Raw genomic sequence first — 115343 nt, forward strand, 5'->3', positions numbered from 1 at the left:
CGTGTCGCCATGGGGGCCGATGAAACACCCGGTCTGGATGCAGATAGAGCTGTACAAATGCGTGCTGGCGGCGGTGGCGTTCTTCTTCTGGGCGCTGATGGGCTGGCTGTCTATCAAGCACGATGCACGTCGCTGGACGCTGGCTGCGCTGTGCCCGCTGGCGCTGGCGCTGCTGGTCGGCATGGCGATACCCGATCGCGTCACCGACAGCAAACAGCCGCAGTTCCTGGTCGATATCGTCAACGAGTCGCTGGCACCGAGCCGCTACGTGCTGAGCAACAGCGTCGGCGTGGCCGCGGGGCTGGCCTGGGAGCTGAAGCGTAGCGACGTGATACTGTACGGTCAGCAGGGTGAGCTGAAGTATGGTCTTTCTTATCCTGACGCGAAGGGCAGCTTTGTCTCGTATGAAGCGTTCCCGCAGTGGCTGGCGGCACATCGCCAGGAAGGGCCGATCTCACTGGTATTGCTGCTGTCTCGTGACGTACAGTTAGCGGAACTGCCGCTACCAAAACCGGATGAGGTATATGCCATGGGTCGCACCGTCTTTATTCAGTATCGTCCGCAATGATCACGTGGGCCTGCCTGCTGCTCGCCAGCCTGCTAAGCTGCGGCGGGCAGCTGTGCCAGAAACAGGCGACCCGTCCTGCCCCTCAAGGGCAGCGCGGGCGCCATCTGCTGATCTGGCTTGGCCTGGCGCTGGCGATGCTCGGTCTGGGGATGCTGCTGTGGCTGCTGGTGCTACAGCAAATTCCGGTCAGCGTGGCTTATCCGATGCTCAGCCTTAACTTTGTCTGGGTCACGCTGGCGGCCCGCGCTATCTGGCACGAGCCGGTGAGCCGCCGTCACTGGGCGGGAGTCACGTTGATTATCGTTGGCATTATGTTACTGGGGAGCAGCGCCTGATGGGGCTTATCTGGGCGTTAATGAGCGTGGCGCTGGTCAGCGCCGCCCAGCTGACGTTACGCGCGGCAATGACAACGCTGCCGTCGGCGGAGCAGCCGCTGCTGCTGTTGGGTCATCTTTTGCATTTTGAATCGGGGACGCTGGGGCTCTTCCTGGGGCTGCTGGGTTATGTCGCCTCGATGGCTTGCTGGTACTTCGCCCTCAAGCGCCTGCCGCTGGCAAAAGCCTATGCGCTGCTCAGCCTTAGCTATATGGTGGTGTGGCTGGCCGCAATTCTGCTGCCGGGCTGGCATGAGCCTTTTTCGTGGCGAGGCCTGCTGGGCGTTGTCGTGATTATCGCTGGCGTGCTCACTATCTTCTGGCCAAACAAACCCTCTCATACCGCATAAGCCGGATAAGGCGATGTCGCCATCCGGCAATTTGCGCCATTCTGCCTGATGGCGCTGCGCCTATCAGGCCGTGCATCCTATAAGCCTCGCCCCGGCGACAAAATATGCAATAATGCCATTTTTGTTGCGTCTATAAGGGATTAGCCATGCCTGTGGCCGACGCGGAGGAGCAGCTAAGCGGTCTGCGCCTCAATCTGCGTATTGTCTCCGTCGTTATATTCAACTTTGCCAGCTATCTCACCATCGGCCTGCCGTTGGCGGTGCTGCCAGGCTATGTCCATGATGTTATGGGGTTTAGCGCCTTCTGGGCCGGGTTGGTCATTAGCCTGCAATATTTTGCTACGCTGCTCAGCCGCCCCCATGCCGGGCGCTATGCTGACCAGTTGGGGCCGAAAAAAATCGTCGTTTTTGGTTTATGCGGCTGCTTTCTCAGTGGACTGAGCTACCTGCTGGCGGCATTCGGCGGCGGCTGGCCGCTGCTCAGCCTTGTCCTGCTGTGCGTGGGGCGCGTCATTTTGGGGATTGGCCAGAGCTTTGCCGGCACCGGATCCACGCTGTGGGGCGTTGGCGTGGTGGGTTCGCCACACATCGGGCGAGTGATTTCGTGGAACGGCATTGTTACCTACGGTGCAATGGCGATGGGCGCGCCGCTCGGCGTGCTGTGCTACCGCTACATCGGCCTGCATGGGCTGGCGCTGGCGATTATGGCGGTCGCCGCCGTGGCAATTCTGGCGGCGCTGCCCCGTGATGAAGTTAAGGCGAAAAAGGGCAAAGCCATGTCCTTTCGCGCGGTGTTGGGTCGCGTCTGGCCCTACGGCATGGCGCTGGCGCTGGCCTCTGCAGGGTTTGGCGTGATCGCGACCTTTATCACGCTGTTCTACGACGCTAAAGGCTGGGACGGCGCTGCCTTTGCGCTTACTTTGTTCAGTTGCGCCTTCGTGGGCACGCGGCTGTTGTTCCCTAACGGCATCAACCGGCTTGGTGGCCTGAACGTGGCGATGATCTGCTTTGCCGTGGAGGTTGCTGGCCTACTGCTGGTTGGTGTTGCGGCGACGCCGCTGATGGCCAAGCTGGGCACTTTCCTTGCCGGGGCGGGCTTCTCGTTGGTGTTTCCCGCGCTGGGCGTGGTGGCGGTCAAGGCGGTGCCGCAGCAGAATCAGGGGGCGGCGTTGGCGACGTATACCGTGTTTATGGATTTATCATTGGGCATTACCGGGCCGCTGGCCGGGCTGATGATGGCGTGGATGGGGGTATCGACAATCTATCTGGCTGCCGCAGGGCTGGTGGCGGTGGCGCTGCTGCTTGGATGGCGGCTAAAAAAACGGCCTCTGGCGTAGGTTCGCAAGAGGCCGCATTGGCATCAGACTGGCTTAGTTGATAACCAGCGTATTGATGATTTTCTCAGCATCGGCCTGCGCCTGCTGCTGGTTGTCCGCCGGCAGCGTAACCTGCAGGGTCAGCAGTTTGTTGTCAATTTTGCCCAGAACAATGGAAGAATAGGCGGTTTGCCCTTTGGCAGAGATGATGCTGTCCAACTGCTGTAGGGTATGACCTTTCAGCTCGATGGATTTGTTGGTCACCACCTGCAGCTGCGGGTCGCGGCTGCGCTGCTGTTCTTCCAGGCGGTTTGCCAGGACCGACAGCTCTTCATTGGCGCTATCACCGATGATAACGATGACCGCTTTTTGGCCGGTGGCGTCAGAGTAAACGTGCATGTTGTTGCTCTGGGTACCCAGCTTACCGCTTTGGTCGGTCATCCCGGCTGGCAGCGTGAAGCTCAGCTTGCCGTCGAGCAGGTTAATCGACTGGCCCGCGGCATCGCTTGCCGCAGCTGAACCCTGGGCTGGGGCGTTGGTATCGCTGTTGTCGCAGGCAGCAAGCCCCATCACCAGCAGGCCAATACCAGCATATTTCACCAATTTGCGCATTGACTTCTTCCTTTCGATAAATAGCCACGAACGGCTCTTGCGCCTATCTTAACACAACCCGTCAGATGAACCCTTAACCTGGCTGCATTGCCGACAAATCAGATTTATCTGCCAGCTTTTTCAATAGCATATTCAGCAGTACGCCATACATCGGCAGGAAGAAAACAATGCTGATAAGTACTTTAAAGCTGTAGTCGACGAGGGCGATTTCAACCCAGTGATCGGCCATGAACGGGTCGGTACTGCGCCAGAACGCGATGAAGAAGAAGGCCAGCGTGTCGCTGATGTTGCCGAACAGCGTCGAGGCCGTCGGCGCAAGCCACCATCGGCGGTTCTGGCGCAGGCGATTAAACACGTGAACGTCGAGGATCTGCCCCAGCGCGTAGGCCATAAAGCTCGCGGCGGCAATACGAGCGACGAACAGGTTGAAGTGCGCCAGTGCGCCAAAGCCCTGCCATTCGCCCATGTAGAACAGCGATGAAATGACGTATGAGATCATCAACGCCGGGATCATCACCGCAAACACGATGCGTCGCGCAAGCGGCGCGCCAAAAATGCGCACGGTCAGATCGGTGGCGAGGAAGATAAACGGGAAGCTAAATGCGCCCCAGGTGGTGTGGAAGCCGAAAATGCTGACCGGCAGCTGCACCAGATAGTTACTGGAGGTGATCACCAGCAGATGAAATAGCGATAGCCAGACCAGCGCGTGACGGCGCTGTGTCGCGGTAAAGAGAGTCATATTGTACCTTTTTAGCGGTGGGGTGAGGGAACCCAATAATCTGCAAACCTATTGCAGGGCCGGAATGATACTGCTTTCGTGCGTCATTGCAATGGTTGTTTTTCGCGCAATCGTTAACCTGGTTGCTTCATCACGCGGTCAGCGTAAACTAAGCGCGTTTTTTGATGATGACGAGAAGATAATGACCGATTTGTTCTCCAGCCCCGACCACACCCTGGACGCGCAAGGGCTGCGCTGTCCCGAGCCGGTAATGATGGTGCGTAAAACCGTGCGCACGATGCCGGTGGGCGAAACGCTGCTGATTATCGCTGACGATCCCGCCACGACGCGCGATATTCCGGGCTTTTGTCGCTTTATGGAACATGAGCTGATTGCCCAGCAGATCGACGCGCTGCCGTACCGTTATCTGTTACGCAAAAGCCACTAATTACCGCCGTCTCGACAGCTTAACAAGCTTGAGCTGTCTCTCACTTTTCATGTTTACCCTGTAAAGCTGCTAGTAAACTTATTGATGTGAATCGCATAATTTTGCCTCATTCCCCTTTGGGCACATCAATAAAAATGAAAAAATCACTTCTTGCGCTCTTACTCTGCTTGGGTACTTCTGCGGCGATGGCTGAACCCGTCAATATCACGATTCTCGGGACTTCCGATCTCCACGGCACCTTCGTCCCGTGGGATTATTCGACGGATACGGAAAACCTGGCCGGAAGCCTGAGTCAGATTGCCACCCAGGTTCGCCAGGTGCGTAGCCAGCAGCCAAACGTCATCCTGGTCGACGCGGGCGATACCATACAGGGCAATTTTGTTGAAACCTTTAAGAACGACAAAACCAGCCCGATGATCCTTGGCTTTAACGCCATGGACTATGACGTGTGGGTGATGGGCAACCACGAATTCGATTTTGGCCTGAAATCGCTGTCGACTTCGCTCAACCAGTTTAAGGGCACGGCGCTGGCCGGGAATATCCTGTGGGACAGCGGCAAGCCTTACCTTCCTGCTTATAAGATTATTGAACGCCAGGGCGTAAAAATTGGCGTGATCGGCATGGATACGCCGATGACCGCCGAATTTGCCAAAGGCACTGACCGGGTAAAAGGGTTGAACTTTACCGATCCGGTTGATGCGGTAAAACAGGCCATCCAGAAGATTCAGGGCCAGGTAGACGCTATTGTGCTGGTGGCACACATGGGGATTGATAACGAGAACCAGCGGCCGGGCACCGGGGTGGGCGATATTGCGCGCGCTAACCCTGAACTGGCGGCTATCGTCGCCGGACACATGCACGTGAAGGTCGACAAAGAAGTGATTAACGGCGTGATTATCACCGAACCGGATAAATACGGCCGCGCGCTGTCGCGAATCGATCTGCAGTTTGAGCTGCGCGACGGCAAATATGTGCTGATCAACAAAGACAGTTACACCTATAGCATTAAAGGGATGGCATCGGATAAAGCGCTGGAAACGGTATATCAGCCTTATCATAAAATTCTGCGCGCCAACGCTAATCGACCCATTGCCGAACTGAGCGGCCAGGACCTGGTCCCGCCGGATGCGGTGAAGGGGATTCCACAGGTACATATTCAGGATACCGGTATCAGCAAGCTGTATCAGGATGCCAGCCGCCACTTTGCGCCAAAAGCGCAGGTTATCGCACTGCAGATCGATAATGACCAGCCTAAGCTCAACGTTGGAACCATTAAGGCGAAAGATATTGCCTTTAACTATCAGTATGCGGGCGGCGAAATCACCGTGTATCAGTTGACCGGCAAAGAGCTGAAAAAGTACATGGAGTGGTCGGCGGGCTACTTTAACCAAGTGCATGACGGCGACGTCACTTACAGTTTTAATCCGCAGCGACGGGCCTCTAAATATTCCACCAACGATTTCTTTGATGGCGTCACCTACACTATCGATCTGCGCCAGCCCGCCGGGCAGCGCATTCGCGATCTGAAAATGGCCGATGGCACGCCGGTAACGGACAGCACGCCGATTCGTCTTGGTATGAACAGCTATCGCATGGGCCACCTGACGCAAAAGGGCGGCGCGCTGGAAGGGATGCAGTTCCCGGTATTGTCGGACAGCAAAGCTGAGTATGGCGAAGAGGCGGGGACTATCCGCAATTTAACGATTCGCTATCTGAGCGAAGTGAAGCACGGTAAATATCAGGGACAAACGGTGCAGCGCTGGAAGCTGGCAGGGCTAGAAGGCTACGATCGTGAACGTAAAATTGTCGAAAATCTGCTGAATGAAGGCAAAATCAGCGTGCCGACCAGCGATGATGGCCGCTATAGCAACGTCGCGTCGCTGAATGTGAAAACGCTGCTGTTTAGCGACCCGCAGGCGAAGAAGCAAAAACAGGCAGCGTTACAGGCTGAGCTCGCTGCTGCTACCTCGCCGTCGGCGAAAAAGCGGGTGAGCGATCGGCTGGTGATGCTTGAGGCGATCAACGAATAAGCGTGCAGTGCACCATCCGCGCTCTGTGCCGAACTGCCTGATGGCGCTATGCTTATCAGGCCTACAGGGTAGGTAACCCGTAGGCCGGGTAAGGCGTAGCCGCCACCCGGCAGACAGGACTGCGCGGTTATTTCCTTCGCAGTAGCCGCAGCGCGTTCAGCGTCACCAGTACCGTTGCGCCGGTATCGGCCAGCACCGCCAGCCATAATCCGGTCATACCGAGCAGGGTGGTGACCAGGAATATGCCCTTTAGCCCCAGCGCAATGGCGATGTTCTGCCGTACGTTGGCATGGGTCGCGCGCGCCAGACGGATCATTTGCACCAGCCCGGTCAGGCGGTTGTGGGTCAGCGCCGCGTCGGCGGTTTCCAGCGCGACGTCGGTACCGCTGCCCATCGCAATCCCCATTGCCGCTGCTTTCATTGCCGGAGCGTCGTTGATGCCGTCGCCAACCATGGCCAGCGGCCCTTGTGCGTTCAACGCAGTGACCTCTTTGACCTTGTCGGCAGGCAGCAGATTCGCGCGGTACGTCATCCCCAGCTCGTCGGCAATCGCCTTCGCGGCCCGTGGGTTATCGCCGGTGAGGATGATACCCTGAATCCCCAGTTCACGCAGGCCGTCCACTGCCTGCCGCGCTTCCTGACGTACCGTATCGCGCAGCGCCAGAATGCCCAACAGCGTCTCGTCGCGGGTGACCAACACCACGGTATTACCTTCATTTTCCAGCTGCTGAATCTGCGCCTGCTGCGCATCTGCCGGGAATTTTCCTGCTGCGCAAATCACGATGGACTGGCCATCGACCTCCGCTTCAATCCCTGAACCGACCAGCGTACGCTGCGCTTTGGCCTGTGGGATAGCCAACTGACGCTGCTGCGCTTCGCGAACAATCGCCTGCGCCAGCGGATGCGTGGAGCCTTGCTCAACGGAGGCCGCCAGCGCCAACAGCGCATCTTCAGCCAGTTCGGCGGCAGGGATAATACGGGTGACCTGCGGTTTCCCGAGGGTCAGGGTACCGGTTTTATCAAACGCCATCTGGCGAATCAGGCCGAGCTGCTCGAGCGCCGCGCCGCCTTTTATCAACGCGCCTTGACGCGCCGCAGTGGCGAGGCCAGAGGTTATTGCTGCGGGTGTAGAAATGACCAGCGCGCACGGGCAGCCAATCAACAGAAGAGTCAGCCCTTTGTAAATCCATTCTTCCCATGACGCGGCAAACAGCAGCGGCGGCACCAGCGTGACCAGCAGCGCAACCGCCATAATGGCCGGGGTGTAGATACGGCTGAAGCGGTCGATAAAGCGCTCGATAGGCGCGCGGCGCTCTTCGGCCTCTTCAATCAGGCGCAGGATGCGGTCAATGGCGCTATCGCCCGGCTTCGAGATGACGCTCAGCTGCACCAGACGGTCAGCGCTGGTCGCGCCTGCCGGTACGCTTTCTCCGGCGCTACGCTCAACGGGAATCGACTCGCCGGTTAAAGCACTTTCATCAAAGCTGGCGAAAGGCGTTAACAATTTACCGTCGGCAGGCAGACGGCCGCCGGCAGCGACTTCAATCACGTCTCCCGGCTGCAGGTCCTTTTGGGCTACGGTTTCACGCTGGCCGTCGCGCACGCGCACGGCGGTATCTGGCTTCAGCGCCATCAGTGCGCTCACGCCCTGACGCGCGCGGTTTGCCGCCCAGCCCTCTAGCCGTTCCCCGATTAAAAACAGCAACAGCACCATGGCTGCTTCGGCCGTTGCGCCGATAAACAGCGCGCCGAGGGCTGCGACGCTCATCAGCGTTTCAATGGCAAACCAGCTACCGCTCTTGATTAAGCGCAGCGCCTGGCGGGCGATAGGGTACAGGCCGACCAGCGTAGTGGCGATAAACGCAAGGTTGCCGAACGGATGATTAAACTGTTCCAGCCCCCAGCTGATCGCCATCATGACGATCAGCACGATCAGCGGCAGGTTTTCTTTCCAGCGGGAGTCCGCGGCGTTGGCCTGAGGGGTATCTTCACCACGCAGCGTGTAGCCAGCGGCGCTGACCGCCTTTTCCACCTGTGTGCGTACGTCTTCATCGGCTTCAACCAGCAGTTTTTCGGTGGCAAAGACCACCTTCGCTTTTTTCACGCCGGCCACCTGGGCGGCCGCCGTCTCTACTTTACGGGCGCAGGCGGCGCAGTCCATACCGTTGACGACCCAGCTGTAGCGGGCGTCGAGCACAGCGTCGGCCGGCGCTACTGTGCTCGCGCACTGGCTGTCGCAGCAGCAATCATCCTGCGGTACGAGCGCGGGCTTGAATGAGGTGAACTGAGGGGGCTTCTTGCCCTGTGTCTCTGGAGTCGACATGGTATCCTCCGGTTAATGATCGTTGATTCATTAAGCGCAGCATACACTCTGGAGTCGACTCCAGAGTCAAGCAGGAAATTACAGATACAGCGCGCGAACGATAAAGAAATGTCCGGCAAAGTAGCAGGCGGCATAAATTGCGGTATCGGCGCGGAAGCGGCGGCGATACTGGCTGAACAGCCACATAATGTTACCAATAAGCAGCAGCGAGGCGCCGAGGAAACCGGACATCGCGGTGTCCGTTGGCCGCAGGAACCACTGTTCACCCGCTACCCACACCATCACCAGCGTCATGCCGATAAAGGCCAGTACCGGCAGGCGCATCTCTTCAAGCCGCGTCCAGATGACCGCCAGCCACAGCGCGCCAATCACCAACAGCACTACCGGCAGCGGCCAGAAGAAAGTGAAGGTCAGCTGGCTGGCGAACCAGATGGTATACAGCAGGTGCGAGAGGAAAAATGCCCCTACGGCGTACAGCATCCGCTGACGCGGTAGCTGTGTGAGGGTATCGCCGACCAATGCGGCGCACAGGCCCGCCAGCACCAGGTAGCTGATGGCGTTAAACATCGGCGCCTGCCAGGCGAGAAACAGCAATAAGATAAGCGTGATGGGTTTAAAGACCCAGCGCTGCCAGGTAGGGCCACGGTAGGCGGCATCGACATAGAGCCAGCCTGAGAAGAAAACGGCGATGAACGACCAAAGCATATTAAGTCCCTGTTATCATTGATGGGTACTGTATAGCCAGTCCTGAATATTCAGTGTAGTCGGGCTGGCGACCTGATGACAATGGCTGACCGCGCCCTTTACTATCATTTGCGTAAATTCTTAAGAGAACCTGAAATGAGCAAAATGCCCCTTTTTTTCATCGTGGTCGTAGCCGTTATCGTGGTGGCGGCGTCTTTTCGCTATGTGCAGCAGCGGCGGGAAAAGATGGACAACGATGCCGCGCCGCTGATGCAAAAGCGGGTGGTCGTTAGCAATAAACGCGAGAAGGTGCTTAACGATCGTCGCTCTCGTCAGCAGACGGTAACGCCTGCGGGCAGTGAAATGCGCTATGACGTCGGCTTTAAGCCGGAGCAGGGGGGCCTGGAGGTGAGTTTTCGGGTCGATGCCGCGCAGTATCATCAACTGACGGTGGGGGACAAAGGGACCCTGAGCTACAAAGGCTCGCGCTTCGTGGCGTTTCACGCCGACTAAGGTAACGCGGCCTGGCGTAGCGCCAGGCCGGCCGATTATTTCTTCTTCAGGCTGGCGCCAATTTTCTTCTGCCACACCAGCAGTTCGAAGACGCCGAAAAGGAAAATACGGACCTTTTCACCGCGCGTCATCTGCGGTCCATCTTTTGGCAGCGTCGATTGCAGCAGCGCCATCTGCATACCGTGCATCAGGACCATAAAGACCAGCGCGACGTTGACGAAAATATTCAGCGGACGCGGGAACGGATGGAACAGGTTGAGCGCCAGAAACGCCCACACGCACAGCATCAATAAGCGACCCAGATTAATCAGCATCCTTTTCTCCCTGTTCTTCACGATGATAGAGGCGGTAGGCCACCTGACCCGCTATTTTTTCTCTGTGCAGATCCCAGCCTGCGGGCACCGGCGGCAGTCCGTTTTCGACTTCGCTTTCGACGTAGATTAACGCGCCGTCGGCCAGCCAGCCGTTGCTCTCAAGCAGGCGTAGCGTCTCTTCCAGTAACCCCTTACGAAACGGCGGATCGACAAACACGATATCGTGCGGCGTACCGGCCTGGTTGAGGAAGGTAAGGGCGTTAGTATTGACCACTTTGCCATGCCCGGCCTTCAGCGTCGCAAGGTTTTTTTGCAGCTGTTGGGCGACATGACGCTCCATCTCCAGCAGCGTCGCGCTGGCGGCGTAGCGAGAGAGCGCTTCCAGCCCCAGCGCGCCGCTGCCCGCGAAGCAGTCCAGGCAACGGGCGTCGACCATCGACGGGGCCAGCCAGTTGAATAGCGTTTCGCGCACCCGGTCGGTGGTGGGGCGCAATCCTGGGCTATCAGGAACGGGGAGTTTACGGCCGCGCCACTGACCGCCAATAATGCGAATCTGGCCACTGCCGCCGGAAGTTGGTTTTTTCATTTGCTTGCTCTGGTCGCTCTTTCGGCCTGCTATTCTAGCGATCTGCTCTGCTGGGTGAAAGCGGTGAAGACAGGGAAGTTAAGTGGTAGACTAAGCCACTAATTTCATCCTTAATTTTAGCCTTCGCGTCGATTGTGGCGAAGTGGCGCCATCAAAAACAGCGGGGAGTGTGGTAGCAAATGGCAAAAGAAAAAAAACGTGGCTTTTTTTCCTGGCTGGGCTTTGGGCAAAAAGAACAGGAACAGGTTGTTGAATCAGAAGAAAAAATCGAATCGCAGCCGGTAGAAGATACGCCTGCTGCCGAGCCGGAAGTCGTTGCCGAACCGACACCTGCCGCTGAAGACGGCCATACGGTTGCCGAGAGCGAAGCTTTTGCTGCTGAAGTCGTGGAAGTGACCGAGCAGGTCGCGGAAAGCGAAAAAGCGCAGCCGGAAGTGGTTGAAGAAATCCAGCCGGTTGCCGAAGCGCAGCCGGAAGCGGTTGAAGAGATCCAACCGGTTGCTGAAGCGCAGCCGGAAGCGGTTGAAGAAATCCAGCCGGTTGCCGAAGCGCAGCCGGAAGCGGTTGAAGAAATCCAGCCGGTTGCCGAAGCGCAGCCGGAAGTGGTTGAAGAAATCCAGCCGGTTGTTGAAGCACAGCCGGAAGTGGTTGAAGAGGTCCAGCCGGTTGTTGAAGCGCAGCCGGAAGCGGTTGAAGAAATCCAGCCGGTTGTTGAAGCGCAGCCGGAAGCGGTCGAGGAAATCCAGCCAGAGGCGATTGACGACGTTGAGCCTGCGCTAACTGACGAAGAACTGGAAGCACAGGCGCTGGCGACACAGTCCGAAGACGACATCGAAGCACAAGATGATGCGCCGTCCGACGATGCCCAGCAGGAGCAGGAAAAGCCAACCAAAGAAGGTTTCTTTGCGCGCCTGAAGCGCAGTTTGCTGAAAACAAAAGAAAATCTCGGTTCCGGATTTATCAGTCTGTTCCGCGGCAAGAAAATCGACGACGATCTGTTTGAAGAGCTCGAAGAACAGCTGTTGATTGCCGACGTTGGCGTGGAGACCACCCGTAAAATTATCAGTAGCCTGACCGACACCGCCAGCCGTAAACAGCTGCGCGATGCCGAAGCGCTGTACGGTCTGCTGAAAGAAGAAATGGGTGAAATTCTCGCAAAAGTTGATGAACCGCTTAATATTGAAGGCAAAACGCCATTCGTCATTCTGATGGTCGGCGTCAACGGCGTGGGTAAAACCACCACCATCGGCAAGCTGGCACGCCAGTTTGAGCAGCAGGGTAAATCCGTCATGCTGGCGGCAGGCGACACCTTCCGCGCCGCGGCGGTCGAGCAGCTGCAGGTCTGGGGCCAGCGCAACAACATTCCGGTGATTGCGCAGCACACCGGCGCAGACTCGGCTTCGGTCATCTTTGACGCTATTCAGGCTGCGAAAGCGCGTAACGTCGATGTGCTGATTGCCGATACCGCCGGGCGCCTGCAGAACAAATCGCACCTGATGGAAGAGCTGAAGAAAATTGTCCGCGTGATGAAGAAACTCGACGTGGATGCGCCGCATGAGGTGATGCTGACTATTGACGCCAGCACCGGGCAGAACGCTATCAGCCAGGCCAAACTGTTCCATGAGGCTGTGGGCCTGACCGGCATTACGTTGACTAAACTCGACGGTACCGCCAAAGGTGGGGTGATCTTCTCCGTGGCGGACCAGTTCGGTATCCCGATTCGTTATATCGGCGTCGGCGAACGTATAGAGGACTTGCGTCCGTTTAAAGCGGGCGATTTTATTGAGGCACTTTTTGCCCGAGAGGACTAACAATGATTCGCTTTGAACACGTCAGCAAAGCCTATCTCGGCGGGAGACAAGCGCTGCAGGGCGTCACTTTCCACCTGCAGCCGGGCGAGATGGCATTTCTGACCGGCCACTCCGGCGCGGGTAAGAGTACCCTGCTGAAGCTTATCTGTGGGATTGAACGGCCGAGCGCTGGGAAAATCTTCTTCAGCGGCCACGATATCAGCCGCCTGAAGAACCGCGAGGTGCCGTTTCTGCGCCGTCAGATCGGCATGATTTTCCAGGATCACCATTTGCTGATGGACCGTACCGTTTTTGACAACGTCGCGATCCCTTTGATTATTGCGGGTGCCAGCGCCGACGATATCCGTCGCCGCGTGTCGGCCGCGCTGGATAAAGTCGGGCTGCTGGACAAGGCGAAAAACTTCCCGATCCAGCTTTCCGGCGGTGAGCAGCAGCGCGTGGGCATCGCGCGCGCGGTGGTGAATAAACCCGCGGTACTGCTGGCGGATGAACCTACCGGTAACCTGGATAACGCGCTGTCGGAAGGCATCCTGCGGCTGTTTGAAGAGTTTAACCGCGTGGGCGTAACGGTACTGATGGCAACCCACGATATTGGACTGATCTCCAGCCGTTCGTATCGCATGCTAACGCTGAGCGACGGCCACTTGCACGGAGGCCTGACAAGTGAATAAGCGCGATGCAATCAACCAGATTCGCCAGTTTGGCGGACGCCTCGATCGTTTCCGTCAGTCTGTGACCTCGGGGGGGGACGGCGGGCGCAATGCGCCGAAGCGCAGCAAGCCCGCGCCGAAGCCGAATTCACGCAAAACCAACGTGTTCAATGAGCAGGTGCGCTATGCGTGGCAGGGCGCGCTGCAGGATCTGAAAAGCAAACCGTTCGCCACCTTCCTGACGGTGATGGTTATCGCTATCTCCCTGACGCTGCCAAGCGTTTGCTACATGGTGTACAAGAACGTGAACACCGCGGCGTCCCAGTACTATCCGTCCCCGCAGATTACCGTCTATCTGGAAAAAACGCTGGATGACGACGCGGCGGCGAAAGTCGTGGGTCAGCTTCAGGCCGAGCAGGGCGTGGATAAGGTGAACTATCTTTCCCGCGACGAGGCGCTGGGCGAATTCCGCAACTGGTCGGGTTTTGGCGGCGCGTTGGATATGCTGGAAGAGAACCCGCTGCCCGCGGTAGCGGTCGTTATTCCGAAAATCGACTTCCAGACGACGGAAGCGCTGAATACGCTGCGCGACCGCGTGGCGCAGATTCAGGGCGTCAACGAAGTGCGCATGGATGACAGCTGGTTTGCGCGTCTGGCTTCGATTACCGGGCTGGTAGGGCGCGTGGCGGCGATGATCGGCGTGCTGATGGTGGCGGCGGTGTTCCTCGTCATTGGTAACAGCGTGCGTCTGAGCATCTTTGCTCGTCGCGATACCATCAACGTGCAGAAGCTGATTGGCGCGACCGATGGCTTTATTCTGCGTCCGTTTCTGTACGGCGGCGCGCTGCTCGGTTTTGCCGGCGCGTTCCTGTCGCTGATTTTGTCGGAGATTCTGGTGATGCGCCTGTCGTCAGCGGTGACCGAAGTGGCGCGGGTGTTCGGTACGCAGTTCGAGTTGAGCGGCCTGTCTTTCGATGAATGTTTGCTGCTGCTGCTGCTGTGTTCGATGATTGGTTGGGTGGCAGCCTGGCTTGCCACGGTACAACATTTACGCCACTTTACCCCCGACTAAAAAAGTTCTGTTATACTCTTCCCCTGCGACGACTTCCGTCCGCAGGGGATGCCGTTTTAAACCCCATCTTTCTGCCCTCGCGGCTATCGCGTGTCACATTTTGTGCGCAATTTATTCACACTGTTGCATGGAACTTGTGGATAAACTCACTGTCTGATAAAAGAGCGGATGATATTCTCGTTGCTCATCGAGCCTGGCATGTTTGTTGCCCTCGGGAACAAACCACGTCAGTATGAAGTGAATTGAGAGGATTTGAATGACCAAAGAAATGCAAAATTTAGCGTTAGCCCCTGTTGGTAACCTGGAATCCTATATCCGGGCTGCGAACGCATGGCCGATGTTGACGGCTGATGAAGAAAAGGCGCTTGCTGAACGGCTGCATTACCAGGGCGATCTGGAAGCAGCTAAAACGCTGATCCTGTCTCACCTGCGCTTTGTTGTTCATATTGCTCGTAACTACTCGGGCTATGGCCTGCCGCAGGCGGACCTGATTCAGGAAGGCAACATTGGCCTGATGAAAGCGGTGCGTCGTTTTAACCCAGAAGTGGGCGTACGCCTTGTCTCCTTTGCGGTGCACTGGATCAAAGCAGAAATCCACGAATATGTGCTGCGTAACTGGCGTATCGTCAAAGTTGCGACCACTAAGGCACAGCGTAAGCTGTTCTTCAACCTGCGTAAAACCAAGCAGCGTCTGGGCTGGTTCAATCAGGACGAAGTGGAAATGGTGGCCCGCGAACTGGGCGTATCCAGCAAAGACGTGCGTGAAATGGAATCACGTATGGCGGCGCAGGACATGGCGTTTGATATGTCCTCGGATGATGAATCCGACAGCCAGACGGTTGCCCCGGTGCTCTATCTGCAGGACAAATCGTCCAACTTTGCTGACGGCATTGAAGACGATAACTGGGAAGAGCAGGCGGCCAACAAGCTGACCGACGCGATGCAGGGCCTGGACGAACGTAGTCAGGACATCATCCGTGCCCGCTGGCTGGATGAAGACAACAAGTCTACGCTGCAGGAACTGGCCGATCGTTACGGCGTTTCCGCCGAACGCGTGCGCCAGCTTGAAAAGAACGCGATGAAAAAACTGCGTGCGGCTATCGAAGCCTGATTTTTGGCGTCGTACCCAATGAACCCTCGAATGTGAATTCGGGGGTTTTTGTTTTGTAGGCTGGATAAGGTGCATCCGCCATCCGCCATCCGGCAATCGGCCCCGCTACGGGCTCGTCCTCCAGATAATCTCACCGTCATCACGCTTTCCTCTGCTTATTTCGCGTTTGCCGCTGGCGTTAATTCAGCCAATGGCAAAAACTCAATAAGCGCTACGAATTTTTCCGTCTTTTAACGGCAGGGGGTTTACCGTGAGTAACGAGTCACTGAATCATCGGCGTTTGCAGGCGACGCCGCGCGGGGTTGGCGTGATGTGCGGATTCTATGCGGATCGCGCTGAGAACGCCACGCTGTGGGATATTGAAGGGAATGAGTATATCGATTTTGCCGCCGGGATTGCGGTGCTGAATACCGGCCATCGTCACCCGCAGGTGATGGCTGCGGTGGAGAAACAGCTTCAGGCTTTCACCCATACCGCCTATCAGATTGTCCCCTACGAAAGCTATGTATCATTAGCAGAACGTATTAATGCAGCGGCGCCGATTGCTGGAAATGCCAAAACGGCGTTCTTCAGCACCGGGGCTGAAGCCGTAGAGAATGCGGTAAAAATTGCCCGCGCCTACACCCGGCGTCCGGGGTTGATTACCTTCGGCGGTGGTTTCCACGGCCGTACCTTTATGACGATGGCCCTGACAGGCAAAGTGGCGCCCTACAAAATCGGTTTTGGCCCGTTCCCCGGTTCGGTCTACCATGCGCTCTATCCAAACGCTGCACACGGTGTGACGACCGATATGGCCCTGAAAAGCCTGAACCACATTTTCAAAGCCGACATCGCAGCGGATCAGGTTGCGGCCATTATTCTTGAGCCGGTGCAGGGAGAGGGGGGCTTTAACGTTGCGCCGCCTGACTTTATGCAGGCGCTGCGTACGCTGTGCGATACCCACGGTATTCTGCTTATTGCCGATGAGGTGCAAACCGGTTTTGCCCGTACCGGCAAGCTCTTTGCGATGGAACACCACAGCGTGAAGCCGGATTTGATCACGATGGCCAAAAGCCTGGCCGGCGGTTTCCCGCTTTCTGGCGTGGTCGGGCGTGCCGAAGTGATGGATGCGCCTGCGCCGGGCGGCCTTGGCGGTACCTACGCCGGTAACCCGCTGGCGATTGCTGCCGCCCATGCGGTGCTGGACGTGATTGACGCAGAGGCGCTGTGCACGCGGGCGAATCACCTGGGCCAGCATCTCATTGAAGTGCTGAACAAGACCCGAGAAAGCTGCCCGGCGATTGCCGACGTGCGCGGCGTGGGATCGATGGTGGCCGTCGAGTTTGTCGACCCGCAAACCCGCGAGCCGTCGCCGGAATTCACCAAATTAGTGCAGGAGCGTGCGCTGGCGGAAGGGGTGCTGCTGCTGAGCTGCGGCGTCTACGGCAACGTCATCCGCTTCCTTTATCCGCTCACCATTCCAGAGAAACAGTTCCAGCAGGCGCTGGAGGTGATTCGCCGGGCGCTGGCGGAATAAGCGCAGCCGCCATGTGCATTGCCGGATGGCGGCGTTGCCTTATCCGGCCTACTTTATGTTGTCACCCGAACATTTAAGCCACTCCGATGAGTGGCTTTTTTTTGTCATTTTCGCGTTACAAATCCGTCAAAATTAACGTTTCAAATTCATAAAAATGGGGTATGTTTTAGCAGAGTATGCTGCAAAAGCACAGGCAGCGTCCCTTAATATTAATATCTTATACTTACCATGCGTCTGATATAAGAATAATGTGCTAAATAACAACATCACAACAAATGCAATAACCATAACAATGGGGAACCTCAGGATGAAAATGAAGGGTAAAGCGTTACTGGCAGGATGTATTGCACTGGCATTCAGCAATATGGCATTAGCAGAAAATATTAAAGTTGCTGTTGTTGGCGCAATGTCCGGCCCGGTGGCGCAGTACGGTGACCAGGAGTTCAGCGGTGCGACTCAGGCGGTTGCCGATATTAACGCCAAAGGCGGTATCAAAGGTAATAAGCTGGAAATCGTCAAATATGATGACGCCTGCGATCCGAAACAGGCGGTTGCGGTGGCAAACAAAGTGGTGAATGACGGGATCAAATACGTTATCGGTCACCTCTGCTCCTCCTCTACACAGCCTGCGTCTGATATCTATGAAGACGAAGGTATCTTGATGATTACTCCGGCAGCGACGGCGCCGGAACTGACCGCTCGCGGCTATAAGCTGATTCTGCGCACCACCGGTCTGGACTCCGACCAGGGCCCGACCGCCGCGAAATACATCCTCGAGAAAGTGAAGCCACAGCGCATCGCAGTCGTTCACGATAAGCAGCAGTACGGTGAAGGCCTGGCGCGTGCGGTGCAGGACGGCCTGAAGAAGGGCGGCGCGAATGTGGTCTTCTTTGACGGTATTACCGCTGGTGAGAAAGACTTCTCTACGCTGGTTGCGCGACTGAAGAAAGAGAACATCGACTTTGTTTACTTCGGCGGTTACCACCCTGAGATGGGCCAGATCCTGCGTCAGGCTCGGGCTGCTGGTCTGAAAACCCAGTTCATGGGGCCGGAAGGCGTGGCGAACGTGTCGCTGTCTAATATCGCGGGCGATTCTGCGGAAGGTCTGCTGGTGACGAAACCTAAGAACTACGACCAGGTTCCAGCGAACAAACCGATCGTTGATGCGATTAAGGCGAAGAAACAGGATCCGAGCGGTGCGTTCGTGTGGACCACCTACGCGGCGCTGCAGTCGCTGCAGGCGGGCCTGAACCACTCTGACGATCCGGCTGAGATTGCTAAATTCCTGAAGGCCAACACCGTAGATACCGTCATGGGGCCGCTGTCCTGGGATGAGAAAGGTGACCTGAAGGGCTTCGAATTCGGTATCTTCAACTGGCACGCGAACGGTACGGCGACCGACGCGAAGTAAGACTTTATTGCGCTACGGAACCGCATCAAATGGAGGCCGGATAAGGCGTATACCGCCATCCGGCAATGTGCGTAGCGCTGCCTGATGGCGCTGTGCTTATCAGGCCTGCACGAGATGTCGCCCGGCCGAGGCGTTAGCCGACGCCGGGATCGTCACTACCCGCGAACCCAGCCGTCTGTCTGCGATTTAAACCCCAGTGCTTTCGCAAACGCCGCCATTTCCAGGCTCTCTTCAACACCTGACTTGCTCAGCGTCCAGCGGTTGACCTGCGGGTTATCGCGCATCACCTCTTCCACCAGATACTGCCCTACGCCGCGGCGGCGGGTGACTTCGCGTACGCAAAGATCATCAAGCTGGCCATGGGCACCGTTCAACGTCACCTTCACGGCGGCAAGCAGGCGTTCATTAAAGCGGGCGGCATACAGACGGTGAGCGTCGTCGAGCGCACGTTCTGTGGCAGTACCGGCGGGCCAGATCTTGCCAAGGCAAATGTGGTCCTGGTCGCTAAAGGTCTCTAAACGGATGATGGTCAGCTTCATGGGCAATGGGCTCAAATCACGGAAATGACGGTCAGTGTACTCAATTTATTCTGCTGCAGGCTCTCTCTTTTTTGCCCTGGCAGCCAGGTGATTCGTTTTTCGATAACTCCGGCGGCAGTCCGAAACAGCATGGATCGAAAAATCGACAGAATTTTAACCTAAAATCCAGCGTTTTATTCGGCTCTTTGTGCCGTTATTTTATGCTGCATAGCGGACTTTTTTTTGTTTATCTATGGCAAAAATCAGAATATTATCTTTTCTTAATAGACTGAAAAATAGAGAATTTAGTCTGTTTTCGTTCAAAAAGCTGCGCTAACCCATTAAAGATAATGGCAAAAATAGCGTTGTATAGTAAAAGTACAGAATGCTTTTTAACCACAACATTACAAAATATCTACACGCCACGACGTGTAAACACGACATCACGAATGGGGATCCCGAAGTATGAAAAGGAATACAAAAACAGTAATCGCAGGGATGATCGCGCTGGCTATGTCTCAAGGGGCTTTGGCTGACGATATCAAGGTTGCGGTCGTTGGTGCGATGTCCGGCCCGGTTGCGCAGTGGGGCGACATGGAGTTCAACGGCGCGCGCCAGGCCATTAAAGATATCAACGCCAAAGGCGGTATTAAGGGCGATAAACTGGTGGGCGTGGAGTACGACGACGCCTGTGACCCGAAACAAGCGGTGGCGGTCGCCAACAAAATCGTCAATGACGGTATTAAATACGTCATCGGCCACCTCTGCTCCTCTTCAACGCAGCCTGCGTCTGACATTTATGAAGATGAAGGCATTCTGATGATCTCCCCAGGGGCCACCAACCCGGAGCTGACCCAACGCGGCTATCAGTACATTATGCGAACCGCAGGCCTGGACTCTTCGCAGGGGCCGACGGCGGCAAACTACATTCTGAATAAGGTCAAACCGCAGCGTATCGCCATCATTCATGACAAACAGCAGTATGGCGAAGGCCTGGCGCGTTCCGTACAGGATGGGCTGAAAAAAGGCGGCGCCAACATCGTCTTCTTCGACGGCATTACCGCCGGGGAGAAAGACTTCTCCGCGCTGATTGCCCGCTTGCAAAAAGAGAATATCGACTTCGTTTACTACGGCGGCTACTACCCGGAAATGGGCCAGATGCTGCGTCAGGCGCGCGCCGTGGGTCTGAAAACCCAGTTTATGGGCCCGGAAGGGGTGGGTAACGCGTCGCTGTCGAACATCGCGGGCGCTGCGGCGGAAGGTATGCTGGTGACCATGCCAAAACGCTATGACCAGGATCCGGCAAATAGCGCTATCGTCGATGCCCTGAAAGCGCAGAAGAAAGATCCGAGCGGCCCGTACGTGTGGATCACCTACGCCGCCGTGCAGTCTCTGGCTACCGCCATGGAACGTACCGGCAGCGATGAGCCGCAGGCGCTGATTAAGGATTTAAAAGCCAACGGGGCGAAAACCGTGATTGGGCCGCTGTCCTGGGATGAAAAAGGCGACCTGAAAGGCTTTGAATTTGGCGTATTCCAGTGGCACGCCGACGGCTCATCCAGCGCGGTGAAGTAACCTTCATTTCCCCCTGGCGGGCGAAGATCCGCAGGGGTAGCAAAAGGCTAATTTATGTCAGAGCAGGTTCTCTACTTTGTGCAGCAGATGTTTAACGGCGTAACGCTGGGAAGCACCTATGCACTGATCGCCATCGGTTACACCATGGTGTACGGGATTATCGGCATGATCAACTTCGCCCACGGCGAGGTGTACATGATCGGTAGTTATGTCTCCTTTATGATCATCGCCGCGCTGATGATGATGGGCATCGACACCGGCTGGCTGCTGGTGGCGGCTGGCTTTATCGGGGCGATCGTCATTGCCAGCGCCTACGGCTGGAGTATCGAACGGGTAGCCTATCGCCCGGTACGTAACTCCAAGCGTCTGATTGCGCTGATCTCCGCTATCGGGATGTCTATCTTCCTGCAAAACTACGTCAGCCTGACCGAAGGTTCGCGCGATGTCGCATTGCCGAGCCTGTTTAACGGTCAGTGGATTGTTGGCAGCAGCGATAACTTCTCCGCTTCAATTACTACCATGCAGCTGGTCATCTGGATTGTGACCTTTATCGCGATGCTGGCGCTGACGCTGTTTATTCGCTACTCGCGGATGGGCCGCGCCTGCCGTGCTTGTGCCGAAGATCTGAAGATGGCCAGCCTGCTGGGCATCAACACCGACCGTGTGATTGCGCTGACCTTCGTTATCGGTGCGGCGATGGCGGCGGTGGCGGGCGTACTGCTTGGCCAGTTCTACGGCGTTATCAACCCGTACATCGGCTTTATGGCCGGGATGAAAGCCTTCACTGCGGCGGTACTCGGCGGTATCGGCAGCATTCCAGGCGCGATGATCGGCGGACTGATCCTCGGCATTGCGGAAGCGCTGTCGTCGGCCTACCTGAGCACCGAATATAAAGACGTGGTGTCGTTCGCGCTGCTGATCGTGGTCCTGCTGGTGATGCCAACCGGTATCCTGGGCCGCCCGGAGGTAGAGAAAGTATGAAACCGATGCAATTTGCGATGGCGCTGCTCTCTGCCGCCATGTTCTTTGTGCTGGCAGGCGTCTTTATGGGCGTGCAGCTGCAGCTTGACGGCACCAAACTGGTGGTCGGCAGCGCGGCGGATATCCGCTGGCAGTGGATCTTTATCGGCACGGCGGTGGTGTTTTTCTTCCAGATGCTGCGCCCGCTGTTCCAGAAAGGGCTGAAAAGCGTCTCCGGGCCGAAGTTTATCCTGCCGGCGATTGACGGCTCGACGGTGAAACAAAAGCTGTTCCTGATTGCGCTGCTGGTGATTGCCGTGGCGTGGCCGTTTATGGTGTCGCGCGGCACGGTGGATATCGCCACCCTGACCATGATTTACATCATTCTCGGGTTAGGTCTGAACGTGGTGGTGGGTCTTTCTGGCCTGCTGGTGCTGGGCTATGGTGGCTTCTATGCCATCGGCGCCTATACCTTCGCGTTGCTGAACCATTATTACGGTCTCGGCTTCTGGACCTGTCTGCCAATCGCGGGGCTGGTCTCGGCGGCGGCGGGCTTCCTGCTCGGCTTCCCGGTACTGCGTCTGCGCGGTGACTATCTGGCGATTGTGACCCTGGGCTTCGGTGAAATCGTCCGTATCCTGCTGCTTAACAACACCGAAATCACCGGCGGCCCGAACGGCATTAGCCAGATTCCAAAGCCAACCTTCTTCGGCCTTGAGTTCAGCCGCAGCGCGCGTGAAGGTGGCTGGGATACCTTCAGCAACTTCTTTAACGTCAAGTACGACCCGTCCGACCGCGTTATCTTCCTTTACCTGGTCGCGCTGCTGCTGGTGGTGCTGAGCCTGTTCGTGATTAACCGCCTGCTGCGTATGCCGCTGGGCCGCGCGTGGGAAGCGCTGCGTGAAGATGAAATTGCCTGCCGCTCGCTGGGCCTGAGCCCAACGCGCATCAAGCTGACCGCTTTTACCATCAGCGCCGCGTTTGCCGGTTTTGCCGGTACGCTGTTTGCCGCGCGCCAGGGCTTTGTTAGCCCGGAATCGTTCACCTTTGCCGAGTCAGCCTTCGTGCTGGCGATTGTGGTACTGGGCGGGATGGGCTCGCAGTTTGCGGTCATCCTCGCGGCAATTCTGCTGGTGGTGTCACGCGAGCTGATGCGTGACTTTAACGAATACAGCATGCTGATGCTCGGCGGCCTGATGGTGCTGATGATGATCTGGCGTCCGCAGGGCCTTCTGCCGATGACCCGTGTACAGATGAAGTTGAAAAACGGGCAAGCGAAAGAAGGAGAGCAGGTATGAGTCAGCCATTATTATCCGTTAACGGCCTGATGATGCGTTTTGGCGGCCTGCTGGCGGTCAACAACGTGGCGCTGGAGCTGCATCCTCAGGAGATCGTCTCCCTGATTGGCCCGAACGGCGCGGGAAAAACCACGGTCTTTAACTGCCTGACCGGCTTCTACAAGCCGACCGGCGGCACCATTATGCTGCGCGATAAGCATCTGGAAGGGCTGCCAGGCCAGCAGATTGCGCGTATGGGCGTGGTACGTACCTTCCAGCATGTGCGCCTGTTCCGCGAGATGACGGTGATTGAAAACCTGCTGGTGGCGCAGCATCAGCAGCTGAAAACCGGTGTCTTCTCCGGGCTGTTGAAAACGCCATCGTTCAGGCGTGCGCAGAGCGAAGCGCTGGACCGCGCCGCCGTCTGGCTTGAGCGTATCGGCCTGCTTGAGCACGCCAACCGCCAGGCGTCGAACCTGGCCTATGGAGACCAGCGTCGCCTGGAGATTGCCCGCTGCATGGTGACCCAGCCGGAAATCCTGATGCTCGATGAACCGGCTGCCGGTCTTAACCCAAAAGAGACCAAAGAGCTGGACGAGCTGATTGCCGAACTGCGTAATCATCACAACACCTCTATCTTGTTGATTGAACACGATATGAAGCTGGTGATGGGTATTTCCGACCGTATCTACGTGGTGAACCAGGGTACGCCGTTAGCCAACGGCACACCGGAAGAGATTCGCAACAACCCGGATGTGATCCGCGCGTATCTGGGTGAGGCATAATATGGATAAAGTGATGTTATCGTTTGATAAAGTCAGCGCCCACTACGGTAAGATTCAGGCGCTGCACGACGTGAGTCTGCACATTAATCAGGGTGAGATCGTAACGCTTATCGGCGCCAACGGCGCGGGCAAAACCACGCTGCTCGGCACCTTGTGCGGCGATCCGCGCGCCACCAGCGGGCGCATTGTCTTTGATGATAAAGACATTACCGACTGGCAGACGGCAAAAATCATGCGCGAAGCGGTGGCGATTGTCCCGGAAGGGCGCCGCGTCTTCTCGCGCATGACGGTGGAAGAGAACCTGGCGATGGGCGGCTTTTTTGCCGAGCGTGACCAGTTCCAGGATCGCATCAAGTGGGTCTACGAGCTGTTCCCACGCCTGCTTGAGCGCCGTATCCAACGAGCGGGCACCATGTCCGGCGGTGAGCAGCAGATGCTGGCGATTGGCCGTGCGCTGATGAGCCAGCCGCGCCTGTTGCTGCTGGATGAGCCGTCGCTGGGATTAGCGCCGATTATCATCCAGCAGATCTTCGACACCATCGAACAACTGCGCGAGCAGGGCATGACCATCTTCCTCGTCGAGCAGAACGCCAACCAGGCGCTGAAGCTTGCCGACCGCGGCTACGTGCTGGAAAACGGCCACGTGGTGCTGGAAGATACCGGTGATGCGCTGCTGGCTAACGAAGCGGTGCGCAGCGCGTACCTCGGCGGTTAGTTTTCAGCAGCGCCCGGGCCAAACAAAAAGAGAGCCTCATGGCTCTCTTTTTGTACAATATGGCTGTACAATTGTATTGTACATATTTGGAGGTGAATATGCGTACGATTAACTACAGTGAAGCGCGGCAGAATCTGGCGGAGGTACTGGAAAGTGCCGTCAGCGGGGGGCCTGTCACCATTACGCGCCGAGGGCATAAGCCTGCGGTGATTATCAGCGCGGAAGAATTTGAGCGTTATCAGGCGGCCAGAATGGATGATGAATTCGCGGCAATCATGGCGATACATGGTAATGAAATCAGGGAGCTGGCAGATAAATGACCCTTCAGATTATCTCAGCGGAAGAGATAATACAGTTTCACGACAGGTTGCTCCGCGTAACGCCTGGCGTAGAGGGAATGCCCGATCCCGGCCGCGCAGAAGCGCTGATGTACCGGGTGCTCAATCAAATCGAATATCAAGGCGTGACAGATGTCTGGCTGCTTGCGGCAATGCATCTGCTGGCGATCTCGCGTGGGCATATTTTTAATGACGGAAATAAACGGACGGCATTATTTATTACCTTACTGTTTTTAAAGCGTAACGGCATTTCATTACCGGCTAATCCTGATTTTGTTGCGATGACGGTTGAGGCTGCCGCTGGGCAACTCACGCTGGAGCAGATAGCAGCCCGGCTCCGTGGATGATCCCGATAGTGCTGTGCCAGCGCCGACCCGGGTACTGACACGACACCTATACGTGTCTCAGCTCCCACTTTCCCTTCTCACAACCGTCACCGCCTTGCCATCCCTTTGTCGCGTTACTATCTTTTTTTTGTAATAAAAAAGTTATTTTTCTGTCATTCGAGCATGTCATGTTACCCCCGCGAACATAAAACGCGTGATATCGCGCATCCCGGCACAAAAAGAGAGATAACCGATGATATCGTTACGACATACAGCTTTAGGATTGGCAATGAGTCTGGCATTCGCAGGTCAGGCTATGGCGGTTACCACGATTCCGTTCTGGCACTCAATGGAAGGTGAGCTGGGCAAAGAAGTTGACTCCCTGGCGCAGCGTTTTAACGCCGCCAACCCGGACTACAAAATTACCCCGGTGTACAAAGGCAACTACGAGCAGAGCCTGAGCGCAGGCATCGCCGCCTTCCGTACCGGCAACGCCCCGGCGCTGCTGCAGGTGTATGAAGTGGGCACCGCCACCATGATGGCCTCTAAGGCGATTAAGCCGGTATATCAGGTATTCAGCGATGCCGGTATCAAGTTCGACGAATCTCAGTTTGTGCCGACGGTTTCCGGTTACTACACCGATGCGAAAACCGGGCACCTGCTCTCCCAGCCGTTTAACAGCTCTACCCCGGTGCTGTACTACAACAAAGACGCCTTCAAGAAAGCCGGGTTAGACCCGGAGCAGCCGCCAAAAACCTGGCAGGATCTGGCCGAGTATACCGCGAAGCTAAAAGCGGCGGGTATGAAGTGCGGCTACGCCAGCGGCTGGCAGGGCTGGATCCAGATTGAAAACTTCAGCGCCTGGCACGGTCTGCCGGTCGCGACTAAAAACAACGGCTTCGACGGTACCGATGCGGTACTGGAGTTCAACAAGCCGGAGCAGGTCAAACACATTGCCTTGCTGGAAGCGCTGAATAAGAAGGGCGATTTCAGTTACTTTGGCCGTAAAGACGAATCGACCGAGAAGTTCTACAACGGCGATTGCGCTATCACCACCGCTTCTTCCGGCTCGTTGGCAGACATCCGTCATTACGCCAAATTCAACTACGGCGTGGGCATGATGCCGTACGACGCCGACGTGAAGGGCGCGCCGCAAAACGCCATCATCGGCGGGGCGAGCCTGTGGGTGATGCAGGGTAAAGACAAGGAAACCTACACCGGCGTGGCGAAGTTCCTCGAGTTCCTGGCGAAGCCGGAAAATGCCGCGGAATGGCATCAGAAAACCGGCTATCTGCCGATCACCACCGCAGCGTACGATTTAACGCGTCAGCAGGGCTTCTATGACAAGAATCCTGGCGCCGATATCGCCACGCGTCAGATGCTGAACAAGCCGCCGTTGCCGTTCACCAAAGGCCTGCGTCTGGGCAACATGCCGCAGATTCGTACCATCGTGGATGAAGAACTGGAAAGCGTCTGGTCCGGTAAGAAAACGCCTCAGCAGGCGCTGGACTCTGCGGTAGAGCGCGGGAATCAGTTGCTGCGCCGCTTCGAGCAATCGACCAAGTCTTAATGTGAAATGCCGGGTGGCGGCTTCGCCTTACCCGGCCTACGCGTTGATGTAGGCCGGATAAGCATCGCGCCATCCGGCACTGCTCAGGAATAAAACCTTCATGTCATCATCCCGTCCGGTGTTTAAATCCCGCTGGCTGCCCTACGCATTGGTCGCCCCGCAGCTGATTATCACCGTTATTTTCTTTATCTGGCCCGCCGGTGAAGCGCTGTGGTACTCGCTGCAAAACGTCGATCCGTTTGGCCTCTCCAGCCAGTTTGTCGGCCTGGATAACTTCGTCACGCTGTTCCACGATCCGTACTATCTCGACTCCTTCTGGACGACGATGAAGTTCAGCACCCTGGTCACCGTCAGCGGCCTGCTGGTGTCGCTGTTTTTCGCCGCGCTGGTGGATTACGTGGTACGCGGCAGCCGTCTCTACCAGACGCTGATGCTGCTGCCTTACGCCGTCGCGCCTGCCGTGGCCGCCGTGCTGTGGATCTTCCTGTTCAACCCCGGTCGTGGCCTGATTACCCATTTCCTCGGCGAGTTCGGCTATGACTGGAACCATGCGCAAAACAGCGGTCAGGCTATGTTCCTGGTGGTTTTCGCCTCGGTGTGGAAGCAAATCAGCTACAACTTCCTGTTCTTCTTCGCCGCGCTGCAATCTATTCCGCGCTCCTTAGTGGAGGCCGCTGCCATCGACGGCGCGGGCCCGATTCGCCGCTTCTTCAAGCTGGCGCTGCCGCTGATTGCGCCGGTGAGCTTCTTCCTGCTGGTGGTGAACCTGGTGTACGCCTTCTTCGACACCTTCCCGGTGATTGATGCGGCTACCGCCGGCGGCCCGGTGCAGGCCACCACCACGCTGATTTACAAGATTTACCGCGAAGGGTTTGCCGGGCTGGACCTCTCGGCCTCTGCCGCCCAGTCGGTGGTGCTGATGTTCCTCGTCATCATCCTGACCGTGGTGCAGTTCCGCTACGTGGAAAGAAAGGTGCGCTACCAATGATTGAGAACCGTCGCGGGCTGACGATATTCAGCCACACCATGCTGATCCTCGGGATTATCGTGATTCTTTTCCCGCTGTACGTGGCGTTTACGGCGGCCACGCTGGATAACCAGGCCGTGTTTGAAACGCCGATGACGCTCATTCCTGGCACGCATCTGCTGGAAAATATGCAGGCGATTTGGGTCAACGGCGTGGGTGCCAACAGCGCGCCGTTCTGGCTGATGATGCTTAACAGCTTCATCATGGCGTTTGCCATTACCGTCGGCAAAATCGCGGTGTCGATGCTCTCCGCCTTCGCCATCGTCTGGTTCCGCTTTCCGCTGCGTAACCTGTTCTTCTGGATGATCTTTATCACGCTGATGTTACCGGTTGAGGTGCGTATTTTCCCGACGGTTGAAGTGATTGCCAACCTGAAGATGCTCGACAGCTACGCGGGGCTGACGCTGCCGCTGATGGCCTCGGCAACCGCAACTTTCCTGTTCCGTCAGTTCTTTATGACCCTGCCGGACGAGTTGATTGAGGCGGCGCGAATCGATGGCGCCTCGCCGATGCGTTTCTTTCGCGACATCGTGCTGCCGCTGTCGAAAACCAATCTGGCGGCGCTGTTCGTGATTACCTTTATTTACGGCTGGAACCAGTATCTCTGGCCACTGCTGATTATTACCGACGTCAATCTCGGCACCGCCGTAGCGGGCATCAAAGGGATGATCGCCACCGGTGAAGGCACCACGCAGTGGAACCAGGTGATGGCGGCGATGCTGCTGACCCTGATTCCCCCCGTCGTTATCGTTTTAGCCATGCAGAGGGCATTTGTGCGTGGTTTAGTGGACAGTGAGAAATAAAAATGGCTGGTTTAAAACTACAGGCAGTAAGCAAAAGCTGGGACGGTAAAACCCAGGTCATTCAACCGCTGACGCTGGACGTGGCGGACGGGGAGTTTATTGTGATGGTTGGCCCGTCGGGCTGCGGGAAATCGACGCTGCTGCGCATGGTGGCGGGGCTTGAGCGCGTCACCAGCGGCGATATCTGGATTGACCGTAAACGCGTCACCGAGATGGAGCCGAAGGATCGCGGCATCGCAATGGTGTTCCAGAACTATGCGCTCTATCCGCACATGAGCGTGGAAGAAAACATGGCCTGGGGGCTGAAAATTCGCGGTCTGGGCAAGGCGCACATTGCTGAGAAGGTCCGGGAAGCGGCGCGCATTCTTGAGCTGGATGGGCTATTGAAACGCCGCCCGCGCGAGCTGTCCGGCGGCCAGCGTCAGCGTGTGGCCATGGGCCGCGCCATCGTGCGCGACCCGGCGGTGTTCCTGTTTGATGAACCGCTTTCCAACCTTGATGCGAAACTGCGCGTGCAGATGCGTCTTGAATTGCAGCAGCTTCACCGCCGCCTGAACACCACCTCGCTGTACGTCACCCACGATCAGGTTGAAGCGATGACCCTCGCCCAGCGCGTCATGGTGATGAACAAAGGTATCGCCGAGCAAATCGGCACGCCGGTGGAAGTGTACGAGAAGCCGGCCAGCCGCTTTGTGGCGAGCTTTATCGGCAGCCCGGCGATGAACCTGCTGGACGGGCGGCTGGACGCGTCCGGCACGCGCTTTGCGCTGGCAAACGGTATGCAGCTGTCGCTGCCGGAGACGCGGCGTGAATATGCCGGACGCGCCATGACGCTGGGTATTCGTCCGGAACATATTGCGTTAAGCTCACAGGCGGAAAACGGCGTGCCGATGATGGTCGATACGCTGGAAATTTTGGGTGCAGATAACCTGGCGCATGGGCGCTTTGGCGAACAGAAAATGGTGGTGCGTTTACCGCATCAGTTACGCCCGCACGCAGGCACTACGCTGTGGCTGCATCTGCCGGACGATCATCTGCACCTCTTCGAAGGTGAAACAGGAATGCGTGTATGAGCAACTGGCCTTATCCTCACATCGTCGCCCACCGCGGCGGCGGTAAATTAGCCCCGGAAAACACCCTGGCGGCGATCGACGTGGGCGCGCGCTACGGCCACACCATGATTGAGTTTGACGCCAAGCTATCTCAGGACGGTCAGATTTTTTTACTGCATGATGATAACCTTGAGCGCACCAGCAACGGCTGGGGCGTAGCGGGCGATCTCAGTTGGCAGGATCTGCTGCGTGTGGATGCGGGAAGCTGGTTCAGCAGCGCTTTTAAGGGCGAGCCGCTGCCGCTGCTGTCTGAGGTGGCGGAACGCTGCCGTCGGCATGGCATGATGGCTAATATTGAAATTAAACCGACGACCGGCTGTGGGCCGCTGACCGGTAAAACGATCGCGCTGGCCGCCCGTGAGCTGTGGAACGATATGACGCCGCCGCTGCTGTCGTCGTTTGAAATCGATGCGCTTGAGGCCGCGCAGCTCGCGGCCCCCGAGCTGCCGCGCGGTTTGCTGCTGGATGAGTGGCGGGATGACTGGCAGACGCTGACCTCACGCCTGGGCTGCGTCTCCATTCACCTTAATCACCGTGTGCTGGATGAAGCGCGGGTGGACGCGCTGCGCGCTGCCGGGCTGAAGATTCTGGTGTATACGGTAAACAATCCCCAGCGCGCACGGGAGCTGCTGCGCTGGGGCGTAAACTGCATCTGTACCGATGCGATTGACGTGATAGGACCCGACTTCCAGCCTTAATAGGATTTGAGCATGCCGCCGTTGTTATTGGGCAACGGCTGCTGCTGATTGAGCATCCCGGGCTGCGCCTGCTGGACGCGCTGCTGGTTAGCTTTGAGCTGGTTTTGCAGATGCTGCTGCTGTTGCTGCGTCTGCACCTGCCGCTGCTGGTTCAGCATGCCTTTCTGCTGCTGCTGTTGGTTGAGCATGCGTGACTGCATCCGCTGCTGGCTGGGAATTTCGTAGCCCGGCTGGTTTGGGTTGTTGTCAACGTTCAGCGGTGCGGCCAGCGCGGCGAACGGCAAGAGCGCCGCGACAATCAGTAATCGTTTCATCATCTTTCCTCCTTGTAGGGGATACTCTAAGTTTACTCCTTTCCCACCGTCACGAGGATTATTTCAGCATTATGAACCAGGCTTAGTGCGGACCATACCTGCATGTCTGGAGAATAATGATGATGATAACGCTGACGTTTTTACGCCGGGTTGCGCTTGCCGCCCTGCTCTCAGGAAGCTGTTTTAGCGCGCTGGCGGCCCCGCCTCCGCCCCCGGTATCTTACGGCGTGGAAGAAGATGTGTTTCATCCCGTACGGGCCCAAAAGGGGATGGTGGCATCCGTCGATGCAGCAGCCACCCGCGTGGGCGTGGATATTCTGCGTCAGGGCGGTAATGCCGTCGATGCGGCGGTGGCGGTGGGCTACGCGCTGGCGGTCACGCACCCGCAGGCCGGTAATCTCGGCGGCGGCGGGTTTATGCTGTTGCGTACCAAAGACGGTAAAACTACGGCGATCGACTTTCGTGAAATGGCCCCGGAGCAGGCTTCTCGCGATATGTTCCTTGATGAGCACGGCAACCCGGACAGTAAAAAATCGCTGACATCGCATTTGGCTTCAGGCACGCCGGGTACCGTTGCGGGCTTTTCACTGGCGCTGGAAAAATACGGCACGATGCCGCTCAATAAAGTGATCCACCCGGCGATGAAGCTGGCGAAAGACGGCTTTATCGTGAACGATGCGCTGGCCGACGATCTCAAGACTTACGGTAGTGAAGTGCTGCCGAATCACGCCAATAGCAAAGCTATTTTCTGGAAAAACGGTGAGCCGCTGAAAAAAGGCGACAAGCTGGTGCAGGCAAATCTGGCGCAAAGCCTGGCGTTGATTGCCGAACACGGTCCGGATGCCTTCTACAAAGGGTCGATTGCCGATCAGATTGCCGATGAAATGCACAAAAACGGCGGGCTGATGAGCAAGGCGGATCTGGCTCGTTATAAGGCCATCGAACGCACGCCGATTAGCGGTACCTATCGGGGCTATGAAATCTTCTCTATGCCGCCGCCGTCCTCCGGCGGGATCCATATCGTGCAGATCCTGAATATCCTTGAGAACTTCGACCTGCATCAATACGGCTTCGGCAGCGCCGACGCGATGCAACTGATGGCGGAAGCGGAAAAACGCGCCTATGCCGACCGCTCCGAATATCTTGGTGACCCGGATTTTGTGAAGGTGCCGTGGCAGGCGCTGACCAACAAAGCCTACGCTAAATCGATAGCCGACCAGATTGACATCCACAAAGCCAAACCCTCCAGCCAGATAAAACCCGGCAAGCTGGCGCCATATGAAAGTAACCAGACCACCCATTTCTCGGTAGTGGATAAAGACGGCAATGCGGTGGCGGTAACCTATACCCTCAATACCACCTTCGGTACCGGCATTGTGGCGGGGAACACCGGCATTCTGCTGAATAATGAAATGGATGACTTCTCCGCCAAGCCCGGCGTGCCGAACGTGTATGGTCTGGTGGGCGGTGATGCCAACGCGGTAGAGGCAAGAAAACGCCCGCTGTCGTCGATGTCGCCGACCATCGTGGTGAAAGACGGTAAAACCTGGCTGGTCACCGGTAGCCCGGGTGGGAGTCGCATTATTACTACGGTGCTGCAAATGATCGTGAACAGCATTGATTTTGGGATGAACGTCGCTGAGGCGACCAATGCGCCGCGCTTCCACCACCAGTGGTTGCCGGACGAGCTGCGGGTTGAGAAGGGGTTCAGCCCGGATACGCTTAAACTGCTGGAAACGAAAGGGCAGAAGGTGGCGGTGAAAGAGGCCATGGGCAGCACGCAGAGCATTATGGTCGACCCGGACGGTACGCTGTACGGTGCGTCCGACCCGCGTTCGCCGGATGACTTAACCGCAGGGTTCTAGTTGACCCTAACGTTAACCCTCTCCCCGTAAGGGAGAGGGAGCCGTTCAGTGCGCCGTCTTCAGCCGCGCCATAAAGTAGGCATCGACATACTCACCGTTACGCAGCGCGTAGCGCTTACCGGTGCCTTCAATGTCAAAACCGAACTTACGGTACAGCGCCAGCGCCACGGGGTTATCGACGAAGACCGTCAGTTCGATGCGCTCGACGCGCAGCCAGTTGTCGCACAGGTTGATCATTTCACGCATCAGCGCGCTGCCCACCCCGCGCCCCTGAAAATCGGCGGAAATACTGGTGCCGAAGGTGGCGACGTGGCTGCGGCGCGGGTTATCCGCCACATCCAGCACCAGATGGCCGACCACCTGCTCGTCGATGCAGGCCACCAGATGTCGACGGCCTGGACGCGGTTTTAGTCGTTCTTCCCACATTTCCATGGCCGGATGAGGAATTTGTAGCGTGTCATGATAAACCCCCGGATGTGCGGTGATGCGGCGTAAAGGTTCAGCATCTCTGGCTTCGGCGTGGCGTATCACAATATCGCTCATTCATCTTATCCTCTGTGGTTGATAGTCATCTTTACCATCATTGATTTTAAAATGTGCGTCAATGCGCTTTTTTTGCAAAAAAGTGTTGGACAAGTGCGAATGAGAATGATTATTATTGTCCTGCATTCAGGGCGTCCTTGCGGAGTACCTGAAAGCACGACATTGCTCACATTGCTTCCAGTATTACTTTAGCCAGCTTAACGCTGGCTTTTTTTTGCCTGTCGTTGCGCTATGGTGTTCAGTAAACACTTCAAAAGGACTGAACCATGACTCTACACTGTGCCTTCATTGGCTTTGGCAAAAGCACCACTCGCTACCATCTTCCCTACGTTCTGCACCGTAAAGCCGATTGGCACGTGGCGCACATCTATCGCCGTAGCCCAAAGCCGGACGAACAGGCGCCGCAGTATGCGCACATCCACTTTACCAGTGAGCTCGACGACATCCTGAACGATCCGCAGGTGAAGCTGGTGGTGGTGTGTACCCACGCCGACAGCCACTTTGAGTACGCGAAAAAAGTGCTGGAAGCGGGTAAAAATGTTCTGGTTGAAAAACCGTTCACCCCGACGCTGGCCGAAGCTAAAGAACTGTTTGCACTGGCGAAAAATAAAGGCCTGACGATTTCGCCTTACCAAAATCGCCGCTTTGATTCCTGTTTCCTGACCACGAAAAAAGTCATCGAAAGCGGCAAGCTTGGGCAGATTGTGGAAATTGAGAGCCACTTTGACAACTATCGCCCCGTAGACGCGGGTCAACCGGGGCTGCCGCAGGATGGCGTGTTTTATGGCCTTGGCGTGCATACGCTGGACCAAATCATTGCGCTGTTCGGCCGCCCGCAGCAGGTTTCTTATGACATCCGCCACCTGCGTAACAAAGCTAACCCGGATGATACCTTCGAAGCGCAGCTGTTTTATGGCGACCTGAAAGCCATCGTCAAAAGCAGCCATCTGGTGAAGCTGGCCTACCCGAAATTTATCGTCCACGGTCATAAAGGGTCATTTATCAAATACGGTATCGATCAGCAGGAAACCAGCCTGAAGGCGAATATCATGCCGGGAGAACCGGGTTTTGGCGCTGACAATAGCGTAGGCCTGCTGGAATACGTCGATGATGACGGCAATACCGTACGCGAAGAGGTCATGATTGAAACCGGCGACTACGGGCGCGTATACGATGCGCTGTATGACACCCTCGTCAACGGTCGCGAGAGCTTTGTCAGTGAATCTGATGCTCTGACGAATATAGAGATACTCGAACGCGGCTTTGCGCAGCCTTCTCCGGCTACGATAACCCTCTAACATCAGCACCGTTGGCGTCTCTAATCTTATTCATATTTTTTGACTAGAGGCGTCAATTTTCACCCACTATCATCCTGCACGATTTACGTCCAAACTGGTTTCATCGAAAACATGAGGGGGTAACAAATGATTTTCTTACGCAAAGCAAATGAACGTGGTCACGCGAATCATGGTTGGCTGGACTCCTGGCATACCTTCTCTTTTGCCGACTACTACGATCCAAATTACATGGGCTTCTCCGCGCTGCGCGTCATTAACGATGACGTGATTGACGCCGGTCAGGGCTTCGGGACCCACCCGCATAAAGACATGGAAATTCTGACCTACGTGCTGGAAGGTGCGGTAGAGCATCAGGACAGCATGGGCAACAAAGAACAGGTGCCGGCGGGTGAGTTCCAGATTATGAGTGCGGGCACCGGCGTGCGTCACTCCGAGTACAACCCGAGCGCCACCGATAAGCTGCACCTGTACCAGATCTGGATTATTCCAGAAAAAACCGGCATCACGCCGCGCTATGAACAGCGCCGCTTCGACGCTGCGCAGGGTAAACAACTGGTGCTGTCGCCGGACGCCCGTGAAGGCTCGCTGAAGGTTTATCAGGATATGGAGCTGTACCGCTGGGCGCTGGCAAAGGGTGAACAGTCGGTTCATCAGATTGCCGCCGACCGCCGCGTATGGATTCAGGTCGTGAAAGGCGAAGTGAGCATTAATGGCACCAAAGCAACCACCAGCGATGGTCTGGCTATTTGGGATGAACAGGCCATTTCGGTCCATGCCGATAGCGAAAGCGAAATTTTGCTCTTCGATCTGCCGCCAGTTTGATCAGGCTTAAATAATTAGCGCAACCTCCCCAATCTAGCGGGGAGGTTGCGTCATCTCCGTGGTAAACTTCAAAAATACTTCACATTTGTTTGCCTTTGGACGATGAAAAAGAAAAGACCCGTACTGCAGGATGTTGCCGACCGCGTGGGCGTCACCAAAATGACGGTTAGCCGTTTTTTACGTAATCCGGAGCAAGTGTCTGAAGCGTTACGCGGCAAAATTGCAGCGGCGCTGGACGATCTGGGCTACATCCCCAACCGGGCCCCCGATATTCTCTCCAATGCGACCAGTCGCGCCATCGGCGTGCTATTACCCTCATTAACAAACCAGGTTTTCGCTGAAGTGCTGCGCGGCGTGGAAAGCGTTACCGACGCCCACGGCTACCAGACGATGCTGGCTCACTACGGCTATAAGCCGGAGATGGAGCAGGAGCGTCTGGAATCCATGCTCTCCTGGAACATCGACGGTCTGATTCTCACCGAACGCACCCACACGCCCCGCACGCTCAAGATGATTGAGGTGGCCGGTATTCCGGTCGTCGAGCTGATGGACAGCCAGTCGCCATGCCTCGATATTGCCGTTGGTTTTGATAACTTTGAAGCCGCACGGCAGATGACGGCGGCGATTATCGCCCGCGGCCATCGGCACATCGCCTATTTAGGCGCGCGTCTTGATGAACGTACTATCATCAAACAAAAGGGCTACGAGCAGGCCATGCTTGACGCTGGCCTCACGCCGTACAGCGTGATGGTTGAGCAGTCGTCGTCGTACACCTCGGGCATTGAGCTGATGCGCCAGGCGCGACGTGAATTCTCGCAGCTTGACGGTATTTTCTGCACCAACGATGACCTGGCCGTCGGCGCCGCGTTTGAATGCCAGCGTCTGGGGCTGAAGATCCCGGATGACATCGCGATTGCCGGTTTCCACGGTCACGATATCGGCCAGGTGATGGAGCCGCGCCTCGCCAGCGTACTGACGCCGCGTGAGCGTATGGGGCGTATCGGGGCAGAGCGCCTGTTAGCGCGCATTCGTGGTGAAGCAGTTACGCCAAAAATGTTAGATTTAGGTTTCACTTTGTCACCGGGCGGTTCTATTTAGCCCTAACAAATTTGAACTAGATCACACATATTCACTCAGAATTCACTTCCGGCACGAATGGTTATTGCTTATCCAGTTGCCCGGCGGGACAATGTTACCGATAACAGTTACCCGTAACAATTACCCGAATCACATTGCTAGTGCCCAACAGGAGGACGCCTTGAGCACGACTAACCACGATCACCACGTCTATGTACTGATGGGCGTATCCGGCAGCGGCAAATCCGCCGTTGCGAGCGAAGTCGCGCATCGCCTGAACGCCGCATTTCTGGACGGCGATTTCCTGCACCCGCGCAGCAATATCGTCAAAATGTCCTCCGGCGAGCCGCTGAACGACGACGACCGGAAACCGTGGCTGCAGGCGCTGAACGATGCTGCCTTCGCCATGCAGCGTACCAACAAGGTTTCGCTGATTGTCTGCTCCGCGCTGAAAAAAGCGTACCGCGATATTTTGCGTGAAGGTAACCCGAACCTCTCCTTCGTTTACCTGAAAGGGGATTTCGACCTGATCGAGAGCCGCCTGAAGGCGCGTAAAGGTCACTTCTTCAAAACGCAGATGCTGGTGACGCAGTTTGAAACGCTGCAGGAACCGAGCGCTGACGAACGCGATGTGCTGGTGGTTGATATCGATCAGCCGCTGGACGGCGTTATCGACAGCACGATTGAAGTGATTAACAAAGGCCGCAACGCGTGACAACTTTATCGTTAGTGTTAACCGCAGTGGGCTCCGTTTTGCTGCTGCTGTTTTTAGTCATGAAGGCGCGTATGCACGCCTTCCTGGCTTTGATGGTGGTTTCCATTGGTGCCGGGCTTTTCTCCGGTATGCCGCTGATTAAAATCGCGCAAACCATGGAGAAAGGGATGGGCGGTACGCTGGGCTTCCTGGCTATCGTTGTTGCGCTGGGGGCGATGTTCGGCAAAGTGCTGCACGAAACCGGCGCGGTCGATCAGATTGCCGTCAAAATGCTGAAATCGTTCGGCAACAGCCGTGCGCATTATGCGATCGGTATTGCTGGCCTTATCTGCGCACTGCCGCTGTTCTTTGAAGTGGCCATCGTGCTGCTGATCAGCGTCGCCTTCTCAATGGCGCGCCACACCGGGACCAACCTGGTGAGACTGGTGATCCCGCTGTTTGCGGGCGTTGCCGCTGCTGCGGCGTTCCTGCTGCCGGGGCCTGCGCCGATGCTGCTGGCATCTCAGATGCATGCCGACTTTGGCTGGATGATTCTGATTGGCCTGTGCGCAGCCATTCCTGGGATGATTATCGCCGGGCCGCTGTGGGGCAACTTTATCAGCCGCTACGTCGAGCTGAATATTCCTGATGACATCACCGAGCCGCATCTTGGCGAAGGCAAAATGCCGTCCTTCGGCTTTAGCCTGGCGCTGATTCTGCTGCCGCTGGTTCTGGTGGGGCTGAAAACCGTCGCCGCGCGCTTTGTGCCGGTGGAGTCAGAAACCTATCAGTGGTTTGAATTTATTGGTCACCCTTTCACCGCGATTCTGATTGCCTGCCTGGTGGCGATTTATGGCCTGGCGTTCCGTCAGGGCATGGCGAAAGATAAAGTGATGGCGATTTGTGGCGCAGCGCTGCAGCCGGCGGGGATTATTCTGCTGGTGATCGGTGCGGGCGGCGTGTTCAAACAGGTGCTGGTGGATTCTGGCGTCGGTCCGGCGCTGGGCGAAGCCCTCACCGGTATGGGCCTGCCGATTGCGCTGACCTGCTTCATTCTGGCCGCTGCGGTACGTATTATTCAGGGTTCGGCAACGGTCGCCTGTCTGACGGCTGTGGGTCTGGTGATGCCGGTTATTGAACAGCTGAACTACAATGGCGCGCAGCTGGCTGCACTGTCTATCTGTATCGGCGGCGGTTCTATCGTGGTGAGCCACGTCAATGATGCGGGCTTCTGGCTGTTTGGTAAATTTACCGGCGCGACCGAAGCCCAGACGCTGAAAACCTGGACCATGATGGAAACCATCCTCGGTACGGTTGGGGCGATTATCGGTATGATCGCGTTTACGTTATTAAGTTAATGCCCCAGTTGTCGGCCTGATAAGCGCAGCGCCATCAGGCAGCTCAGCGCACATTGCCGGATGGCGGCGTAAACGCCTTATCCGGCCTACAGAGGGTATTTGGCCGGGCACTTGCCCGGCCAAATTGTTTTATCCCTTCATCCACATCCGAATGCCGTCCAGGAACATCTGGGTCGCCATCATCACCAGAATCAGCCCCATCAGGCGCTCAAGCGCGTTCACGCCTTTTTCCCCCAGCAGACGCAGGAACAGCGACGACTGCAGCAAAATCACCACCGTACCGCCCCAGGCAATCAGCAGCGCAATGACCAGGTGTGACAGGTTATTCGGATACTGATGCGACAACAGCATCAGCGTGGCCAGCAGCGTCGGCCCGGCAACCAGCGGAATCGCGAGCGGCACGATAAACGGCTCTTCGCCCGCCGGCAGCCCTGAGCTACTGCCGGTCGCGCTGGGGAAAATCATCTTAATGGCAATCAGGAATAAAATGATGCCGCCGGAGATGGAAACCGTTTCGGCGCGCAGGTTTAAAAAGGCCAGAATCTTCTCGCCCGCGAAGAGAAAAATCAGCATGAGTAGAAGTGCGATTAAAAGCTCACGAATCATGATCGCCTTGCGGCGCTTGGGTTCGGTGTGCTTTAGCACCGACATGAAAATGGGTAAATTTCCCAATGGATCCATAATCAAGATCAATAAAACGGCGGCGGAAAAGATTTCACTCATGACTCAAATTCCCTGATAATTGTTGTGGAATTTCTGCTCTTCACATCCTCTTTGTTGCGGAGTTCAACGCGGAGAGATGTGGCCCCCAGGGTAGGGGGAATAAGTTGCATTTCTGATTGCTTTGCAATCATTGATTAATTTCACTTGCGACTTTAGCTGCTTTTTGTAATGTGAAGGGATGCCCAGTGGAACTGGTACGCATTAACAGCACATATTCGCAGGAAAACACGTTATGAAAAATGTTGGTTTTATCGGCTGGCGCGGGATGGTCGGCTCTGTACTCATGCAACGCATGGTTGAAGAGCGCGACTTTGACGCCATTCGCCCGGTCTTCTTCTCCACCTCTCAGTTAGGTCAAGCTGCGCCGTCGTTCGGCGGTACCACCGGTGGTAAGCTTCAGGACGCCTACGATCTTGAAGCGCTGAAGGCGCTCGACATTATTGTCACCTGCCAGGGCGGCGATTATACCAACGAAATCTATCCGAAGCTGCGTGAAAGCGGCTGGCAGGGCTACTGGATTGACGCGGCTTCTTCGCTGCGCATGAAAGATGACGCCATCATTATTCTCGACCCGGTGAACCAGCAGGTCATCACCGACGGTCTGAACAACGGTATTAAAACCTTCGTCGGCGGCAACTGCACCGTCAGCCTGATGCTGATGTCATTAGGCGGCCTGTTTGCCAACGATCTGGTTGAGTGGGCCTCCGTGGCGACTTACCAGGCGGCGTCAGGCGGCGGCGCGCGCCATATGCGCGAACTGCTGACCCAGATGGGCCAACTGCACCACCACGTTGCCAGCGAGCTGGCCGATCCGGCCTCCGCCATCCTCGAGATCGAACGCAAAGTCACCACCCTGACCCGCAGCGGCGATCTGGCGGTTGATAACTTCGGCGTACCGCTTGCAGGCAGCCTGATCCCGTGGATCGACAAACAGCTCGACAACGGTCAGAGCCGTGAAGAGTGGAAAGGCCAGGCCGAGACCAACAAAATTCTGGCAACCTCTTCCGTCATCCCGGTTGATGGCCTCTGCGTGCGCGTCGGCGCGCTACGCTGCCACAGCCAGGCATTCACTCTGAAATTGAAAAAAGATATTTCCATTAGTTCCGTAGAGGAATTACTGGCGGCGCATAACCCGTGGGCGAAAGTCGTGCCGAACGATCGTGAAATTACGATGCGCGAACTCACCCCGGCCGCCGTTACCGGTACGTTGACCACACCGGTTGGGCGTCTGCGCAAACTGAATATGGGGCCGGAATATTTGTCAGCGTTTACCGTTGGCGACCAGCTCCTGTGGGGCGCGGCAGAGCCGCTGCGCCGTATGCTGCGCCAGCTGGCGTAAACATTTGGTTATTGATGAGGGGTGGCAAACCACCCCTTTTTTTTGCGTAATACAAGGAGTAAACGCAGTGATGTCTATTTTTCTCTCAGGAGTCAGGTAAAGCGTTGACTATGCTTTAATCAAGGTCTGTCACCTTGACTGAAGGTTGGACGGGGCTGAAAGAGGCACACAACTTCGTGCCGTGCCGTTCAGGTCACATATGTCGCCATGAAAATTGGATTAAGGCGAGACAAAACAAAGGATGATGAAGCATGTCCGATCGTGTTGATAGAGACGTGATTAATGCGCTGATTGCAGGCCATTTTGCAGACCCTTTTTCCGTTCTGGGAATGCACAAAACGGAAGCTGGATTGGAAGTTCGGGCGCTGTTGCCCGACGCGACTGATGTTTGGGTGATTGAACCGAAAACCGGCCGTAAAGTCGGCAAGCTGGAGTGCGTGGATTCACGTGGCTTCTTTAGCGGCATTCTGCCGCGCCGTAAAAATGCGTTTCGCTATCAGTTGGCCGTCGTCTGGCATGGCCAACAGAACCTTATTGACGATCCCTATAGCTTTGGCCCGTTGCTCCAGGAGATGGACGCATGGCTGCTGTCCGAAGGAACCCATTTGCGCCCGTATGAAAAGCTGGGTGCGCATGCGGATACTATGGACGGCGTCACCGGGACACGCTTTGCCGTTTGGGCGCCTAACGCTCAGCGCGTTTCCGTGGTGGGGCAGTTTAACCACTGGGACGGCCGTCGTCACCCGATGCGACTGCGCCGGGAAACGGGCATTTGGGAGCTGTTTATCCCCGGCGCGCATAACGGCCAGCTGTATAAATTCGAGATGATCGACGCTCGCGGCGCGCTGCGCATCAAGGCCGATCCGTACGCCTTCGAAGCGCAAATGCGTCCGGAAACGGCTTCGCTGATTTGCGGGCTGCCGCCAAAGGTGGAGCAGAGCGAAGCGCGGAAAAAAGCGAACCAGTTCGACGCGGCGATCTCTATCTACGAAGTGCACCTGGGCTCCTGGCGTCGTCATACCGATAACAACTACTGGCTCAGCTACCGCGAACTGGCCGAGCAACTGGTGCCCTACGCGAAATGGATGGGGTTCACCCACCTGGAGCTGCTGCCGATTAATGAACACCCTTTCGACGGTAGCTGGGGCTATCAGCCGACCGGGCTGTACGCGCCGACCCGCCGCTTCGGCACCCGCGAAGACTTCCGTTACTTTATCAACGCCGCGCACGCCGCCGGTCTGAACGTGATTCTTGACTGGGTGCCGGGCCACTTCCCGTCCGATGATTTTGCCTTAGCCGAGTTCGACGGCACCAACTTGTACGAGCACAGCGACCCGCGTGAAGGCTACCATCAGGACTGGAATACCCTGATCTACAACTACGGCCGCCGCGAGGTCAGCAATTTCCTGACCGGCAACGCGCTGTACTGGGTTGAACGTTTTGGTATTGATGCGCTTCGCGTCGACGCCGTGGCGTCCATGATTTATCGCGACTACAGTCGTAAAGAGGGTGAGTGGATCCCTAACGAGTTTGGCGGCCGTGAAAATCTTGAAGCGATTGAGTTTCTGCGCAGCACCAACCGCGTGCTGGGTGAGCAGGTGCCGGGCGCCGTCAGCATGGCGGAGGAGTCAACCGACTTTGCCGGGGTTTCGCGTCCGTCTGATATGGGCGGCCTGGGCTTCTGGTTTAAGTGGAACCTCGGCTGGATGCACGACACCCTCGACTACATGAAGCTCGACCCGGTGCACCGTCAGTATCACCACGACAAAATGACCTTCGGCATGCTGTACAACTACACGGAAAACTTCGTGTTGCCGCTGTCGCATGACGAAGTGGTCCACGGGAAAAAATCGATTCTTGACCGTATGCCAGGCGACGCGTGGCAGAAGTTTGCCAACCTGCGCGCCTATTACGGCTGGATGTTCGCCTTCCCGGGTAAAAAGCTGCTGTTTATGGGCGATGAGTTCGCTCAAGGGCGGGAATGGAACTTTGACGGCAGCCTCGACTGGCATCTGCTGGAAGGCGAGGATAACTGGCACAACGGGGTGCAGCGTCTGGTACGCGACCTCAACCATACCTATCGCCACCACAAAGCGATGCACGAGCTGGACTTCGACCCCTACGGATTTGAATGGCTGGTGGTGGACGATCATGCCCGCTCGGTGTTCGTCTTCGTGCGCCGCGATAAAGCCGGCAACGAAGTGATTGTCGCCAGCAACTTTACGCCGGTGCCGCGTCACGATTACCGCTTCGGCATCAACCAGCCCGGCCGCTGGCGCGAAGTGCTGAACACCGACTCGGCCCATTACCATGGCAGCAACGCCGGTAACGGCGGCGTGGTCCATAGCGATGAGATTGCCAGCCACGGCCGCGCGCAGTCGCTGAGTCTGACGCTGCCGCCGCTGTCGACGATTTGGCTGGTTCGGGAAGGAGATTAAGCATGGGGCCACTCGCTGTAGGCAAACCCGCGCCGTTAGGCGCGCACGCCGATGACAACGGCGTGAACTTCACGCTGTTCTCGGCGCATGCGCAGCGGGTGGAACTGTGCGTGTTTGATGCGCAGGGCAATGAGACGCGTTATGACCTTCCCGCCCGCAGCGGCGACATCTGGCACGGCTATTTGCCCGATGCGCGCCCCGGGCTGCGCTACGGCTATCGGGTCCATGGTCCGTGGGAACCGCAGCAGGGTTACCGGTTTAATCCGGCGAAGCTGCTGCTTGACCCGTGCTGTTATCGCGTTGAGGGCGACCCGGTCGACGATCCGCGCTTTCACGACGGTTACGATGCACCGGATACCCGCGACAGTGCCCCGGTGGCGCCAAAGTCGGTGGTCGTCGATCTGAGCTACGACTGGCAGGATGACGTCGCCCCGCGCACCGCGTGGGGCAAAACGGTTATCTACGAGGCGCATGTGAAAGGTCTGACCCTGCGTCATCCGGGTTTACCGGAAGCGATTCGCGGCACCTATCGTGCGCTCGGCCACCCGGTGATGATTGCCTATTTCAAGCGGCTTGGCATCACCGCGCTGGAGCTACAGCCGGTGGCGCATTTCGCTAACGAGCAGCGCCTGCTGCGTATGGGGTTAAGCAACTACTGGGGCTATAACCCGCTGGCGATGTTTGCGCTGGCGCCGCGTTACGCCAGCGCGCCCGAGCGCGCGCTGGATGAATTTCGCGATGCGGTGAAAGCGCTGCATAAGGCCGGCATCGAAGTGATTCTCGATGTGGTGCTTAACCACAGCGCCGAGCTGGATCTTCACTGTCAGACCTTCTCGCTGCGGGGGATTGATAACCGCAGCTATTATTGGTTGAGAGAAGACGGCGATTACCAAAACTGGACGGGCTGCGGCAACACGCTAAACCTCAGCCACCCGGGCGTTGTTGAGTACGCCCGCCAGTGTCTGCGCTTCTGGGTAGACGTTTGCCACGTCGATGGTTTTCGCTTTGATTTAGCCCCGGTGATTGGCCGAACGCCGGGCTATCGCCAGGATGCGCCGTTGTTTAACGCTATCCACGACGATCCCGTGCTGTCTACGGTCAAGCTGATTGCCGAACCGTGGGATATCGGCGAAGGCGGTTATCAGGTGGGGAATTTCCCGCCGGCATTTAGCGAGTGGAACGACCACTTCCGCGATGCGATGCGTCGATTCTGGCTTGAAGAGTCGTTATCGCTGGGGGATTTTGCCCAGCGTTTCGCGGCGTCGAGCGACGTCTTTGCGCATCAGGATCGTCGCCCGCGCGCGGCCGTCAATCTGGTGACTGCGCATGATGGGTTCACCCTGCGCGATTGCGTTAGCTTCAATAACAAGCATAACGACGCTAATGGTGAAGAAAATCGTGACGGAACAAGCAATAACCATAGCAATAATCATGGTATCGAAGGATTGGAAGCAAACCTTGACGTCATGGCGCGTCGGCGAACGAGCGTTCAGGCGCTGTTGACAACGCTGCTGTTATCGCAAGGAACGCCAATGTTGCTGGCCGGTGACGAACACGGTCACAGTCAGCAAGGTAATAATAATGCCTACTGCCAGGACAATTCGTTGACCTGGCTCGATTGGAAAAATGCGGATGATGCGCTGACCGACTTTACCGCCGCCTTAATTCATCTGCGCCAGCAAATTCCGGCCTTAACGGACGACCGCTGGTGGCAGGAGGGAGACGGCAACGTTCAGTGGCTCAATCAGGACGCGCAGCCGCTGTCTGCCGAGGAGTGGCAGCACGGCGCGCGACGGATGCAGATTCTGCTCTCCGATCGTTGGCTGATTACGCTTAATGCAACGCAGGACGCGGCAAACTTGCAGTTACCCGTGGGGGAATGGCGCGCTGTTCCTCCTTTCACCGGCAATGAGGAGCCGGTGGTCATGGCTGTCTGGCATGGGCCCGCGCACGGAGTTTGCGTATTTCAAAGGTCATAGTCTCTGAATTACCCGGAACCCCGCCCTCGGGCGAGGAAACCTAATAACCCGGAAGGACGAGCATCAAAAGGAGTTAATCATGGTTAGGCTAGAAAAGAACGATCCCTTAATGCTGGCTCGCCAGTTACCGATTAAATCCGTCGCGCTGATTCTGGCGGGCGGACGCGGCACGCGGCTGAAGGATCTCACCAATAAACGGGCAAAACCCGCCGTCCACTTTGGCGGTAAATTCCGCATTATCGATTTTGCGTTGTCTAACTGTCTGAACTCCGGGATCCGTCGTATCGGCGTGATTACGCAGTACCAGTCCCATACGCTGGTGCAGCATATCCAGCGCGGCTGGTCATTCTTCAGCGAAGAGATGAACGAATTTGTGGATCTGCTGCCGGCTCAGCAGCGGATGCACGGTGAAAACTGGTATCGCGGCACCGCCGATGCGGTCACGCAGAACCTCGACATTATTCGCCGCTACAAGGCGGAGTATGTGGTGATCCTCGCCGGTGACCACATCTACAAACAAGATTACTCGCGCATGCTGATCGACCACGTCGAAAAAGGCGCGCGCTGCACCGTTGCGTGCATCCCGGTGCCCATTGAAGAGGCAACGGCGTTCGGCGTGATGGCGGTCGATGCGAACGATAAGATTATCGATTTCGTGGAAAAACCGGCTAACCCGCCGGCGATGCCGAGCGACCCGAGCAAGTCTCTGGCGAGCATGGGTATCTATGTCTTTGATGCAGATTACCTTTATGAGCTGCTGGAGCAGGACGACCGCGACGAAAACTCCAGTCACGATTTCGGCAAAGATTTAATTCCAAAAATCACCAAAGCTGGCGCGGCTTATGCACATCCTTTCCCACTGTCCTGCGTGCAGTCTGACCCGGATGCCGAGCCGTACTGGCGTGACGTGGGTACCCTGGAAGCGTACTGGAAGGCGAACCTTGACCTGGCGTCGGTCACTCCAGAGCTGGATATGTATGACCAGCACTGGCCTATCCGTACTCACATGGAGTCGCTACCGCCGGCGAAGTTCGTTCAGGACCGCTCCGGCAGCCACGGTATGACCCTGAACTCGCTGGTGTCCGGCGGCTGTATTATTTCCGGCTCGGTGGTCGTGCAATCGGTGCTGTTCCCCCGCGTACGCGTGAACTCGTTCTGTAACATTGATTCGGCAGTCTTATTGCCGGACGTCTGGGTCGGGCGTTCCTCGCGTCTGCGTCGCTGCGTGATTGACCGGGCCTGCGTGATTCCGGAAGGCATGGTGATTGGTGAGGATGCGGAAGAGGATGCGCGTCGTTTCCACCGCTCAGAAGAGGGAATCGTGCTGGTTACGCGCGAGATGTTGCGGCAGTTGGGGTACAAACAGGAGCGATAATGCAGGTTTTACATGTTTGTTCTGAGATGTTCCCGTTATTAAAAACGGGCGGCCTTGCGGATGTTATCGGCGCGCTGCCGGCGGCACAGATTGCAGAAGGGACCGACGCACGCGTGCTGTTGCCTGCGTTTCCGGACATTCGCCGTGGGATTACCGATGCCAAAGTCGTTACCCGTCGCGAGACTTTTGCCGGGCGCATGACGCTGCTGTTCGGCCATTATAACGGCGTTGGCATTTACCTGATTGATGCGCCGCATCTCTACGATCGTCCAGGGAGCCCGTACCACGACACCAACATGAACGCCTATGCCGATAACGTGAAGCGTTTCGCGCTGCTGGGTTGGGTGGGCAGTGAAATGGCCAGCGGGCTGGATCCGTTCTGGCGTCCGGAGGTTGTGCATGCCCATGACTGGCATGCGGGCCTGGTACCGGCGTATCTGGCGGCCCGCGGCCGTCCGGCGAAGTCGGTATTTACGGTGCATAACCTGGCGTATCAGGGCCTGTTTTATGCCCATCATATGAGTGAAATTCAGCTGCCGGGCGAGTTTTTCAACATGCACGGGTTGGAGTTCCACGGGCAGATTTCATTCCTGAAGGCCGGGTTGTTCTACGCGGATCACATCACCGCCGTCAGCCCGACCTACGCGCGTGAGATAACCGAGCCGCAGTATGCCTACGGCATGGAAGGCCTGCTGCGTCAGCGGCATAAAGAGGGCCGTCTGTCGGGTATTCTCAATGGCGTGGATGATAACGTCTGGAGTCCGGAAAAGGACATGCTGCTGCCAGCGAGCTATTCTCGCGATACGCTAGAGAAGAAGGCGGAGAACAAACGGCAGCTGCAAATCGCCATGGGTCTGAAGGTGGACGAGAGCGCACCATTGTTTGCCGTGGTGAGCCGCCTGACCAGCCAGAAAGGGCTGGACCTGGTGCTGGAAGCTCTGCCAGGCCTGCTGGAGCAGGGCGGTCAGCTGGCGCTGCTGGGTGCAGGTGACCCGGTGCTGCAGGAAGGTTTCCTTGCCGCCGCCGCCGAGCATCCGGGGCAGGTTGGGGTACAAATTGGCTACCATGAAGCGTTTTCGCACCGCATTATCGGCGGCGCTGACGTCATCCTGGTGCCGAGCCGCTTTGAGCCGTGTGGCTTAACGCAGCTCTACGGCCTGAAGTACGGCACGCTGCCGCTGGTTCGCCGCACCGGCGGCCTGGCGGATACCGTTGCCGACAGTTCGCTGGAAAATCTGGCCGACGGTATCGCCAGCGGTTTTGTTTTTGAGGACAGCAACGCCTGGTCGCTGCTCAGAGCTATCCGCCGTGCCTTCGTATTATGGTCTCGTCCTTCGCTCTGGCGCTACGTTCAGCGCCAGGCGATGAATATGGATTTTAGCTGGCAGGTCGCTGCGCACGCTTATCGTGAGCTTTATCAACGCCTGATTTAACTACGGGGATCTTAGTTATGAATGCACCCTTTACGTATGCATCACCGACCCTCAGCGTTGAGGCACTGAAGCACTCTATTGCCTATAAGCTGATGTTCATCATCGGGAAAGATCCCGCTATCGCCAACAAACACGAGTGGCTGAACGCCACGCTGTTTGCCATTCGCGATCGTCTGGTCGAGCGTTGGCTGCGTTCTAACCGCGCCCAGCTTTCCCAGGAAACGCGGCAGGTGTACTACCTGTCGATGGAGTTTCTGATTGGCCGCACCCTTTCCAATGCGCTGTTGTCGTTGGGTCTGTATGACGACGTAAAAAACGCGCTGGAAGAGATGGGGCTGGACCTCGAAGAGTTGATTGACGAAGAGAATGACCCCGGGCTGGGCAACGGCGGCTTAGGCCGTCTGGCGGCCTGCTTCCTGGATTCGCTGGCGACGCTGGCGCTGCCGGGCCGTGGCTACGGCATTCGCTACGACTACGGCATGTTCAAGCAGAACATTGTCGACGGCCGCCAGAAAGAGTCGCCGGACTACTGGCTGGAGTATGGCAACCCGTGGGAATTCCCGCGCCACAACACGCGCTACAAGGTGCGCTTCGGCGGCCGCGTCCAGATGGAAGGCAAAACCAGCCGCTGGCTGGAAACCGAGGAGATCCTCGCGGTTGCTTACGATCAAATTATTCCTGGCTATGACACCGATGCCACAAACACGCTGCGCCTGTGGAATGCGCAGGCCAGTAGCGAAATCAACCTGGGTAAATTTAACCAGGGCGATTACTTCGCTGCGGTAGAAGATAAAAACCACTCTGAGAACGTATCCCGCGTGCTGTATCCGGATGACTCCACCTATTCCGGGCGCGAGCTGCGCCTGCGTCAGGAGTACTTCCTGGTTTCCGCGACGGTGCAGGATATTTTAAACCGCCACTACATGTTGCATAAAACCTATGACAACCTGGCGGACAAAATCGCTATTCACCTGAACGACACCCACCCGGTGCTGTCCATTCCCGAGCTGATGCGCCTGCTGATTGACGAGCATAAGTTCAGCTGGGATGAAGCGTTTACCGTGACTTGCCAGGTCTTCTCTTATACCAACCACACGTTGATGAGCGAAGCGCTGGAAACCTGGCCGGTCGATATGCTGGGCAAAATCTTGCCGCGTCACCTGCAGATTATCTTCGAGATTAACGACTACTTCCTGAAGACATTACAGGAGCAGTATCCGAACGATACCGGCCTGCTGAGCCGCACTTCCATTATTGACGAGTCCAACGGTCGCCGCGTGCGTATGGCGTGGCTGGCAGTGGTGGTGAGCAAGAAGGTGAACGGCGTTTCTGAACTGCACTCTAACCTGATGGTGCAGTCGCTGTTTGCCGACTTTGCCAACATCTTCCCGATGCGCTTTATCAACGTCACCAACGGCGTAACGCCGCGTCGTTGGCTGGCGCTGGCGAACCCGGCGCTCTCTGAGGTGCTGGATGACAACATTGGCAAGACCTGGCGCTCCGACCTCAGTCAGCTGAGCGAGCTGGAGCAGCACATTGATTATCCGAAGGTGAATCAGGCGGTACAGCGCGCCAAGCTGGAGAATAAAAAGCGTCTTGCGGCCTTTATTGGTCAGAATCTTAACGTGGTGGTCAACCCGCACGCGCTGTTTGACGTGCAGATTAAGCGTATTCACGAGTACAAGCGTCAGCTGATGAACGTGCTGCACGTCATCACCCGCTATAACCGCATCAAAGCCGATCCGGACGTGAAGTGGGTGCCGCGCGTGAATATCTTCGCCGGGAAGGCGGCTTCGGCCTACTACATGGCGAAGCACATCATTCACCTGATCAACGATGTGGCGGACGTGATCAACAACGATCCGCAAATTGGCGATAAGCTCAAAGTGGTGTTTATCCCCAACTACAGCGTGAGCCTGGCGCAGATGATCATTCCTGCGGCGGATCTCTCCGAGCAGATCTCACTGGCGGGGACCGAAGCTTCCGGCACCAGTAACATGAAGTTTGCGCTTAACGGTGCGCTCACTATCGGTACGCTGGATGGCGCGAACGTTGAAATGCAGGAGCACGTGGGCGCGGATAACTTCTTTATTTTCGGCAACACCGCAGAAGAAGTGGAGGCGCTGCGCCGCAAGGGCTATAGCCCGCGCGACTACTACGAGCAGGACGCCGAGCTGCGTCAGGTGCTGACGCAAATCGCCACCGGTGTATTCAGTCCGGGCGAGCCGGGTCGCTACCGCGATCTGGTGGATTCGCTGATCAACTTTGGCGACCATTACCAGGTGCTGGCTGACTATCGTAGCTACGTCGATTGCCAGGATAAGGTTGATGAGCTGTACCAGGAGCCGGATGAGTGGTCCACCAAAGCGATGCACAACATCGCCAACATGGGCTACTTCTCTTCCGACCGTACGATCAAAGAGTATGCCGAGCATATCTGGTATATCGAGCCGGTCAGGCTGTAAAACAACAATGGGGCCGGATGGCCCCATTTTTTTCCTTCGCCCGTGCATGCCTGATAAGCACAGCGCTATCAGGCATGACGCGGCGCGATCGTATTACGACGCCTGCGCCAGCTCAGGCTTTCCCAGCGTTTTCACCAGCCATTCACTTATCCGCGACTGCTGCTCCGCATTCAGCCACATCCCCTGTTTGGTACGGCGCCAGATGGCGTCATCGAGCCTGCGTACCCACTCATGTTCGACCAGATACCGCAGCTCGGCTTCGTAAAACTCATGGCCGAAATCGTCGCCCAGCCCGGTAACGTCGCGAGCATCGCCAATAATCAGCTCGCTATTGCTGCCGTAGGTTCGGGCGTAGTGGCGGGCCAGCGATTCGCTGATAAACGGATAGCGGCGGCGCAGTTTCGCTGCGTAGTCATCGCGATCGCCGCCGATCTCGCCACCCGGCAGCACTGCGCCTTTGGTCCACGCCGGGCCGATGCCCTGATAGTATGGGGACAGTTTTTCCAGTGCGTGCTCCGCCAGCTTGCGGTAGGTGGTGAGCTTACCGCCAAAGACGGAAAGCAGGGGGGCTTTACCGTGGTCGTCGTGGATATCCAGCGTGTAGTCGCGGGTAATCGCCTGCGGTGAATCAGACTCGTCGTCGCACAGCGGGCGTACGCCGGAGTATGTCCAGACGATGTCTTCGCGGGCCAGCTGCTTTTTAAAGTGACCGTTGTACACCTTCAGCAGATAGTTAATCTCGCTTTCGTCGATCTCAACGTTTTTCGGGTCGCCGTGGTATTCCACGTCGGTGGTACCGATGATTGAGAATTCATCCATCCACGGGATCACGAACACGATGCGCTTATCTTCGTTTTGCAGAATGTAGGCCTGCTTTTGTGTATGCACGCGTGGCACGACAATATGGCTGCCTTTGATCAGGCGAATGCCATACGGCGAAGGCAGATGCATGCCGTCGTCGAAGAACTGTTTTACCCACGGGCCGGTAGCGTTGACCAGACCGCGCGCCTGCCAGCGGAATTTTTCACCGCTGTCGATATCTTCCGCTTCCACAACCCAAAGGCCATTTTCACGTTTTGCCGAGATAGCACGAGTGCGGGTCCGGACTTCACCGCCTTTCTGCACCACCATCTGCGCGTTAGCCAGCACCAGCCGCGCGTCGTCGACCCAGCAGTCTGAATATTCGAAACCGCGCACAATTTCCGGCTTCAGGACCGATTCTGCGCCAAAACGCAAGCCGGTAGAGGCGGGAAGGCTGGTGCGTTTACCGAGGTGATCGTACATAAACAGGCCAGTACGAATCATCCACGCCGGGCGCAAATGCGGGCGGTGCGGCAGCCTGAAGCGCATCGGGATGGCGATATGGGGGGCCATTTTCAGCAGTACTTCGCGTTCGGCCAGCGCTTCGCTGACCAGGCGGAATTCGTAATGTTCAAGGTAGCGCAGACCGCCGTGGATCAGTTTCGAGCTGGCGCTGGACGTGGCGCAGGCCAGGTCCCTGGCTTCCAGCATCAGCACGGATAGCCCGCGCCCTGCTGCGTCAGCCGCAATGCCTGCACCGTTAATGCCGCCACCTATCACAATCAGATCTTTGGTTTCCATTATTGCTACCTCAGGGACTTTCGTTATAGCTCATTAATGTTCGATATCGCTCATAATAGCAAGTAAACGCGCTTTTGGTAACATAGAAAAAACATTTTAGAGTGATGTGCATAACATATTGGCGTTTACGTGGCCTGAGGACGTACACTTGGCGGTAAAATGTCGTGAGCCACAATACCTGCCATAAAGATAAGAGAGCACCATGGAACAGTTTGAATGCATTAACGTAGAACAGGCACACCAAAAGCTGCAGCAGAGTGCCGCTGTGCTGGTGGATATTCGCGATCCGCAAAGCTTCGCGATGGGCCACACCCCGGGCGCGTTTCATCTGACGAACGACACGCTGGGCGCGTTTATGCGCGATAACGATTTTGAAACGCCGGTTATGGTGATGTGCTATCACGGTAACAGCAGTAAAGGTGCCGCGCAGTACCTGCTCCAGCAGGGCTATGACCAGGTTTACAGCGTGGACGGCGGCTTTGATGCCTGGCACCGCCATTTCCCGGCAGAAGTGGAACACGCCGCTTTCTAAGACAGCGCCAGCACCCGTTCCCGATGCCGCCTGTCGTCAGGCGGCAATGCGCGCTGCAACGCATCTGTCAGGGTTTGGGTATATACTGTCCCCTTTTGTGTGGAATAGAAGCGACCTGCTGATGTTGATGATCACCTCTTTTACTAACCCGCGCGTGGCCCAGGCCTTTGTTGACTACATGGCGACGCAGGGCGTTATTCTGACTATCCAGCAGCATACGCGCAGCGATGTCTGGCTTTCTGATGAAGCGCAGGAAGCGCGCGTCCGTAGTGAGCTGGAACGCTTTCTCGCCAATCCTGCCGACCCGCGTTATCTGGCGGCGAGCTGGCAGTCCGGGCAGACCAACAGCGGTTTGCACTACCGTCATTTCCCGTTTCTCGCCACGCTAAAAGCGGGCGCAGGGCCGGTGACGATGGTTATCATGGCAGTCTGCGTGCTGGTCTTTATTCTGATGAACATCGTGGGCGATCAGCCAGTGATGATCTGGCTTGCCTGGCCGTACGATGATTCGCTGAAATTTGAGGCCTGGCGCTATTTTACTCATGCTTTCATGCATTTCTCATTCGTTCATATCCTCTTTAACCTGCTATGGTGGTGGTACCTGGGCGGGGCAATCGAGAAACGCATCGGTAGCGGTAAACTGGTGGTGATTACCATCATCAGCGCGCTGCTCAGCGGCTTTATTCAGCACCAGTTTAGCGGTCCGTGGTTCGGCGGCCTCTCCGGCGTGGTTTACGCCCTAATGGGCTATGCCTGGCTGCGCGGCGAACGCGATCCGCAGAGCGGCATTTATCTGCCGCGTGGGCTGATTATATTTTCTCTGATCTGGCTTGTTGCCGGGTGGTTCAACGTTTTTGGAATGTCGATTGCGAACGGCGCTCACGTCACCGGTTTGGTGATTGGTCTGGCTATGGCCTTCGTCGATACGCTAAATGTGCGAAAGCGAGCATAATTTTTCCAGGGATTCATCATGAAACAAACACAACGTCATGACGCGATAATCGAGCTGGTAAAACTTCAGGGCTATGTCAGTACCGAAGAGCTGGTGGAACACTTTTCCGTTAGCCCGCAGACCATTCGTCGTGATTTGAATGACCTTGCGGAGCAGAAAAAGATCCTGCGCCATCACGGTGGCGCGGCGCTGCCGTCGAGCTCGGTAAACGCCTCCTGGCACGACCGTAAGGCGACGCAGACGGCGGAAAAAGAGCGCATCGCCCAAAAGGTCGCCAGCCAGATTCCCAACGGCTCAGCGCTGTTTATCGATATTGGCACTACGCCGGAGGCGGTGGCTCACGCGCTGCTCAATCACAGCGACCTGCGCATCGTGACCAATAACCTCAACGTGGCCAACACGCTGATGGTGAAAGAAGACTTTCGCATTATTCTCGCCGGTGGTGAGCTGCGAAGCCGCGATGGTGGCATCATTGGTGAGGCCACGCTGGACTTCATTTCTCAGTTCCGCCTCGATTTCGGCATTCTGGGCATCAGCGGCATCGACAGCGACGGCTCGCTGCTGGAGTTTGACTACCATGAGGTGCGCACCAAGCGCGCGATTATCGATAACTCTCGTCACGTGATTCTGGTCGTCGACCATTCGAAGTTTGGCCGGAACGCCATGGTCAATATGGGCAGCATCAGCATGGTAGATGCGGTGTTTACCGACGTTCTGCCGCCGCCGGGCGTGATGCAGGTGATTGCCGAAAATGAAGTGCAGCTGGAACTCTGTTAAGGGGGAGCCGGCCAATTTTACTGGCGGGAAAAAGCAATGCCCCTCAGCCTTCAAAAGGGAGAGGGGCATTCCGCGCGAATACTGCTGTTCCGGGGGTTATGACATCTGCTGCTGGAATTTACCCTGACTCAGATCGGAGACGATGACGTTCATGCGGTCTTCGGTCAGCCGATAGTAGCGGATAGAAATGGCCGTAATCAGATAGAAGATGGCCGGCAGCACCGTAAACAGTATGAGCACGCCGCGAATGGCTTCTGCGGACTGCTGCTCAACCCCCGCCTGATAACCGTAAAATGCCAGCCCCCAACCGGTCAGCGCGCCGCCGATTGCAACGCCGAGTTTGATAATAAAGATGTTTGCCGCGACGTTCATGCCGGTAATACGGCGCTGGGTTTTCCACTCGCCGTAGTTATTGGCGTCGGTAATCATCGACCACTGCAGCGGGGCGTTAATCCCCTGCAAAATATTCAGTATCACGTGGACGATAAACGCGGGCATCCAATAATCGGTTGGCAGCACCAGGAACAGCAATCCGAATAGTGCACTGAGAATATTCACCCACACCGAGGCGCGAATTTTACAGAACCATGAGCCCACATGTTTTGCCGCCAGGCTGCCGATCACGGCAGCAACGGTCGTCGCCAGCATAAACAGAGAAATAACGCTGCTGCCCTGTTGCAGAATATACTGTACGAAATACACCAGCAGGCCGCCGCGAACCACCACGCCGCATAGCATCGCCAGGTTATATATCGACAGTACGCACCACTGGTCGTTTTTCATCAGAATACGCACGTCGCGCAAAATGTTCAGGTTCTCTTCTTTCACCGGCGTAATACGCTCTTTGGTGGTGGCAAAGCAGATCAGGAACATCACGCAGCCGATGACGCCGAATATCCCCATCGCCCACTGCATGCCGCTTGCCCGGTCTCCCGGCGCAAGCAGGTCTGCCAGCGGCAGAATCAGGGCGGTACCCATTGCTCCGCCAATAGGGGCGACGGCAAAACGCCAGGATTGCAGCGACAGGTTCTCTTTCGGATCGGCGGTTATCGCCGCGCCAAGCGAGCAGTAAGGAATATTAATCGCCGTGTACATCAGGGTCATAAAAATATAGGCCACGACGGCGTAGACAATTTTACCCGTTTGCTCAAAGTTAGGCGTGGAATAAACCAGCACGCAGCTTACCGCAAACGGTACACAAATAATTAATAGCCACGGGCGGAAGCGACCCCAGCGACTTTTGGTTTGATCGGCAATAGCGCCCATTATTGGATCGGTAATGGCATCCAGCACCCTGACGACGAGAAATAATGTCCCCATGACTGCCGGTGGTAATCCATAAATATTGGTATAGAAATAAGCGAGAATAGCGACAGAGGAGTCAAATACGATATGGCTGGCGGCGTCGCCCAGACCAAATCCAAACTTTTCCTTGTTACTGATTTTTGCGGTTAATGCCGACATAGGGTCACCTTTTATAATATGTGCCAACATACGACATCCTTTATAAAAGGTGGCTATGAACCTGAGTATTCTAATTTTTCACTTTGCGGTTATGTTAATTCTTTAATGTGACGTGGCTATCTCTTTGCTCTCTGGCGCGTGCAACGCCGGATAGCGCTTCGTTTATCCGGCCTGCCAAAAGGGGATGTTTAATATCGAACCCGCGCTTGGTATAGGCCGGATAAGGCGCAGCCGCCGTCCGGCACAAACTACACGCCATACCCCATCATCTTCAGCAGCTGCTGTGCGTGCTGCACTGCATCCTGACGGTGTGCCACGCCGAGCTTCTGATAAAGGTTACGAATATGGGTTTTGATGGTCGTAGCCGCAACGTCCAGCTCGCCGGCAATTTGCTCGTTGCTGTAGCCCGAGTAAATCAACCCCAGTACCTGCCACTCGCGCTGGGTGAGTGGGCTGGTGCGGATGAGCTCCGGCACTTCCGGGTGGTTGAGCAAGCGTTCAACGAAGCTCTCGTCGAAGTGGGCAAATTTATGACGATGGTGCTGGTTAATTTCACGCAGAATGCGCTGGGCGCGGTGCTGGTCCAGCTCCGGCAGCGTATTCAATTGAATCAGCTGGCGCAGCTGCTGCGCCATGGCTTCACCTTCAATCACGAAGTGGCTAATAAACCCGGTGCGGTTCGCCAGCTGGAGCGCTTCCAGCAGCACGCGCTGAGCTTCGTTCTTATTGCCTGCCTGCCAGTGCAGCTGATTAAGCAGCAGCAGGTTACGGTTGAGATCGCTCATCAGACGCAGGCTTCGGGCGTTCTCGTTGAGCTCTTCGAGCACCATTTCGGCCGAGTTGAACTCGCCCAGCAGAATCTGCGCGCGAGCGATGTTACGCCACTGTCCCTGCAGGAAGTGGTTATTGGCGAACTCCGGCTTCGGCGTGTGGCGCAGCCAGTTGGCCGCCGCTTTTTTGTCGCCGACCATCTGCCAGTAAATCACCCGTACCTTATCAGCGTTAGAAACCCAGTCGCTGTGATAGGCCCCGTTGCCCAGCAGGTTTTCCAGACGGTTCAGGTGATTGCGGGCGTTATCCAGATCGCCGCGCGCCAGCGAGCACTGCACCTGTAAGGTCAGGCACTGCAGCTGCTGTTGCGGCTGGAAGCCGCTCAGGACTTCAATCCCGGTGCGGGCGGCGGTTTCCGCTTCGTCGAGACGCGCCCACGCCCACAGCAGCTGTGCGCGAATGCGCAGCAGGAATTCATGCATCGGCAGTTGTTCAAGGTGTTGCTCGTGAATCAGCTGGAAGCCTTTCTCCTGGCACTCCCAGGCGGCCTGCAGGAAACCCTGAGCAAACAGAATTTCACTCTGCTGGATAAGGCTCCACAGGGCGTAGTGCCAGATATCGTGGCGGCGCGCCATTTGTTCAGTCTGCTGCATGACGGCAATCGACTGGCTCAGCAGCCCTTTGCAGTGCAGGACCTCACCGTGCACCGAGGTGGCGACGATGCGGCTGTAGACGTTTGCCAGCGGCAGCTCTTCGAGCGCCACGGTGGACAGGCGCTCGGCTTCATCCTGATCGCCGTCGTTGATGGCAACCTGCGCCCGCAGCGCGTTGAAATCACCGTGCAGCGAAGTGTCCATCTCAAACGTCATCTCCTGCTCGGCGCGAGCCAGCAGGGTGTTGACTTCACTGTAACGGTGCTGGCTTTGCATCAGCCAGGCCTGCAGCAGGACCAGGCGCGGATTTTCCAGCAGGCTTTCCCACGGTAGCGCGGAGAGTGACTCTTCGAGCAGCGCCAGTTCGCTATGATGGAACAGACCCCAGGCGTGGTTAAGCAGAATATCGCGCAGCATTTTCGGATCGCCCGCCGCCAGCGCGTGATGGATGGCTTCGCTCGGAAAACCTTGCGCCATCCAGCTTTCCGCCGCCGCGCGGTGGATTTCCGGCAGTTCGGTCGCCAGCTCCCACTGGCAGCGCTGGCGCAGGAAACTGCAGAACAGCGGATGGTAGTTAAACCACTCGCCGGAGTTGTCCATGCGCTGAATAAACAGCCCCTGACGCTCGATCTCTTCCAGGCGCATTTGCCCGTTCTCTTCGCCGGTTACGCGGGCGATGAGCGAGTCGTTCATGGAACGTAGCAGCGAACTTTTCAGCAGGAAATTACGCGTTTGCGCGTCGACGTTGTCCAGCACTTCATCAACCAGATAATCGGAAAGATGGCTGGCGTTAATGCCCGCCAGACGGCGCGCAGAGTGCTGGGTCGCGTTATTACGCTGGCGTGCGGATAGCGCGATCAGCTGCAGCGCGGTAGCCCAGCCGGCGACGTCATCGCACAGGCGACTGCTTTCTGCCGCTTCAATCGGCGCGGCCAGACGGCAGTCGAAGAATTGTTTGGTCTCGGCGTGCGTAAAGGAGAGCTGCTGGCTGCCAATTTCCAGTAGCTGATCGCGCACGCGCAGGTTGGCGATGCCCAACTGCGGCAGGTTGCGCGATAGCACCACCAGCGTCAGATTTTCCGGCTGATGGCGCAGGAAGAAGCGCATCGCATCGTGGATCACCGGGTTGGTAATCAGGTGGTAGTCATCAATGACCAGATAGAGCGGACGCTGCCATTCGCTGAGTTCAATGAAAAGTTGCGAGAAAAGGGAGCTCAGGCTCGCATACTGGCGCTTTTGCACCATGTTTTCGCTCGCCTCGCAATGGCCGCCCGTCGCCTGCTGGATAGCGGCGATCAGGTAGCTGGCAAAGCGTTCCTGCTGGTTATCGCCTTCATCAAGCGAATACCAGCCAAGGTCACTCATCCCTGCAGCCCATTGCGACACGAGCGTTGTCTTTCCATAGCCAGCCGGACTGGTTATCAGCGCCAGACGATAATTGTTCGCGCCTGAAAGTTTCGCCAGCAGCCGCTCGCGAACCACGGTGTGTTCGAGACGGACGGGTCGACTTAATTTTGACGGAATCAACATAGCTAATCACTTCACTGTGAGGATTGGAAAACGAGATTTTTTTTGCGCTTCGTAATTAATCCTTACAAAGGTCGGTCAAATAGCTATGTATTGCAAGTTATATCCTGTTTTGATGCTTGCGAATTTGCTATATGTCACAATTTCTCATATTCCCTCCCCACTACGTATTAGGCCCCGTAGGGTGCGTAAAATCTAGGTTTCGCAGGGTCATCTGCTTACGAACGAAATAAATTTACGCAGTTTTACGTCATTAATCGCATTTAAGAAATTTCTTGCATGGTCATTTTCCATAGAAACAATACGTATTAATTTGTTGCTTATTTTCGAAGGGTAATTGTTTCCCTATTTACATATTTATCGCGGAACATGATTTCATTTTTTGACCTGGCGCGGAGAATCGGCGGCCATCATCCTCGAGACTGTGGACAGCAAGAGGACCGTCTCATGCTGGTTGAAAAATGCGCGAATTCGCCGTCAGCGGCTAACGTTATAGTGGCGGCGATCACACTTTTCGCTCATCCCTGCGACTCCTCCCCGCCTAATCCAGGACAGGAGGAGGAAGTCATGCATTCAGCCAGGCACACTACCGCTAATGTTTATGTAAAAAGGATTCGATTTCGCTATGTCACAGCCTACTTTCAATCACGATTCATTCCAGGCTGCCCTGACGCGTCAGTGGCAGCGTTTTGGCCTGCAGGCCGCTTCCGAAATGACGTCTCATCAATGGTGGCAGGCTGTGAGCGGCGCGCTGGCAGAACAGCTGTCGGCGCAACCGGCAGCGAAGCCCGCGAAGGATCAGCGCCACGTGAACTACATTTCGATGGAGTTTCTGATTGGGCGCCTGACCGGCAACAACCTGCTTAACCTGGGCTGGTATGAAGGCGTGAGCGAGGCGCTGAAAGCCTACAACATCAACCTGACCGACCTGCTGGAAGAAGAAACGGACCCGGCGCTCGGCAACGGCGGCCTGGGACGTCTGGCTGCCTGCTTCCTTGACTCAATGGCGACCGTAGGCCAATCGGCCACCGGTTATGGTCTGAACTACCAGTACGGTCTGTTCCGCCAGTCCTTCGATGACGGCCACCAGATGGAAGCGCCGGACGACTGGCAGCGCGGCAGCTATCCGTGGTTCCGCCACAACGCGGCGCTCGACGTACAGGTCGGGATTGGCGGTAAAGTTGTCAAAGGCGAATGGCAGCCAGCGTTCACCCTCACCGGTGAAGCGTGGGATCTGCCGGTACTGGGCTACCGAAATGGCGTAGCGCAGCCGCTGCGTTTGTGGCAGGCCAAACACGCGCACCCGTTTAACCTGACTAAATTCAACGACGGCGATTTCCTGCGCGCTGAGCAGCAGGGCATTGATGCGGAAAAACTGACGAAGGTGCTGTACCCGAACGACAACCACACCGCGGGTAAAAAACTGCGTCTGATGCAGCAGTACTTCCAGTGCGCCTGCTCGGTAGCCGACATTCTGCGTCGCCATCATCTGGCGGGCCGCAAGCTGCACGAGCTGGCAGATTTTGAAGTGATTCAGCTTAACGATACCCACCCGACGATTGCTATTCCTGAACTGCTGCGCGTGCTGATTGACGAGCACCAGATGAGCTGGGATGACGCCTGGGCGATTACCAGCAAAACGTTCGCCTACACCAACCACACCCTGATGCCGGAAGCGCTGGAGTGCTGGGATGAGAAGCTGGTGAAGGCGCTGCTGCCGCGTCATATGCAGATTATCAAAGAGATCAACGACCGCTTTAAGAAGCTGGTAGATAAAACCTGGCCGGGCGATGAAGCCGTCTGGGCGAAGCTTGCCGTGGTGCACAATAAACAGGTGCGTATGGCCAACATGTGCGTCGTGAGCGGCTTTGCGGTTAACGGCGTCGCGGCGCTGCACTCTGACCTGGTTGTGAAGGACCTGTTCCCGGAATACCATCAGCTGTGGCCGAACCGCTTCCACAACGTGACCAACGGCATTACGCCGCGTCGCTGGATTAAACAGTGCAACCCGCAGCTCGCCGCGCTGCTGGATAAAACGCTGAAGAAAGAGTGGGCGAACGATCTCGATCAGCTGATCAACCTCGAAAAATACGCCGACGACGCGAAATTCCGTCAGCAGTATCGCGACATCAAGCTGGCAAACAAAGAGCGTCTTGTGAAGTTTATTAAGGCGCGTACCGGCATTGAGATTTCCAGCAACGCCATTTTTGATATTCAAATCAAACGTCTGCACGAGTACAAACGCCAGCACCTGAACCTGCTGCACATCCTCGCGCTGTACAAAGAGATTCGCGAAAACCCGCAGACCGACCGCGTACCGCGCGTGTTCCTGTTCGGGGCGAAGGCGGCGCCGGGCTACTATCTGGCGAAGAACATTATCCTGGCGATTAACAAGGTCGCTGAGGCCGTAAACAACGATCCGAAAGTGGGCGACAAGCTCAAAGTGGTATTCCTGCCGGATTACTGCGTATCGGCGGCCGAGATGCTGATCCCGGCGGCGGACGTGTCCGAGCAGATCTCTACTGCCGGTAAAGAAGCCTCCGGCACCGGCAACATGAAGCTGGCGCTCAACGGCGCGCTGACCGTCGGTACCCTGGACGGCGCAAACGTGGAAATCGCCGAGAAAGTGGGCGACGAGAACATCTTCATCTTCGGTCATACCGTCGAGCAAGTGAAAGCGCTCAAGGCCAAAGGCTACGATCCGCTGAAATGGCGTAAAGCCGACAAACTGCTGGATGCAGTGCTCAAAGAGCTGGAGAGCGGCAAGTACAGCGATGGCGACAAGCATACGTTTGACCAGATGCTGCACAGCATCGGCAAGGAAGGCGGTGACCCGTATCTGGTGATGGCCGACTTCGCCGCCTATGTTGAAGCGCAGAAGCAGGTTGACGTGCTCTACCGCGACCAGGAAGCCTGGACCCGCGCCGCCATCCTGAACACCGCGCGCTGCGGCATGTTTAGCTCCGATCGCTCGATTCGCGATTACCAAAAACGTATCTGGCAGGCAAAACGCTAAGGACTGGCCTATGGAAAGCAAACGCCTCGATAATGCCGCGCTGGCGGCGGGTATTAGCCCTGACTATATCAATGCGCACGGCAAGCCGCAGTCTATCGGCGCGGACACGAAGCGGCGCTTGCTTGACGCGATGCACCGTCCCGCGACCGATGCGGTCGCGGCGACGCCGATACCGAACGTGATGGTCTGGACGCACGGTAAGAAAATGGCGCTGCCGGTTTCCGGCAGCGGCGAATTCAACTGGATCCTCACCACCGAAGAGGGCAATCAGCACCACGGTAAGGCGGAGGGCGGCAAGAATCTTAGCCTGCCGACGCGCCTGCCGGAGGGGTATCACTCCTTAACGCTGACCCAGGATGACCAGCGCTGGCACTGCCGGGTGATTATTGCGCCCGAGCGCTGCTATGAACCACAGCCGCTGAAAGAAGCGAAAAAGCTGTGGGGCGCCTGCGTGCAGCTGTACACCCTGCGTTCGGAAAAGAACTGGGGCATCGGCGACTTCGGCGACCTGAAGGCGATGCTGCCGGAAGTGGCGAAGCGCGGCGGGGCGTTTATCGGCCTCAACCCGATTCACGCGCTGTACCCGGCAAACCCGGAAAGCGCCAGCCCGTACAGCCCGTCATCGCGCCGCTGGATGAACGTTATCTACATTGACGTGAATGCGGTCGAGGATTTCCGCCTGAGCGAAGAGGCGCAGGCGTGGTGGAAGCTGCCCGCCACTCAGCAGAAGCTGAAAGCCGCCCGTGACGTTGAACAGGTGGATTACACCGCCGTAACCGAACTGAAAATGACCGCGCTGCGCATGGCGTGGAAACGTTTTGCACTGCGTAGCGATGAGCAGATGACCGCCTTCCGCTACTTTGTCGACAAAGAGGGCGAAAGCCTGTACTGGCAGGCGGCGTTTGACGCGCTGCACGCTCAGCAGGTGAAGGAAGATAAGCTGCGCTGGGGCTGGCCGGCCTGGCCGAAGGCGTATCAGAATATCGAAAGCCCGGAGGTCCACGCGTTCTGTAAAAAGCACGCCGATGAGGTCGATTTTTACCTCTGGCTGCAGTGGCTGGCCTACACCCAGTTTGCCGAGTGCTGGGAGACCAGCCAGCGCGACGCGATGCCCATTGGCCTCTACCGCGATCTGGCGGTGGGCGTGGCCGAAGGCGGCGCGGAAACCTGGTGCGATCGCGAGCTATACTGCCTGAAGGCCTCCGTCGGCGCGCCGCCGGACATCCTTGGCCCGCTGGGGCAGAACTGGGGCCTGCCGCCGATGGATCCGCATATCATTGCTGCGCGCGCCTACGAACCGTTTATTGAGCTGCTGCGTGCCAACATGAAGAACTGCGGCGCGCTGCGTATCGACCACGTGATGTCCGTGCTGCGCCTGTGGTGGATCCCGTACGGTGAAACCGCCGATCACGGGGCTTATGTGCAGTATCCGGTGGATGCGTTGCTGTCGATTCTGGCACTGGAAAGTAAGCGTCACCGCTGTATGGTGATTGGTGAAGATCTGGGGACGGTGCCGGTTGAAATTGTTGGCAAACTGCGTAAGAGCGGCGTCTACTCGTACAAAGTGCTCTATTTTGAGAACGACAGCGAGAAAACCTTCCGTGCGCCGAAAGCCTATCCGGAACAGTCAATGGCTGTAGCCACGACCCACGACCTGCCAACGCTGCGCGGCTACTGGGAAAGCGGCGATCTGACGCTCGGTAATGAACTGGGTCTCTATCCGGATGCCGATGTGCTGCGCGGGTTGTATCAGGACCGTGAGCGGGCGAAGCAGGGGCTGCTGGATGCGCTGCATAAATACGGTGCGCTGCCTAAGCGCACAGGGCATAAGGCATCGCTGATGTCGATGACGTCAACCCTGAGCCGCGGCATGCAGCGTTATATTGCCGACAGCAACAGCGCGCTGTTGGGCCTGCAGCCGGAAGACTGGCTGCAGATGTCCGCGCCGGTCAACATTCCCGGCACCAGCACCGAGTATCCGAACTGGCGTCGCAAGCTCTCAACCTCACTGGAAGCGATGTTTGCCGATGAGGGTGTGAATAAGCTGATTAAAGATTTGGATAAGCGCCGGAAAGCGGCAAGCAAGAAGTAGTAACGTAGGCCGGATAAGGCAAGGCCGCCATCTGGCAATGCTGCGTGCTGTCGTTGCCTGATGGCGCTACGCTGATCAGGCCTACCAATAAAAATGCCGGGCAAGCCCGGCATTGTTGTATCCAGAGTTTGTGGTATTACACCACCATCCCCAGCAGCAGGCAGCCTACCAGACCGCATACCGAAATAATGGTTTCCAGCATTGACCAGGACTTGATGGTCTCGCCGATGGTCAGGTTAAAGTACTCTTTGAACAGCCAGAAGCCCGGATCGTTCACGTGCGAGAAGATAACGGAACCGGAACCGACCGCGATAACCATCAGCTCCGGGCTTACGCCGGTGGTGGCAATCAGCGGAGCCGCGATGCCGCCCGCGGTAATTGCGGCAACGGTGGCAGAACCCAGTGCGATACGCAGTACGGCGGCGATAGACCACGCCATAAACAGCGGTGAAACGTTGGATTCGTTCATGATGGAGGCGATGTATTTATCAACGCCACTGTCGACCAGCACCTGCTTGAAGGCGCCGCCGCCGCCGATGATCAGCAACATCATGGCAATGATTTTAATCGAGGAGATCAGCGTATCGTTGATGCTGTCCATCGAGCGGCCACGGTTCAGGCCAAAGGTGAAGATAGCAATCAGCACCGCGATCAGCGTCGCCATCACCGGGTCGCCGAAGAACTCAGCGGCAGGCAACAGGGCGTGGCCTTTTGGCAGCACCATTTCAGCAATGGCGCGCATGGCCATCAGAATAACCGGAACCAGGGATGTCCAGACGCTGACGCCAAAGGACGGCATCTCTTCTTCGGTAAAGGTTTTTGGGTTGTGCAGACCTTCCGGAATCGGCTTGTCGATGCTTTTCAGGCAGCGGGCGTAAACCGGGCCAGCCAGAATCACCGTTGGGATAGCCAGCAGGGTACCGTACAGCAGGGTTTTACCCATATCGGCATGGAAGATGGTGGCGATAGCGGTCGGACCCGGGTGCGGCGGCAGGAAGCCGTGAGTCACGGACAGTGCGGCAGCCATCGGGACACCGACGTACAGCAGCGGAATACGCGCGTTAGCGGCGATGGTGAACACCAGCGGCAGCAGCAGCACGAAGCCCACTTCATAGAACAGCGCGAAGCCCACGGTGAAGCCGGTCAGTACGACCGCCCACTGGATGTGCTTGCGACCAAATTTATCAATAAGGGTGGTGGCAATACGCTGTGCGCCGCCGCAGTCGGCGAGCATTTTGCCGAGCATAGCGCCGAAGCCCATAATCAGCGCCAGGCTGCCAAGGGTGCCGCCGACGCCATTTTTAATGGAGACGATCACTTTGTCCAGCGGCATACCCTGCATTAAACCGACCGCGAGCGCGACCAGCACCAGAGCGATGAACCCGTTCATTTTGAAACGGATCATCAGCAGTAATAAGAGGATAACCCCGATAGCTACGATGATTAATGGCATAACTTATCCAGCCTTTAATTTGTTATGGGTAACTTCACTGTTGTTGCGACAACGTCCAATTGTCCCTACAGAGGGAATAGGTACTCGTTTCTTCACATCATCGTTATGTTGTGGGCCTGACTGTAAGAATAGCTGGCTATTATTTAACGTGATGATGCTGGAATGGATGATACGGGTAACATAGTGGGGTTGAGAATATCCCCAGGCCTGGAAATGTGAAATATGCGACCTTAGTCAAACTATTCACGGGATTTTTGCAGCGTTGCGAGGTGGCATTTGCGCGGAATGTTGCGCGGTAACATCGAGGAAGGCGTTAAAAATCAGGTAGAAATGCCGAAGTGGAGAATGATTATCGTTAGCAAAAAAAGGCCCGGGAGCGACGAAAACGCCTCACCCAGGCCGCGTTGACCGCCATCCGGAGCCGACGTGATATCGCTCCGGCACATGACGGCGTCTGGCCGATAGCTTAGTAGTAGGAGTGCTCGCCGCGCTGGTGCTCGGTGAGATCGCGCACGCCTTTCAGGTCAGGGAACTCGGCCAGCAGCTGTTTCTCAATGCCGTCTTTCAGCGTGACATCGATCATCGAGCAGCCGTTACAGCCGCCGCCAAACTGCAGAATGGCGTAACCGTCGTCGGTGATTTCCATCAGCGACACGCGGCCGCCATGGCCTGCCAGCTGCGGGTTAACCTGCGACTGCAGCATGTATTCCACGCGCTCCATCAGCGGGGCGTCGTCGGACACTTTACGCATTTTGGCGTTTGGCGCTTTCAGCGTCAGCTGGGAGCCCAACTGATCGGTAACGAAATCAATTTCCGCATCTTCCAGATACGGAGCGCTCAGCTCGTCGACATAGGCGGTGAGCTGTTCAAATTTCAGGGCTGTATCACTTGCTTCCACCGCATCCGGCGGGCAGTAAGAAACGCCGCATTCTGCGTTAGGCGTACCAGGGTTAATCACAAATACGCGGATTTGTGTCCCTTCTTCCTGATTTTGCAGAAGTTTGGCAAAGTGCGCTTGCGCAGTATCGGAAATACGGATCATAGCTTTGACCTAATAGTTGACTACTTTAGTTGGTTATAATACGCCCATCGCTGGGGGTCTACAAGGTGCGGCACAGACACCATACCTGAACGCTCGCCGCGCCGTTTTGCAAAAGCAGGCGGGAAATCTCGGCAACGGTACTGCCCGTGGTGACGACATCATCCACAATAACCATATGGCGACCCTGCACCGGTAATTCAAGCTGGAAGGCGTGCTTCAGGTTGTGTTTACGCAGCCTGGCGCTGAGCTGATGCTGCGTGGCAGTGGGGCGAATGCGCGTCATCGCCCGCGACTGATAGCGGAGGCTCAGCCAGCGCGCCAGCGGGCGGCACAGTAGTTCACTTTGATTATAACCTCGCCGCCAGTGGCGGCGCTGCCACAGCGGCACGCTGATGAGCTGCTGTGGGGCGGGCAAATCGCTGCGCTGGCGTACGGCAAGCAGCAGTAGCCGCGCGAGGGCCGGCGCCAGCTCGGCCGTGCCGCTGAATTTAAAACGATGAATCAGCGTGCTCAGCGGCGGGTGGTAATCGCTAATTGCCACCAGACGCTGCCACGGCGGCGGTTTTTGTACACAACGGCCGCACGGCGTATGCGCCGTTGCCGAGGGTAAACCACACTGCGGGCAACGCCCCTGACGGGCAAACAGCGCCCGGGTGCAGCGTGAGCAGATGCCCCATGCCGGCCGCGCCAGCGGCATTTGGCATAGCCAGCACGCGCTGTGGACTGTTAGCATAATCCCTCCTTAAGGCGAAGAAATGAGAACGATAGCTGATGAACGACATCTGGTGGCAAACCACGGGCGAAGGAAATTGTCATCTTGTGCTGCTGCACGGATGGGGGCTGAATGCGCAGGTCTGGGATTGCATTGCGCCGGAATTAAACGCGCACTTTACGCTACACCGGGTCGATCTACCGGGCTACGGACGCAGCGGCGGATTCGGCGCGCTGAGCCTGGAGGATATGGCTGAAAAGGTGCTGGAAAGCGCACCAGAACGCGCTATCTGGCTGGGCTGGAGTCTGGGCGGGCTGGTCGCAAGCCAGGTGGCGTTGCGCCATCCGCAGCGCGTGCAGGCGCTGGTCACCGTGGCCTCGTCCCCGTGCTTTAGCGCTCATGGCGACTGGCCGGGCATCAAGCCGGAGGTCCTGAGCGGCTTCCAGCAGCAGTTGAGCGAAGATTTCCAGCGGACCGTGGAACGTTTTCTGGCGCTGCAAACGTTGGGCACCGAAAGCGCACGTCAGGATGCGCGGGCGCTCAAGCAAACGGTGCTGTCGCTGCCGATGCCGTCATCAGAGGTGCTCAACGGCGGCCTTGAGATCCTCAAAACCGCCGATCTGCGCGAGCCGCTGGCCGCGCTGACCGTGCCGTTCCTGCGCCTGTACGGCCGGCTCGACGGCCTGGTGCCGCGCAGGATCATCCCGCAGCTGGACGCCCTGTGGCCGCAGAGCCAATCGCAGGTGTTTGATAAGGCAGCCCATGCGCCGTTTATCTCGCACCCGCAGGCGTTCTGCGCGCCGCTGCTCGCGCTGAAAACGCAATTGTAGAATTAATTATGTCGCCACGTGGTAAAAAAGATTTTCGTAGCAATACTTAAGCTGTTGCGCAGGTGAAAGTTTCACTCGACGAGCGCAGCGCAAATAACAACCTTAAGGAGAGTAGAACGATGAAACTTGTTACAGGTATTGTTGCATCTCTGGTGATTGGTTCCCTGTCTTTTGGCGCGTTTGCAGCAAAAGAGATTCAAAAGGATGATGTCGCGAAGATGAATTTGACCAAAGTTGGCAATATCACCACCTCGCGTACCACCTCGCCGATGGACGCAAAACGCGATCTGTCGAAGAAAGCGGATGAAATGGGCGGGAAATACTTCGTGGTGATTGCGGGAGAGAAAAACGAGAAAACCGTTCACGCGAATGCGGACGTGTATAAATAAGTTCGGGGTCATTTCGCTCCGGCGCGACGCGTCGCGCCGGAGTTCTGTGCTAACGAAGCGCCCACCACTCTCGTAAGCAGGCTTTCCCTTCCGGGCAGCTTTTGCAGCTGCCGGTCAGACAACCGTCGGGCTCTTCGTTGATTTTCACCACTTTACCCATGGCTTCTAATCGGCTTAGCATGGCGTCGATCAGCGCTTGCGGCGTGTGCAGCTGGGCGCTGAGCTGTGTGGCCTCCATGCGTCCTTGCAGCGCCAGCATATCGCGTACTTCAATCAATGACGCCATCATCGCTCCTTAGTGGCAATCGCCGGTCGGGCTTGAGCAGCATGAGGTCGGCGTTTTACGCGTTGCCAGCAGGGAAACGTCCACACGGCTACGGGCACGGCGCAGCAGACCAATCACCACCACGTTGAACAGAATCACCGCCAGGATGCACACCAGGCTGTAGCGTGGGTGCTGGCTGAAGCTCACCGCCTGGTAGTACAGCGTAGACAGTGAGTAGGCGATGTTCAGACCCCACAGAATGGAGAAGGTCATCCAGCCGCGGCTCGACTCACGGGCAATCGCCCCCATCACCGAGATGCACGGAACATAGAGCAGAACGAAAATCAGGTAGCTGTAGGCTGCTGCCGCGCTGCCGAATTTACTGCTCATCACGCCCATCGCGCCGGTTTCCATCACGCCGTCGCCTTTACTGGCTTCGATTGGGTTAGCCAGTACGCTCAGACTAAAGGTATCTTTCAGTCCTTGCCAGGTTTCATCTGCTGCGGCGATCAGCTCTTCACCCAGACTGAACTCCTGTGGGTTAAACTCTTCGTTCTGAATGTTTTCGGCGGTGTAGAGGGTGTTCAGCGTACCGACCACCACTTCTTTCGCCATTGCACCGGTAAACAGACCCACGGTGGCCTGCCAGTTATCATCATGCACGCCAATCGGTTTAAACACCGGGGTGATCGCGCGGCTGACGGAGGCCAGTGCGGAATCGTTGATGTTGTCGACGATTTTACCGCTGAAGGAGAAGCTGTTCAGCGCGCTCAGGAAGATACTGACGATAACGATAACTTTACCTGCACGCAGTACGAAGCCTTTCAGGCGCTGCCAGGTCTGGATAATCAGGCTCTTAATGTGCGGTACGTGGTACACCGGCAGTTCCATCACGAACGGAGACGCTTCGCCGCGCATGATGGTGTATTTGAGCATCAGGCCGGTCAGAATGGCGATAACAATACCGAGCACGTACAGGGAGAAGACCACCAGCGCGCCGCCCTGGCCAAAGAAGGCGGCGGCGAAGACGGCGAAGATAGCCAGACGCGCGCCGCAGGACATAAACGGCGCCATCATGATGGTCATCAGGCGTTCACGCGGGGCATCGAGGGTCCGCGCGCCCATAACCGATGGTACGTTACAGCCGAAGCCGACGATCAGCGGCACGAACGATTTACCCGGCAGGCCCAGCGCCTGCATCAGGCGGTCCATGACGAATGCGGCACGGGCCATGTAGCCGGAATCTTCAAGGAAGGAGAGGAACAGGTACATCATGCCGATTTGCGGCACGAGCGGCAGCACGGTGTTGATACCGCCACCAATCCCTTGAGCCAGGAAAACGGTCAGCCAGTCCGGGAAGTGCAACTGGTACCCAACCCACTGAATACCGTGGATAAAGATAGCAACGGAACCGCCGTCAAAGATGGGCTGCAACGCGCCGCCGATGTTAATCGCCAGCAAGAACATCAGGTACATCACAAACAGGAAAATCGGCAGACCCAGCACGCGGTTGAGGACGATTCTATCCATCGCGGCGGTGAAGCGGCTTGGCTCAGCGGTCAGCGTGTTGCTGACGGCATCGCAGATAGCGGCAATGCTCTGGTAACGCGCATCGGCGATGTGCAACGCCGGGTCATCGAGCTCTTCGCTCAGGTGGGCCAGCGAAACGTCCAGCTTATGCGCGGCGTCACCGGCGTAGGCGCGGCTATAGATATCGCCCTCCAGCATCTGCATGCCCAGCCAGTTGCGCTGGCGTTCAGGAATATCCTGCGCCATTTCTTTCGCCAGATTGCTGGCCTCACGCAGCAGCGGCTGCGGGTAATGCACCAGCTCCAGCGGCTGATTGCCCTGGTGACGGTCGATGGCCATTTTCAACGCTTCAATGCCGCGGGCGCGGGTAGATACCAGCGGAACCACCGGGCAGCCGAGGCGGGCGGAAAGGGCATCAACGTCGATACGAATCTGCTGTTTCTCAGCGATATCGAGCATGTTCAGCGCAACCACGCACGGAATACCCAATTCGAGCAGCTGTAAGGTCAGGTACAGATTACGCTCCAGGTTGGAGGCGTCGACCACGTTAATCAGCAGATCGGCATCGCCGCTGAGAATATAGTGGCAGGCAATCTGTTCATCCAGTGAGGTTTGCGAAGAGATGGTGGTTAGCGAGTAGGTGCCCGGCAGGTCAACCAGCGTGACCTGATGATCGGTGGTGGCGAAGGCCCCTTCTTTACGTTCTACCGTGACCCCTGCCCAGTTGCCCACGCGCTGACGTGCGCCGGTTAACTGATTGAATAATGTTGTCTTGCCGGAATTAGGATTACCAATTAAACCGATGGTTAATTTTTTCATTTTTCAGACTCTTAGTGCCGGGCTGAAGTTATTATGCGACGGACTCTAATTCTATTAACGCGAGATCTTTTTTACGCAGTACCAAGCTAACGCGGCGCGTTTCAATGTGAATGGGGTCACCTAACGGCGCAACGCGAACCACATTAAATGATGAGCCTGGCAACATGCCCAGGGAGAGCAGTTTCTGACGATAAGCGGGGCTAATTTCGCGGGAAAAACCAACAATCTTCCACGCAGTATCCGGTGTAAATTGCATAGAACCTACTTGTAGTATCGCTAGCTGGACGAGGGGGTGCCGCATGCGGTCTGCTGGCTGCAAGGGCATCGTCAACGAATTAAGGTCTAAAAGTACTGTAAATGATGATAATGAGAATGGTTTTTATCATCAATACATAATATGCGATTGGCGATAATTTCGCGCATTATTTGCACTTTTTTTGATATGACTCAAGCAATGCATTGTAGCGATAAATGTATTAAATATTATTTTCTGTTCTTAATGTTTAATTAAGGTTTCATTGGTTAAGAAAATAAAACATGATGAGGCTTATTATTAAAAACCGATATGAAAGTAATAATGGCTAAGGCTCGTCATATATCGAGGAAGGAAAGGTAGGCCTGATAAGCGTAGCGCCATCAGGCACAATGCGAGCACGTTGCCAGATGGCGGCGTACACGCCTTATCCGGCCTACAAACGGATAAGGCGTTTATCGGTTAGCGTTTTTTACCCATGGCTGCGGCTAAGGCGTCCATCATGGCGCTGTTACCGGCTGGCTGAGCGTCACGACCGCGCGGCTTCGCGGCTTTTGCCGCCGGGCGCGCGTTACCCTGAGGGCGTTCGTTACCGCCGCGACGGGCGTTGGTTTCACCCGGCTGCTCGTCCAGACGCATGGTCAGGGCGATACGCTTACGCTGCAGATCGACTTCCAGCACCTTCACCTTCACGATGTCGCCCGCTTTCACAACGGTGTGCGGATCTTCGACAAACTTATCCGCCAGCGAAGAGATATGCACCAGGCCGTCCTGGTGTACACCGATATCAACAAACGCACCAAAGTTGGTGACGTTGGTCACGGCGCCTTCGAGGATCATACCCGGCAGCAGGTCGTTCATGGTTTCGACACCATCGGCGAACTTCGCGGTCTTGAACTCCGGACGCGGGTCGCGGCCCGGTTTTTCCAGCTCTTTGATGATGTCGGTGACGGTCGGTACGCCGAAACGCTCGTCGGTAAACTCTGAGGCCTTCAGGCCGCGCAGCTCGCTGCTGTTGCCCATCAGATCCTTCAGCGCCTGCTGGGTTGCCGCCAGAATACGCTCAACCACCGGATACGCTTCCGGGTGAACGGTAGAGGCGTCCAGCGGGTTATCACCGTGGTTGATGCGCAGGAAGCCCGCGCACTGTTCGAACGCTTTTGGCCCCAGACGGCTTACCTTCAGCAGCTGCTGGCGGTTCTGGAACTGACCGTTTTCGTCACGCCAGGCGACGATGTTCTGCGCCATCATGCGCGTCAGGCCCGCTACGCGGGTCAGCAGCGGCACGGACGCGGTGTTCAGGTCAACGCCGACGGCGTTCACACAGTCTTCTACCACCGCATCCAGCTTACGCGCCAGCTGCGTTTGGCTGACGTCGTGCTGGTACTGGCCGACGCCGATCGATTTCGGGTCGATTTTCACCAGCTCGGCCAGCGGGTCCTGTAAACGACGGGCGATAGAGACCGCGCCGCGCAGGGAAACGTCGAGATCCGGGAACTCCTGCGCCGCCAGCTCGGAGGCGGAGTAGACGGACGCGCCCGCTTCGCTGACGATCACTTTCTGAGCGGTGACTTGCGGGAACTGTTTCTGCACATCAAGGAAGAAGCGCTCGGTTTCTCGTGAGGCAGTACCGTTGCCGATAGCTACCAGTTCAACGTTGTGTTTTTCACACAGCGCCGCAACGGCAACGGCCGCTTTCGCCGCCTGGCCGGTGTGCGGGTAGATGGTATCGGTGGCGACCAGTTTGCCGGTGCCGTCAACCACCGCTACCTTCACGCCGGTACGCAGCCCGGGATCGAGGCCCATGGTGGCGCGCAGCCCCGCCGGAGCGGCCATCAGCAGATCGTGCAGGTTACGGGCGAAAACGTTAATGGCTTCGTCTTCGGCGCGCTCGCGCACAGTGCTCATCAGCTCGGTTTCGAGGTGCATCAGCACTTTGATGCGCCAGGTCCAGCTCACCACGCCCTTGCGCCAGCTGTCCGCCGGAGCGTTGTTCAGGCGCAGACCGAGGTGATCGATAATAATTTGTTCGCAGTAGCTCTCTTTCGGCGGCTCATCAAACTGTGGGTCTGCGTTGAGCGAAAGCTGCAGCACGCCTTCGTTACGCCCGCGGAACATGGCCAGTGCACGGTGAGAAGGGGTGGTGGAAATGGGTTCGTGATGGTCGAAATAATCGCGAAATTTCGCGCCTTCCTCTTCCTTGCCGCTGACGACTTTGGCAACCAGATGGGCGTTCTTCCATAGGTAGTCACGCACTTTGGCCAGCAGGCCTGCGTCTTCGGCGAAGCGCTCCATCAGGATATAGCGTGCGCCATCAAGGGCCGCTTTGGTGTCCGCAACGCCCTTATCGGCATCGATAAATTTGGCTGCTTCGGTTTCCGGGTCGTGGGACGGCTCGCTCCACAGCAGGTCCGCCAGCGGCTCAAGGCCCGCTTCAATGGCAATCTGCCCACGGGTGCGGCGCTTTTGTTTGTACGGTAAGTAGAGGTCTTCCAGCTCGGTCTTGTTGAGCGTGCCGTTGATCGCTTTTTCCAGCGACTCGGTGAGTTTGCCCTGTTCGCCGATGGATTTCAGAATGGCCTGACGGCGGTCTTCCAGCTCGCGCAAATACCCCAGTCGGGTTTCCAGATTACGCAGCTGCGTATCATCCAGACCGCCGGTGACTTCCTTACGATAACGTGCAATAAACGGCACGGTGTTCCCTTCATCAAGCAGGCGAACGGCGGCAACCACCTGTTCGGCTCTGGCCTGAAGTTCACCCGCAATAATGCGGCAGAGCGAATCATTCATCATGGCTTGGTTTCACTGTTAGGTCATAAAATCAGGGGACAGTTATACGGATTGACTGGCAAAAATGCCAGTCATCAGCGGGGGCTTCGGATTGTTCCGGCGCTATTTTACGTAGTCGATCGCATTCACGTACCAGCTGGCTTCACCCGCCGGGGTGTTCACCACCGCCAGGTCACCCACCTCTTTTTTCAGCAGCGCGCGGGCCATCGGCGAATCGATGGAGATATAGTCCTTGCGACCAAATATTTCATCGTAGCCAACGATACGAAAACGCTTGATGTCGCCGTCGTCGTTTTCAATCTCGACCCAGGCGCCAAAAAAGACTTTGCCTTCCTGCTGCGGCGAATAATCGACAATCCGCAGATTCTCCAGACATTTGGTTAAATAACGAACGCGGCGGTCAATTTCCCTTAAGCGTTTTTTATTATACTGATAGTCAGCATTTTCACTGCGATCGCCAAGGCTCGCGGCCCAGGTCACTTTTTTCGTTACCTCCGGACGTTCTTCACGCCAGAGATAATCCATCTCTTGTTTGAGCTTTTCGTACCCTTCGCGGGTGATCAACGGTGTTTTCATCTTAAGTGCTTACCTGCTGCCGAGGAACCATTGCGCACAATACGTATTACGTGAGCATACCGACAGAATAAATAATGTGTATTAAGATTCATTGTATACTTAACTCGCTGTTAAATATGCTTTGTAACAATTTAGCCTGGAATTTATACCAGATTTAGCTGGTCGCCAGCGCAGGCTTTTTTGAGAATACATGCGGATAATTGTTGCGAACCTTTGGGAGTAAAAACAATGCAAGAGAATTATAAGATTCTGGTTGTGGATGACGATATGCGCCTGCGCGCGCTGCTGGAGCGTTATCTGACCGAGCAGGGTTTCCAGGTTCGAAGCGTCGCTAACGCCGAACAGATGGACCGACTGCTGACCCGTGAGTCGTTCCACCTGATGGTGTTGGATCTCATGTTGCCAGGCGAAGATGGTCTTTCCATCTGCCGCCGTCTGCGTAGCCAGAGCAACCCGATGCCGATCATTATGGTGACGGCGAAAGGGGAAGAGGTTGACCGTATTGTAGGGCTGGAAATCGGCGCCGACGACTACATTCCGAAGCCGTTCAACCCGCGTGAGCTGCTGGCCCGTATTCGTGCGGTGCTGCGTCGTCAGGCGAACGAGCTGCCGGGCGCTCCTTCTCAGGAAGAGGCGGTGATTGCCTTTGGCAAATTCAAGCTGAACCTTGGCACCCGTGAAATGTTCCGTGAAGATGAACCGATGCCGCTGACCAGCGGTGAGTTTGCGGTGTTGAAAGCGCTGGTGAGCCACCCGCGTGAACCGCTGTCACGCGATAAGCTGATGAACCTGGCCCGTGGTCGCGAATACTCTGCGATGGAACGTTCCATCGACGTGCAGATTTCTCGCCTGCGCCGCATGGTGGAAGAGGATCCAGCGCACCCGCGCTATATTCAGACCGTGTGGGGTCTGGGCTACGTCTTCGTCCCGGACGGTTCTAAAGCATGAGGCGACTGCGCTTCTCGCCACGAAGTTCATTTGCCCGCACGTTATTGCTGATTGTCACCCTGCTGTTTGTCAGCCTGGTGACAACCTATCTTGTGGTGCTGAACTTCGCGATTCTGCCCAGTTTGCAGCAGTTTAATAAGGTTTTAGCCTACGAAGTCCGTATGCTGATGACCGATAAGCTGCAGCTGGAGGACGGCACGCAGCTCGTTGTGCCGCCGGCGTTTCGCCGCGAGATTTATCGTGAGTTGGGCATTTCGCTCTATTCCGATGAAGCCGCAGAAGAGGCAGGCCTGCGCTGGGCGCAGCACTACGAGTTTCTGAGCCAGCAGATGGCCCAGCAGCTCGGCGGGCCGACCGAAGTGCGCGTGGAAGTGAATAAAAGTTCGCCTGTTGTCTGGCTGAAGACCTGGCTGTCACCCAACATCTGGGTGCGCGTACCGCTGACCGAAATCCATCAGGGGGACTTCTCCCCGCTCTTCCGTTATACCCTGGCGATTATGCTGCTGGCGATAGGCGGCGCGTGGCTGTTTATCCGTATCCAGAACCGACCGCTGGTCGACCTGGAGCACGCGGCGCTTCAGGTCGGTAAAGGGATTATTCCACCACCGTTGCGCGAGTATGGCGCGTCGGAGGTGCGTTCGGTGACCCGAGCCTTCAACCACATGGCGGCGGGCGTCAAGCAGCTTTCGGACGACCGCACGCTGCTGATGGCCGGGGTCAGCCACGACCTGCGTACGCCGCTGACGCGTATTCGTCTGGCGACGGAGATGATGGGCGAGCAGGACGGCTATCTGGCGGAATCGATCAATAAAGACATTGAAGAGTGCAATGCCATCATTGAGCAGTTTATTGATTATTTGCGCACCGGTCAGGAAATGCCGTTGGAGTGTATCGATCTCAATACCGTGCTCGGTGAGGTGATCGCCGCAGAAAGCGGCTACGAGCGTGAAATAGAGACCAACCTGCTGGAAGGGGATATTCCGGTACGCGTGCACCCGCTGTCCATCAAGCGCGCGCTGGCCAATATGGTGGTGAACGCCGCGCGCTACGGCAACGGCTGGATTAAAGTCAGCAGCGGCCGTGAAGCGCATCGCGCCTGGTTCCAGGTGGAGGACGACGGCCCGGGTATCAAGCCCGAGCAGCGTAAGCATCTGTTCCAGCCGTTCGTGCGTGGCGACAGCGCGCGAACCATCAGCGGAACGGGGCTAGGATTGGCTATCGTGCAGCGTATTATCGATAACCACAACGGGCTGCTGGAGCTGGATACCAGCGAACGCGGTGGGTTGCTGATACGCGCGTGGCTGCCGATACCGGCAAACCGCATGCCGGGGCCGACGAAAGAGAGCTAAAAAAAAACCGCTGGGGGAAACCCGGCGGTTTTTGTTTCGCGACCCCATATTGTAGGCCTGATAAGCGCAGCCCATCAGGCACGGTGTGGCTTGGTGCCGGATAGCGGTGTAAACACCTTATCCGGCCACAAACGGCACCGGGCATTAGCCTGAACTACAGCTTTGGCCCTGCGCTCACCAGCGCTGCGCCTGCCGGGGTGTCGGTGTACTTCTCAAAGTTCTCTTTGAACAGCTTAGCCAGCGTTTCGGCTTTTTCCTGCCATTGCTCCGGCGAGCCGTAGGTGTTGCGCGGATCGAGGATGTGAGTATCCACGCCCGGCAGCGCGGTTGGGATCTGCAGGTTAAACAGCGGCAGAGTGAAGGTTTCCGCTTCGTCCAGCGAGCCGTCGAGGATGGCGTCGATAATGGCGCGCGTATTCTGAATAGAAATACGTTTGCCGGTGCCGTTCCAGCCGGTATTCACCAGGTAAGCCTGAGCGCCTGCAGCCTGCATACGTTTCACCAGCACTTCAGCGTACTGCGTCGGGTGCAGCGACAGGAATGCTGCGCCGAAGCAGGCAGAGAAGGTTGGGGTGGGCTCGGTAACGCCGCGCTCAGTGCCTGCCAGCTTGGCCGTAAAGCCGGAAAGGAAGTGATACTGCGTCTGGTCCGCGGTGAGGCGTGATACTGGCGGCAGCACGCCGAAAGCATCAGCGGTCAGGAAGATAACCTTGGTCGCATGGCCCGCTTTTGACACCGGCTTCACGATATTGTCGATGTGGTAAATCGGGTACGACACGCGGGTGTTTTCGGTTTTTGAGCCGTCATCGAAATCAATGCTGCCATCGGCGCGTACCACCACGTTTTCCAGCAGCGCATCACGACGAATGGCGTGATAGATATCCGGCTCCGCCGCTTCCGACAGCTTGATGGTCTTGGCGTAGCAGCCGCCCTCAAAGTTAAACACGCCGTCATCGTCCCAGCCGTGTTCGTCATCGCCAATCAGGCGACGTTTCGGATCGGTAGAGAGGGTGGTTTTACCGGTGCCGGACAGGCCGAAGAACACCGCTACGTCACCTTTTTCGCCGACGTTAGCGGAACAGTGCATGGAGGCGATGCCCTGCAGCGGCAGCAGGTAGTTCATGATCGAGAACATCCCTTTCTTCATTTCGCCGCCGTACCAGGTGCCGCCAATCAGCTGGATACGCTCTGTCAGGTTAAATGCGACAAAGTTTTCCGAGTTGAGGCCCTGCTCTTTCCACTGTGGGTTAGTGCATTTAGCGCCGTTCATGACGATAAAGTCGGGCTTAAACGTCTTCAGCTCTTCGTCGGTTGGGCGAATAAACATGTTCTTGACGAAGTGCGCCTGCCAGGCCACTTCGGTGATGAAACGCACGGACAGGCGGGTGTCTTCGTTCGCGCCGCAGAACGCGTCAACGATAAACAGGCGCTTGCCGGATAGCTGATTGGAAACTAAACCTTTCAGGTGTTGCCAAATTTCAGGAGAGAGAGGTTTATTGTCATTTTTCCCGTTGCCCTTATCAGACCACCATACCGTATCGCGGGTGGTGTCATCGCGGACGATATATTTGTCCTTCGGGGAACGGCCGGTAAAGATACCGGTGTCGACAGAAATGGCTCCCAGGTTCGTCAGTACACCACGCTCATAACCTTCCAGGTTAGGATCGAGTTCTTCTCGATACAATGTATCGTAATCGGGGTTGTAGACGATATCCTGTACGTCGTTAATACCATAAGCCTTGAGGTCCTGCGGGGTTATACCGTTGCGCATTTCACTGCTCCTTAGCCAATATGTACTACCATAAATTCTATGGGTATTTTAGGGGGGTTGACCGCGACCAGGCTCATAGATTTACGTATCCCGACAAACGTCTTACTTACGAAAACATTGTGACTCCTGTCACGAAGCGTCAGGGATTATGACAGGAAACACCGCATATTTGGCGCGAATGTTCTCAAATGGTTACAAAATGGTTTAAATGACGGTGTAAATGTGAATCGAATCGCATTTATGAAAGAAAATTACGTAATGCTTTCAGGACAAAAATCGATTCACCTCGCTGAGCTGTTTTCCGAATTTTTTGCCTTTTGAATCGATTTCTAAGATGTGATGCGATAATGACGCACTCTACTGATATCGGATAGCAACATGGATAACGTTGAACTCTCTCGTCCCACCCGATGGGGAATGGTGGCAACCGGCCTGGTTCAGGGGCTGGTGTGCTATCTGCTGATGACCTGGCTTGCGCCAATAAACAGCGGCTGGATGTTTTATGGGATGCCCGCGACCCTTGCCTTCTCTTCGGCACTGCTTTTTTCCGTCACCTCGTTTAAACAGGCGCGCTTATGGTGCTGGCTGGCGATTATTTTTATCGCCGTGTTGGCGATGAGCGGCTGGCAAAAGTGGCTGATGGCCGGAATGGAAGGCTGGAGAGCCAGCAGCGCGCTCTGGGCTTTTAGCTGCTACCTGTTGCTGATGGTGCTGATGCTGTTGCCGTGGATGCAGCAGCAGCTCAATCCACGGCAGGAAGGGGGGCGTTACGAGCGGTTTTACCACCTGATGTGGCATAACGCGTTAACGCTGTTAGTGATCGTTATCGCCAACGGCCTGGTGTGGCTGGTGCTACTGCTCTGGAGTGAGCTGTTCAGGCTGGTGGGGATCGCTTTTTTCCATACGCTCTTTTTTAATACCGACTGGTTTATTTATCTCACTATCGGGCTGATTACCGCCCTGTCGGTGATCCTGGCGCGTACGCAGTTCCGCTTGATTGCCGCCATCCAAAAGCTGCTGACGTTGATTGCCACGGGCTTGCTGCCGTTGGTATCGCTGCTGACGCTGCTGTTTATCGTTACGCTGCCGTTTACCGGGGTAGCGTCGATTTCCCGCCACGTCTCCGCTGCCGGTTTACTCTCTTCATTGACGCTGATTCTCCTGCTGCTGATGGCGATTGTCCGCGATCCGCAAAAAGCATCGTTGCCCTATGCGGGCGTGCTGCGCTGTTTGATTAAAACCTCGCTGCTGGTGGCACCCGTTTATGTCCTGATTGCCGGATGGGCGCTGTGGGTGCGCGTGGCGCAGCATGGCTGGACGGCGGAGCGTCTGCACGGCGTGCTGGTGGTTGTGGTGCTGCTGGTATGGTCTGTTGGTTATCTGCTGAGTATCGTTCGGCGCAAGGCGATAAACCCTTTGTTGCTTCAGGGGAAAGTGAATCAGGCGCTGTCGCTGCTGGTGCTCGTCGTGCTTATGCTACTGAATTCGCCGGTACTGGATAGCTGGCGAATCAGCGTGAATAGCCAGATGGCGCGTTATCACAGCGGTAAAATTAAGCCTGACGATCTGACGTTGCACATGCTGGTGAACAGCGGTCGTTATGGACGGGAGGCCCTGACGTCGCTGAAAGACGATGCGGAATTTATGAAAGACAGGAACCGTAAGCGCTACCTGAATACTCTTTTAGAAGGCGAGCGGAAAAACACGGATTCACTCACCGCTGAAACGCTGGCGGAGAAGGCATGGATCGCCCCCGGCGCGGATAAACCGGATATTGCTTTCTGGCAGCGTGTTCACGGGGAACGCTACAGGCTGGCAAGCTGTGCGGAGAAAAATGCCTGCATGCTGATTGAGCAGGATCTGAATAACGATGGTCTCAAGGAGCGGATCTTTTTGGTGTTTGAGGACAATTCTGGCTCGATCTATACCTACGATCCCGCGAAGAAAGGATGGGATCGTCAGGGGTATATTCGGTTACCTCAAACGCTAACGCCGCAGACGGTTATGCGTGCCGTAGAGGAGGGTAAGCTGTCGTCGAAGCCAAAAGTGTGGCGGGATCTGGTTATTGGCGATCAAACGCTGGAAACTCGCTAAATTGCCACCTGGCAACGCCTGATGGCGCTACGCTTATCAGGCCTACAGATCCCCAGTAGGCCGGATAAGGCGAAGCCGCCATCCGGCGCTGTTTTTAATGCACCTGCGGCTCTGCCGGAGAGGCGTCATTACGGATTTCGGCGATATCCATCGCGTTGAAGACGTAGTGGCTACCACAGTAGTCGCAGTGCATATCGATCTCGCCTTCTTCTTCCAGAATGCTGTTGATCTCTTCATCCGGCAGCGTTTTCAGCGCGCCAGCACAGCGTTCGCGAGAACAGGTGCACTTGAACTCGACGCCCTGCGGATCGTACAGCGTGACTTCTTCTTCGTGGTACAAACGCCACAGCACATCGTTCGCCGGCAGCGTGAACAGCTCTTCGGCTTTAATGGTGTCGGTCAGCGCCGCCAGGTGTTCAAAATCTTCCGCCTGCGCGTTCTGCGCTGGCATCACCTGCAGCAGCATACCGCCTGCGGCCGGCTTACCTTCAGACTCGCCGGTACGGATGATCAGGCGTGTCGGCAGCTGCTCGGAACGCTGGAAGTAATCTTCCAGACACGCCGCCAGCGTATCGCCTTCCAGACCCACCACGCCCTGATAACGTTCGCCTTCGGCCGGGGTGATGGTAATCACCAGGTAGCCGTTGCCGATCAGCGTTTTCAGGTCAGCATCCGCCGGAATCTCGCCCTGCACGCGCGCGACGCCGCGCAGCTGCTGGTGGTTATTACCGTTGATCACCGCCAGCGTCATCGGACCGTCGCCCTGCAGCTGCACGGTAATGTCGCCTTCAAACTTCAGCGTTGCGGTCAGCAGGCTGGTTGCCACCAGCAGTTCCGCCAGCACGTTTTTGACCGGCTGCGGATAGCTGTGGCCTGCCAGGATCTGTTCGAGCGTCTCGGATACGGTGACCAGTTCGCCACGTACGGCATAGTTTTCAAACAGATAGCGATGTAATTGATCGTGTTGAGTCATAATTTTCTCTCTTGAGGCGGCAGTCATTCGCTGTCACCGTATTTAAATCTCATCAGGTCGCGCCGCTCTTTTTTATCCGGGCGCCGGTCCGGATGCGGCATCGTCAGCGCGTTGAGCTTGCGCGCCAGCGCGACTTTTTCGCGCTTCTCAATACTCTCTGCCGTCTCTTCGTACAGGTTGACGGCTTCCGTCGCCGGACGTCGCTGCTCGGTGATGGCTTTCACGACCACTGTGCGTTCGTCATTTCCCTGGCGCAGCGTCAGCTGGGCGTTCAGTTCGACAACTTTACTGGGCTTGGAGCGCTGCCCGTTATAGTGAACCTTACCGCCTTCAATCATCTCTCGTGCCAGCGCGCGGGTTTTGTAAAAACGCGCAGCCCACAGCCACTTATCCAGCCTGACGCCGTCGGTGGATTTCTCTTTCATTGTCACTCCTTCACGTGCAGTGAGGGGATCAGATGACGATAATCGTTAAGTGCGGGATGACGCAGATACGCTTTATCCGCCATACCCGAGTCGGGGTTGGTGACGCCGAGGCAATAGCGGATACCAAAGCGTGCGGCGGCATCCAGAATCGGCTCGCTGTCATCGATAAACAGCGTGCGTTCGGCCTCCAGGCCCGTCCGTTCTGTCACCGCTTGCCATAACCGCTGATCCTCTTTCGGATAACCAAATGTATGGGTGGAAAGTAATAAATCAAGGTGTGCGTCGAGACCCGTGTGTTTCAGCTTCACCGCCAGGTTGTGCGGATGGGCGTTGGTCAGCAAAATGCGGCGTTTACCGCTGGCCTTCAGCGCATTGAGGAAGGGAACGGTGTCATCGCGCAGCGCCGCGCGCGGGCCCTGTTCACTGGTCATCGCGCAAATATCGAGACCCAGCCGTTCGCTCCAGTAGTCCAGACAGTACCAGTTTAGCGTATGTTGCACCGCGTGGTACTCCTGGCGAATAGCGTCCTGTGCTGCCTGCGGGCTGATCCCCAGCTTCGCGCCGTAGGTTTCCGGCACCAGCTTTTGCCAGAAATAGTTGTCGAAGGCGAGGTCGAGAAGCGTGCCATCCATGTCCAGAAGGACGGTATCTACCTCCTGCCAGGCGATATCAAAATGCATGGTAAATCTCCAGACGGAAGAAATGCGCGACAGAGTAACATAACTCTGCCGCGGCGGGGGAGGCGGCTAGCGGGTCGGGAAGTCGGACGTAAAATCGTCCGGCGATGAGAGCAGTGCCGGGGTAGTGCAGCTTTCGTAATATTTCTGAATTTGCGCCAGACGCTCGCGATGACGGTGATAGCGGCGCAGCGCCTGCACCCCGTTATAAACGGCGCAGATAACCATCGCCAGCATCAGCAGCGTGGTGGCCAGATAATGCCACAGCCCGCTGCTGTCGGGCATCCGGTGCAGATTGATATGCTGCGTGCCGTTGGCGTCGGTATAGAGATTGGTGACAATCCCTTCAGCGTGGAACGGCGTATGCATCAACATCCCCGCCAGGCGCTGGAATTCGTTCCACTGCTCGTGGGCGGGGTAGTCGTACAGGCTGGCGGTGGGGTACGGTTGGCTGACGAAATCGCTGCCTTCATCGCTGGTGATAAGGAAACCACCCGGCGCCGGGCTGTTTAACGCCTGTGCTGCGCGGGCCGTTTCGCGCAGGATAAACGGCGCGGTGGAGGTATCGACCAGGTTATCCAGCGACTCGGCGCTAACCGGGCGCAGCAGGACATTCACGCCGTCCAGCTTGCCGGAATTGGCGCGTTTGACCAGCGCATCCCAGTCGCGGGTATTACCCAGGTTAACCAGCGCGTTCTTCAGCCGCACGCAGTCGTCGGCGGCGGAGCAGAGATCTTTGGTTTTCAGCACGATATCGGCAAAATCATCCAGCAGCACCATGCCGGACTTCTGAATCGCCGAGCGCAGCGCCGGGCTGACGCGCGAGTCGTCGCCTTCGGCTGGGTGCAGCTGACGATTCACCGCCTGTACCAGCGCCGTGGCTTTGTTCACGGTTTCCGATTCCGGCAGCGGCAGGCGCGGCGCATCGTTCCAGATAATTTGCGAACAGTCGAACGGCAGGAACGGCGAGCTCTCCTGGGCCGTCCAGGTGCCGGGCGAATGAATGTTACACATCCCGATGCCGCTGAGATGCAGCGTATCGCCGACGCGAACGCCCGCCTTTTCCAACTGGCGCACGTCTTTTGCTTCTACGGTTTGCGCGCCTTTCAGCCATGAAATCGTAAACTTAAACGGCATGTTTAACGGCACGCTTATCCACATCATCACGGCCACCAGCAGCGCACCGCCACCAATAACGGCGCTGCGCAGCCAGTGCTGTAGCGGGAAGTTTTTCACTTCATCATGCAGAGAAAGGAAGCGACCCTGACGGACGACGTGACGGTCAAGGTAGATATCAATATCGGTTTTCTGCCCCAAATCCTGCGCGACAAAGGGCTGCCAGTGGCGCGGATAGATGAGATCGATGATGCCAAGCGAAATGTTGTTAATCTGCTCCTGATCGTTTTCGCCAAACAGCCCCCAGCGCTTCGGCGTGCCGCGCAGGCAGTGGATCTCGCGCAGGGACGATTTTGTTGGCGGGGCGAAGAGCCCCCATAGCCCGCCGCCGAGCAGCAGCAGCGCACCGCCGAGTACCCAGGGCGTGAACACCGCAGGGGCAATCAGGCTGCAATAAAACAGGACAAACGCCGCGACGATCAGCAGCGCCTCGCGCAGCCCGTCCGGCCGGCCGAGCGCGTGCTCTTCATGCGTTTCCTGGCGAATATTGAGCAGCTCGATTTGTTCGCTTTCCTCGCCACGGATCGACGCCTGCGTTGAGCTTGTCGACTCCAGCGCCAGCCGTTGCTTCTCGCGTGAGTAGGTCTTCAGCGAGTGGCCGTTCAGGGCGATGACCAGCGGCATATCGTCGGTAACGATAAGATCGATGCTGTTTTCATCAGTAATGTGCTGCTCCCAGAACGGCGGCAGGTGCACTTCCACAGAGTCGAGAAAATAACGCCATTTGTTGGGATCGTCGGTGGTAATGCCATAGCGAGTGATGGCGCGGGTCAGCGTGAATACGGTACCGCTTTGCGCATTGAGCGTCAGCGCGGTTGGCGCGATCGTCGAACCGGACGGCGGAAGCTGCAGGTCGCGGTTCAGATCGTCGAGATAGTTTTCAACGCCCTGGCGCTCTTCGTCGGTGAGCTTGCGCGTGGTCGCGCCAGGAAACAAGTGCAGCCACGGCAGATGAAGGCGTTTTGCCCTTTTACGGAAGAACCAACCGACCAGCACGGCGCAGATCAGTATCGCTACGGTAAAGATCATCAATGTGCCCATGCTTTTCCCATCATACTTTTTCTTAGAGGTCTCTTAAGTTGCCTGCTTTTTTTATACATCATCGGCACATATTACAGAGGTGATAAAAAGAGTTTATAGACTCTCGCAAAACGTAAGCATAACAAACCCCTTTGCCAACGAGTATCAGTAAATTCCCAATTGTAATTCAACCTCTTGACATTTATCCAGAAATGAGAGATGGAAGAACATGAACGTTGCAACGATGTAAATAAAACGCTTTATACATTGCTGGAACCTCGTACCTATCGCACAATGATAAAAGTCACCACAGCAAAGACCCCGGCCCAATGAGCAAATCATTACAAAAACCTACCATCCTCCATGTTGAAACCGTCGCAAAGTCGCGCCTGTTTAATGTGGAAAGCGTCGATCTCGAGTTCAGCAACGGCGTCCGTCGCGTTTATGAGCGGATGAAACCCTCCTCGCGCGAAGCGGTAATGATTGTGCCTATTGTCGATGAACACGTCATTTTGATTCGCGAATACGCGGTGGGAACAGAATCTTACGAGCTGGGTTTTTCGAAGGGGCTGATTGATCCTGGCGAAACGGTCATGCAGGCGGCTAACCGTGAACTAAAAGAAGAAGTGGGCTTTGGCGCGCATGAGCTGACGTTCCTGAAAAAGCTCAGCATGGCGCCATCCTATTTTTCCAGCAAAATGAATATCGTTGTGGCGGAAAACCTCTACCCGGAATCCCTGCCGGGCGATGAGCCAGAACCGCTGCCGCAGGTGCGCTGGCCGCTGGCTAACCTGATGGATCTGCTCGACGATCCTGATTTTAGCGAGGCGCGCAACGTGAGCGCGCTGTTCCTGCTACGCGAGTGGCTGAGGGCACAGGGCAGATTGTCATAAAAAAAGGCGCCAACGGCGCCTTTTTTTATGACCCCGCGCAGCAGCGTGCCGTCGGGGTCAGTTGCCCGCGTTACGGGTCAGAACAGCTCGTGGGTTTCCCCGTTATCAATCACTTCAGTACCGACCTCGTGAACCGCCTGCTGTGTAGGCTGCGTTCCTTCAATGAAGTATTCCTGACGACTGCTGCCGCCATTGGCGAGCTGCCCGGTGTTGCGGTCAATATTGACCGTCACAATCCCCGGCGGCGGGGTCAGCGGTTCTTCAGGCACCCCGGCCAGCACGGCCTTCATAAAGGCATCCCAGGCAGGCTGAGCGCTCTTGGCTCCGCCTTCATAGCCTGAAATCTGATCCTTAATTGCGCCTGAAGCCGTGGTGCGCCCCAGGTCACGGCGGTGATCGTCGAAGCCAATCCATACGGAGGTCACCACGCCCGGACCGTAACCGGAGAACCATGCGTCTTTTGAGCTGTTGGTGGTCCCGGTTTTGCCGCCGATGTCGTGGCGGCCAAGATCGCGACCGGCACGCCAGCCCGTACCCTGCCAGCCTGGTTCGCCGAAGATGTTGGTATTCAGCGCGCTCTTAATCAGGAACGACAGCGGCGTGTTGATCACGTGCGGGGCGTACTCCTGGGCACCGTTCTGAGCAACCAGCGGCTGATTCGGCTGCTCAATCTGCGGCATGGGAACGACGGCATTCTGCGGCGTTTGTGATATGGCAACATCTTCAACATCCTGATTTTCCAGAACGTTCGATTTCGGCGTGTCGCCGTAGATCACCGGCAGATTGCACTCAGGGCAGGCGATTTTCGGTTTCGCTTCAAACAGCACGCCGCCCTGGTCGTTTTCAATTTTACTGATGTAGTACGGCTCCACCAGGAAGCCGCCGTTGGCCATCACCGCATAGCCGCGCGCGACCTGCAGCGGGGTAAAGGACGCAGATCCCAGCGCCAGCGATTCCGTATGCACAATATTTTCAGCCGGGAAGCCGAAACGCTGCAAATACTCTGCGGCATAGTCCACGCCCATGGCGCGCATGGCGCGTACCATCACCACGTTTTTAGACTGGCCCAGCCCCTGGCGCAAGCGGATCGGGCCCGCGTATTGTGCCGGGGAGTTTTTGGGCTGCCAGTCGGAACCGGCGCCAGCATCCCAGCGGGAAATAGGCACGTCATTGAGCATGCTGGCGAGAGTTAAGCCCTTATCCATCGCCGCGGTATAGAGGAACGGTTTGATGTTAGAGCCGACCTGACGCAGCGCCTGGGTGGCGCGGTTAAACTTACTCTGGTTGAAGTCGAAGCCGCCGACCAGCGCGATGATTGCACCGTTTTTCGGGTTAATTGACACCAGCGCGGAGTTAACGTCCGGCACCTGCGCCAGCCACCAGCTGTCGCCATTCTGACGCACCCAAATCTGCTGCCCGGCCTGCACGACATCGGTCACTTTACGCGGGGTGGGTCCCTGCGCAGTATCGGAGCGGTAAGGCCGCGCCCAGCGCATCCCTTCCATCGTTAACGAGACCGATGTGCCGTCGGCTAACATGACGGTAGCTTCCTGCGGGTTAGCGGCGGTCACCGCAGCCGGTAGCAGCGGGCCATAAGAAGGCAGAGGGCGCAACGAGGCGCGAATTTTCATGCTGTCCCACGGCGTTTCACCTGCTTTCCACAGCACGTTGGCCGGACCGCGGTAGCCGTGACGCATGTCGTAATCCATCACGTTATTGCGCAGCGCCTGCTGGGCTGCCTGCTGGTTCTTACGCGTAATCGTGGTGTAAACGCGGTAGCCGTCTTCGTAGGCCTGTTCACCGTACTGCTTGACCATATCCTGGCGCACCATCTCCGTCAGATACGGTGAAGAGAAGGCGATTTCCGGCGCATGGTAGTTGGCGTCAATGGCTTCGTTACGCGCCTGGTCGTACTGTGCCTGGGTGATATAGCCTTCGCTCAACATACGCGACAGCACCACGTTGCGGCGAGCGGTGGCGCGGTCAAGCGAGTAGAGCGGGTTGAAGGTAGACGGCGCCTTCGGCAGGCCTGCAATCACCGCCATTTCGCTCAGACTCAGCTGGTCGGCCGGCTTGCCAAAGTACACCTGTGCCGCAGCCCCCACGCCGTAAGCGCGGTAGCCGAGATAGATCTTGTTCAGGTACAGCTCAAGAATTTCATCTTTACTCAGCAACTGCTCAATACGGATGGCCAGGAAGGCTTCCTTGATTTTGCGCATCAGCGTTTTTTCAGGGCTGAGGAAGAAGTTACGCGCAAGCTGCTGGGTAATGGTACTGGCCCCTTGAGAGGCGTGCCCGTTGACCAGCGCGACGCTGGCGGCACGGAAGATACCAATCGGGTCAATCCCGTGGTGCTCATAGAAGCGGCTATCTTCGGTGGCAATGAACGCTTTCACCATTTCGGGTGGGATCTGGCTAAGGGTCATTGGAATACGACGCTTCTCGCCGTACTGCGCAATGAGCTCGCCGTCTGCGCTATAGACCTGCATAGGTACCTGCAGGCGCACGTCTTTCAGCGTAGCGACGTCTGGCAGCTGCGGCTCAATATATTTGTAGAGGCCATAAATCGAGCCTGCTCCCAGCAGAATGCAACAGACTGCAAGGATGAATAAATACTTTACGAACTTCACCGGAGATTTCCCATTGAGTGGCATTTGGGCAGTTTATAAACAAACGCGCGGTAGTATAAAGGCAAGCCTGATTCATTGATATAGCCGTCACGCTGTTGGTGGCGTAAGGAGAATCGTGAAATGGCTTTCAACTGCTGGCAGGTCGGGCTTCATATTCAGCAAGATAATATCTTTATCATCGCACTCCAGCGCGCGCGCAGCGGCTGGGCTCTGCGCCGTTGGTGGCAGCTACCGCTGTCTTCCTCGGCGTCACCCCATGAACAAGATGAACGCCTGCTGGCCGCGCTGGCGCCGTGGCGTCACGAGCTGCCCTGGCAGCATACAGTGAGCGTAGCCTTTCCCGCCCGGCGCACGCTGCAAAAAAGTCTGCCGGGCGCGGCCATCACCCTGCAGGAGCACGAGCAGCGTCAATGGATTGCCAGCGCGATGTCGCAGCAGCTTGAGATGCCTGTCGATGCACTGTGTTTTGACTATCATCTGGCGGAGCCCGCGGGGCAGTGGAACGTCACCGCCGCGCAGCAGCGCGAGGTGGCCAGTCTACAGCAGCTGCTGCGCCGCCTGCGCTTACACACCGCGGCGATTACGCCGGATGCCTGCGCGCTCCAGGTTTTCCTCCCGCTAATGGTAGACCCGCGAGCCGTACTGGTCTGGCGAGACGCATCGCACTGGCTGTGGGCGCACAGGGAAGGCTGGGGAAGCGGTGCGTTAAGCGACACTGCATCACCGTTGCTGCTGGCTGAGCGGCTGGACGTTGACCCGGCACGGCTGGTGCACATTGGCGCCAATGATCTCGGCGGCCCCTGTTTCGACCCCTGGAGCGCCATCGCGCAAAAGCAGCCGCCGCTACCCACCTGTGGTGATGCCTTTGCCGTGGCAATTGCACTGGCGATGGGGGCGGTATGGCGATAGTTCATACGGTTAATTTTCTGCCGTGGCGGCGAGCCCGATTCTATCGGCATCTACGGCGCTGGGTGGCCGGCGTGGCGGCATGCTGGCTGCTGAGTATGGCGGTGGCATTTTCCTGCCAGCTCAGCGGCAAGGCGAGGCGGGCTGGAGACGACATTCACGCCGACGCGGAGCAGCAGATAACGCAGCAACTGGCGGCGCGCGAACGTGAATGGGCGGCGCGGGCGCAGCAGCAGGCTCTGCACGCACAGCGGTTAGCACACCGACGTACCACGGAAGCCTGGGCGGCGCGGTTGAGCACGCTGGCTGAGCAACTTCCTCCCCAGGCGTGGCTTAACGAGCTGGTTTACCGCGAGCGCACGCTGCTGTTATCGGGGACGCTCATACAGTTTGCGGCTCTGGCGGGGGTCGAGCAGGTGCTGACAGCGCTACCCGGTTTCCAGCCCGCAACGGCGGGAAAAATTCAGCGCGATAACGCTGGCCGTTGGCAGGTTCACTATCAGTTGCAGGAGGAGACTGACGATGCGGCTCCCTGACGGCTGGTGGCCGCTCTCGCGGCTGAATGCGCTGCGCCTGACGGCGCTAGCCGCTGCGCTGGCGGGGGCGAGTGTTTGCTATCGCCTCGGGGCATCGGCGTTACAGACGACCGAATCTGAGGCCCGACAGCGTCAGCACGCGCAGTACGCGGCAAGCTGGCGTCGGCTCATGCCGTTGCGTGCGGCGCGAGTCCTCTCACCGGCACGCTCAGATCCTTATGTTCGCTTTTCGCCAACGACCTTCCAACAGTCCGGGGCCCGGCTGGTGAGCTGGCTTCCTTCAGACAAGGGCGGCGAGCTGGTGCTGGACACTCCGTGGGCACAGGTGGCCCCGACCTTCCTGCGGCTGGCTGCGTGCGGTATGCAGGTTACGGCATTCGCGCTTACCGGGGAGAACGGTACGCTGCGCTTGACGTTAGGGCTGGTGCGCAACGATGAACCTTAAGCTTCCGCTGGCTGTGATCGTTGCGGTGCCGCTGCTGTGCGGCATGCGCGATCCTTTTGTTCCCATTGAAGACCCGTGTCATCACGCACAGCTCAGCCTGTGGCGCTATCGCGGGGCGGCGGCGTCGGGCGATCGTCTGATCGGTATCGTTCAGCGCGGTGACGATAAATGGCAGAGGGTAGAAAAAGATGCCGTGCTGCATACCGGCTGGCGCGTATTGCAGGTAACGCCGGAAAATCTGATGGTCGAGACGGGTACGGGCTGCGAGCCGCAGCGCTGGCAATGGACAAGAGAAGGAACGACAAAAAATGAACAGGATAAGCCTGCTAATACTGCTGCTTCTGGCGCCGCTGAGCCCGGCGAAAAACGTCACGCTGGTGGTGGACGACGTGCCGGTGGCCCAGGTGTTGCAAAGCCTGGCCGACCTTGAACAGAAGAATCTGGTGATTGCACCCGATGTGCAGGGCTCGCTCTCGCTGCAGCTGCGTAATTTACCGTGGAAGCAGGCGTTACAGACGGTGATGACCAGCACCGGGCTGGTTATGCATCAGGAGGGAAGCGTGCTCTTCGTCTATTCGCAGCGCTGGCGTGAAGAGAAGCAGGCGCGAGCGCTGGCGGAACAGGTGCGCCGTCAGCAGACGTTGCCGTTGAAACACGCCAGTATTGTGCTGCAGTACGCTGATGCCAGCGAACTGGCAAAGTCCGGAGGCAAACTTCTCAGCGCGCGCGGCACGCTGACCGTTGACAAGCGCACCAACCGGCTCATCGTTCGCGATGACGGTGAACATCTTCAGGCGTTTAGCGCGTGGGCAACGGAGATGGATATTCCCGTCGGCCAGGTTGAGCTGGCTGCACATATCGTCACTATCAATGAAACCAGCCTACGTGAGCTGGGTGTGAAATGGAGCCTCGCCGAGGCTGAAGGGGCAATAGGGGCTGGTAAAATCACCTCGCTGAGTAGCGATTTGTCGGTAGCCGATGCCACGACGCGCGGTGGTTTTAATATTGGCCGCATCAATGGTCGCCTGCTTGAGCTGGAGCTGTCCGCGCTGGAACAAAAGCAAAAGGTGGATATTATCGCCAGCCCGCGGCTTCTGGCTTCACATTTGCAGCCCGCGAGCATTAAGCAGGGTAGCGAGATTCCCTATCAGGTCTCGAGCGGAGAGAGCGGGGCCACTTCGGTCGAATTTAAAGAAGCGGTGCTGGGCATGGAGGTGACGCCGACGGTGCTACAGAATGGTCGGGTTCGGTTGAAGCTGCATATCAGCGAAAATATGCCGGGCCAGGTGCTACAGCAGGCGGATGGCGAAGTGCTGGCCATCGACAAGCAGGAGATTGAAACCCAGGTTGAGGTTAAAAGTGGCGAAACGCTGGCGCTGGGCGGCATTTTTTCGCAGAAGAATAAAAACGCCAGCGACAGTGTGCCTTTTTTAGGCGATATCCCTTTGTTGGGTCATCTTTTTCGCCGTGATGGGAAAGACAATGAACGACGTGAACTGGTGGTGTTTATCACGCCACGTATTATTTCTGTGCAATAGCAGCGAGTAATCATGCGAATTTAGCAGCGAAGGTGCGCCGTGGGTTTGACGTGGGAGCAGATTTAGCATACAAGGAGTACCGATTTGAGTGTCAACGTATGCCGCTCGTACTCCTGTAGTCTGCTGATTTAATCTGTTGCCAAACCAGCCGGAGTATTGAGATAATTTTCAGTCTGACTCTCGCTCTATTGCATAAGAGGTTTCAGTTCATGTCCTGCGACGCGTGATGTTCTGCGGCGCGGATTTATCATTAACGAATAGTCTTAGTAGTACCAAAAAAATGGCAGAGAAACGCAATATCTTTCTGGTTGGGCCCATGGGTGCCGGCAAAAGCACTATTGGGCGCCAGCTGGCTCAACAGCTCAATATGGAATTTTACGATTCTGATCAAGAGATTGAGAAACGAACAGGCGCTGACGTGGGCTGGGTCTTTGATGTCGAAGGCGAAGAAGGTTTCCGTGACCGCGAAGAAAAAATCATCAATGAGTTAACGGAAAAGCAGGGTATTGTTCTGGCAACAGGCGGTGGCTCTGTAAAATCACGCGAAACGCGCAATCGTCTCTCCGCTCGTGGCGTGGTTGTCTATCTGGAAACCACCATTGAAAAACAGCTCGCTCGCACTCAGCGCGATAAAAAGCGCCCGCTGCTGCAGGTTGAAACGCCGCCGCGCGAAGTGCTCGAAGCGCTGGCCGACGAACGTAATCCGCTGTATGAAGAGATTGCTGACGTCACTATTCGTACTGACGATCAGAGCGCAAAAGTTGTCGCTAACCAGATCATCCATATGCTGGAAAGCAACTAATACTGGCCTGAAAAGTAGAATGCCAGCGAATAACAGTCACTAAGGTGGACGTCGCGTTATGGAGAGGCTTACAGTAACTCTCGGGGAACGTAGTTACCCGATTACCATCGCGGCTGGTTTGTTTAACGACCCAGCTTCCTTCTTACCGCTCAAGTCCGGCGATCAGGTTATGCTGGTCACCAACGAAACGCTGGCACCGCTTTATCTGGACCAGGTTCGCTCCGTGCTCGAGCAGGCTGGCGTGAAGGTTGATAGCGTCATTCTGCCGGACGGCGAACAGTATAAAAGCCTGGCCGTCATGGATACCGTTTTCACCGCGCTTTTGCAGAAACCACACGGTCGTGATACTACGCTGGTGGCGCTGGGCGGCGGTGTGATCGGTGACTTAACCGGTTTTGCGGCGGCGAGCTATCAGCGCGGCGTACGCTTTATCCAGGTGCCTACCACTCTGCTGTCGCAGGTGGATTCTTCGGTTGGCGGCAAAACCGCGGTCAACCATCCCCTTGGTAAGAATATGATTGGCGCATTCTGGCAGCCGGCCTCCGTTGTGGTTGACCTGAACTGCCTGAAAACGCTACCGAAACGCGAGCTCTCCTCTGGCCTTGCCGAAGTCATTAAGTACGGCATCATCCTGGATGCGCCGTTCTTCGACTGGCTGGAAGCGAACATCGACGCGCTGATGGCGCTGGATGAAAAAGCGATGGCGTACTGTATTCGCCGTTGTTGTGAGCTGAAAGCCGATGTTGTGGCTGCCGACGAGCGCGAAACCGGGTTACGTGCTTTACTCAATCTTGGGCATACGTTTGGCCACGCCATTGAAGCCGAGATGGGTTATGGCAACTGGCTGCACGGTGAAGCCGTGGCGGCGGGTATGGTGATGGCGGCTCACGCCTCCGAGCGCCTGGGCCAGTTTGACGCTCAGGATACTCAGCGCATCATCGCACTGCTTAAGCGCGCAGGGCTGCCGGTTGCGGGTCCGCAGGAGATGACGGCGCAAGCCTATCTGCCGCACATGCTGCGAGATAAAAAAGTCCTGGCTGGCGAAATGCGCTTAGTGCTGCCGCTGGCTATCGGGAAAAGTGAGGTACGCGGTGGCGTATCCCACGATGTGGTTCTTGGCGCTATTGCTGATACCCAGCAGGCGCAACTATAAGAAAGGTCTAGCCGCGTTCGCGCGGTGTTTTAACTTCAGGTGATGTGCAATTGTCGTGGCATAAGCCTTTTAGTGGGGTGTTAAATGGATGAATTTAAACCAGAAGACGAGCTGAAACCCGATCCCAGCGATCGTCGTACTGGTCGCTCTCGTCAATCTTCCGATCGTGACAGCGAGCCACAGATCAACTTTGATGATGTGGAACTCGATGCGGATGAGCGTCGTCCGTCCCGTAGTCGCAAAGCACGTGAAGAAGCCGAGCCGGAAGACGAATACTACGAATCTGAAGAAGCCGATGACGCTGACGCAGAGGAAGTGGTAGAGCGCCGCCCGCGTAAACGTAAAAATGCCGCGCCGCGTAAACCGGCTTCCCGCCAGTACATTATGATGGGGCTGGGCGTGGTTGTGCTGCTGGTGCTGATTGTCGGCATCGGTTCGGCACTGAAAGCACCTTCTTCAAACGATCAAAGCGCATCGTCGGAGAAGAGCATCTCTCTGTCGGGCGATAATACCGATCAGGCCAATGCTTCTCAGCCTCAGCCTGCACAGGAAAACAACCCGCAGCAGGACGTCACGCTGCCGCCAATCTCCTCTACGCCGACCCAGGGCCAGCAGACCGCTGCGCCGGACGGTCAGCAGCGCGTCGAAGTTCAGGGTGACCTGAACAATGCGCTGACGCAGCCGCAGGGCCAGAGCGACGACACGGTCGTGAACTCTACGCTGCCGACGGAACCGGCTACCGTGGCACCGATTCGTAACGGTGCGCGCCCTGCGGTCACTGCGCCGGTGGAAACGCCGCGTCAGACCGCGACGGCTCCGCGTCCGGAACGTAAGCATACGGTTATCGAAACCAAACCGCAGCCGATGGCCACGGTGAAAACGCAGGCTCCGGCCGCGCAGAGCAAACCGGTTGAAACGAAGCCGGTGACCACTGCGCCGAAACAGACCGTAACGGCGGCCACCTCAACGCCGGCAAAAGCGCCTGCGGCTGAAGCGGCAAAACCGGCGGCAACCACCGCTGCGCCTGCGCCTACCGCCACGACGGCTACGGCCGCTGCAACCGCAGCGCCTGCCGCGACGGCAACCGGCAAGTCGGCGGGCGACGTGGGCTCGCTGAAATCAGCTTCTGGCTCACATTACACGCTGCAGCTCAGCTCTTCTTCTAACTACGACAACCTCAACGGTTGGGCGAAGAAAGAGAACCTGAAAAACTACGTGGTGTATGAAACCTCTCGCAATGGCCAGCCGTGGTATGTCCTGGTCAGCGGCATCTACGCATCGAAAGATGATGCCAAACGCGCCGTGACCACGCTGCCAGCCGACGTACAGGCCAAAAACCCGTGGGCGAAACCGCTGCATCAGGTACAGTCTGACCTGAAGTAACCGTCGTTTCGTTGTCGACCGCCCCGTCTATATCGCATGGTATAGGCGGGGCGTAGAAGCGCAGGATGCTGTCGGAGCTTTCTCCACAGCCGGAGAGAGTGTAAGTAGTCAGGCCGCATGAAAAAAAATCGCGCTTTTTTGAAATGGGCAGGGGGAAAGTACCCACTGCTCGATGAAATTCAAGGCCATCTGCCCGAGGGCGATTGTCTGGTTGAACCCTTCGTTGGTGCTGGATCGGTATTCCTGAATACCGATTTTTCGCGTTATATTCTGGCTGATATCAACAGCGATCTCATTGAGCTCTATAAAATCGTTAAAACGCGCGCCGATGAGTACGTTGAGCAGGCGAGGACGCTGTTTGTTCCCGAAACCAATAACGCCGAGCGCTACTATCAATTCCGCGAAGAGTTTAACGCCAGTACCGACCTGTTCCGTCGCGCGGTGCTGTTTTTGTACCTCAACCGCCACGGCTACAACGGCCTGTGCCGTTATAATCTGCGCGGTGAGTTTAACGTCCCGTTTGGCCGTTATAAGAAGCCCTATTTCCCGGAAGCCGAGCTGCGCCATTTCGCTGAGAAGGCGCAAAACGCCGAATTCTACTGCGAGTCTTATGAAGACTGCATGAAGCGCGCCGGTAAAAATGCCGTAGTCTACTGCGATCCGCCCTATGCGCCGCTGTCAGCTACGGCCAATTTTACGGCTTATCACACCAATAGCTTCAGCCTGGAGCAGCAGGAGATTCTGGCGCGAAAGGCGGAGGAGCTGATGGCGAAGCGGATCCCGGTACTGATTTCGAACCATCGTACGCCGCTGACGCTGGAATGGTATAAAAACGCGACGGATACGCACGTCGTCAAGGTTCGACGCAGTATTAGCCGCAACGGCGGCACGCGTAAAAAGGTGGACGAACTGCTGGCGCTGTATCGCCCGCCAGGCAAAAAACAACGTTAAAGACCCTAATGGATAGGCTCTGAGGAGATGCGGATGAAACAGTACCTGATTGCCCCTTCAATTTTGTCGGCCGATTTTGCCCGCCTGGGGGAAGACACGGCCCGTGCGCTGGCCGCCGGGGCGGACGTGGTTCATTTCGATGTTATGGATAACCATTACGTGCCTAACCTGACCATCGGACCGATGGTGCTGAAAGCGCTGCGTGATTACGGCATTACCGCCCCTATTGATGTGCACCTGATGGTGAAACCGGTTGACCGTCTGGTGCCGGACTTTGCCGCCGCAGGCGCCAGCATCATCACTTTCCATCCGGAAGCCTCTGAACACGTTGACCGTACGCTGCAGCTGATCAAAGAGCATGGCTGTAAAGCCGGTCTGGTGCTGAACCCGGCTACGCCGCTAAGCTACCTCGACTACGTGATGGACAAGCTGGACGTCATCCTGCTGATGTCGGTTAACCCAGGCTTCGGCGGTCAGTCCTTTATTCCACATACGCTGGACAAGCTGCAGGAAGTGCGTCGCCGCATTGATGTGTCCGGCTATGACATCCGTCTGGAAGTCGACGGCGGCGTGAAGGTGAATAATATTCGCGAAATCGCGGCGGCCGGGGCGGATATGTTTGTCGCCGGGTCGGCGATTTTTGGCCAACCAGACTACAACAAAGTCATTGATGAAATGCGCAGTGAGCTGGCAAAGGTAAGTCATGGATAAATTGCAAACCATTCGCGGCGTCGCGTTTGACCTCGACGGTACGCTGGTCGACAGCGCGCCGGGGCTGACGGCGGCGGTGGATAGCGCCCTGTATGCGCTGGAGCTTCCGGTCGCGGGCGAAGACCGCGTCGTTACCTGGATTGGCAACGGTGCCGATGTTCTGATGGAACGGGCGCTGAACTGGGCCCGCCAGGAACGCGCTTCCCAGCGCGCGGCGCAGGGGAAACCCTCCGTCGATAGCCACGATATTCCGCAAGACGAGCAGCTTCGCGTGCTGCGACGTCTGTTCGATCGTTATTATGCCGAGTTTGCCGAAGAGGGTAGCTTCCTGTTCCCGCACGTTGAGCAAACGCTGGCCGCGCTGCACGCCAGCGGCTTACCGCTGGCGCTGGTGACCAACAAGCCAACGCCGTTCGTGGCACCGATACTGGCGTCGCTGGGCATCGACAGCTATTTCTCCGTGGTGATTGGCGGGGATGACGTGCAGAACAAGAAGCCGCATCCCGAGGCGTTGCTGAAGGTGGCGGAGAAGCTTTCTTTGGCCCCGGAAGCGCTGTTGTTTGTCGGTGACTCGCGCAATGATATTCAGGCCGCTAAGGCTGCGGGCTGCACCTCCGTTGGTCTGACCTACGGCTACAACTATGGCGAAGCCATCGCGCTGAGCGAGCCGGACGTCGTCTTTGACCACTTCAATGAACTTTTGCCCGCTCTCGGGCTTGCAAACAGTGAAAATCAGGAATCAGAACATGACTAAGCCCATCGTATTCAGCGGCGCACAGCCGTCAGGTGAACTGACCATCGGTAACTACATGGGTGCACTGCGTCAGTGGGTCAACATGCAGGATGACTATCACTGCATCTACTGCATCGTTGACCAGCACGCGATTACCGTACGTCAGGACCCGCAGGCGCTGCGTAAGGCGACGCTCGACACGCTGGCGCTGTATCTGGCCTGCGGAATCGACCCGGAAAAAAGCACCATCTTCGTACAGTCTCACGTGCCGGAACACGCACAGCTGGGCTGGGCGCTGAACTGCTACACCTATTTCGGCGAGCTGAGCCGTATGACTCAGTTCAAAGATAAATCTGCCCGCTACGCGGAAAACATCAACGCCGGCCTGTTTGACTACCCGGTGCTGATGGCGGCAGACATCCTGCTGTACCAGACCAATCAGGTGCCGGTTGGTGAAGACCAGAAGCAGCACCTGGAGCTGAGCCGCGATGTCGCCCAGCGCTTTAACGCCATCTACGGCGATATCTTCAAAGTGCCTGAGCCGTTTATTCCGAAGTCCGGCGCGCGCGTAATGTCGCTGCTTGAGCCGACCAAGAAGATGTCCAAGTCCGATGACAACCGCAACAACGTGATTGGCCTGCTGGAAGACCCGAAATCGGTAGTGAAAAAGATCAAACGTGCGATGACCGACTCTGAAGAGCCGCCGGTTATTCGCTACGATCAGAAAGAGAAAGCGGGCGTTTCTAACCTGCTGGATATTCTCTCCGGCGTAACCGGCCAGAGCATTCCTGAGCTGGAAAAACACTTCGAAGGCAAGATGTACGGCCACCTGAAAGGGGAAGTGGCGGAAGCCGTTTCCGGTATGCTGAGCGAACTGCAGGAGCGTTATCATCGCTTCCGTAACGACGAAGCTTTCCTGCAGAAGATCATGAAAGAAGGCGCAGAGAAGGCCAGTGCGCGTGCATCTCAGACGCTGAAGGCGGTGTACGAAGCGATTGGCTTTGTGGCCAAACCGTAAGCATTAGCGCAAATTGCCGGGTGGCGGCTGCGCCATACCCGGCCTACATGCTCTGCAATATCAGTGGGTTGTGTGGGTTTATGTAGGCCTGATAAGCGAAGCGCCATCAGGCAGCTATTTTGTCACCAACTTCAAACCGGGATAATCCCGGTTTTTTTACGTTTAATGGTTGGAGAACCAGTTCAACCGGTCGCGAAGCCCAACCACGCGCCCAACGATAATCAGCGCCGGGCTCGCCATCTGCTGCGCCAGCTCGCCGAGCTGCGTCAACTGACCATCGACCACGCGCTGGTTCACCGCCGTACCGTTCTCGACGATGGCGACCGGCATATCGCCCTGCATTCCGTGCTCAATCAGCTTCTGTTGAATAGTGGCTGCCTGGTTCAACCCCATGTAGAACACCAGCGTTTGCTTTTCTGCCGCCAGGTTTTCCCAGTCCAGTTCGCCGCCGGTCTTCAGGTGGCCGGTGACCAGGCGTACGCTTTGTGCGTAGTCGCGATGGGTCAGCGGAATGCCGGAGTAAGCCGAGCAGCCTGAAGCGGCCGTGATCCCCGGCACCACCGAGAAAGGAATACCCGCATCGCACAGGGTTTCCAGTTCTTCACCGCCGCGACCAAAAATAAAGGGGTCGCCGCCTTTCAGGCGCACCACGCGTTTACCCTGCTGTGCTTCACGCAGCAGAATCTGGTTAATTTCATCCTGCGGTACGCAGTGGTAGCCCGCGCGTTTACCGACGAATACGCGGTCTGCGTCGCGGCGAACCAGATTCATGATGTCATCAGAGACCAGTCGGTCGTATACCACGACGTCAGCCTGCTGGATCTGCTGTAGCCCTTTGAGCGTCAGGAGCCCGGCATCGCCCGGCCCGGCGCCGACCAGCACCACTTCACCACGGTGGTCGAGCGGGGCGGTCAGCAGCTGTTCGGTCGTTTCTTCAATGGCCTGGCGGTCCTGGTTAGCCAGCGACTGCGCCAGGCGATCGTTCATGAACATTTTTTCCCAGAAGCGGCGGCGTTCGCCCATCGTGGAGAACTGTTTTTTCACCCGTTCGCGTAGCTTTCCGGCATAGGCCGCAACCTGGCCCAGATGCTGTGGCAGCATCGCTTCCAGCTTCTCGCGCAGCAGGCGTGCCAGCACCGGTGAGGTGCCGCCGGAGGAGACCGCTACCATGAGCGGCGAGCGGTCGATAATTGATGGCATGATAAAGCTTGCGGCTTTCGGCGCATCCACCACGTTGCAGAAAATGCGTCGGGCTTCCGCCTCATCGCTGACCTGCTGATTGACCGCATCGTCGTCGGTGGCGGCAATGGCCAGCCAGCAGGGGTCGAGCAGAGCGGGCTGGAAGTCGCCCGCGACCAGCGTCAGCATTCCCGCCTCGGCCCAGACGTGGAACTGCGGGACGTAATCCCGCGCATTTACCGTGAGGCGAGCGCCCGCGTCCAGCAGTAGACGCGCCTTGCGTTCGGCAACATCACCGCCGCCGACCAGCAAACATTCGCGATCGCGCAGTTGGCAAAAGATGGGTAAGTGATCCACGGGGCAACCTCACGGAATTAGCAATAGAAATGCGGGGAATGAATAATGCGGGTAAGGATAACAGCAGACATCGTACGGAATACACGATTTTTCCTGCTGTTACCCCTTTAAGGTCATAAGTTTTTGGTATTACTTATGCCTGAACGTTCAGGCCTTGAGCTGCACCTGGCCGTCTTTAACGCGCGCTTCGTAATGGGCGACGGAATGGCTCTCATCTTCCATGCACAGCCCATCACGCAGACGGAAGCGCTGTTTTTTCAGCGGGCTTGCTACCCACAGCTCGCCCTGATGTTCGGCAATCAGGCCGCGAGACAGCACGCTCGATTCGAAGAACGGGTCGATGTTGCTGATGGCAAAGACCCGATCATCGGCATACGGGCGGAAGATCGCCACCTGCTGGTCTCCCAGCAAGGCGCAGACGCCGGTCGCTGGGACAATAGCGTCAATTTTGCAGATATTTACCCACTGGCTCATGCGTTTTCCTCCACCAGAGTGACCGGAATACGTTCATACGGCGTAGCAGGGCGGTGCTGGGCACGCTCGGCAACCACCTGGACGTTCGGGTCACGTTGTTCGCTGTTGATAAAGTGTTTGAAGCGTACCTGAGCGGCCGGGTCGTTTACGGTCTCGGTCCATTCGCAGGCAAACGCTTCACGCAGACGGGCGATTTCAGCTTCCAGATGTTCGTTCAGGCCCAGCTTGTCGTCGATGATCACGGAACGCAGGTAGTCGATACCGCCTTCCAGGTTATCCAGCCACGGCGCGGTACGCGTCAGCTTATCGGCGGTACGGATGTAGAACATCATGAAGCGATCGAGGTATTTGATCAGCGTTTCGCGATCGAGGTCAGCCGCCAGCAGATCCGCGTGACGTGGCTTCATGCCGCCGTTACCGCAGACGTACAGGTTCCAGCCTTTCTCGGTGGCGATGATGCCAACGTCTTTGCCCTGCGCTTCTGCACACTCGCGTGTACAGCCGGAGACGCCAAACTTCATTTTGTGCGGCGTACGAATGCCTTTGTAGCGGTTTTCTAACTCCACGCCGAAGCCCACGCTGTCGCCCACGCCGTAACGACACCAGGTGCTACCGACGCAGGTTTTGGCCATACGCAGCGCTTTCGCATAGGCGTGACCGGTTTCGAAGCCTGCTTCAATCAGCTGACGCCAGATTTCCGGCAGATCGTCTTTCTGCGCACCGAACAGGCCGATACGCTGGGAGCCGGTGATTTTGGTGTACAGATTGAATTCTCGCGCGATACGGCCAACGGCCACCAGGCCTTCTGGGGTGATTTCACCGCCGGCGGAGCGTGGGATCACCGAGTAGGTACCGTCTTTCTGGATATTGGCCAGGAAGTTGTCGTTGGTGTCCTGAAGCGGCGTATGCTGCGGCTTGAGGATATATTCGTTCCAGCAGGAAGCCAGCAGGGACCCCACGGTCGGTTTGCAGACTTCACAGCCGTAGCCTTTGCCGTATTTTGCCAGCAGCTCGTCGAAGGTTTTGATGCCTTCCACGCGAATCAGGTGATACAGCTCCTGGCGGGTGAACGCAAAGTGTTCACACAGGCTGTGGTTGACTTCAATACCCTGTTTCGCCAGCTCGGCGTTGAGGACCTGGGTGACCAGCGGAATACAGCCGCCGCAGCCGGTACCGGCTTTGGTTTCGGCTTTCAGCGCCGCCACGGTGTGGCAACCTTTGTTAATCGCGGCGATCAGATCGCCTTTCGAGACGTCGAAGCAGGAGCAAATTTGCGCGCTGTCCGGCAGCTTATCGACGCCGATAGACGGTTTACCGCTGCTGGCGTGCGCCGGCAGAATCAGCGAATCCGGGTTTTCCGGCAGTTCGATGGCGTTCAGCGCCAGCTGCAGCAGGTTGCCGTAGTCGCTGGTGTCGCCGACCAGCACCGCGCCGAGCAGCGTTTTGTTATCTGCGCTGACGATAAGGCGTTTGTAGACTTCTTTGCTTTCGTCGAGGTAGACGTAGCTGCGCGCACCCGGCGTACGGCCATGCGCATCGCCGATACCGCCTACGTCAACGCCAAGCAGCTTCAGCTTGGCGCTCATATCGGCACCCTGGAAGCTGTTTTCGCTGCCGAGGATGTGGTCAACGGCAACCTGAGCCATTTTGTAGCCCGGCGCCACCAGGCCGTAGACGCGGTTCTTCCAGCTGGCGCATTCGCCGATGGCGTAGATATCCGGATCGGAGGTCTGGCAGCGGTCATTAATCATGATGCCGCCTCGCTGGGCGACTTCCAGACCACACTGGGTGGCCAGCTTGTCGCGCGGGCGAATGCCGGTAGAGAAGACGATAAAGTCGACTTCCAGCTGGCTGCCGTCGGCAAAGCGCATGGTTTTACGGGCGTTCTCGCCTTCCTGCACGATCTCTTTGGTGTTTTTGCTGGTGTGAACCTTCACACCCATGCTTTCGATTTTGCGCTTGAGCTGCTCGCCGCCCATCTGATCGAGCTGTTCCGCCATTAGCATCGGGGCGAATTCGATCACGTGGGTTTCAACGCCGAGGTTTTTCAGCGCGCCGGCTGCTTCGAGGCCGAGCAGGCCGCCGCCGACCACCGCACCGCGTTTGCTACGGCGGGCGCAGGATTCAATGGCGTTCAGATCTTCAATGGTACGGTAAACGAAGCAATCCTGAGTTTCAGACCCTTTAATCGGTGGGATCCACGGGTAAGAACCGGTCGCCATAATCAACTTGTCGTAAAAGACGGTACGACCCGCGCTGGAGTGGATCACCTTCTCTTTACGGTTAATGGTGATGGCGCGTTCGCCGACCAGTACCTTCACACCATGCTTCTCATAGAAGCCCTCACGGACCAACGACAGCTCTTCCGCCGTGTGGTGTGAGAAGTAGGAGGAGAGGTGGACGCGGTCGTAGGCGATGCGGGGTTCTTCACAGAAGACGGTAATGTCGAAGTGGCTGGCATCGGATTTATCGAGAAGATCCTCGATAAAACGGTGGCCGACCATGCCGTTACCGATAATTGCGAGTCTGACTTTGCTCATTTTTGCCTCGATTTCTATTCTAATACTGCCTACCTTAACGATTCAGCTAGGGGGATTATTGATTCAAATCAATTTAGCCTTTACCTACCACTTAATGGGTATGGCTATGATTTTAAAGTGGTTTTGTAAGTTGCGGATAATACACAACTTTCTTTGGTGTTTGTTTTTTGTTCGAAATGAGCAAATAAGCGGCGGGGGGCAGAGCTGGAGAAAGGTGCCCCTTTTCAAGTTGAAAAGGGGCGGTAAGGATTAGTGTCCGGCAACCGTAGCATGCTGACGGTGGCGGCTAACGAAGCCGAGGATCAGACACATCACAAACACGACAGCGTAGAGTCCGTTCGCCGTGGTGAGCGCAGCCAGCGGGCCGCTGCTGGCAACGATCGGGCCGGTTACCACGAAGGTCAGCATGGTGCCGATGGTGCCACAGGTCAGCACGAAGTTAACCAGTTTTGGGGAGGCGACTTTGGTCTGTAGCGAACCCAGGGTGATAATTGAGGTATAAATGGCGCTGGAGAAGAAGCCCAGGGTCAGAATAAACCATGCCAGATGCTGCGGTTCGCCGTGGTTGAACAGGTACATCATCACGGTCGCGATGCCAGCCAGCACGGTCAGGATACGCTGCAGGTCGAAGAAGCGCAGGATGAAGCTGAAGGCCCACATGCCGAACATGTAAGACATCCAGAAGTCGCTGACCAGTTTACCCGCGTCACCAAGGCTCATGCCCAGGCCTTTAGCATATTCCGGCACCCAGGAGATAAAGCCCAGCTGGCCGAGGATGTAGCACAGGGCGGCGATGGACAGGAACAGCACGCCAATGCCCCACTTCTCTTTGACCACTGGCTGGTCGTTCTGTTGGGCTTTTTTCCCCAGCAGTGGGAACTCGCAGCCGAAGGTCAGCACGAAAATCGCGACGTAGATCAGGCCAATGCAGGCATAGACCCAGTACCACTCGATGGTACGAGCCAGTAGCCAGGCGGCGAGCATCGGGAAAATCATCCCCGCCATGCTGAAGAAGGAGTCGGTAAACAGCAGGCGCGCGCCGCGCTGACGGCCTTCATACATATGGGTAATCAGGAAGGTACCGATCGACATGGTGATCCCGCTGACCAGACCGAGCACGAACATGGCCGCCGAGAACAGCGCCAGGCTGTGGCTGGTCATCAGGCCGGCCACCGCCAGTACCATCAGAATGAAGCCAAAACGCAGCTGCGTCTTCAGGGGAACAATTTCCATCAGCCATGCATTGAGGAAAATCGAGATCAGAATACCGGCGTTCAGGAAGGTAAAGGTATTACTCATGCTGGAAACGGGCAGATTGAAGTAATCGGCGATGTTCCCCATCACCATCCCGGTGACGATCACCAACGCACCGGTAAGGGCGTAGGAGAAGAAGCTAATCCATGTGAGCTTGATACGGTTGCTGTTAGTCATGACTGGCCTGTGAATAGTTGTGTAAAGCGCGTTGACACTGCGCTGAGCGGGCAGATTTTAGTCACTGAAGTGACGTATTCATAGTTTTATTACGCAAACGTTGGCGTATTACACTTTTCATTGTGATCTGGATCACAAAATCAAATGTGGCAATGCTTACCACGCTCATTATAAGCGTTGAGCCCAGGTAAACTTTGGTAAAGCACTGGCCTGAGGGGCTGTCCCTCTTTAGAATCAAGCCACTTGCTTTCTCTACTGCACCTGTTAAAGGAATTCTCATGCTCAAATCAACTCTGGCGGCCGTGGCGGCTGTTTTTGCTCTCTCGGCGATGGCTCCTGCGGCTTTAGCAGCAACCCAGAATCCGCACGTACTGCTGACGACCTCCGCGGGTAATATCGAGCTGCAGCTGGATAGCCAGAAAGCGCCGGTTTCCGTTGAAAACTTCCTGAAATACGTTAATAGCGGCTTTTACAACAACACGACGTTCCACCGCGTGATCCCGGGCTTTATGGTTCAGGGCGGCGGTTTTAACGAGCAGATGCAGCAGAAGCAGCCGAACCCGCCGATTAAAAACGAAGCTGACAATGGCCTGCGTAATACTCGCGGCACTATCGCGATGGCGCGTACTGCTGATAAAGATAGCGCAACCAGCCAGTTCTTCATCAACGTGGCCGATAACGCCTTCCTTGATCACGGTCAGCGTGATTTCGGCTATGCGGTATTCGGCAAGGTTGTGAAGGGCATGGACGTGGCGGATAAAATCTCCCAGGTGCCGAGCCATAACGTCGGGCCGTACCAGAATGTGCCGACCAAGCCGGTCGTGATCCTTTCCGCGAAAGTCCTGCCGTAAGCCATATCGGGCGGCGTCAGGCATGAGGCCGTCGCCCGTATCGCTAAAGTGGATGTCACCCGGTAGAATGGCGGCAGAAAGATAACCGGAGCCGCCATGATCCTGCTGATTGATAATTACGATTCCTTTACCTGGAACCTTTACCAGTATTTCTGTGAGCTGGGCGCCAGCGTAACGGTCAGACGTAACGATGACATCACTCTCGAGGAAATCGCCCTGCTGGCACCGGAGAAAATCGTTATCTCTCCAGGCCCCTGCACGCCGGATGATGCCGGTATTTCACTTGACGTTATTCGCCGCTACGCCGGCAAAATTCCCATTCTTGGCGTCTGCTTAGGTCATCAGGCTATCGCTCAGGCCTTTGGCGCGCGTATCGTTCGCGCCGCTCAGGTCATGCACGGCAAAACCTCGCCGATTTTCCATCAGCAGCAGGGCGTCTTTCGCGGGCTGAATAACCCGCTGACGGTTACCCGCTATCATTCGCTGCTGATTCAGCCGGATACCCTGGCGGACTGCTTTGAGGTTACCGCGCTTAGCGAAGCCGGTGAAATCATGGGGATTCGTCACCGCGAGTGGGATCTCGAAGGCGTACAGTTCCACCCGGAAAGCATTCTTAGCGAGCAAGGACACGCGCTGCTGGCCAACTTTCTCCATCGATAGTAGTTGCCATGATGTGATTTTTTATGCATATTTTGTGGATAGATTCTCACAATCATTGCTGCATCGTTGAAGAAGGGCATGACATGGTAACCAAACAACCTGCGATCACCCGCGCGACCTTCGATCAGGTCATTTTGCCAATTTATGCACCGGCCGAGTTTATTCCGGTGAAGGGCAAGGGCAGCCGCGTCTGGGATCAGCAAGGCAAAGAGTACGTTGATTTTGCAGGCGGTATTGCGGTGACGGCGCTGGGCCACTGTCATCCGGCACTGGTGGACGCGCTGAAAACCCAGGGTGAAACCCTGTGGCATACCAGCAACGTGTTTACTAACGAACCGGCGCTGCGCCTGGGGCAGAAGCTGGTGGATGCTACCTTCGCGGAACGTGTGGTATTCATGAATTCCGGAACGGAAGCCAACGAAACCGCCTTTAAGCTGGCGCGTTACTACGCGTCTACCCGCCATAGCCCGTACAAAACCAAAATTATTGCCTTCCATAACGCGTTCCACGGACGTTCGTTGTTCACCGTTTCCGTGGGCGGTCAGCCGAAGTATTCCGATGGTTTTGGCCCGAAACCGGCCGATATTGTCCACGTACCGTTTAACGATCTGCATGCGGTAGAAGCGGTAATGGACGATCATACCTGCGCGGTCGTGGTCGAGCCTATTCAGGGTGAAGGCGGCGTACTGGCGGCAACGCCAGAATTCCTCAAAGGCCTGCGCGCGCTGTGCGATAAGCACCAGGCGCTGTTGGTGTTTGATGAAGTGCAGAGCGGCATGGGCCGTACCGGCTCGCTGTTCGCTTACATGCACTACGGCGTGACGCCGGATATTCTGACCAGCGCCAAGGCGTTGGGCGGCGGTTTCCCGGTCAGCGCTATGCTCACCACCGAAGAGATTGCCAGTGCCTTCCACGTGGGGTCACACGGTTCCACCTACGGCGGTAACCCGCTGGCCTGTGCCGTGGCCGGGGCGGCCTTCGATATCATTAACACCCCCGAAGTCCTTAACGGCGTGAATGCTAAACGTGAGCGCTTTGTTCAGCATCTGCAGCACATTAACGCGAAGTACGATGTCTTCAGCGATGTGCGCGGCATGGGTCTGCTGATAGGTGCAGAACTGAACGCGAAGTATAAAGGCCGCGCGCGCGACTTCCTGTATGCTGCGGCGGATGCTGGCGTGATGGTGCTGAATGCGGGCCCGGACGTGATGCGCTTTGCGCCATCTCTGGTGGTGGAAGAACAGGATATCGACGACGGTATGCAGCGCTTTGCACAAGCCGTGGCAGCATTGATCAGCTAGACTGCCGTTTCAACCAGCCGCCGTGCCGCGGGCGCTGGCGCCAGGCCACCGACGAGATGGTGTGCATGGTGCTTAAGTGCCCTAAAATACGCTGGAGATGCTGTTCCATGGTGCTCAACGGCCCGTGGGACAGCGCGTCCGGCGCTTCCATAATGTTCACCTCGCCGCTGCTTCCCGCCTCATCGTATTCCAGACGCTGCTGACAGCGCTGGAGCGCGATTTCACACGACTCCAGATAGCGTTGGGCCAGATCCGGCGTCAGCATGTTGTGCTCGCGTGCCAGGGTCGTCATGGCGTTGATGTGCTCGACGATAAACTGGCTGTGGGTGACCCACAGCTTCATGTCTTCGAGATAGCGAGAGTTAAATCCCGGTTCCTGCATGGCCTGGTTGAGGGTGTTGTACAGCGTATTGTGCGCCTGGTTGACGCGCATGCGCTGATAGGCAAGCTTAGGCGCCTGCGGGTCGGGGCTGAGGATCAGACGAATGGCCTCCTGGTCAGCCTCCAGCGCCGCCTGAGCGTTCTGACGCAGCTGGCCGCTCTGCCACTGCGGCCACAGCCAGATCATCCCACCAAAGGCAATCAGGCAGCCGATCAGGGTGTCGATAAAGCGGGCGATAATAAACTCTTCGCCGTTGAGCGTCAGAAGCTGCAAGGTATACACCGCCGTAATCGTGAAGCCCACGGTGGCCCAGCCGTAGCTGCGGCGAATAATCAAGTAGCTTACCAGCGTCACGATCAGCATCCCAGCCAGCGCCCACCCTTGTGGCGTGTGGAAGTGTAGGGCGATAGCGGCGATGACCAGCCCGGCCAGAGTCCCTGCCGCACGATGGAAAATCCTTACGCGCGTAGCGCCGTAGCCGTTTTGCGTGACCAGCAGGACCGTCATCAGGATCCAGTAGGGTTTCGGCAGATGCAGCGCCATCCCCATCAGGCTGGCAATGCTTAACATGACGCTGAGGCGTGCGGCGTTGCGCAGCGCGGGCGACTTCAGCGACAGATAGCTTTTTAACGCCGGGATGAGCGGCAGGCGGCGCTCTTTGTCGGCCATCAGATTACGTGGGTAAAGTGGGCGCTGGCTACGCAGTACGCGGGCAATACGGCTGAAGTGCCAGGCGCAAAACTGGCCGACCGGGTTATCCGGATGCTGGCGGGCAATTTTATCCAGCGCGCCAATCTGTTTGTCCATCGTGAAGCGCGTGGGGTAGCGATGATAGAGAAGATCGTCCGCTAGCACGCGCAGGCGCGCGGAAACGGTCTGCGCGTTCCAGCGGATCACCGCTTCGGCGTGGCTTTGTTCAACCAGCTTCTGGACCTCTTCCGGCTGGTGCAGGCTAACGGAGATATGTTCCTGCAAATCCAGCCCCATCTGGAAAGCACGCAGCAGCCGCTTGTAGTCGTTATGTTGGTTAGCCGCCAGCATATGCAGCTGCTGGTAGCACTGGGAAATGAGATCCACCACCTTTTGCTGGCGAGTGAGCAGTGGCGGGAGTGCGCTGTTGGGGTCGGTATGCTGCGTCAGCAGACTATATTTTGCTTCGCAATAGTCGGCCAACTGGCGGTAGAGCAGGCTTAACGATTCACGCAGCGGCTGTTCGCGCCATATCCAGAACCACCACCAGTTGAATAATCCGTACCACAGGGTGCCCAGCGCGTAGATGAGCAGCGGCTGCCAGATGGGCATATTGCCGGCCAGGCTGAGCGTAAAAATGGCGGCTATCAGCGAGGCGGGCAGTAGCCGCCCGTGCAGCGCGCTGATCTCCGCCGTTACGCCCAGCAGCAGCGCTAGTCCGCTCAGGATCAGCGGCAGGGGAACGTCGCGCGCCAGCAGCAGCTGCACGGCAAGGCTGCACCCGGCAAACAGGCTGCCGCCGATAATCAGGCGTTTGAAAAAGCGCTTATGTGGGGTGTCGAGACCGGCGATGTTGCAGCAGGCGGGCACCAGCGAGAACAGCAGGCCCTGCTGAAGATGGCCGAAAAGCAGGCCAATAGCCACGGGCAAACACAGCACTAGCGTTTGCCGTAGTGCATAGTTGATTTCTGGGTGGTAAATCAGCCTGCGCCACATAGGGGAAAACAAAAGCGGCGTATTGCCTGGCAATACGCCGTTTAGGCTGGATTAGCGGGTACCGTAAACGACAATGGTTTTGCCGTGTGCGGAGATCAGGTTTTGATCTTCCAGCATCTTCAGGATACGGCCCACGGTTTCACGGGAGCAGCCCACGATCTGACCGATTTCCTGACGGGTAATTTTGATCTGCATGCCGTCCGGGTGGGTCATCGCATCCGGCTGTTTGGCCAGGTTCAGCAGAGTCTGCGCGATACGACCCGTCACATCGAGGAACGCCAGGTTGCCGACTTTCTCAGAGGTAACCTGCAGACGACGCGCCATTTGCGAAGAGAGACGCATCAGAATGTCCGGGTTAACCTGGATCAGCTGACGGAATTTTTTATAAGAGATTTCAGCCACTTCACAAGCGGTTTTTGCCCGTACCCACGCGCTGCGTTCCTGGCCTTCTTCAAACAGGCCTAACTCGCCGATAAAATCGCCCTGGTTGAGGTAAGAGAGGATCATCTCTTTGCCTTCTTCGTCCTTGATGAGAACTGCCACTGAGCCTTTTACGATGTAATACAGCGTCTCTGCTTTTTCACCCTGGTGAATCAGCGTGCTCTTCGAGGGGTACTTATGAATATGGCAATGAGACAAGAACCATTCGAGAGTCGGGTCTGTTTGCGGTTTGCCAAGCACCATGCGCGGTTATCCTCTGTTATAAGCTCTTCCCGGCGGCAAAAACCTGACGGCCACCGGTTGCAATAGTATCCTTCCCGTTACCTGGGAAGTCGGCTGTCGAGTTACGCCGCAGCCTGTAATGTGATGTCCTCTGCATACATGCAGTACGTTTATGTATTACCGTAGCATCCTGACTGTTTTAGCATAGCTTTCGCCGTGTGTCTCCTGGTGTCTCGCTTCAGCATGACGGCGATCGCCTTCCATTGCGAGAATTGTTATGTGCGCGTAATCTGAGAAGAATATTGCAACCTCGGAGTTAAAAATTATGCAAGCGCGTGTGAAATGGGTTGAAGGGTTAACCTTCCTTGGCGAGTCCGCTTCCGGCCACCAGATTCTGATGGACGGCAACTCTGGCGATAAAGCGCCAAGCCCGATGGAAGTCGTGCTGATGGCCGCTGGTGGCTGTAGTGCTATCGACGTGGTGTCTATTCTGCAAAAGGGCCGTAATGACGTCACCGATTGTGAAGTGAAGCTGACGTCCGAGCGCCGTGAAGAAGCGCCGCGACTGTTTACCCATATTAATCTGCACTTCATTGTCACCGGTAAAGCGCTGAAGGATGCGGCGGTATCTCGTGCGGTCGATCTGTCGGCGGAGAAATACTGTTCGGTTGCGTTGATGCTCGAAAAAGCGGTGAATATCACCCACTCTTACGAAGTGATTGAGGGGTAAACCCTTAACAAGGGCGTATGCCGTGCGACTGTCGGGTGGCGGCTACGCCTTACCCGACCTACTCGTTTCGCAATATCCTGTAGGCCTGATAAGCGAAGCACCATCAGGCTTAAGGTTTAGTTGCGGCCTTCCATTAAACGCTGCACCAGCGGCGTCATAATCAATTCCATTGCCAGCCCCATCTTCCCGCCGGGAACGACCAGCGTATTCATATGCGAAATAAACGATCCCTGAAGCATGGCCAGCAGCCACGGATAGTCGATGTTTTTAAGATTACGGAAGTGAATCACCACAAAGCTCTCGTCCAGCGATGGAATACTTTTCGCGGCGAAGGGGTTAGACGTGTCGACCGTGGGCACGCGCTGGAAGTTGATGTGTGTGCGTGAAAACTGCGGGGTGATGTAGTTGATGTAGTCTTCCATTGAGCGCACCACCGAGTCCATGACCGCTTCGCGCGAGTGGCCGCGTTCGCTGGTGTCGCGAATCATCTTCTGGATCCACTCAAGGTTTACGATCGGCACCACGCCGACCAGCAGATCCACGTGGCGGGCCACGTCGTGCTGCGGCGTCACCACGCCGCCGTGGAGCCCTTCGTAGAATAGCACGTCGGTAGGCTCCGGCAGGGGCTGCCAGGGTGTGAACGTGCCGGGCACCTGGTTCCACGGTACCGCTTCGTCGTAGGTGTGCAGGTATTTGCGCGACTTCCCTTTACCGGTCAGGCCGTAATCGCGAAAAGTCTGTTCCAGCAGACCAAAGTCATTGGCATCCGGACCGAAGTAGCTGATATGGCGGCCCAGATCGCGGGCCTTGCGGATCGCCATGTCCATTTCCGGGCGTGTATAGCGGTGGAAGCTGTCACCTTCGACCTCGGCGGATCGCAGGTTAAGCTGGGCGAAGATTTTACGGAATGCGAGGCTGGTGGTGGTCGTACCCGCTCCGCTGGAGCCGGTAACGGCAATAACCGGGTGTTTGGCAGACATGCGAATAACTCCCTGAATACGTGACAGCAAGCAGCGTGCTTCCTGTCACTAGTATAGTTAACCGCGGAATTGGTTACGGGGCATGATATTGACGGTCTCGTGAAGTTCTGACCAGACCAGCACCGCTTCGCCTGTTTGTAGCTGCTGTTTGACGTCGGCGACCTTTTGCGCAAGTGAACGCTCATATTCACCATAATCAGTGCCTTCGCGCAAGACAAAGCTTTCAATCAGGTTATCCAGCGTTTGCGGGTCGAGGTCCTGCCATGGAATGATCATCCTTTCGTCCCCAGCCAGCGCATCAGCCAGGTGGGGATGCGTTTCTCCAGCCACATTTCCGGGTGGCGGAGAGTCCCACCGATAAAGCCCACGTGCCCGCCGTGCTCGGTCAACTGATACTCGACGTTATCCGGCAGCTCTTCCTGGGCGGGAATAGAATGATGATCCATAAACGGATCGTCCTTAGCGTGGATGATCAGCGTCGGCTTGGTGATTTTGCTTAAGATAGGCATCGCGCTGCATTGACGATAGTAGTCAATGGCATCGGCGAAGCCGTGAATTTTTGAGGTAATCGAGTCGTCAAACTCGCGGATGCGACGCATGCTTTTCAGCTGGCGTAAATCTACCGGCAGCGAGCCGGGATAGGCCTTGAGCTTGCGGGCCGCGTTGCCCTTGAGCAGATTGAGCAGGTAGCGCTGGTAGACGCGGGAAAAGCCCTTATCCATATGATAACTACAGGCTTCCAGCATAAACGGCGCTGAGACGATCGCCGCGGCATCCACCGGGACGTTATCACCTTCTTTCGCCAGCAGGCAGGCGAGCATATTGCCGCCCAGCGAATAGCCCACCGCTGCGGTCGGCACATGGCCGTATTCGCGCGCCAGCCAGTGCAGGAACCAAGTGCCATCTTCCGTTTCACCGGAGTGATAGATACGGTTCAGGCGGTTGGGCTCGCCGCTGCAGCCGCGAAAGTGCATCACGACGCCCAGCCAGCCCTGTTCTTTTGCCGCATTAATTAAACCGTGAGCATACGGGCTGTACAGGCTGCCCTCCAGCCCATGGAACACCACCAGGCGCGGTTTATGGCGCGCGGCCTGCGGGTCTTCACTCCACGCCAGATCGACAAAGTCGCCGTCCGGCAGCTCAAGACGCTGCCAGTGCGGCGTGAACTGCAGCTTACGGCGAATAAGGCGCGGCAGCATCGTTTGCAGATGGCGATTGCTGACGCCGCGCATCGGCACGAAGGTGGCGCTGCTGCAGGTGTCGATGTTGAGGTCGTGGTGGGTGGTTTCAGTCATGGCTACGCGATGTTTACTCGTTAATCTGCCGCCTACTATACCGTCACTTTGCCCTTGTGTTTATGAAAATGAGGCATGCGTAGCGCTTTTTATCCCTTTGGAGTCTGATCCTCCTCACAAATTGTTACTTCAATTATTACTCTCAAGCTAATGATTCTTTCCTACGCTTAATTGATGACTTTCTCACCAGAGTGCACACTCTTATCTGTGTTAAGCAATCAAAATGATTAGCTGAATCAGGAGGTTAATAATGTTATCTGGGCAAACGCCAGCACGCGTCTGGAACACGCGCCGCACGGAAAAACAGCGCCGTCTGGCTTCCGTTCCGGTGCAGGGTAAGGTTCTGCCGACCGCAGACCTGACCGCGATGCTGGAAAAACTGATCGCGCCGGGTGACCGCGTGGTATTAGAAGGCAATAACCAGAAGCAGGCAGATTTCCTGTCCCGCATGCTGGCTGAGGTTAACCCGCAGATTGTGCACGACCTGCACATGATTATGCCAAGCGTCGGGCGTAGCGAGCATCTGGATATTTTCGAGAAGGGCATCGCGCGTAAACTCGACTTCTCTTTCTCCGGTACCCAGAGCCTGCGTATTTCGCAGCTGCTGGAGGATGGCCAGCTGGAAATCGGCGCCATCCATACCTACATCGAACTTTACTCCCGCCTGTATGTTGACCTCGCCCCGAACGTGGCGCTGATCGCTGGCTACAAAGCCGACCGTAAAGGTAACCTCTACACCGGGCCGAGTACCGAAGATACCCCGGCGCTGGTGGAAGCTGCCGCATTCCACGACGGCATCGTTATCGCACAGGTTAACGAGCTGGTGGACGACGAGTGCGACCTGCCGCGCGTCGACATTCCTGGGTCGTGGATTGACTACGTTGTGGTTGCCGACAAGCCGTTCTTTATCGAACCGCTGTTTACCCGTGACCCGCGCCTGATCAAACAGGAACATATCCTGATGGCGATGATGGCCATCAAAGGTATCTATGCCGAACACCAGGTGCAGTCCCTGAACCACGGTATCGGTTTTAACACCGCCGCCATCGAGCTGCTGCTGCCGACCTACGGCGAACAGCTGGGCCTGCGCGGCAAAATCTGTAAACACTGGACGCTCAACCCGCATCCGACGCTAATCCCAGCGATTGAAAGCGGCTGGGTAGAAAGCGTGCACTGCTTCGGCGGCGAGCTCGGGATGGAAGAATACATCCGCGCCCGTCCTGACGTGTTCTTCACCGGTGCCGACGGCTCTATGCGCTCTAACCGCGCCTTCTGTCAGCTGGCGGGGCAGTACGCGGTCGATATGTTCATCGGCTCAACCCTTCAGGTTGATGGCCTGGCCAACTCCTCTACCGTGACCCGCGGTCGTCTGTCCGGATTCGGCGGTGCGCCAAATATGGGTCATGACCCGCACGGTCGTCGTCATGCGACACCGGCGTGGCTGAATATGATCACTGAGCCAGACCCCATGCAGCGCGGTAAAAAACTGGTTGTGCAGATGGTCGAAACCTTCCAGGCCGGCGCGAAACCGACCTTCGTCGAAAAACTGGACGCGGTTGACGTGGCGAAAGCCTCCGGCATGCCGTTAGCGCCGGTCATGATCTACGGCGACGACGTGACCCACGTCCTGACCGAAGAAGGTATCGCTTACCTCTATCGTGCGAAAGATCTCGAAGAACGCCGTGCGATGGTGGCGGCGGTTGCCGGTATCACCGACATCGGTCTGGGCGTTGATGCTAAACGCGTGGCTGAACTGCGTCAGAGCGGCAAAGTGGTCTATCCGGAAGATATGGGTATCCGTCGTACCGACGCGACTCGTTCTCTGCTGGCGGCCAGCAGCGTTGCTGACCTGGTTGAATGGTCTGGCGGTCTGTACAACCCACCTGCGAAATTCCGGAGCTGGTAATGAAACTTCTGCCCCAGATTCAGGTTGAAGGCGGTGCCGAATGGCTGGCGCGAACCGCCACGCAGTGTCTGATTGACGAAGCACGATTAAGCCCGAAACCCGGTCTGGTGGACAGTCGGGGGAACGGCGCGCACCACGATTTATCGCTCGCGCTGATGGAGCGTTCGGCGCACAGCCTGACCCCCACGTTTCAGGCGCTAGCGCAACAAAGCTGGCAGCGTCCGGCGGATATTGCGCTGAGACAAACCGTAGGGCGACTCGGCCGTGCGGGTGAGAAACAGATGATGGCCGCTACCGACGGCGTAAACACCCACCGCGGCGCGATCTGGGCGCTGGGGCTGCTGGTGAGCGCGGTGGCCATGCACGGCGGTACCGGCAGTGCGCAGCAGGTTGCGGCCACCGCCGCCGAGCTGGCGAAGCTGCCCGATGCTGCCGCACCGAAGGTCTTCAGTAAAGGGCTGCGCGCCACGCATCGTTATCAGGTGCCCGGCGCGCGCGAAGAAGCGCAGCAGGCGTTTCCACACGTGATGCAGCGTGCGCTGCCCCAGCTACGGCTGAGCCGCCTTAACGGCAGCAGCGAAACGCACGCCCGGCTCGACGCGCTGATGGCGATCATGACTTCGCTGACCGACACCTGCGTTTTGTCGCGCGCGGGTCTGGAAGGGCTGGACGCTATGCAGGACGGCGCACGTGCGGTGCTCAGCGCCGGCGGCAGCGCCCATCCGGCAGGGCAACAAGCCTTGGCCGCGCTCGATCGCCACATGCTGGCGCTGAACGCCTCGCCGGGCGGCGCGGCGGATCTGCTGGCCGCGACCCTGTTTCTCGATCGCATCGAATCGCCTTATTTAAAGCATTAAGAGGATGTTATGGAACACATTACGTTAACCGTACCGGCCA

Annotated in this window: 102 protein-coding genes and 1 pseudogene (2 of these 103 cut by a window edge); 67 read left to right on the forward strand and 36 right to left on the reverse strand. The window is 56.9% G+C overall.

The genetic code is table 11. The features are described 5' to 3' along the window. From arnT to H7R58_RS01640, 4 genes are all read left to right on the forward strand, one after another. Positions 1–568, forward strand: the 3' portion of a protein-coding gene (arnT, locus tag H7R58_RS01625) for a lipid IV(A) 4-amino-4-deoxy-L-arabinosyltransferase (RefSeq protein ID WP_106925065.1). The gene continues 1088 nt to the left of window position 1, outside the view; the window shows 568 of its 1656 coding nt (coding positions 1089–1656); its start codon lies beyond the left edge, outside the window; it ends in the stop codon at positions 566–568. After that, entirely contained in the window at positions 565–903 is a 339-nt protein-coding gene (gene arnE, locus H7R58_RS01630) for a 4-amino-4-deoxy-L-arabinose-phosphoundecaprenol flippase subunit ArnE (RefSeq protein ID WP_106925066.1), read from the forward strand. The genes arnT and arnE overlap by 4 nt, the downstream gene beginning before the upstream one ends. Next, positions 903–1292 carry a 4-amino-4-deoxy-L-arabinose-phosphoundecaprenol flippase subunit ArnF gene (gene arnF, locus H7R58_RS01635; RefSeq protein WP_106925067.1) on the forward strand — a complete coding sequence of 130 codons (390 nt, stop codon included), beginning with the start codon at positions 903–905 and terminating at the stop codon, positions 1290–1292. Before arnE ends, arnF begins: the two co-directional genes overlap by 1 nt. Positions 1293–1438: 146 nt before the next feature. Beyond that, entirely contained in the window at positions 1439–2629 is a 1191-nt protein-coding gene (locus tag H7R58_RS01640) for an MFS transporter (RefSeq protein ID WP_182929879.1), read from the forward strand. Between the two features lie 33 nt (positions 2630–2662). Here H7R58_RS01640 and H7R58_RS01645 read toward each other — a convergent pair whose 3' ends face one another. Continuing rightward, positions 2663–3220, reverse strand: a complete 558-nt coding sequence (locus H7R58_RS01645; protein WP_106925069.1) for a DcrB family lipoprotein — start codon at positions 3218–3220, stop codon at positions 2663–2665. Between the two features lie 73 nt (positions 3221–3293). Next, a complete protein-coding gene (locus tag H7R58_RS01650) occupies positions 3294–3959 on the reverse strand; it encodes a 7-cyano-7-deazaguanine/7-aminomethyl-7-deazaguanine transporter (protein ID WP_182929880.1) in 666 nt (221 codons plus the stop codon). Positions 3960–4140: 181 nt separating this feature from the next. Here H7R58_RS01650 and tusA point away from each other — a divergent pair, with 181 nt between their 5' ends. Further along, a complete protein-coding gene (gene tusA / locus H7R58_RS01655) occupies positions 4141–4386 on the forward strand; it encodes a sulfurtransferase TusA (RefSeq protein WP_106925187.1) in 246 nt (81 codons plus the stop codon). A gap of 134 nt (positions 4387–4520) precedes the next feature. Further along, on the forward strand, positions 4521–6416 hold the full coding sequence (locus H7R58_RS01660; RefSeq protein WP_182928499.1) for a bifunctional metallophosphatase/5'-nucleotidase: 1896 nt from the start codon (positions 4521–4523) through the stop codon (positions 6414–6416). A gap of 127 nt (positions 6417–6543) precedes the next feature. Here the strand turns inward: H7R58_RS01660 and zntA are convergent, their stop codons facing one another. After that, a complete protein-coding gene (zntA, locus tag H7R58_RS01665; protein WP_182929881.1) occupies positions 6544–8739 on the reverse strand; it encodes a Zn(II)/Cd(II)/Pb(II) translocating P-type ATPase ZntA in 2196 nt (731 codons plus the stop codon). A gap of 78 nt (positions 8740–8817) precedes the next feature. Then, a complete protein-coding gene (locus H7R58_RS01670) occupies positions 8818–9444 on the reverse strand; it encodes a lysoplasmalogenase (RefSeq protein WP_182934579.1) in 627 nt (208 codons plus the stop codon). A 144-nt stretch (positions 9445–9588) separates the two neighbouring features. Between H7R58_RS01670 and H7R58_RS01675 the strand changes: the two genes are divergently transcribed. After that, complete coding sequence (locus H7R58_RS01675) at positions 9589–9936, forward strand: DUF2500 domain-containing protein (RefSeq protein ID WP_182929882.1); 348 nt, start codon at positions 9589–9591, stop codon at positions 9934–9936. Between the two features lie 35 nt (positions 9937–9971). On the opposite strand, the gene H7R58_RS01680 is transcribed toward H7R58_RS01675, so the two are convergent. Both H7R58_RS01680 and rsmD read right to left on the reverse strand, forming a co-directional pair. After that, complete coding sequence (locus tag H7R58_RS01680) at positions 9972–10250, reverse strand: DUF1145 family protein (protein WP_106925075.1); 279 nt, start codon at positions 10248–10250, stop codon at positions 9972–9974. Beyond that, positions 10240–10836 carry a 16S rRNA (guanine(966)-N(2))-methyltransferase gene (gene rsmD / locus H7R58_RS01685; RefSeq protein ID WP_182929883.1) on the reverse strand — a complete coding sequence of 199 codons (597 nt, stop codon included), beginning with the start codon at positions 10834–10836 and terminating at the stop codon, positions 10240–10242. Before rsmD ends, H7R58_RS01680 begins: the two co-directional genes overlap by 11 nt. A 179-nt stretch (positions 10837–11015) precedes the next feature. Here rsmD and ftsY point away from each other — a divergent pair, with 179 nt between their 5' ends. The 6 genes from ftsY to livJ all read left to right on the forward strand — a co-directional run bounded on the left by ftsY (position 11016) and on the right by livJ (position 18407). Further along, complete coding sequence (ftsY, locus tag H7R58_RS01690) at positions 11016–12647, forward strand: signal recognition particle-docking protein FtsY (protein ID WP_182929884.1); 1632 nt, start codon at positions 11016–11018, stop codon at positions 12645–12647. 2 nt (positions 12648–12649) lie between these two features. Next, on the forward strand, positions 12650–13318 hold the full coding sequence (gene ftsE / locus H7R58_RS01695; RefSeq protein WP_106925078.1) for a cell division ATP-binding protein FtsE: 669 nt from the start codon (positions 12650–12652) through the stop codon (positions 13316–13318). After that, on the forward strand, positions 13311–14369 hold the full coding sequence (gene ftsX / locus H7R58_RS01700) for a permease-like cell division protein FtsX (RefSeq protein ID WP_106925079.1): 1059 nt from the start codon (positions 13311–13313) through the stop codon (positions 14367–14369). Before ftsE ends, ftsX begins: the two co-directional genes overlap by 8 nt. A gap of 256 nt (positions 14370–14625) precedes the next feature. Beyond that, a complete protein-coding gene (gene rpoH, locus H7R58_RS01705) occupies positions 14626–15480 on the forward strand; it encodes an RNA polymerase sigma factor RpoH (RefSeq protein WP_106925080.1) in 855 nt (284 codons plus the stop codon). Between the two features lie 250 nt (positions 15481–15730). After that, positions 15731–16996, forward strand: a complete 1266-nt coding sequence (locus tag H7R58_RS01710; RefSeq protein WP_106925081.1) for a 4-aminobutyrate--2-oxoglutarate transaminase — start codon at positions 15731–15733, stop codon at positions 16994–16996. 307 nt (positions 16997–17303) lie between these two features. Then, complete coding sequence (gene livJ / locus H7R58_RS01715; RefSeq protein WP_182929885.1) at positions 17304–18407, forward strand: branched chain amino acid ABC transporter substrate-binding protein LivJ; 1104 nt, start codon at positions 17304–17306, stop codon at positions 18405–18407. Between the two features lie 155 nt (positions 18408–18562). On the opposite strand, the gene panM is transcribed toward livJ, so the two are convergent. Further along, the gene (panM, locus tag H7R58_RS01720) at positions 18563–18946 is read right to left on the reverse strand and encodes an aspartate 1-decarboxylase autocleavage activator PanM (protein ID WP_106925083.1); all 384 of its coding nucleotides are present in this window, start codon (positions 18944–18946) and stop codon (positions 18563–18565) included. Between the two features lie 444 nt (positions 18947–19390). Here panM and livK point away from each other — a divergent pair, with 444 nt between their 5' ends. From livK to ugpQ, 12 genes are all read left to right on the forward strand, one after another. Beyond that, on the forward strand, positions 19391–20500 hold the full coding sequence (gene livK / locus H7R58_RS01725; protein ID WP_106925084.1) for a high-affinity branched-chain amino acid ABC transporter substrate-binding protein LivK: 1110 nt from the start codon (positions 19391–19393) through the stop codon (positions 20498–20500). 54 nt (positions 20501–20554) lie between these two features. Then, positions 20555–21481, forward strand: coding sequence for a high-affinity branched-chain amino acid ABC transporter permease LivH (livH, locus tag H7R58_RS01730; RefSeq protein WP_106925085.1), 927 nt, complete (start codon positions 20555–20557; stop codon positions 21479–21481). After that, positions 21478–22758: a branched chain amino acid ABC transporter permease LivM gene (gene livM, locus H7R58_RS01735; protein ID WP_106925086.1), complete on the forward strand. Its 1281-nt coding sequence runs from the start codon at positions 21478–21480 to the stop codon at positions 22756–22758. Before livH ends, livM begins: the two co-directional genes overlap by 4 nt. Then, positions 22755–23522, forward strand: coding sequence for a high-affinity branched-chain amino acid ABC transporter ATP-binding protein LivG (gene livG / locus H7R58_RS01740; protein ID WP_182929886.1), 768 nt, complete (start codon positions 22755–22757; stop codon positions 23520–23522). The genes livM and livG overlap by 4 nt, the downstream gene beginning before the upstream one ends. Position 23523: 1 nt before the next feature. Then, on the forward strand, positions 23524–24237 hold the full coding sequence (livF, locus tag H7R58_RS01745; protein ID WP_106925088.1) for a high-affinity branched-chain amino acid ABC transporter ATP-binding protein LivF: 714 nt from the start codon (positions 23524–23526) through the stop codon (positions 24235–24237). 98 nt (positions 24238–24335) lie between these two features. Then, positions 24336–24557: a type II toxin-antitoxin system Phd/YefM family antitoxin gene (locus tag H7R58_RS01750; protein WP_181357971.1), complete on the forward strand. Its 222-nt coding sequence runs from the start codon at positions 24336–24338 to the stop codon at positions 24555–24557. Further along, positions 24554–24922: a type II toxin-antitoxin system death-on-curing family toxin gene (locus H7R58_RS01755; RefSeq protein ID WP_106925089.1), complete on the forward strand. Its 369-nt coding sequence runs from the start codon at positions 24554–24556 to the stop codon at positions 24920–24922. Before H7R58_RS01750 ends, H7R58_RS01755 begins: the two co-directional genes overlap by 4 nt. Before the next feature lie 232 nt (positions 24923–25154). Then, the gene (gene ugpB / locus H7R58_RS01760; RefSeq protein WP_182929887.1) at positions 25155–26471 is read left to right on the forward strand and encodes a sn-glycerol-3-phosphate ABC transporter substrate-binding protein UgpB; all 1317 of its coding nucleotides are present in this window, start codon (positions 25155–25157) and stop codon (positions 26469–26471) included. A gap of 100 nt (positions 26472–26571) precedes the next feature. Continuing rightward, entirely contained in the window at positions 26572–27459 is an 888-nt protein-coding gene (gene ugpA, locus H7R58_RS01765) for a sn-glycerol-3-phosphate ABC transporter permease UgpA (protein WP_106925091.1), read from the forward strand. Next, the gene (gene ugpE, locus H7R58_RS01770; RefSeq protein ID WP_106925092.1) at positions 27456–28301 is read left to right on the forward strand and encodes a sn-glycerol-3-phosphate ABC transporter permease UgpE; all 846 of its coding nucleotides are present in this window, start codon (positions 27456–27458) and stop codon (positions 28299–28301) included. The genes ugpA and ugpE overlap by 4 nt, the downstream gene beginning before the upstream one ends. 2 nt (positions 28302–28303) lie before the next feature. After that, complete coding sequence (locus tag H7R58_RS01775) at positions 28304–29374, forward strand: sn-glycerol-3-phosphate import ATP-binding protein UgpC (protein ID WP_182929888.1); 1071 nt, start codon at positions 28304–28306, stop codon at positions 29372–29374. Continuing rightward, positions 29371–30111 carry a glycerophosphodiester phosphodiesterase gene (gene ugpQ / locus H7R58_RS01780; protein ID WP_106925094.1) on the forward strand — a complete coding sequence of 247 codons (741 nt, stop codon included), beginning with the start codon at positions 29371–29373 and terminating at the stop codon, positions 30109–30111. Before H7R58_RS01775 ends, ugpQ begins: the two co-directional genes overlap by 4 nt. A 2-nt stretch (positions 30112–30113) precedes the next feature. Here ugpQ and H7R58_RS01785 read toward each other — a convergent pair. Next, positions 30114–30425 (reverse strand): annotated as a pseudogene (locus tag H7R58_RS01785) (DUF2756 family protein); the annotation flags it as partial. 122 nt (positions 30426–30547) lie between these two features. Between H7R58_RS01785 and ggt the strand changes: the two are divergent. Then, on the forward strand, positions 30548–32290 hold the full coding sequence (ggt, locus tag H7R58_RS01790; protein WP_182930581.1) for a gamma-glutamyltransferase: 1743 nt from the start codon (positions 30548–30550) through the stop codon (positions 32288–32290). Between the two features lie 45 nt (positions 32291–32335). On the opposite strand, the gene yhhY is transcribed toward ggt, so the two are convergent. Then, a complete protein-coding gene (yhhY, locus tag H7R58_RS01795) occupies positions 32336–32833 on the reverse strand; it encodes an N-acetyltransferase (RefSeq protein ID WP_182929889.1) in 498 nt (165 codons plus the stop codon). 266 nt (positions 32834–33099) lie between these two features. On the opposite strand from yhhY, the gene H7R58_RS01800 reads away from it, so the two are divergent. From H7R58_RS01800 to gntU, 5 genes are all read left to right on the forward strand, one after another. After that, entirely contained in the window at positions 33100–34131 is a 1032-nt protein-coding gene (locus tag H7R58_RS01800; protein ID WP_182929890.1) for an oxidoreductase, read from the forward strand. A 126-nt stretch (positions 34132–34257) separates the two neighbouring features. Beyond that, positions 34258–34953 carry a pirin family protein gene (locus H7R58_RS01805; protein WP_064541402.1) on the forward strand — a complete coding sequence of 232 codons (696 nt, stop codon included), beginning with the start codon at positions 34258–34260 and terminating at the stop codon, positions 34951–34953. Positions 34954–35055: 102 nt separating this feature from the next. Beyond that, positions 35056–36051 carry a gluconate operon transcriptional repressor GntR gene (gene gntR, locus H7R58_RS01810; RefSeq protein WP_106925097.1) on the forward strand — a complete coding sequence of 332 codons (996 nt, stop codon included), beginning with the start codon at positions 35056–35058 and terminating at the stop codon, positions 36049–36051. Positions 36052–36211: 160 nt separating this feature from the next. Further along, on the forward strand, positions 36212–36745 hold the full coding sequence (gene gntK / locus H7R58_RS01815; RefSeq protein ID WP_182929891.1) for a gluconokinase: 534 nt from the start codon (positions 36212–36214) through the stop codon (positions 36743–36745). Continuing rightward, positions 36742–38082, forward strand: a complete 1341-nt coding sequence (gene gntU / locus H7R58_RS01820; protein ID WP_106925099.1) for a gluconate transporter — start codon at positions 36742–36744, stop codon at positions 38080–38082. Before gntK ends, gntU begins: the two co-directional genes overlap by 4 nt. Before the next feature lie 129 nt (positions 38083–38211). On the opposite strand, the gene H7R58_RS01825 is transcribed toward gntU, so the two are convergent. Further along, on the reverse strand, positions 38212–38805 hold the full coding sequence (locus H7R58_RS01825) for a YhgN family NAAT transporter (protein WP_106925100.1): 594 nt from the start codon (positions 38803–38805) through the stop codon (positions 38212–38214). Between the two features lie 232 nt (positions 38806–39037). On the opposite strand from H7R58_RS01825, the gene asd reads away from it, so the two are divergent. The 6 genes from asd to glgP all read left to right on the forward strand — a co-directional run bounded on the left by asd (position 39038) and on the right by glgP (position 49834). Continuing rightward, positions 39038–40144 (forward strand): aspartate-semialdehyde dehydrogenase, encoded by a 1107-nt coding sequence (gene asd / locus H7R58_RS01830; protein WP_106925101.1) that lies wholly within the window; start codon positions 39038–39040, stop codon positions 40142–40144. 251 nt (positions 40145–40395) lie between these two features. Further along, positions 40396–42582, forward strand: a complete 2187-nt coding sequence (gene glgB, locus H7R58_RS01835) for a 1,4-alpha-glucan branching enzyme (protein WP_106925102.1) — start codon at positions 40396–40398, stop codon at positions 42580–42582. A gap of 2 nt (positions 42583–42584) precedes the next feature. Then, the gene (gene glgX / locus H7R58_RS01840) at positions 42585–44561 is read left to right on the forward strand and encodes a glycogen debranching protein GlgX (protein ID WP_182929892.1); all 1977 of its coding nucleotides are present in this window, start codon (positions 42585–42587) and stop codon (positions 44559–44561) included. 79 nt (positions 44562–44640) lie between these two features. Then, complete coding sequence (gene glgC / locus H7R58_RS01845) at positions 44641–45936, forward strand: glucose-1-phosphate adenylyltransferase (RefSeq protein ID WP_106925104.1); 1296 nt, start codon at positions 44641–44643, stop codon at positions 45934–45936. Then, positions 45936–47369 (forward strand): glycogen synthase GlgA, encoded by a 1434-nt coding sequence (gene glgA / locus H7R58_RS01850; RefSeq protein WP_106925105.1) that lies wholly within the window; start codon positions 45936–45938, stop codon positions 47367–47369. Before glgC ends, glgA begins: the two co-directional genes overlap by 1 nt. Positions 47370–47386: 17 nt before the next feature. Further along, on the forward strand, positions 47387–49834 hold the full coding sequence (gene glgP, locus H7R58_RS01855) for a glycogen phosphorylase (protein WP_182934580.1): 2448 nt from the start codon (positions 47387–47389) through the stop codon (positions 49832–49834). A gap of 93 nt (positions 49835–49927) precedes the next feature. On the opposite strand, the gene glpD is transcribed toward glgP, so the two are convergent. Next, positions 49928–51436: a glycerol-3-phosphate dehydrogenase gene (gene glpD / locus H7R58_RS01860; RefSeq protein ID WP_182929894.1), complete on the reverse strand. Its 1509-nt coding sequence runs from the start codon at positions 51434–51436 to the stop codon at positions 49928–49930. Positions 51437–51638: 202 nt separating this feature from the next. Between glpD and glpE the strand changes: the two genes are divergently transcribed. From glpE to H7R58_RS01875, 3 genes are all read left to right on the forward strand, one after another. After that, on the forward strand, positions 51639–51968 hold the full coding sequence (gene glpE / locus H7R58_RS01865) for a thiosulfate sulfurtransferase GlpE (protein WP_106925108.1): 330 nt from the start codon (positions 51639–51641) through the stop codon (positions 51966–51968). A gap of 121 nt (positions 51969–52089) precedes the next feature. Next, a complete protein-coding gene (gene glpG / locus H7R58_RS01870; RefSeq protein WP_106925191.1) occupies positions 52090–52920 on the forward strand; it encodes a rhomboid family intramembrane serine protease GlpG in 831 nt (276 codons plus the stop codon). Positions 52921–52938: 18 nt separating this feature from the next. Beyond that, entirely contained in the window at positions 52939–53697 is a 759-nt protein-coding gene (locus tag H7R58_RS01875; RefSeq protein ID WP_106925109.1) for a DeoR/GlpR family transcriptional regulator, read from the forward strand. Between the two features lie 96 nt (positions 53698–53793). Here the strand turns inward: H7R58_RS01875 and H7R58_RS01880 are convergent, their stop codons facing one another. Together H7R58_RS01880 and malT are read right to left on the reverse strand one after the other, a co-directional pair. Then, positions 53794–55161 carry a glycoside-pentoside-hexuronide (GPH):cation symporter gene (locus H7R58_RS01880; RefSeq protein ID WP_182929895.1) on the reverse strand — a complete coding sequence of 456 codons (1368 nt, stop codon included), beginning with the start codon at positions 55159–55161 and terminating at the stop codon, positions 53794–53796. A 248-nt stretch (positions 55162–55409) separates the two neighbouring features. Then, the gene (gene malT / locus H7R58_RS01885) at positions 55410–58115 is read right to left on the reverse strand and encodes an HTH-type transcriptional regulator MalT (protein WP_182934581.1); all 2706 of its coding nucleotides are present in this window, start codon (positions 58113–58115) and stop codon (positions 55410–55412) included. A gap of 622 nt (positions 58116–58737) precedes the next feature. Between malT and malP the strand changes: the two genes are divergently transcribed. Together malP and malQ are read left to right on the forward strand one after the other, a co-directional pair. Beyond that, positions 58738–61128 carry a maltodextrin phosphorylase gene (gene malP / locus H7R58_RS01890; protein WP_182929897.1) on the forward strand — a complete coding sequence of 797 codons (2391 nt, stop codon included), beginning with the start codon at positions 58738–58740 and terminating at the stop codon, positions 61126–61128. A 10-nt stretch (positions 61129–61138) separates the two neighbouring features. Then, positions 61139–63220, forward strand: a complete 2082-nt coding sequence (gene malQ, locus H7R58_RS01895) for a 4-alpha-glucanotransferase (protein WP_106925112.1) — start codon at positions 61139–61141, stop codon at positions 63218–63220. 136 nt (positions 63221–63356) lie between these two features. Here malQ and gntT read toward each other — a convergent pair whose 3' ends face one another. From gntT to gntX, 3 genes are all read right to left on the reverse strand, one after another. Continuing rightward, positions 63357–64673, reverse strand: coding sequence for a gluconate transporter (gene gntT, locus H7R58_RS01900; RefSeq protein ID WP_106925114.1), 1317 nt, complete (start codon positions 64671–64673; stop codon positions 63357–63359). Between the two features lie 466 nt (positions 64674–65139). Further along, positions 65140–65715, reverse strand: a complete 576-nt coding sequence (gene nfuA, locus H7R58_RS01905) for a Fe-S biogenesis protein NfuA (protein ID WP_106925116.1) — start codon at positions 65713–65715, stop codon at positions 65140–65142. 58 nt (positions 65716–65773) lie between these two features. Beyond that, the gene (gntX, locus tag H7R58_RS01910; protein WP_182929899.1) at positions 65774–66448 is read right to left on the reverse strand and encodes a DNA utilization protein GntX; all 675 of its coding nucleotides are present in this window, start codon (positions 66446–66448) and stop codon (positions 65774–65776) included. 38 nt (positions 66449–66486) lie between these two features. On the opposite strand from gntX, the gene bioH reads away from it, so the two are divergent. Together bioH and H7R58_RS01920 are read left to right on the forward strand one after the other, a co-directional pair. Beyond that, positions 66487–67257, forward strand: coding sequence for a pimeloyl-ACP methyl ester esterase BioH (gene bioH / locus H7R58_RS01915; RefSeq protein ID WP_182929900.1), 771 nt, complete (start codon positions 66487–66489; stop codon positions 67255–67257). 119 nt (positions 67258–67376) lie between these two features. Beyond that, the gene (locus H7R58_RS01920) at positions 67377–67646 is read left to right on the forward strand and encodes a YdgH/BhsA/McbA-like domain containing protein (protein WP_106925119.1); all 270 of its coding nucleotides are present in this window, start codon (positions 67377–67379) and stop codon (positions 67644–67646) included. A 49-nt stretch (positions 67647–67695) separates the two neighbouring features. Here H7R58_RS01920 and feoC read toward each other — a convergent pair whose 3' ends face one another. The 5 genes from feoC to greB form a co-directional block, all read right to left on the reverse strand. Then, positions 67696–67932, reverse strand: a complete 237-nt coding sequence (gene feoC / locus H7R58_RS01925; RefSeq protein WP_106925120.1) for a [Fe-S]-dependent transcriptional repressor FeoC — start codon at positions 67930–67932, stop codon at positions 67696–67698. 9 nt (positions 67933–67941) lie between these two features. After that, on the reverse strand, positions 67942–70260 hold the full coding sequence (gene feoB / locus H7R58_RS01930; RefSeq protein WP_106925121.1) for a Fe(2+) transporter permease subunit FeoB: 2319 nt from the start codon (positions 70258–70260) through the stop codon (positions 67942–67944). Positions 70261–70291: 31 nt separating this feature from the next. After that, entirely contained in the window at positions 70292–70516 is a 225-nt protein-coding gene (gene feoA, locus H7R58_RS01935) for a ferrous iron transporter A (RefSeq protein ID WP_106925193.1), read from the reverse strand. 459 nt (positions 70517–70975) lie between these two features. Further along, positions 70976–73306, reverse strand: a complete 2331-nt coding sequence (locus tag H7R58_RS01940) for a Tex family protein (RefSeq protein ID WP_182929901.1) — start codon at positions 73304–73306, stop codon at positions 70976–70978. A 99-nt stretch (positions 73307–73405) separates the two neighbouring features. Further along, entirely contained in the window at positions 73406–73879 is a 474-nt protein-coding gene (gene greB / locus H7R58_RS01945) for a transcription elongation factor GreB (protein ID WP_106925123.1), read from the reverse strand. 228 nt (positions 73880–74107) lie between these two features. On the opposite strand from greB, the gene ompR reads away from it, so the two are divergent. Further along, the gene (gene ompR, locus H7R58_RS01950; protein ID WP_001157751.1) at positions 74108–74827 is read left to right on the forward strand and encodes an osmolarity response regulator transcription factor OmpR; all 720 of its coding nucleotides are present in this window, start codon (positions 74108–74110) and stop codon (positions 74825–74827) included. After that, a complete protein-coding gene (gene envZ / locus H7R58_RS01955; RefSeq protein WP_106925124.1) occupies positions 74824–76176 on the forward strand; it encodes a two-component system sensor histidine kinase EnvZ in 1353 nt (450 codons plus the stop codon). Before ompR ends, envZ begins: the two co-directional genes overlap by 4 nt. Positions 76177–76330: 154 nt before the next feature. Here envZ and pckA read toward each other — a convergent pair whose 3' ends face one another. Beyond that, positions 76331–77947, reverse strand: coding sequence for a phosphoenolpyruvate carboxykinase (ATP) (pckA, locus tag H7R58_RS01960; protein WP_106925125.1), 1617 nt, complete (start codon positions 77945–77947; stop codon positions 76331–76333). A gap of 378 nt (positions 77948–78325) precedes the next feature. On the opposite strand from pckA, the gene H7R58_RS01965 reads away from it, so the two are divergent. Next, positions 78326–80041 (forward strand): DUF4153 domain-containing protein, encoded by a 1716-nt coding sequence (locus tag H7R58_RS01965; protein ID WP_182929902.1) that lies wholly within the window; start codon positions 78326–78328, stop codon positions 80039–80041. A 94-nt stretch (positions 80042–80135) separates the two neighbouring features. Here the strand turns inward: H7R58_RS01965 and hslO are convergent, their stop codons facing one another. From hslO to H7R58_RS01985, 4 genes are all read right to left on the reverse strand, one after another. Next, entirely contained in the window at positions 80136–81014 is an 879-nt protein-coding gene (gene hslO, locus H7R58_RS01970; RefSeq protein ID WP_182929903.1) for an Hsp33 family molecular chaperone HslO, read from the reverse strand. A 23-nt stretch (positions 81015–81037) separates the two neighbouring features. After that, the gene (hslR, locus tag H7R58_RS01975) at positions 81038–81439 is read right to left on the reverse strand and encodes a ribosome-associated heat shock protein Hsp15 (RefSeq protein ID WP_106925127.1); all 402 of its coding nucleotides are present in this window, start codon (positions 81437–81439) and stop codon (positions 81038–81040) included. A 2-nt stretch (positions 81440–81441) separates the two neighbouring features. Beyond that, entirely contained in the window at positions 81442–82119 is a 678-nt protein-coding gene (gene yrfG / locus H7R58_RS01980) for a GMP/IMP nucleotidase (protein WP_106925128.1), read from the reverse strand. A 66-nt stretch (positions 82120–82185) separates the two neighbouring features. Further along, complete coding sequence (locus tag H7R58_RS01985; protein WP_182929904.1) at positions 82186–84333, reverse strand: intracellular growth attenuator family protein; 2148 nt, start codon at positions 84331–84333, stop codon at positions 82186–82188. A 308-nt stretch (positions 84334–84641) separates the two neighbouring features. Here H7R58_RS01985 and nudE point away from each other — a divergent pair, with 308 nt between their 5' ends. Continuing rightward, positions 84642–85205 (forward strand): ADP compounds hydrolase NudE, encoded by a 564-nt coding sequence (gene nudE, locus H7R58_RS01990; protein ID WP_106925130.1) that lies wholly within the window; start codon positions 84642–84644, stop codon positions 85203–85205. A gap of 77 nt (positions 85206–85282) precedes the next feature. Here the strand turns inward: nudE and mrcA are convergent, their stop codons facing one another. Further along, positions 85283–87835, reverse strand: a complete 2553-nt coding sequence (gene mrcA / locus H7R58_RS01995) for a peptidoglycan glycosyltransferase/peptidoglycan DD-transpeptidase MrcA (RefSeq protein WP_182934582.1) — start codon at positions 87833–87835, stop codon at positions 85283–85285. A gap of 120 nt (positions 87836–87955) precedes the next feature. On the opposite strand from mrcA, the gene H7R58_RS02000 reads away from it, so the two are divergent. The 12 genes from H7R58_RS02000 (at position 87956) to trpS (ending at position 98011) form a co-directional block, all read left to right on the forward strand. Continuing rightward, on the forward strand, positions 87956–88744 hold the full coding sequence (locus H7R58_RS02000; protein WP_182929906.1) for a pilus assembly protein: 789 nt from the start codon (positions 87956–87958) through the stop codon (positions 88742–88744). Beyond that, positions 88735–89277, forward strand: a complete 543-nt coding sequence (locus H7R58_RS02005; RefSeq protein ID WP_182929907.1) for a PilN domain-containing protein — start codon at positions 88735–88737, stop codon at positions 89275–89277. The genes H7R58_RS02000 and H7R58_RS02005 overlap by 10 nt, the downstream gene beginning before the upstream one ends. Further along, positions 89264–89722, forward strand: coding sequence for a HofO family protein (locus tag H7R58_RS02010; RefSeq protein ID WP_182929908.1), 459 nt, complete (start codon positions 89264–89266; stop codon positions 89720–89722). Before H7R58_RS02005 ends, H7R58_RS02010 begins: the two co-directional genes overlap by 14 nt. After that, on the forward strand, positions 89712–90152 hold the full coding sequence (locus H7R58_RS25230) for a HofP DNA utilization family protein (RefSeq protein WP_227673939.1): 441 nt from the start codon (positions 89712–89714) through the stop codon (positions 90150–90152). Before H7R58_RS02010 ends, H7R58_RS25230 begins: the two co-directional genes overlap by 11 nt. Continuing rightward, positions 90040–91260 (forward strand): DNA uptake porin HofQ, encoded by a 1221-nt coding sequence (hofQ, locus tag H7R58_RS02015; RefSeq protein WP_227673968.1) that lies wholly within the window; start codon positions 90040–90042, stop codon positions 91258–91260. Before H7R58_RS25230 ends, hofQ begins: the two co-directional genes overlap by 113 nt. A gap of 280 nt (positions 91261–91540) precedes the next feature. Beyond that, positions 91541–92062 carry a shikimate kinase AroK gene (gene aroK, locus H7R58_RS02020; protein ID WP_035892101.1) on the forward strand — a complete coding sequence of 174 codons (522 nt, stop codon included), beginning with the start codon at positions 91541–91543 and terminating at the stop codon, positions 92060–92062. A 58-nt stretch (positions 92063–92120) separates the two neighbouring features. Continuing rightward, positions 92121–93215, forward strand: coding sequence for a 3-dehydroquinate synthase (gene aroB / locus H7R58_RS02025; RefSeq protein ID WP_106925137.1), 1095 nt, complete (start codon positions 92121–92123; stop codon positions 93213–93215). An 84-nt stretch (positions 93216–93299) separates the two neighbouring features. Further along, on the forward strand, positions 93300–94598 hold the full coding sequence (damX, locus tag H7R58_RS02030; RefSeq protein WP_182929910.1) for a cell division protein DamX: 1299 nt from the start codon (positions 93300–93302) through the stop codon (positions 94596–94598). A gap of 117 nt (positions 94599–94715) precedes the next feature. Further along, positions 94716–95549: an adenine-specific DNA-methyltransferase gene (gene dam, locus H7R58_RS02035; RefSeq protein WP_106925139.1), complete on the forward strand. Its 834-nt coding sequence runs from the start codon at positions 94716–94718 to the stop codon at positions 95547–95549. Between the two features lie 33 nt (positions 95550–95582). After that, on the forward strand, positions 95583–96260 hold the full coding sequence (gene rpe / locus H7R58_RS02040) for a ribulose-phosphate 3-epimerase (protein ID WP_182929911.1): 678 nt from the start codon (positions 95583–95585) through the stop codon (positions 96258–96260). Continuing rightward, positions 96253–97014, forward strand: a complete 762-nt coding sequence (gene gph / locus H7R58_RS02045; protein ID WP_182929912.1) for a phosphoglycolate phosphatase — start codon at positions 96253–96255, stop codon at positions 97012–97014. The genes rpe and gph overlap by 8 nt, the downstream gene beginning before the upstream one ends. After that, positions 97007–98011 carry a tryptophan--tRNA ligase gene (trpS, locus tag H7R58_RS02050; protein WP_106925142.1) on the forward strand — a complete coding sequence of 335 codons (1005 nt, stop codon included), beginning with the start codon at positions 97007–97009 and terminating at the stop codon, positions 98009–98011. The genes gph and trpS overlap by 8 nt, the downstream gene beginning before the upstream one ends. A gap of 162 nt (positions 98012–98173) precedes the next feature. On the opposite strand, the gene cysG is transcribed toward trpS, so the two are convergent. The 4 genes from cysG to tsgA form a co-directional block, all read right to left on the reverse strand. Further along, complete coding sequence (cysG, locus tag H7R58_RS02055; RefSeq protein WP_106925143.1) at positions 98174–99547, reverse strand: siroheme synthase CysG; 1374 nt, start codon at positions 99545–99547, stop codon at positions 98174–98176. 147 nt (positions 99548–99694) lie between these two features. Then, positions 99695–100021 (reverse strand): nitrite reductase small subunit NirD, encoded by a 327-nt coding sequence (gene nirD, locus H7R58_RS02060; RefSeq protein WP_106925144.1) that lies wholly within the window; start codon positions 100019–100021, stop codon positions 99695–99697. Then, positions 100018–102561, reverse strand: a complete 2544-nt coding sequence (gene nirB, locus H7R58_RS02065) for a nitrite reductase large subunit NirB (RefSeq protein ID WP_182929913.1) — start codon at positions 102559–102561, stop codon at positions 100018–100020. Before nirB ends, nirD begins: the two co-directional genes overlap by 4 nt. 249 nt (positions 102562–102810) lie before the next feature. Then, positions 102811–103992: an MFS transporter TsgA gene (gene tsgA / locus H7R58_RS02070; protein ID WP_106925147.1), complete on the reverse strand. Its 1182-nt coding sequence runs from the start codon at positions 103990–103992 to the stop codon at positions 102811–102813. Positions 103993–104270: 278 nt separating this feature from the next. Between tsgA and ppiA the strand changes: the two genes are divergently transcribed. The 3 genes from ppiA to argD all read left to right on the forward strand — a co-directional run bounded on the left by ppiA (position 104271) and on the right by argD (position 106804). Continuing rightward, positions 104271–104843 carry a peptidylprolyl isomerase A gene (gene ppiA, locus H7R58_RS02075; RefSeq protein ID WP_106925148.1) on the forward strand — a complete coding sequence of 191 codons (573 nt, stop codon included), beginning with the start codon at positions 104271–104273 and terminating at the stop codon, positions 104841–104843. 96 nt (positions 104844–104939) lie between these two features. Then, complete coding sequence (pabA, locus tag H7R58_RS02080) at positions 104940–105503, forward strand: aminodeoxychorismate synthase component 2 (protein ID WP_182929914.1); 564 nt, start codon at positions 104940–104942, stop codon at positions 105501–105503. 83 nt (positions 105504–105586) lie between these two features. Further along, positions 105587–106804, forward strand: coding sequence for a bifunctional acetylornithine/succinyldiaminopimelate transaminase (gene argD, locus H7R58_RS02085; RefSeq protein ID WP_106925150.1), 1218 nt, complete (start codon positions 105587–105589; stop codon positions 106802–106804). On the opposite strand, the gene H7R58_RS02090 is transcribed toward argD, so the two are convergent. Next, entirely contained in the window at positions 106797–108872 is a 2076-nt protein-coding gene (locus H7R58_RS02090) for a YccS/YhfK family putative transporter (protein WP_182930582.1), read from the reverse strand. The two genes, argD and H7R58_RS02090, sit on opposite strands and share 8 nt — an antisense overlap. 51 nt (positions 108873–108923) lie before the next feature. Continuing rightward, positions 108924–109556, reverse strand: a complete 633-nt coding sequence (crp, locus tag H7R58_RS02095) for a cAMP-activated global transcriptional regulator CRP (RefSeq protein WP_000242758.1) — start codon at positions 109554–109556, stop codon at positions 108924–108926. Positions 109557–109860: 304 nt separating this feature from the next. On the opposite strand from crp, the gene H7R58_RS02100 reads away from it, so the two are divergent. Beyond that, the gene (locus H7R58_RS02100) at positions 109861–110265 is read left to right on the forward strand and encodes an OsmC family protein (protein WP_035894387.1); all 405 of its coding nucleotides are present in this window, start codon (positions 109861–109863) and stop codon (positions 110263–110265) included. A gap of 116 nt (positions 110266–110381) precedes the next feature. On the opposite strand, the gene H7R58_RS02105 is transcribed toward H7R58_RS02100, so the two are convergent. The 3 genes from H7R58_RS02105 to H7R58_RS02115 are packed head-to-tail and all read right to left on the reverse strand — an operon-like array spanning position 110382 to position 112540. After that, a complete protein-coding gene (locus tag H7R58_RS02105; RefSeq protein WP_106925152.1) occupies positions 110382–111245 on the reverse strand; it encodes a phosphoribulokinase in 864 nt (287 codons plus the stop codon). Between the two features lie 57 nt (positions 111246–111302). Next, the gene (locus H7R58_RS02110; RefSeq protein ID WP_106925153.1) at positions 111303–111521 is read right to left on the reverse strand and encodes a YheU family protein; all 219 of its coding nucleotides are present in this window, start codon (positions 111519–111521) and stop codon (positions 111303–111305) included. Next, positions 111518–112540: a hydrolase gene (locus tag H7R58_RS02115; protein ID WP_106925154.1), complete on the reverse strand. Its 1023-nt coding sequence runs from the start codon at positions 112538–112540 to the stop codon at positions 111518–111520. The genes H7R58_RS02110 and H7R58_RS02115 overlap by 4 nt, the downstream gene beginning before the upstream one ends. Positions 112541–112790: 250 nt before the next feature. On the opposite strand from H7R58_RS02115, the gene mdcA reads away from it, so the two are divergent. The 3 genes in view from mdcA to mdcC are tightly spaced (at most 9 nt apart) and all read left to right on the forward strand, a layout consistent with a single transcriptional unit that may run on beyond the window. Continuing rightward, positions 112791–114446 carry a malonate decarboxylase subunit alpha gene (gene mdcA, locus H7R58_RS02120; protein WP_182929915.1) on the forward strand — a complete coding sequence of 552 codons (1656 nt, stop codon included), beginning with the start codon at positions 112791–112793 and terminating at the stop codon, positions 114444–114446. Further along, the gene (locus H7R58_RS02125; RefSeq protein ID WP_106925156.1) at positions 114446–115303 is read left to right on the forward strand and encodes a triphosphoribosyl-dephospho-CoA synthase; all 858 of its coding nucleotides are present in this window, start codon (positions 114446–114448) and stop codon (positions 115301–115303) included. Before mdcA ends, H7R58_RS02125 begins: the two co-directional genes overlap by 1 nt. A gap of 9 nt (positions 115304–115312) precedes the next feature. Further along, a protein-coding gene (gene mdcC, locus H7R58_RS02130; protein ID WP_106925157.1) for a malonate decarboxylase acyl carrier protein crosses the window boundary here: on the forward strand, positions 115313–115343 show its 5' end (the start). The gene runs 269 nt beyond the window's last position; the window shows 31 of its 300 coding nt (coding positions 1–31); the start codon lies at positions 115313–115315; the stop codon falls past the right edge of the window.

The sequence above is a fragment of the Klebsiella sp. WP4-W18-ESBL-05 genome, assembly GCF_014169075.1.
GTDB lineage: Bacteria > Pseudomonadota > Gammaproteobacteria > Enterobacterales > Enterobacteriaceae > Kluyvera > Kluyvera ascorbata_B.

Excerpts from the sequence above, each read along its gene's own strand:
- nfuA (WP_106925116.1), bottom strand. The coding sequence starts at position 65,715 with ATGATCCGTATTTCCGATACTGCGCAAGCGCACTTTGCCAAACTTCTG.
- malT (WP_182934581.1), bottom strand. The coding sequence starts at position 58,115 with ATGTTGATTCCGTCAAAATTAAGTCGACCCGTCCGTCTCGAACACACC.
- feoC (WP_106925120.1), bottom strand. The coding sequence starts at position 67,932 with ATGGCGTCATTGATTGAAGTACGCGATATGCTGGCGCTGCAAGGACGC.
- ugpQ (WP_106925094.1), top strand. The coding sequence starts at position 29,371 with ATGAGCAACTGGCCTTATCCTCACATCGTCGCCCACCGCGGCGGCGGT.
- ugpE (WP_106925092.1), top strand. The coding sequence starts at position 27,456 with ATGATTGAGAACCGTCGCGGGCTGACGATATTCAGCCACACCATGCTG.
- H7R58_RS01680 (WP_106925075.1), bottom strand. The coding sequence starts at position 10,250 with ATGCTGATTAATCTGGGTCGCTTATTGATGCTGTGCGTGTGGGCGTTT.
- feoA (WP_106925193.1), bottom strand. The coding sequence starts at position 70,516 with ATGCAATTTACACCGGATACTGCGTGGAAGATTGTTGGTTTTTCCCGC.
- H7R58_RS02115 (WP_106925154.1), bottom strand. The coding sequence starts at position 112,540 with ATGACTGAAACCACCCACCACGACCTCAACATCGACACCTGCAGCAGC.
- H7R58_RS01805 (WP_064541402.1), top strand. The coding sequence starts at position 34,258 with ATGATTTTCTTACGCAAAGCAAATGAACGTGGTCACGCGAATCATGGT.
- H7R58_RS01755 (WP_106925089.1), top strand. The coding sequence starts at position 24,554 with ATGACCCTTCAGATTATCTCAGCGGAAGAGATAATACAGTTTCACGAC.
- hslO (WP_182929903.1), bottom strand. The coding sequence starts at position 81,014 with ATGACTCAACACGATCAATTACATCGCTATCTGTTTGAAAACTATGCC.
- ugpA (WP_106925091.1), top strand. The coding sequence starts at position 26,572 with ATGTCATCATCCCGTCCGGTGTTTAAATCCCGCTGGCTGCCCTACGCA.
- glgA (WP_106925105.1), top strand. The coding sequence starts at position 45,936 with ATGCAGGTTTTACATGTTTGTTCTGAGATGTTCCCGTTATTAAAAACG.
- mdcA (WP_182929915.1), top strand. The coding sequence starts at position 112,791 with ATGTTATCTGGGCAAACGCCAGCACGCGTCTGGAACACGCGCCGCACG.
- H7R58_RS02005 (WP_182929907.1), top strand. The coding sequence starts at position 88,735 with ATGGCGATAGTTCATACGGTTAATTTTCTGCCGTGGCGGCGAGCCCGA.
- H7R58_RS01650 (WP_182929880.1), bottom strand. The coding sequence starts at position 3,959 with ATGACTCTCTTTACCGCGACACAGCGCCGTCACGCGCTGGTCTGGCTA.
- H7R58_RS02010 (WP_182929908.1), top strand. The coding sequence starts at position 89,264 with ATGCGGCTCCCTGACGGCTGGTGGCCGCTCTCGCGGCTGAATGCGCTG.
- livJ (WP_182929885.1), top strand. The coding sequence starts at position 17,304 with ATGAAAATGAAGGGTAAAGCGTTACTGGCAGGATGTATTGCACTGGCA.
- H7R58_RS02090 (WP_182930582.1), bottom strand. The coding sequence starts at position 108,872 with ATGTGGCGCAGGCTGATTTACCACCCAGAAATCAACTATGCACTACGG.
- greB (WP_106925123.1), bottom strand. The coding sequence starts at position 73,879 with ATGAAAACACCGTTGATCACCCGCGAAGGGTACGAAAAGCTCAAACAA.
- asd (WP_106925101.1), top strand. The coding sequence starts at position 39,038 with ATGAAAAATGTTGGTTTTATCGGCTGGCGCGGGATGGTCGGCTCTGTA.
- H7R58_RS02100 (WP_035894387.1), top strand. The coding sequence starts at position 109,861 with ATGCAAGCGCGTGTGAAATGGGTTGAAGGGTTAACCTTCCTTGGCGAG.
- H7R58_RS01800 (WP_182929890.1), top strand. The coding sequence starts at position 33,100 with ATGACTCTACACTGTGCCTTCATTGGCTTTGGCAAAAGCACCACTCGC.
- gntX (WP_182929899.1), bottom strand. The coding sequence starts at position 66,448 with ATGCTAACAGTCCACAGCGCGTGCTGGCTATGCCAAATGCCGCTGGCG.
- ftsE (WP_106925078.1), top strand. The coding sequence starts at position 12,650 with ATGATTCGCTTTGAACACGTCAGCAAAGCCTATCTCGGCGGGAGACAA.
- glgX (WP_182929892.1), top strand. The coding sequence starts at position 42,585 with ATGGGGCCACTCGCTGTAGGCAAACCCGCGCCGTTAGGCGCGCACGCC.
- livK (WP_106925084.1), top strand. The coding sequence starts at position 19,391 with ATGAAAAGGAATACAAAAACAGTAATCGCAGGGATGATCGCGCTGGCT.
- malQ (WP_106925112.1), top strand. The coding sequence starts at position 61,139 with ATGGAAAGCAAACGCCTCGATAATGCCGCGCTGGCGGCGGGTATTAGC.
- zntA (WP_182929881.1), bottom strand. The coding sequence starts at position 8,739 with ATGTCGACTCCAGAGACACAGGGCAAGAAGCCCCCTCAGTTCACCTCA.
- pckA (WP_106925125.1), bottom strand. The coding sequence starts at position 77,947 with ATGCGCAACGGTATAACCCCGCAGGACCTCAAGGCTTATGGTATTAAC.
- damX (WP_182929910.1), top strand. The coding sequence starts at position 93,300 with ATGGATGAATTTAAACCAGAAGACGAGCTGAAACCCGATCCCAGCGAT.
- gph (WP_182929912.1), top strand. The coding sequence starts at position 96,253 with ATGGATAAATTGCAAACCATTCGCGGCGTCGCGTTTGACCTCGACGGT.
- glgP (WP_182934580.1), top strand. The coding sequence starts at position 47,387 with ATGAATGCACCCTTTACGTATGCATCACCGACCCTCAGCGTTGAGGCA.
- yrfG (WP_106925128.1), bottom strand. The coding sequence starts at position 82,119 with ATGCATTTTGATATCGCCTGGCAGGAGGTAGATACCGTCCTTCTGGAC.
- feoB (WP_106925121.1), bottom strand. The coding sequence starts at position 70,260 with ATGAAAAAATTAACCATCGGTTTAATTGGTAATCCTAATTCCGGCAAG.
- gntT (WP_106925114.1), bottom strand. The coding sequence starts at position 64,673 with ATGCCATTAATCATCGTAGCTATCGGGGTTATCCTCTTATTACTGCTG.
- H7R58_RS01660 (WP_182928499.1), top strand. The coding sequence starts at position 4,521 with ATGAAAAAATCACTTCTTGCGCTCTTACTCTGCTTGGGTACTTCTGCG.
- nirB (WP_182929913.1), bottom strand. The coding sequence starts at position 102,561 with ATGAGCAAAGTCAGACTCGCAATTATCGGTAACGGCATGGTCGGCCAC.
- H7R58_RS02110 (WP_106925153.1), bottom strand. The coding sequence starts at position 111,521 with ATGATCATTCCATGGCAGGACCTCGACCCGCAAACGCTGGATAACCTG.
- ppiA (WP_106925148.1), top strand. The coding sequence starts at position 104,271 with ATGCTCAAATCAACTCTGGCGGCCGTGGCGGCTGTTTTTGCTCTCTCG.
- H7R58_RS01670 (WP_182934579.1), bottom strand. The coding sequence starts at position 9,444 with ATGCTTTGGTCGTTCATCGCCGTTTTCTTCTCAGGCTGGCTCTATGTC.
- H7R58_RS01775 (WP_182929888.1), top strand. The coding sequence starts at position 28,304 with ATGGCTGGTTTAAAACTACAGGCAGTAAGCAAAAGCTGGGACGGTAAA.
- H7R58_RS01875 (WP_106925109.1), top strand. The coding sequence starts at position 52,939 with ATGAAACAAACACAACGTCATGACGCGATAATCGAGCTGGTAAAACTT.
- tusA (WP_106925187.1), top strand. The coding sequence starts at position 4,141 with ATGACCGATTTGTTCTCCAGCCCCGACCACACCCTGGACGCGCAAGGG.
- pabA (WP_182929914.1), top strand. The coding sequence starts at position 104,940 with ATGATCCTGCTGATTGATAATTACGATTCCTTTACCTGGAACCTTTAC.
- H7R58_RS01985 (WP_182929904.1), bottom strand. The coding sequence starts at position 84,333 with ATGGGCACATTGATGATCTTTACCGTAGCGATACTGATCTGCGCCGTG.
- H7R58_RS02125 (WP_106925156.1), top strand. The coding sequence starts at position 114,446 with ATGAAACTTCTGCCCCAGATTCAGGTTGAAGGCGGTGCCGAATGGCTG.
- gntR (WP_106925097.1), top strand. The coding sequence starts at position 35,056 with ATGAAAAAGAAAAGACCCGTACTGCAGGATGTTGCCGACCGCGTGGGC.
- yhhY (WP_182929889.1), bottom strand. The coding sequence starts at position 32,833 with ATGAGCGATATTGTGATACGCCACGCCGAAGCCAGAGATGCTGAACCT.
- hslR (WP_106925127.1), bottom strand. The coding sequence starts at position 81,439 with ATGAAAGAGAAATCCACCGACGGCGTCAGGCTGGATAAGTGGCTGTGG.
- ggt (WP_182930581.1), top strand. The coding sequence starts at position 30,548 with ATGATAACGCTGACGTTTTTACGCCGGGTTGCGCTTGCCGCCCTGCTC.
- crp (WP_000242758.1), bottom strand. The coding sequence starts at position 109,556 with ATGGTGCTTGGCAAACCGCAAACAGACCCGACTCTCGAATGGTTCTTG.
- envZ (WP_106925124.1), top strand. The coding sequence starts at position 74,824 with ATGAGGCGACTGCGCTTCTCGCCACGAAGTTCATTTGCCCGCACGTTA.
- glpE (WP_106925108.1), top strand. The coding sequence starts at position 51,639 with ATGGAACAGTTTGAATGCATTAACGTAGAACAGGCACACCAAAAGCTG.
- livM (WP_106925086.1), top strand. The coding sequence starts at position 21,478 with ATGAAACCGATGCAATTTGCGATGGCGCTGCTCTCTGCCGCCATGTTC.
- H7R58_RS25230 (WP_227673939.1), top strand. The coding sequence starts at position 89,712 with ATGAACCTTAAGCTTCCGCTGGCTGTGATCGTTGCGGTGCCGCTGCTG.
- glgC (WP_106925104.1), top strand. The coding sequence starts at position 44,641 with ATGGTTAGGCTAGAAAAGAACGATCCCTTAATGCTGGCTCGCCAGTTA.
- aroB (WP_106925137.1), top strand. The coding sequence starts at position 92,121 with ATGGAGAGGCTTACAGTAACTCTCGGGGAACGTAGTTACCCGATTACC.
- tsgA (WP_106925147.1), bottom strand. The coding sequence starts at position 103,992 with ATGACTAACAGCAACCGTATCAAGCTCACATGGATTAGCTTCTTCTCC.
- arnF (WP_106925067.1), top strand. The coding sequence starts at position 903 with ATGGGGCTTATCTGGGCGTTAATGAGCGTGGCGCTGGTCAGCGCCGCC.
- H7R58_RS01965 (WP_182929902.1), top strand. The coding sequence starts at position 78,326 with ATGGATAACGTTGAACTCTCTCGTCCCACCCGATGGGGAATGGTGGCA.
- arnE (WP_106925066.1), top strand. The coding sequence starts at position 565 with ATGATCACGTGGGCCTGCCTGCTGCTCGCCAGCCTGCTAAGCTGCGGC.
- nirD (WP_106925144.1), bottom strand. The coding sequence starts at position 100,021 with ATGAGCCAGTGGGTAAATATCTGCAAAATTGACGCTATTGTCCCAGCG.
- rsmD (WP_182929883.1), bottom strand. The coding sequence starts at position 10,836 with ATGAAAAAACCAACTTCCGGCGGCAGTGGCCAGATTCGCATTATTGGC.
- glpD (WP_182929894.1), bottom strand. The coding sequence starts at position 51,436 with ATGGAAACCAAAGATCTGATTGTGATAGGTGGCGGCATTAACGGTGCA.
- H7R58_RS02000 (WP_182929906.1), top strand. The coding sequence starts at position 87,956 with ATGGCTTTCAACTGCTGGCAGGTCGGGCTTCATATTCAGCAAGATAAT.
- H7R58_RS01675 (WP_182929882.1), top strand. The coding sequence starts at position 9,589 with ATGCCCCTTTTTTTCATCGTGGTCGTAGCCGTTATCGTGGTGGCGGCG.
- glgB (WP_106925102.1), top strand. The coding sequence starts at position 40,396 with ATGTCCGATCGTGTTGATAGAGACGTGATTAATGCGCTGATTGCAGGC.
- aroK (WP_035892101.1), top strand. The coding sequence starts at position 91,541 with ATGGCAGAGAAACGCAATATCTTTCTGGTTGGGCCCATGGGTGCCGGC.
- argD (WP_106925150.1), top strand. The coding sequence starts at position 105,587 with ATGGTAACCAAACAACCTGCGATCACCCGCGCGACCTTCGATCAGGTC.
- H7R58_RS01940 (WP_182929901.1), bottom strand. The coding sequence starts at position 73,306 with ATGATGAATGATTCGCTCTGCCGCATTATTGCGGGTGAACTTCAGGCC.
- trpS (WP_106925142.1), top strand. The coding sequence starts at position 97,007 with ATGACTAAGCCCATCGTATTCAGCGGCGCACAGCCGTCAGGTGAACTG.
- livF (WP_106925088.1), top strand. The coding sequence starts at position 23,524 with ATGGATAAAGTGATGTTATCGTTTGATAAAGTCAGCGCCCACTACGGT.
- ftsY (WP_182929884.1), top strand. The coding sequence starts at position 11,016 with ATGGCAAAAGAAAAAAAACGTGGCTTTTTTTCCTGGCTGGGCTTTGGG.
- dam (WP_106925139.1), top strand. The coding sequence starts at position 94,716 with ATGAAAAAAAATCGCGCTTTTTTGAAATGGGCAGGGGGAAAGTACCCA.
- H7R58_RS01825 (WP_106925100.1), bottom strand. The coding sequence starts at position 38,805 with ATGAGTGAAATCTTTTCCGCCGCCGTTTTATTGATCTTGATTATGGAT.
- glpG (WP_106925191.1), top strand. The coding sequence starts at position 52,090 with ATGTTGATGATCACCTCTTTTACTAACCCGCGCGTGGCCCAGGCCTTT.
- panM (WP_106925083.1), bottom strand. The coding sequence starts at position 18,946 with ATGAAGCTGACCATCATCCGTTTAGAGACCTTTAGCGACCAGGACCAC.
- H7R58_RS01640 (WP_182929879.1), top strand. The coding sequence starts at position 1,439 with ATGCCTGTGGCCGACGCGGAGGAGCAGCTAAGCGGTCTGCGCCTCAAT.
- livH (WP_106925085.1), top strand. The coding sequence starts at position 20,555 with ATGTCAGAGCAGGTTCTCTACTTTGTGCAGCAGATGTTTAACGGCGTA.
- malP (WP_182929897.1), top strand. The coding sequence starts at position 58,738 with ATGTCACAGCCTACTTTCAATCACGATTCATTCCAGGCTGCCCTGACG.
- nudE (WP_106925130.1), top strand. The coding sequence starts at position 84,642 with ATGAGCAAATCATTACAAAAACCTACCATCCTCCATGTTGAAACCGTC.
- H7R58_RS01645 (WP_106925069.1), bottom strand. The coding sequence starts at position 3,220 with ATGCGCAAATTGGTGAAATATGCTGGTATTGGCCTGCTGGTGATGGGG.
- ompR (WP_001157751.1), top strand. The coding sequence starts at position 74,108 with ATGCAAGAGAATTATAAGATTCTGGTTGTGGATGACGATATGCGCCTG.
- H7R58_RS01750 (WP_181357971.1), top strand. The coding sequence starts at position 24,336 with ATGCGTACGATTAACTACAGTGAAGCGCGGCAGAATCTGGCGGAGGTA.
- bioH (WP_182929900.1), top strand. The coding sequence starts at position 66,487 with ATGAACGACATCTGGTGGCAAACCACGGGCGAAGGAAATTGTCATCTT.
- ugpB (WP_182929887.1), top strand. The coding sequence starts at position 25,155 with ATGATATCGTTACGACATACAGCTTTAGGATTGGCAATGAGTCTGGCA.
- H7R58_RS02105 (WP_106925152.1), bottom strand. The coding sequence starts at position 111,245 with ATGTCTGCCAAACACCCGGTTATTGCCGTTACCGGCTCCAGCGGAGCG.
- livG (WP_182929886.1), top strand. The coding sequence starts at position 22,755 with ATGAGTCAGCCATTATTATCCGTTAACGGCCTGATGATGCGTTTTGGC.
- H7R58_RS01920 (WP_106925119.1), top strand. The coding sequence starts at position 67,377 with ATGAAACTTGTTACAGGTATTGTTGCATCTCTGGTGATTGGTTCCCTG.
- H7R58_RS01880 (WP_182929895.1), bottom strand. The coding sequence starts at position 55,161 with ATGTCGGCATTAACCGCAAAAATCAGTAACAAGGAAAAGTTTGGATTT.
- rpe (WP_182929911.1), top strand. The coding sequence starts at position 95,583 with ATGAAACAGTACCTGATTGCCCCTTCAATTTTGTCGGCCGATTTTGCC.
- rpoH (WP_106925080.1), top strand. The coding sequence starts at position 14,626 with ATGACCAAAGAAATGCAAAATTTAGCGTTAGCCCCTGTTGGTAACCTG.